Raw genomic sequence first — 115343 nt, forward strand, 5'->3', positions numbered from 1 at the left:
GGTCAATTGGTTTAGCGTTGTGTGTGAGTTGCACCGTGACTGGCGTAACGATATTGAAGGGCTAGGTAGTCTTTTAGCAGGGTTTATTCCTGACTACAAAAACCTGATGACCAGCTATACAGCAAACTCAAGTGCTGGATCTCCCAGTAAATAATGAGAAAGTGTCTATTTTAGCTCGTGTGTAACTGAGTTGGTATTGTCATCGCTAGGTTATCAACTTTACTTGAAACATAGCGGTGACAACTACTTCTTGGTAAAAAATTGCCGAACAATCTGGTGTCTCTAAGGTGGTTGTTCTCAATGAAACTTTTTTCTCAATTAATTCTCTCGTCATCTCTGATCTTTGGAGTATGCCTTACTCAGCAATGCCTTTCTAGGTCTGCTACTGCCGAAGATACGTTGCCCGAGCAAGTCACATCTGTGAATCAGCTTACTGATGTGCAGCCTACAGATTGGGCATTTCAAGCATTACAAGCATTAGTCGATCGCTACGACTGCATTGTTGGTTATCCCGATCAAAAATTTCAAGGCAATGTCTCACGACAAGCCGCTTTGCGTCTACGCTCAATCACTCGCTATGAATTTGCTGTCGGGTTGAATGCTTGTCTGGCTCGGCTCAATCAGCTACTAGAAAGTACGACAGCAGATGTGATTAACAGAGAAGATTTACAAACTTTGCAAAGACTTCAAAAGGAATTTGCAGCAGAACTCTCAATATTGCGTGGACGGCTAGATTCCTTAGCAACACGCACAGATCAATTCGAGTCTCAGCAATTCTCGACGACGACAAAATTTACTGGAGAAGTAGTTTTTGCGGTGAGTGGTGCATTTGGCGATGATAAAGCTGTACCAGCAGGAGAAACACCTGGCTCCAGGGGTAAGGTCGGTGATAATATCATTTTTAGATCATTTTTAGCGATCGCGTGCGGTTGATATTTAACACCAGTTTTACGGGGCAAGATTTACTGAGAATTCGATTTCAGGCTGGCAATATTCCCAACTTTAGGGAACCCACAGGCACAAATATGGCTCGCCTCAGTTTTGATAGTGATACAGGTAATCAGTTAATTCTCAATCAACTCTATTATCAATTTTCCATCGGGTCTGCTGTTAAGGTGAGTGCGATCGCTCAAGGTACGTTATTTGATGTGGTCGATACCATTAACCTCACTGGGGCGCAAAAGCTAAAGTTAAAGACTTAGAAAAACGCTATCCACAACTAGTCAAATAACCAGTGATGAAGCCTTATATCAATTCTTAGAATGGACAGAAACGGCTTATAAATTTTTCCCGAAAAGTTGTCGAACCATTAGTAGATGGATAGATGAGATTCTTGCTTATTTTGATCACCGAACTACTCAAGGTATTGTTGAGGGAATTAATCAAAAAATTAAGCTCATTAAAAGAATGGCTTATGGCTTAACTAACTTCAATAATTTTAGAAGAAGGATTTTACTCAGTTGGAATTTTTGTTCTTAATTTAACATATTTAGTCTGGGAGAGCCAAAATGCACTTAAAACTTGACAAATTAATTACCAAAAACGTCAACGGTATCACCATACAAATTTACGCTAGTTTGATAGCTTATCTGATTTTACAGCTTTTATCTATTCCCGCACAATGGGGACATACACTATTAGATAAATTCCGCTATTTACAATCTTGTATGTGTCAGAAAATTAGTTATGTTCATTGGTTTGAGGAGATAATGTTATGTTGACTAATTTAGGCTTTTTAGAGTTAGTGTAAATATCTATGTAAAGTTTTGTATCAGCATTCAACATTTCTGGGATTAACCCAAACTTTGAAAATATTAAAAATTAGTTTTTATAAACTTATAAAATTTATTAATAAATATGTAGCTGTCCCTATTTAAAGCAAACTATATGAAATTTGTTACTAATTTATATATTAACAAATGTTGGTTAAATATTGAATTTTTGTTGATTGGCTTTTTGAGGTATAGCTTACATAATAGAAGCAATCTATGTAAAACAGAGTAGTCAGATTTAAGTAGGTGGGCATAAAAAACCAGACTATGTAAAGATAAGTAAATACGGAGAATGCATCTACATGAGGTGACTTATATGGGCGCTCGTTTAAGGGTATTTCTAACTCGTGAGCAAAACCAAACTCTGTTAAATCTAAGAACCCTTGAGGTGCCACAAAAGGTTAAAGATAGAGCAGAAGTAATCAGGCTAAATGCACATGGCTGGTATGTAGAAAAAATAGCAGCTCATTTTGGTTGGGATAAGCAAACAGTTAGAGACGTTTTGCACAAATGGAGAAAACAGGGTTTACAAAGTCTTTGGAAATTACCGGGTCGAGGGTTAAAACCCAAGTGGAAAGAAGAGGATATCGTATTTTTAGAAGAATGCCTAAGAGTTGAGCCACGCACATATAATAGTTCCCAATTATCAGAGAAATTAAACACACAACGTACCGTGCAACTGAGTCCTGACAGATTAAGACGGGTACTCAAAAAAAGGGGGTCAATTGGAAACGGGCTTTGAATTTGCCATAAAAGAAAACAAGATCCCATAGTTCGAGAGCAGAAACAAGCAGACCTGGACATACTGGAAGTATCTGCGGCCACAGGAGAAATAGCCTCAAATATTTAGAGGAATCAGGGTTTTGTCTGTGGAGTGAACCAGGCTACACCTATTACTTCAGAGGTGAGCAAAAAGGTCAAAATGGGAGAGCATGGGTTTGTACATCTTCTTTTTGCCGAAATATTGCTCTGAAATGAATCCCATTGAATTGGAGTGGCAACATCTCAAAAAAGATGAACTCTCAGGGCAATCATTTGACGATGAATACTACCATTGCTTATGCCGTAACTAGTGGTATTGAAGCTAGGGGAGAAAAAGGAAATTACAGTACAGAACGTGTTAAATTTAACTCTAATTCTCCTGCTTAACGTTTCGTTACATACTTGTAAATTTTCTCGCCCACCTACTTTATTGAATAGTGAGTATTTATTGGCTTCCTCATATAGCTAGCTAATTTTTAGGGCAAGGATATGAGCATTTTAGAACTTATGCAGGCATTGACATTTGACATTTTTGCATAAATATACTTTTGATTATTTATTCTGGAGGTATTCATAGAAGGATGTAGCCATTTTATTTGGTTTGCTGAGAACCTGTATAATCAACTAGTTTTATCGTAAAAGGTTGCTTATACTAAATGTTTTTAACTATTACAAATGAATTATTCTCTTTAAAATAAGGTTTAAAAGTTTCAATTTACATCAACAAAGTTTATTTGCTTTGTAGAGGAATGTTATGTCTCCAAATAGAAACAATAAGGGTAAAAAAGTCATGTCTGATGATAATACAACTAATATTAATAATAGTAAACCTCAAAAGCGGCTAATAATTGTTACAGGTGATAAAGGTGGTGTAGGAAAAAGCACCTTTGCACGAGCGTTATTTCAACTGTACATTAATAAAAATTTACCCTGTGTTACTTATGAAGCTGACTTAAGAAATCCTCAGTTAGAAAGATATTTTAAGAAAGACTACCGACCGATAATACGTTACATTGATATTTTCCATAGAGGTGGTGCTGACGATTTATTAATTAATTTAGATGAGAGTGATTGTCCTATTACACTATTAGACTTACCAGCACAATCTGGAGGTTTCTTTGAAAGTTATGTCAAAGAGCTTTCATTTTTTGAAGTGCTTAAAACCGATATTAACTGTCAAGTTACGATGGTTTCAGTGATTAGTAGGGTTCTTGATTCCATAAATGTTCTAGAAAAACTGCGTGAACTTTGTAAAGATCAAGTAGATTATATTGTCGTCAAGAACTTATTTCATGGTGAAGAAGAAAAATTTGAGCGATATAATGACGCTTTTCTGCGTCAAAATATGCTTGCAGAAGGTTTGGTAGAACTTGTGATGCCAGATTTATTCTACAAATCCTACGACTTTATTGACCGCCATGCTCTGACATTTAATGAAGGTCAGACTCATAAAGAAACAAATATTGTGATTAAATCGAGAATTAAATCTTGGCTTGCTGAGTTTGAAGCGCAAATTAAGCCAGCATTTAATTTATTTGGCTTTGATATACAACCAGATGATTGTTACTATCCAGCAGTTGTTGAAAAGTCTAAAGAGCTTAGAGCAAATGAAGAAAAAGAAAAAGCTAAAAATAAAGATTCAAATTTACAATCTGAAAATATAGCTGCTTAGTTTGTTATGTTTAGAAAGCGTTTTGTAATTACATCAGGTGATGCTCGTGTAGGTAAGTCTACAGCTTCTAGGCTCTTACTAGAGTTGTACTTGAAAAATAAACTCAATGTGCGTGTTTTCTACCACGGGCATCGCAATAAGCTATCGATGTATCAAACAGAACGCTTTGAGATAAACCATTTGGGATTCTCTAGAGGTGATTCTGATAGGTTATTACTTGACTTAGAAATGTTTCCGAAAATTGAAGTGATTTTGACTGATATGCCAGGTCAAAACCTCCAAGATTTTAAGCTTTTTGAGAGAGATGTTTCACTGATAGAAAATCTTAATTGTCTAGGATATCGTGTTACTTTATTGCACCCGATATCACACCGTAAAGACTGCGTTGAAGATTATCTTCAGGATTTATATGAGTATTTTGGTAGTCAGGTTGATTATGTTGTTATCCAAAATCATTACTTTGGCAAGCAATTTCGATACTATGAAGGGAGTCAATTCCAAGCTGATATTCAAAAATTAAACGGCTTGGAACTAGTTTTAGGTGGATTGCATAATGACTTTTACCAGTTGCTTGAGGATGCTAGTTTACCTTATACTCAACTGATTGAAACTAACTCTCCTCTTAATACTATTCAGCGTTCGATAGTATTCAACTGGATGGAGAATTTTCATAACTCTATTGTTTCTAATGGAATAGCTTCTAATTATCTAGGCTTAAGTACGAACTATGCAGAATTAGCTTCTGTAAGTGCAAATAAACAAAGTCCTTCAAATCTTGATGTAACTGAAGATGTTGAATCTGAGAAATGGTAATTATTTGCTTTACCAAATTAACAGTGAGATTTCAAATTGACTATTTAAACAACCTATGACCAATATTGCAAAAGTTGTTGAAAAAGTTGTTGCAGAATATTCTGAAGAAAAAAAAGCAGAGGTTACTGATTGGATACTTAAATTGGGTATTCGGCCTGATGACCCCTTGTTTAACCTATATGCGGAACTGGGTACAACTCAGTTTGCGTTGCAGCAGCTACCAGGTAGGCTTGACTCGCTTGTGGTGGGTTGGACTGACATGGTAGACGATAAGCTTAATAGTGCTTCTAAGGTGGCTATACAACAACAAAAGAGTGCGATCGCAGAAGCGGCGAAGGATCTGGTTAAGATGACTAAGCAAGCTGGCGGGGCTTTGCCTCACTTGGATGTAAGTAATTGGCGATTGGCACAAGTGGCGGGGGTATTGGGTTTTGTACTGGCCTTAGGGACTGCAATTGGTGTTTTTACATATAAGACTATCGCTGGAAGTGTAATTTTTCAGCAGGCGGCTTCTGGATCTGCCATCTTACAACCCGAAGATAAAAAGCTTCTAGATTGGGCTAAATCCAATGAAGGTAAGGTAGCACGTAGTATTTATGTTAAAAACGCCGCCATCATTAAAACTTGCCGCCAGCAGAAGAAGTATTCAGGTGGCTGCATAATTGCAGTTGATTAATTTTCTAGGCAACCCAGCCTTTGTATCCCTTGTTACTTGTTTTAGCTGTATCTTTTTGACTTTTATGGTTGGTTTTGACTCTTGTATGGGTTTCTTGAGTAACTTCTTCTTCAATTTTCATGTCTGTAAAGCTGAGGATTCCCAGACGGATTGCTTCGCGGATAGCGTTTAACCTATCTTTAACTCCTAGCTTGATAAATGAATTATGTAGATACGATCTTACTGTACCTTCGGAAACATACATGACACTAGCAATTTCATTATTTTTCATGCCTCCAGCAGCTAATTTAAGAACTGTTATTTCTTTATTAGAGAAATCACTTAACAAATCTAGTGCATTTCTATCAGGTGTCTCATTTAACCTGAGACTATCAATCAGAATACGATTAATAGTTGGATCAATCCATGATTCGTTATTGTATGCAGCCATTACTGCTTCAACGAATCTTTCTCCTACTTCTTCTCTAACGCTATTTTTAGCGTAGTAGCAGTCTGCGCCATTACTAATGGCTGCGTTAATAGTATCTCGGCTGCTATTTGCAGTCATAACCACAATTTTAATTGATGCGTGTTTGGATTTGATTGTACTGATTACATCAATGCCATCGATATCAGGTAAATCAATATTTATAATTACGATATCTGGCTTTTGCTTATCAACAATTTCTATCCCTTCTTTCCCGTATTTGACAAGGCTACATACCTGGATTCTACCAGTTTCAGATAATATTGTTGCCGCGCCAATCCTAGATATGTTCTCATTTTCAATGATGACAACATTAATAGGTTTCATATTATATGCTTTTTTGGTTTGGTATTGTCCTTGATAATAATACTTATAGCACTTACTATTTTAAATTTTTTAATCTTTACAATTACTATAACTTAATTAGCTTATTTAAAGTTTTTACTATTATTCGTAAAAACTTTACAAAGTGATTAGGTGGTTTGTGTACTTTTCATTAAGCAATCTATTTACTAGGTAATTTTATTTATAAGTCATGGGTTTAATAGTTATTAGCGAATTGATGGAGGAATAGATAATTTTTTATGAATAGCGATAAACTTTTAGGATGGATAGAAAAGATTGTTGTTTGGTCTTTGATAGGAATGCTATGTTTGGTCGGATTAGGCAGATTGCCTATTAACCCGACGAGTTTGTTGGACTTTACTGCGTCTTTTTACTATTTTGCTGTTGCGGTTGTTATTTGTCCCAAGACCCCCCTGAGTTTTAATAAAAAGCTAATTTTTGGATTTATAGCTTTTATGTATGGCGTGTGCTTTGGGTTGATTTAATCTAGCTCTTTAGCAGAATCCTGGTTTTTGAATTGTTGTTGACTCTGTTCGCGGCGTGCTTGTTGCTCATTGAACAGAGTCTTGAAACGTTCAAATTCCTCTTTGGTGAGATTATTAATGGTGATAGAGTACTCTTCTAAGTTATTGTCACGAGATGCCAAGAGTGCTTCTTGACTTTCTTCGGAATTAGGCAAATTTCTATCAAGGCTAAGAGTTTGCGAATCTTCTTCTAATTTTAGACTTGCAGTATATTCTTCACTTTCATAAATAATACTTTGTGTCTCTTTATCTGATTTTCCAAATATATTTAAGCGGTCTAAAATTATAGGAATAACAAACTGTCTAATTTGAAAATCTGCGGTAAAAGATTGTACTTTATCTTCTGGAGTTTCTTCTACTGGTTTGCCATTATTGTCGTCATTTTTAGTTGTGAGGTTTTTTAGAATCTCTGGTTCAATTGTATTTTCTTTAGACTGGCTTACTTCGGGTTGTAAAGATAATTTTTGACTAACTGAATTAACAGAACTGATAGGTTCAATTTCTGTCGAGCTTAACTTTACTTCCTCTTGCGCTATTTCACTGATTCTATTCATTTCTGAATTTAAGTTTAACACAGCCTGTTTTCGTTCCTCAGCAGTTGGAGGCTTTTTTGCAGATTCTTCAAATTTATCATTAGGAATGTTAAGCTGTTTGATCAATTCTCTGAGGAGACTGGCTTGCATAGCCGGAGTTAAACCTTCTACTGGAAGTTCGATTAGTTCTTTCATGCTAAAATTACCTCTCCACTAAATCTTTTTTGACATCTTTGAGAGCATTATTGATACGGGAATTCATAAGTTGAAAGTCCTGTAATGTTTCATCACTAATGTTACTTACTTGGGTTCTTCCTTCTTTGACATATAATAATATGTTGTCATTTTTATCTTTAACTAAGTAAGTTTTGTCTTGGACTTTTGTAGCAATTTGGTATTTTTCTGTTTGTACTGACATAATGCCATTGATATCTTCCTGTCCAATGATTTTAACTAAACTTTGGGAAAGATTGGTCATTTCATTAATTTTTTCTAGCTCCTTAATATCTTGCTCCATTGCCTTAAAAGCGTTCTCAAGACTGATATTTTCTTTGATGTATAAATCAGTTACTTCCTGAATTCTCTTGAGATATGTTTCTGATTTACCGAGCTTTTCAGCTGCTACATACCAGTCTCGAAGATTTTGCACTGTATTAGCTTTCATCCGCTCGATAATGCTATCCATCGCTCCAACCTGCTGTATTCTGGGTTGAGAAGGTGATGCAAGTGCTTGGTAAATATTTGGTTTTTGACTTTGTTGTGGAGACAAAATGCTCTTGTCATTAGTAATAAATGGGTTATGTGATACTTGTATATTGGAAGAAATAGTGTTGATATTAATTTTGATATTTTCTATAGGATTAAATACAGCGTATCCTTGGGAAGTTTGTTCTACTTTGTAGCCTTTTTCTTGAAGATAATTTTGAACTAATTGATCAGTTCCTTGTGCGTTTCCGACTATGAAAGAGCTTTTGGCTTCTATTACCTTATTAAGTAACGGTTTGTAGTGATTTTCAAAAGTTTGGGCAATTTGCTCGCTTGTCACTCCGCGCCACGGGCCAGACCCGGATACCATAATGATGTCGTCTTTTGAGTAATTTCCAGTGTTGGCGCGTTCTCCCCATGCTTGCTCGTAATTACGGGTGCTTGAAGGTGTTTCAGGTGGCGCAGCTGATTTACCGATAAACTGGGTAGCTATTTGTGCCATCGCAATATCTTTTTTCATGTGTTCAGCGACGGCGGCGTTTATCGGTTCGAGTTGGGATAGTGGATTTGTCAGCGGCCGATCAGTCTGTTCGGACTTTTCCTGCTGGGTTTGTACTGTAGTTTGTTGTGACTTTTCAGTTATATTGCTGTATGCTTCGCTGAGGGCTTGAATAAATGCGGATTCTTTACCCTTACCCTCCCACTGTTTATCCTGGGCGTTAGTTATGTTGGTGAGGCAGTGCGTTGTGGAGGACAGTCGCGTGGGCGGGTTTCCCGACTTGAGCGAACTGTCCGTTGGGGTTCCCCCCGTTGTAGCAATTGCCGTACAGTTTTCCAGCCACTCACTTCCTCCGCGTTTGGCGATCGCCTCAGTTAGTCGGGGGTGTTGTTCCAGTTTAGCCTGAAGCACTTCTACCATTAGCTTGTATTCATCAGCCGATGGATGCAACTGCTTTTGGTGGTTAAATGCGTGTTCGGCGGATGCGTATGCTACTCCTTCAGGTTTTTGGACATGGGTTTCTACTCCATACTGTCCAGCAGGGGCTTCTGGATTATTATTGACTGAAACTTGGTAATCGTTTTGCAGCTTGCCTTGTTCTTTTGCGAGTGCAGTGGCAAGACTGAGTGCTACTCCAAGCCCATCTTTGGAGTCGGGACTGATATTTACTGGAGTTGCAGGTTGTTTTTGAATGGTTGGGAACGGAACAATTTTGCCATTGACACAATCCCCTACCGGCTCCATGAATAAGCCATATAGCTGACTTTTACTCGCCTGGGTTTGGGTAAGTTCTTTAGATGAATGTTTTTCCCATTTCGCCCAGGCTTGCTGGTAACTCGGATCTTGAATCATTTCGGGGGTAATTTTATACTGCTTACCCACCCGGAAAGCAACTTGCTCGCCGTTTTTACCAAGGGCGATCGCAATATCTCCCTCTTTTACACCATAAGTTTTGTGGTAGTCTACACCTCTGGTAGTGTGTATCCTACCGTGTCCCCGCATGGCATCGATGGTTGTATCAGCTGGTACTTTGGAAGGTTCGCCGTGCAGATGTAGCGAATAAACCATTGGTACTGGTTTTCCAGATATAGTCGGGTTGTCTGGAATCTGAGGGTTAGCAGCGCGTGCCGCAGTGGAATTCCCGATGGCGATAATTTCTTCTACAGTTGTTTGATTTGAAGGGTGTGAGGGTATGTTTCGGGTGGCTTCTCTGAGGCTGGTATAACTGCGCTCTACTTTAATTTCTCCCCCAGGTGTCCAGTCGTTAGTTTTGATGGTGAGGTCGCTGTTGCTTTGGACTATCGCACGAGGAGGTTGGTTTGAGGCGAGGAAGTTTTCAAATTTTTGGCGAACGCTGTTTTGTCTGCCCAGGTCATTTTTAATTGACCAGATGTTGATAGACCATCTGCCAGCCTCAGTATTGAGGGCAGCGTGTTCGTTCTTGCAGTTAAAGCGGGTTACTGTACCCGACTCAAGTTTAAATTCTTGGTATTGTGCGTCCTGATTCTCCTCCCTAGTCCATGCCATTCGTTCCTTTGCAGCGCGATACCCCCAATCAGAATTTCCGATATTAATGCTGCGGGCTTCCGTTGCGGCGTAGGAGTCATCGCGGTGGTAGTTGATGCCAGCGCCGGAGTTTTCGGAATAAGTGACCAGCACAATATCAGCGTCAGGATACACTTGTTTGACAAGTTCCATTAACTTGTTGTCTTGTACCCCTGGCTTGAAGTCTTTATCCTTCAAATCCCATTTTGCACCGACCCATGCGACTTGTCGTCCTAGTGCGTAGTTGGATTTATCGTTTTCAAGTATAGGTTTGAAGTGGGTTTCAAGGTGCGATCGCAATTGTTCTACTTTTTCCTCGCTTACTTTACCCAATATTTCAATAGCTTTAGTTGGATCGGCTTGGCGCGAGTTGGGTAGTAATATTGCTCGGTTCTTAGTTTCTGATTGTGTGCCTGTTAATACTTGTATTTCAACTGAGTTTTTGTAAACCTGTGAAATTCCTGCAACTGTGGAATTAGTATTTAATTGAATGTTAGTTGTATTCTTTTCTGGTACAGCTTTCGCAGGAATAATTGGTACTGGAGAATCTTCTTGATTAAGCTCTCTGGGACGGTTAGGTAGTGCTTGTAGAGCTTTTTTGTACTCACTATTTTCTGGAATTTGGTTTAATTCTAAACGACTACCTTCAGTCGCAACTTTTTGATTTAACTCTGCACTAAGCTGTTCGTAATGGTCAAATCCTTCAAGTTCACCGATATTAATGGGTTCTCCAAGTAAACTATTTAATTCCTCGTTTATTTTTTCACTAATCTCATTTTTATTGAAAATAAATGTAGCTGTGTTACTCTCAATAAAATAATGATTTTCAGTAGATTTTGATTCTAGCCAAGTAGCTACAGCGATCGCGTCTTGTGCGGGAACAACTAATCCGAGAGCTTCTTTAGTTTCTACCTGCGATCCATCTGGAGAACTATATTGTTGGTTTGGGTTATAAAAATATACAGTTTGTTCTGAAATGAATGGAGTGATTTGTGACGGTGTATCTGCACTCTTGATATTACCATCAGCACGGTCAATAAATGTTTGTTTTAGTTCGCCACTCATGGTACTTTCATCGAGTACGAATACAGTCATACCTTTTTTGGCTTCTAACCGAGCTTGTGAACTGGGAAACAGGTCGTATGATACTCCTACTTTTTCTAGATATTTTTTAGTTTTTTCAGTTATATTTTCATCAACTGTTAATCCTAAAAGCCCTACTAATTTTTGTTCTTTATCTTGGAATATGATTGTAGGACGTTCGTTAATTTTACCAAGTATTTGGTTACGTTTTTCTTGCTGTTCGTTTTTGACAGGCTGTTCATTACTGATAAGCTGACTGCGCTTAACCCATTTTTCGGGATACTCTACTGTTTCTGGATTAATAGTTATTTTACAGGTACTTTCATTACTAGTAATCTGTACAGGGATAGTAGTTCGTTGTTGGTTTAAACGGATAATACCTGTATCAATTAGTTTTTGTACAGTGCTACTTTCTTTCCTTTGCCACTGTCTTTGTACATTCTCTCTATTTAACTCGGTTTCGAGGCGTTCAGTATGCTGACCAATAATGCCGAGTGATTGTTCACCAACTTTAGCAATATAAACGTGCTTTTTATCAAATGCTCTAACTAAAGTTTCTTTAAATGCTTGGTTGCTAATCTCCTGTTTTTTGTATTTTGGATTAGTAATATTAATTCGTAAAAAATTTCCCTTAGATGTCTCTGCTATTGCATAGGCATTTTGTCCGGTGATGATGGTTTGAATTTTAAGCTGTAACTGTTGCCCATTACCGGGTTTTTCTGCTAGCCAACCTTCAGCAATACCCTCTTTGATTGATTCCTTATCAATGTTGCCTAATTTCTCAGGTTTATTACCATTTTGAAGATAAATACTATAGTCTTCACGAATAAGGTCAACCTTTTCGATTGTTAACATTACAGGTTCATTATTAAACCTTTGGGAATTTCCAAACTTATTAACTTCACCTACTTTAAAGGTAAGTTCTGGTAGTCCAGGTACTTTGGTTGTAACAGAGGTGGTATATACTTCACCTTTTTCAACGCTGGCAATAGCAATAGTACCAATTGGTAGTCGGGCGTTACTTTGTTCTATATTGCCAAATGTTTCGTAATTACCTTCCTGATTCTGGAGTTCAATAACACTTTTTCCATCTTCAGCTAGATTAAATCGAATATTTTGAGGTTGATTTTCATGAAATAATTCACTACTGCGGTCGAACCCGGTGATACTAAACTCGTTAAATCTGAGTGTGTCTAACTGACTGATAATTTCTTCAGGAAAGGCAGCAAAGGCGAAATTAGAAACTTTCTTTTGGTAATCGCTACTTTTATCACTACTACTCTCACGAGTAGTTGATACTGCCCAGGTAGCAGCTGCCATTGCTAGCTTTTGTCCTTCTGAAATTGAATTGTAAAATTCTTCTGCTATCTGGTAGGCTTTTTGGTAAAGAAGTTTAATTTGACCTTCGCTAAGTTCAGCTTGGAAGGCTATTTTGTTAGACGTTACTTCCTGTCCAAGTGCAATTCCTATCTCTTCGGCTTTATTTTCTTGCTCCTTAGCAAGTGTTCCTAATGCCCTAAACTTGGGTTTGTTGTTCTCAGTTTCATCGTTAATTTGGGCATAAACTACATATTTATGTGGGCGGTTACTGTTGCGCTTGTCTTCAGATATTTCTGATAGCTTGATTGTAATTTTATTAGCTTTCCAGATAAATTCGTTGTCATACTGTAAAAGGTTAGTTACACTTACTTGATTGCCGTTAGCAAGGGTAATATTTGCAGACGGCCCTTTTTCAGTTTCTCTTTGTCTAGATAGCTGACTCGCTTGGTTAAAGGATTTGTCGAATTCTTTTTTGACAAGAGTAGCTATTAATCGCTGTTCGTTAGAAAACTCGACACCTTTAAATAAAGCTTGAAATTGGGCGATTTCACGCGATTCGAGACGAGCTTTTTCAAAATACTGGTTGGTTTGAGCAATTAGTAATTCAACAGGCGAGTATCCCGTGGGTTGAATTGTATTGTCAATATAAACGTCTTTTTTCTTATCCTTAATATAGTTAACCTCCCGGTAGAGAATCCGGCTGTTGTCGCGGATAATTTCCATTTCGGGTTTTTTGGCACTTTTGAAGAGGTCAACTGCAATTTGGTTTTGAAATGCTGCCTCGGCAATCATTTCGCGGTATATCTTGATGTTAATATTCATTGCCACCAGTGCATTGACCTGGTTTAGGGGTTCTTGCCGAACAGTTTTGATAAACTCTTCCATGTAACCGCGATACTTAGTCGGAATCTCCTTCCCTTCAATACCCTTGGATTTTGCCCAGGCTTCTGTTTTAAATAAATCTTCGTAGTGTTTGGCTACCTGCTGTACGTACTCAATTTGGTCTTTTTCACTACCAAAGTTTTTCAGGATAGTAATTTCTGACTCTAACGCTTCGATTGAGGTCAGGTGATTGTTGATAACACCGACACTAATGCCATCGCTCATGTGGATGGCGATTTCTTCAAATTCCGGCTGACTGCCATCTTCCTGGTAAAAAGATTGTTTTTTGAGTTTAACAGTTGGATCATAAGCGTTTTCAGGCAGGTTGCGCTCCCTTGCCTCGGCAGTGAGGTTTGGATACCTGCTTGCCCGCTCAAAGCCAATACAATCACCATCGTAGTCGCGTGCCTGACGCTCTTGTTCGGACTCTTGAGGAAGAATTTCTAGCTCGTAACCAGCCGACTTTAGTTCTGAAATATACTCATTAAATTTGTTGGTAAACTCGATTTTGTCTTTAGTTTCGAGCTTGCCGATATTTTGATCTAAGTAATTTTCAATACCTTCTAACTGAATATTTTTACTTTGGGCTTCGGGTAGGGCAGATTTAATTTGCTCGTTTAGACGGTTATAAATGCGATCGCTTGTTTCGTCTGAGACAGCGATCGCACCCGCGAGAGGTTGACCATCAGGCCCAAGGATGTCTTCTACAATTTTGTTAGTTGAGATGCACAGACCATTTGAGTTGAGGAAAGGGGAGCGGAAGTTGAGAACTTCTTCCCCATCTTGATAATGCGGGATGGAGATTTCCCCATTTTGTAGGTCTTTACAGGGAATGACCATTGCCCGCTCAAACGTGAGCGTCTTGCCGATGGCGATTTCTTTCCACTCGTTTTGGACGAACCGGGCGAGTTCGCGCTGTACTTTCTCAGTTTCGAGAAGTTGACCTTCTCCTTGCAGGTCAGCTTTGATGAGTTTGTAAATGAAAGAATCAGTAGCAATGCGATCGCCTACGGCAGGCGCTCCTGCGCCATCGCGCAAAGGTTCTAAATCTTCTGCTACTGTTGGATCTTCTGCTGCTTGTTCTTCAAGAAAAGCTTTCCGCTTATCGTACTTTTCGCAGTAAAGTTGTGCAAGTTGCCGGGGGTCGTCCTGTACAACATTCAGCTTTTTGGCTTCAAGTTCTAGCTGTTCGGTAAAGTCTTTCAGCCCGTTAGGGAATGAAGCGAGTAACTGCGAGATAGCTGTTTTACCGAGTTCAGATTGTGATTTTTCACCTAGCCAGATATTTTGCCTGTACAGTCCAGGTTGAATTTGGGGCTTGCTTGGCCCATTAGGGTTGTCTTTATCAGTTCCCTTGAATGCAGATAAGGGAAGAATTAAGTCAATTCTAGTTGAGTTCTTGGGATCTGAATAATTGAGAATTTGGTCAAGGTTTGCAGGGCGTAGTGTACCTTTGCCAAAGCGGTATTTATTATCATCTCCGTCTTGGTCAGTCCAACCGAAGCGGTGTTGAATTACTCGATATTTATCACCTTTTTGATGCTTAGTTAATTCGTGATATAGGTCTGTGGATATTTGCCCGTAACAGTCTCCTGTTAGCTGATATGCTTGGTCATTACTAATAACGCCGCCATTCTCACCATTATTATCATCGACAATTAGAATATTTAACTCTTTCTTGACAGCATTTTGACATGAACCAAGAAAGATAGACCCGTAAGCACCTCTATCTTTGCTATCAGGGCATAATTGTCTAATTGTATTTAGACATTCTTCTGGCCCATATAACAACCGAGTTTTTGATGATAATAATAATTTGTGACCTTCAGGATGATTAATTAATTGTTCCACAGTAGACTTTTCGTCCATATGCCCGAACGAAAAGTTAACCCCAGGAAAGAAATGTTCTAGTAAGGTATTATTAAGTTCTTCTTTTAACAGTGAATCTGGATTAACCGTATTACCATCTGTATGAATCCACTGATTTAACCTAGTGTCAAAATGTTTAGCTTGAATTGTCATATATAAACAATTAAACTTATAAATTTAAATATAAATTTTTACTTTTTGGCACTAAAATACCCTTAGAGCTTAATTTTACTTTCTCTGTAATGGTAATCTATTCAACAAATTTCTAATTTATACTTGCAATTTATGGGTAATTAAAAAAAACTTTATTTTGGGGTTTTTACTTAGCTTCTTTTTGATACAGATTTATCCAGCGTGATGTAATAATTTCAGTATGATAAAAAATATACAAGTTTATTGGTTATTTTGTACTTAGTTGTAAATCAGTAGTAACTTTTGTAATGTTTACGATTATGGTTGTGTTTGTAGTTTTAGGCAAAATAACAACGTGTTGAAAACTCAATACTAGATAGCATAGAGGCATCACAGTAGGGAGGCGATTAACAACTGATGAGCATTGTAGACAGTATATTCATGTAGATGTTCGGTCGCCCAAAGGTATGCTAGGTAGGTTTGGTGGCATTATCATGGCACGCATGAATCAAGCGTTCACCTTATTCGGTCATCGACCTGCTCAAAATTCAGCCAAACGACAAAGTGTTGGAAGTTGGATTCGTTTCTGGAGTGGGTGTTCAGCGTCTGTCCAGGTTAGCATCAGCAGGATATATCGCAGGCATTGATTACTCTCAAGAAATGAGCCAAAATTTTGGGGTTGCTCTTTGTTCTAGCTATTATTTGTAATTTAATCAACTAGAACTAAGCTGAAGTTGTGCATCGCCTAATCCTAGAGAAACTGTCACTTTGTCCCAAGTATGAGAAAATACGGGCTACAAAGCAGGGGTATCGGGTAGAAGGATATTTTCGAGACGTGCTATGGCTATCCTTTAGTGGCTACTTTTAACTCTGCGATAACTGTAGATATTTCCACAGCGATAATGTATGAGAGTATCCCAACTCGAGAGTTGTTCTTATGACAGAGCAAGAGATATTTGAGCATCTATTCACCATTGCGGATCAATCCGACGACACGGGCGGAGTGGTGAGTTCGTGCTTGGTACAACAAGGAAATATTGTGGCTGAAGGAATCAGTTGTAACGATGGCAAGCATTCTGAATATGTACTTCTGCGTCAGCTCGAACTCTCTGCTATCCCAGTTCTTCCGGACGACATCATATATACAACAGTAGAGCCATGTGGAAAACGCACTCTCGGAGGACCGGGCGAACATATGGGGGACTGTACAACTAACTTGATTCAGGCAGGTGCACGACATGTGGTTTATGCAGCTCCTGATCCAGATGCATCAGCTCAAACTCGATACAAGTTCGAGCAAGCCGGTTGCTCGCTCCGTCAAGTAAACGATCCCCACATAATCCGTCAAGCAACCACGCTCTTCAACTCAACAGTAACTTCCACATCAGATGCCTTGCCCCAATGACTATTGCACTCTAGTTTTCAACAGTGTCAGAACATTCCTCCCATAACACACGAGAAATTGGTGCATTTTTGGTATCAAAACGAGGAAAGATAAAGACAAGTTCCAAAACCCAAAATAAAATCGGTACTTTGCATCTCTGCGTGGTACTTTATGACAGGCTCTAAAGCATTAGGCGTGCATCCATGCAAGACTATGGTTGGTTAAAAATTTGATAGTAGTAATCGAAGTAAATTTTCCCTTTTTGCTGGTTTTATGAGTTGATGGGTATAATTTCATCACTATTGAAAACTTCAACTGTAGCATTTGGACTGTTCATATCTGTGGTTTGTTCGAGTAGACGTGTTGCTTCCTCAAGCAATGCGCTTGCGTTCTGAAGCAGTGTTCGCATTTGGGTTAACTTGTTCCGCCGTTCGATACCAAGTTGTGCTTCTATATACCGCGCATCATCATGATGGCTGAGGTGAATTACCCGTACTTCTTGTTCTTTCTCTGAAGGTGCAAATATTGCGTTTTCGGCGGTTAATTTATAGTAAGAGTACGTACCACTGGTTCGTTTGACATTGTAGATGTGGAGTTCGCAACCCGGTGGCGCGATATACTGTCCGTCGAAGTTGGTAAGTCTAGTACGAATATTACTTAATCTGGTGGCGATCGCCTCAATGGCCGGGATAACACTTAACGATTCTGGTGATTGTGGGCAACCGCGCCTCATCAGCATCATGATAGCGGCAGAACGACGGGTCAGGCGAATTTGTTCTTGATACTGGCGCATTTGTTCTTCCCGAATACGAACAAGTTCGAGTTCTTCATCGGGGCTTAGTTGAACTGCACTCCCACAAGTTTTGTAATTTAAGCAGTCACCAGAGTCTATGCCTGGGTATTGCATCATACTGGCACAGTCAAATCCAAGTCCGCATTTTTTCTTGGGCATAGGTTACATCTTTTAGTTCTAGTTACTTTTATAATTTAATATAGCTAGAACAAGGTAGAGTTATTTTCTATGGGGTTATGTGCAAACCCACAGAGATAAACGATATTAGGATTTTTTTACCTGAGTAGGATATTATTTATACGAAGTATTCAAATTTGAACACTTCGTAAAGACGATAGTAATTCCCAACAGCTTTTTACCCACAGTCATAGAGGCACTGTGGATTAAGTTTTCTCTACCAACAGATTTACTATTGCTCAATGCCTCTTTGCGATCGCAAGTTACCCATTAACGCTTGTTGGGTAAAAACACGCAAACTTTCAATCTGCTCGATTTCGTTTGTTGTAAGTCGAGTTGCTATCTCTTCATACCACTCTCCCTGACTATAGCAGGTTTGCATCACAGGGGTATTATCTCCATGACGGTAAACAGTCAGAATATTAGCATTTAAGCTGGCACTCAACTCCCGTCCTTTGATACGGAAATTATTGGTAACAAGCATATAGTCAGTGATTGTAGAAGGCAGATGTTGGAGGTTAGAAGGGAGAAGGTTAGGAAAAGGGGGAGTAGGGGAAGATTGCTCTTGCAGGACTTCTTGAGCAGTGGATAGACGGTTTTCTTCTGAAATATCCTGTTGTGGGTGCTGTTCCTTCAGATGCGGCTGTACTTTTTTCTTAACCTTATTTGCTTTCGACATGGATTTATCTTCTAATTTTGGTTGTATTGTCGAAATTTGATCTGGATAATTACTATTTAGTACTTTTGTGTTAGTAAATATTTTGGAGTTACTATCGGTATCGCCATTACTATCACTTGTACTGCTGCTAGGATGTTTATCAGCATATAAGTACTCATTATTGCTTGTGCCATTAGTATTTATGCGGTTAATTGCTCTGGCTTTAGCTTGTTGAATTACTTCCTTATCTTTCTCTTGGTCGTATGTTATTCCGTATTCAGACAGCAGTTTGTTCCAACTATAAGGTTTGTATACTTGATAACCAGCGATTTTCACATCATTATGGATGTAGGTAAAGCCTAGTAGTTCCTCCCCCCGCATTTTAGGCAATACCCCAATGTTGTTTTCCTCCAAGCGTTGGATGAAGGTGAAGACAGTGGGACTATCCTTAATGGCTTCTCCTATTGCTTGGCGAATAATTTCCTTACTTGTTGGGGTTTTGTGCTTACTGTTGACTGCTCTAATACTTTTCGAGCGGTTGGGGCTGGTGAGTGCAGTTATGCCATACTCTTGCTGTAACTTAGAGGCGACGGCTTCATTCGTTATCGGTGTCACCTCTAACCCTAGTTCCGCCGCGATGCGTCTAGTTGAGACTTGGGAGTTGAAATAATCATAGGAATCATTAACTAAGCTGCCATCTAACCGAATTCGGGAGGCAATTATGTGCAGGTGTTCATGGTCGCGATCGTGGTGGCGTACTGCAACGAACTGACTTGTAGCTGCTACTGATGATTCTTCCTTAGGTAAGTATCCCATATCTTTGAGATATTCCCTTGCTACATAACTGTACTGACTGTCTGATAAATGCTCATGATAGTTGAGGCGGTGTGCTATTGAGATAATGAGGTGGGCACACTGCCGTTTAACTGCTTTTTTGGTGTACTTGATGTTGAGAAACTGCTGGTTAAATTCATCTGGGTTTGTTCCCATCATATTAGTATCGACAATCGCAGCATCATCTTTCCCCAAGACATACTTGAGCGTGTCGAGAAAATTGGGTTTTTTATAGATGATGGGAATCAAATTGAGGGGGTTTAAAGTAGGGTATATAGAACCTGTAATGCCTTATTTATCTAGGCTTGAGGGTAATTTATCTGAAATATCTAGGTTAAATGCAGCTGCGATGGTCTGATCTACGAGTGCGATCGCATTATTGACAGTATCCAAAATTTGCTGGTTGTTTGTTTCCTTTGCTAAGTGAGATAACATCATCAGTTCGCTTTTGAGGTTTCCAGCAGTAGCGCGGATAGTTATCAAGTCGGCAGATGGTTTTGCTGTTAGTACCCGCCTTAACCCACAGGAACGTAAATACTCAGATGCAGTTACCCCTGTGGCGATCGCTTTTTCCTCAATGGTAGTTTTCTCTTGCTCAAAGAGGTATACCTTGATAGATTTGGTTCGCTTTATGGAGTTACTTACCATACCTTCTTTCACTGCGGGACTGAGTGGCATAGTTAGAGACTGCACTGAGGGACTTGGGGATAACCGGAAATCTGACAACAGTGTGTGGTTTCAATTGCGGACAATATCGCTGCTATTTTTGGTATAAACTATACCGTATGTAGATGCCGACAGTGAGAGTACTGTAACTTGTGATAATACAAGGTAATATCTTATAGTTCGTCTTGTAACTGACACTGAAGCCGTAAACCTTGTTTTTAATGATGCAATTGTTGGGTTGTAGAGATTGTATGGTTATGTCGCCAGCGTGCGATCGCGTAGTGGGTGCTATCTATTATCGTGAATTAAATTATACGTAATTACAATTATTTATAGGTATTATTTTTCAATCTGTTTATTTATCAAACAGTAGATATACTACAAATGTAGCATTTTGTGATACACGATAAGACGATTGGTATTAAAGGCACTGTTAATTAATCTAGTTTATTGATAATAGCCTTAGTAATAAAATGACCCTACTAAACATACCTTGTCTTAGTTACAGGACTGTACGGTGACAGCAATAGTCTGTTGTGGAGTGCAAAGTAAATCAGATGCAGAGAGGATTGTGGGGTTATTCCCTAAGCTGATTAACCTTTGACGTAGTGCTGAAATAATTGGGTTAATTTGCCCTCAGAATACCTCAATTATGGGGATTGTTAGAGTTTATTTTTCAGTTAATTATTTATTTTGATTGACAAAAATCAAACCCAATTTCATTTAATTGGGGTAATTAGTGTGTCAATTGGGGTAGTTCGGAGTAAATACGGGGGTGAGTTCTCCCACCGTATGGTTAAAGTAAGAGTATTGACAAATAGCTTACTGAGAAGCTTGATTTGCACGTTAATAGAAGAGAAGCTATGGCAAGAGCGAGTAAGCCAGCTGATTCGGTTGAGTTGGCGCGTATCATGCGGAATAAAGATATGGAGGACGGTATAGTAATTAGCTATCTCCAGTCGAAGAAGCGAGGGCAAACTGAGTTAGTATGTGAGGCGCTGCGGGCGTATTACTTACCGTTTGCGCTATCTGCTGCGGGGGTATCTGGTGTTGAATTGCAGTCAGCCCTTCATGATGCGATCGCGCAACTGGAAGTTCAGATAATTAAGATGAAACGGACGTTTGGGATGGAGGGGTTGCCCCAGATAGTTCTTGTTAATCCTCATAGTGGAGTTTTCTCGCAAGGTGCAACTGGGTTACAACCAACAGTTGGAACTAATGGCGTGGAAATAGCTCCTATTTCAGCTAATTTGGTTCCCCCTTCCGTTTCTTTTTTTGATTCCACTGGGCCAAGTCCGGACTCGTTACTTGTTACGGCGGAAGCATTAGGGTCAAATATTTTGGAACAGGATTCTGAAGATGATGGTTTCTTTAATGATGATGAGGATGACCCAATTGCTAAGGCAGAAATAGAAGTTGATGCAGGATTTCGTCTGGAGTGAGGGGATTATTAGGGCGTGTTTTAAAACTAGAGCCGCAGGATGATAGAAGCGAGTGTTAGCATTGCAAGATAGTTATCAGCTTTTTTGTCATACCGTGTAGCAATGCAACGAAATTGATTTAAACGGTTGAAACATCTCTCGACCCAATTTCTTTGGCAATAAATTGATTTGTCAAACTTACCTCGCTCATTCAGCCTGATGGCTATACCTTCGACTAGCGATCACACGAGTCAAAGAAGCAATTCATGAGGGATAGTGTGATAATTCAACTGGGCTGTTTATCAATTCGTGCAAGAGTGTCTAAATCCTCCTATGATTTACAAGTATTCGGAGTTCCCAGCACATATATAATAGGTAGATTGACTTCTCAAAGTAGAACTTGAATAATAAGCATTAATTCTATTTGGGTTTGCGGTTCTTTCTATGCTTTGACAAGGTGATAAGAATGATTGCGCTACCTGACGTTGCGGTTGATGCTCAAATATATTCCAGCAATAATTCTGTGGTGTATCGTGGCATCAAGCTGTCAGATCGCACGCCTGTCATTCTCAAAGTTCTCAAACAGGACTATCCTACGGCATCAGAACTCACCCGCTACAGGCAGGAATATGAAATTACGCGATCGCTTAACTTAGAAGGCGCGATCAAGGCATATAGTCAGCAGGAATATCAGCGCACACTCATTATTCTTTTAGAAGATTTCGGTGGAGAGTCTCTGGAGAGATGGATACAGCAGCGTTCAGAATTCTGCCCTATGCCCTTATCAGCTTTTCTATCCCTTGCCATTAAACTCACAGGTATTCTGGGCAGAATTCATGCTGCTGGTGTCATTCATAAAGATATCAACCCTAGCAATATTGTCTTCAATCTAGATACTGGGGTCGTTAAATTTATTGATTTCGGAATTGCTACTCGATTTAACCGCACTAACCCAACCTTCAAAAACCCTCATGTTCTAGAAGGCACTCTTGCATACTTATCTCCAGAGCAAACCGGACGCATGAACCGTTTGCTTGATTATCGTACTGATTTTTACTCCCTTGGCGTAACGTTCTACGAACTGCTCACTGGACAGTTACCGTTTGTCACAACAGACATTCTTGAACTTGTCCATTGTCATCTTGCCAAATTACCTGTTCCGCCTCACGAACTGAAGGCAACGATTCCCAAAGCAGTTTCAGATATCATTTTGAAACTAATGGCAAAGAATGCGGAGGATCGCTATCAGAGTGCTTGGGGTATCAAAGCAGATTTAGAAATTTGTGCTGACCAATTAAAAAAAATCGGGCAAATTAATAGCATTCAACTGGGTCTATTAGATGTTTGGGATCAGTTTCAAATTCCCCAAAAACTTTATGGACGGGATCAGGAAGTTGCAATGTTACTAGCGGCTTTTGTTCGCGTAGCGTGTCCGTTGGTGCAGCCTCCCGCAGGGAAGGACAGTCGCGTTGCTTCAGAAAACCTTGTACAACAAACTTCAGAACAGAAACTAACAGACAATCAAACTTTCAAAGTTGAAATGATGCTGGTTTCTGGCTATGCGGGAATTGGGAAATCAGCATTAGTCCAGGAACTTTATAAACCAATCACCGCAAAGCGCGGCTATTTTATCTCTGGTAAATTCGATCAATTTCAGCGCAATATTCCCTACAGCGCGATCGCATCTGCCCTGCAAAAATTGATACAACAATTGCTAAGTGAACCAGACGAGCAAGTGCAACAATGGCGATCGCGCTTGCTAACGGCTTTGGGAACCAACGGACAAATTATCATTGATATCATCCCAGAAGTTGAATTAATTATCGGCAAGCAGCCGCCTGTATCAGAAGTTGGAGCAACTGAAGCTCAAAATCGCTTCAATCTAGTTTTTCAAAAGTTTGTGCGGGTGTTTTGTTCAAAGTCACACCCGCTTGTGATCTTTTTAGATGATTTGCAATGGATAGACTCAGCAACGCTGAAGTTAATCGAGCTGATGTTGCTTGATGAACAAACCCAATTCCTATTTTTAATTGGAGCCTATCGAGATAATGAGGTAAATCCAACTCATCCGTTGATGTTAACGCTAGAAAGGCTGCGAAAACAAGGGGTAGTGCTTCAGGAAATTATTCTAACACCATTAACGCTCTTGCCACTGAGTCAGTTGATTGCCGAGACGCTACATCAGAATGCAGACACCGTTTGTTCGTTAGCTGGGTTAGTACTGCGTAAAACCGAGGGCAATCCTTTCTTTGTCGGTGAATTTTTGAGAATGCTGCATAGCGAAAATCTGCTGACCTTTGATGCTGAACACTTATGCTGGCAATGGAACATTGCTGATATTCAAGCCCAGGATATTACCGATAATGTGGTGGAGTTGCTACTGAGCCAGTTAAATAAATTACCAGAAAACACACAGCAAATTCTCCAGTTAGCAGCTTGTATCGGTGCTAAATTTAATTTAAATACGTTAGCGATCGTTTGCGAACAATCTCCTAAAGCAATTTCTCTAGATTTACTAGTAGCCATTCAAGCCGGATTAATTCAACCTATATCTGAATTAGACGAAAACCTATTAGTTCAAGAATATAAGTTTTTACATGATCGCGTACAGCAAGCGGCATACGCCTTAATCGATGAGTCGCAAAAACTTGGGGTACATCTGCAAATCGGTCGCAATTTACTCGAAAAGACTTCGCCGGAGCAACGAGCAGAACGGTTGTTTGAAATTGTTGACCAACTGAATTATGGAACCGAGTTAATCAGTGAGCAATTTGAACGGAATGAGATTGCCAAACTGAATTTGCAAGCAGGTCAGAAAGCGTTGGCAGCGACCGCTTATGAAGCCGCTTTCAAGTATTTCAATACAGGACTTAAACTCCTTGATGGGGAAAGTTGGCAGCGCGAGTATGACCTAACTTTGGCGTTGCATTCCGAGGCAGCAGAGGCAGCATACCTCAGTGGTCACTTTGACGAAATGGAGCGGCTTGTAAAAGAAGTGCTCAACCGTGCAAAGACAGTGCTAGACACAGTGAAAGCTTACGATAGCAGGATTCAAGCATGGCTGTCGCGGGGAGACCCTAAAGAAGCCCTTAAAACTGGCTTGGAAGTGCTGCAACTCTTGGGAATTAGTTTAGTGGAAGCTCCAAGTCAGTTAGACGTTCAAGCAGGATTAGAGGAAACGGCTTCACAACTCGTTGGGCAAGAAATCGAAAATTTGATTGATCTGCCAGAGATGACTGAAACTGTGCCACTGGCAGCAATCTACATTTTAGTCAGCACAGTGGGAGCGGCTTTTAATGTGTCACCCCTTCTGATGGTGCTGATTGTGTGCAAGATGGTGAATTTATCGATCGCTCATGGAAACGCTATCTGGTCGCTTCTCGGTTATGCTGCCTATGGCATGATGCTATGTGGAGTTGTACAAGACCTTGAACTGGGCTATCGATTTGGCAAACTATCCTTAAATTTAGCGAAAAGATTAAATAACAAGAGAGGTAACTGCAAAGCATTGCTGATGGTGAATTTTCACATAATTCACTGGAAAGCTCACCTTAAAGACACGTTCCCCGCTTTAGCGGATGCTTATCAAAGCGGGATAGAAAGTGGAGAGTTTGAATTTGCAGGTTATTGTGCATTTAGCCTATGTTATTGCCCCTTTTTTGCAGGACAAGAACTGACAGAACTGGAACAACAAACAGCGATTTATCGTAAAGCCACTAACCAAATTAGACGAGAGACTGTTTCCACTTGGCTAGCAATGTTGCAGCAAACGATCCTGAACCTGCGAGGTCAATCTGAAAATCCAAGTCGCTTAGTGGGTTGTATTTATGATGAAGAGCAAGCACTAGCACAGGCGATCGCTGTCAAGGATGGAACTAGCCTTCACTACTTTTACTTAAATAAGCTGATTTTATGCTATCTGTTCGGAGATTATGAGCAAGCTGCAAAAACGGCTACTTTGTCAGAACAATATTTAAGCGCAGCCACAGCATTAGTCTCTGTACCTCCATTTCATTTCTATGACTCCCTCATATTTTTGAGCTTGTTGGTAGATGCTTCAAACTCTGAAAAAGCAGCTTGGTTGAATCGCATTAACGCCAACCAGGAGAAGATGCAGAAATGGGCATACCATGCCCCCATGAACTTTTTGCATAAATTTCAGTTAGTTGAGGCAGAGAAAGCACGAGTTTTGGGTCAGTTTTTTGAGGCAGAGGAGTTTTACGAACAAGCAATTCTTGGTGCTAAAGAAAACGAGTACCTTCAAGAAGAAGCCTTAGGCTATGAGTTAGCTGCCAAACATTACTTGGCTCGTGGTCGAGAAAGGTTTGCTCAACTCTATATGAAGGAAGCCCATTACTGCTATGAGCGGTGGGGAGCAACCGCAAAAGCCAAAGATTTAGAGACTCGCTATCCACAGTTTTTTCCTCAGTCGCTGAATGTGGCTCCCACACCAGTTCACACCACTGCTGGAACTACTTCTAACACCTCACATATTGCTTTCGATTTAGCAACAGTAATCAGAGCATCCCAAGCCATCTCTCGCGAAATTGAACTGGATCAGTTACTCAATTCTTTGATGCAGATATTAATTGAGAATGCTGGGGCACAAACTGGATGCTTGATTTTGGAAAACGCGGGAGAATGGGCGATCGAGGCTGCTTGTGAACTGGCTGATGGGGCGAATTTTTGTAATACACAAATACTTCAATCGATTTCAATAATAAATCGCTTACCCGAATCCATCATTCATTATGTGATTCGGACTCATGAATCTGTGATCTTAAATGATGCAACTTGTGAAAGTAATTTCATCAATGAGCCATATATTCAGCAGAACCAAACGAAATCACTTCTTTGTTTGCCACTATTGAATCAAAGTAAACTTGTTGGCGTGTTGTACCTGGAAAATCAATTAGCAACTGGGGCATTTACACCGGAGCGATCGCAACTTCTAAATCTACTATCTACTCAGGCAGCGATCGCGATCGAAAATGCCAAACTCTACTCAGAGCAACGTGCAAGCAAAAGTCGAATGACTCAATTTTTAGAAGCGATTCCATTAGGAGTTGCAGTTGTGGATGCGGCTGGTCGCCCTTACTACTTCAATCAACAAGCAACTCAGTTAACAGGTAAAGGGGTTGTTTCTTCCATAACAATGGATCAACTTGCAGAGACGTATCAAGCCTATATAGCCGGAACGAATCAAAAATATCCTACTGAAAAACTGAATTTATACCGGGCGTTGAAAGGTGAACGCACGAGGACAGATGATTTAGAAATTCACCGAGGCGACACCATTATTCCAGTTGAGATTTGGGGAACGCCAGTTTTTGACGAACAGGGAAAGGTGGCGTATGCGATCGCCACCTTTCAAGACATCACAGAGCGGAAGCAAGCAGAACACTTCTTAGCCAATTACAACCGCACCTTAGAGCAACAGGTCGCTCAAAGAACGGCAGCTTTACAGCAAAGCCAAGCAGAACTGCGCGAGCGAGAACAGCAATTACGACTGATCACGGACGCTCTACCTGTTTGTATCATCTACGTAGATGCCCAGCAGCGTTATCGGTTTGTCAACCGCACTTATGAGGAATGGTTTCACCGTAGTCGAGGTGAAATTTTGGGCAAGCATATTCGCGAAAACTTGGGTGAAGCATCTTATCAAGTTGCACAACCATACATCAATCAAGCGCTGGCAGGTCAAATCACAACCTATGAGGTAGAAATGCCCTGTGTGTATGGCAAGAAATATGTCAGTAATTCCTTCATCCCAGATTTCGATGACAATGCTCAAGTGAAAGGATACTATGGGCTAATCACAGACATTGGCGATCGCAAACGTGCCGAAGAAGCCTCAATTTTAGAGGAACGCAACCGCATGGCACGCGAAATTCATGACACTCTCGCGCAAGCCTTTACCGGGATTCTGGTTCACATGGGAACCGTTTCTCGATTAGTGACCAGCAACCCCCAAGCAATTCAAACACATATTAATATCGTGCGAGACCTGGCCCGCACCGGGCTGACAGAAGCTCGACGCTCCGTTGCAGCATTGCGTCCCCAATCCCTAGAAGATGGCGATCTGTGGACGGCACTGCAACGGTTTGTAGCTACCATGCAATCTTCAACCGAAACCAGCTTGATTTGTGATATTATTGGCACGCCCTATACGTTACCCCCGGAAACAGAGAATAATCTTCTAAGAATTGCACAGGAAGCATTTACCAATTCAATTAGGTATGCGAATGCAAAGGAAATTCGGATTGAATTAATTTATGAACCAACGCAATTCTTCTTACGAATTAAAGACAATGGACAAGGATTTGAAGCCAACCATACAATCCTAAATCGGGGGTTTGGCTTACTGGGGATTACCGAACGAGCGGAACGCATTAAGGCACAACTCTCGATTAAGAGCCGACTGGGGCAGGGAACAGAAACGATCGTATCCGTACATCGGGAGGCATCAGCGTGAGTCAGTCTACAGTAATCCGCGTTTTGATTGTTGACGATCACTCAATCGTCCGGCAAGGACTAGCCGCGATGATTGAGAATGAGCCAGATATGACGGTGGTGGGTCAAGCGGGCAATGGGCAGGAAGCGATCGCTCAATATCGGCAACTGCAACCTGATGTCACCTTAATCGACTTACGGATGCCGCAGATCGGCGGCGTTGATGCCATCGTCGCCATCTGTGCTGAATTCGCTCATGCCCGGATGATTGTACTGACCACTTATGACGGGGACGAAGATATTTATCGAGCATTACGCGCCGGAGCCAAGGGCTATCTGCTGAAGGACGCGGAACCGGAGGCACTCCTGAATGCGATTCATATTGTTCACAGAGGACAACAATATATCCCTTCCGAAGTCGCTGCCAAACTGGTGCAACGGATGAACATTCCAGAGTTGAGCGATCGAGAACAAGAAGTTGTTTGCCAGATGGCGCGTGGCTTGAGTAATCAAGATATTGCTGCGGCTTTGAATATTACTGAAAGTACTGTCAAATTTCACATCAACCGAATTTTGAGCAAATTAGGCGTGAGCGATCGCACTCAAGCGGTGATTACCGCACTGAAGCGGGGACTCGCCAAGTTGTGAAACAAGCAAAACTGAACTTAAGTTCGGTTGAGGGTTAGTTTTAGAGATAGTAAGCAACTGTTGTTTCATCGCTTCAATTACTCAACTCTGAGTTGGCGACAAAGCTAAATTAGTTTCATAAGCTAAAGACATACAAAAAACGGAGTCGGGAGGAATCACAGATAGGAGTCATGCCAATCCCTTGATGCTGTGAGAAACCCTTTTTGATACAGTATCGATGAATCAAGATAGTAATTTTAATCAACTTTTTGTTCCACCTTCCCAGCGCGATCGCTATCAGGGGACGCTCAATGCCCCCGTCATACTCGTGGAATATGGGAATTACCAATGTCCTCAGTTCCGGGAAATGCATCAGTTGATTCAGGCAATTGTGCAAGATTTCAATTCCCGGCTGAGTGAGAAAAATTCGATTTGTGTAGTGTTTCGTCACTTTATCGAAGATTCAATCTATCCTCAAGCACAAAAGGCAGCAGAAGCAGCGGAAGCAGCAGGAGCGCAGGGTCAGTTTTGGCAGATGCACGAGATGTTGCTCACCCATCAAGAGGCATTGGGAAACGGCTATCTCGTTGAGTATGCCAATAATCTAGGTCTCGACATCTGCCAATTTTTGCAGGATATCTTCAAACAAGTCCATGTTGACCGTATCAATCAAGATATCGCAAGTGGTCAGCAAAGTGGAGTAGTGACTGCACCAGCTTTGTTTATTAATGGAATTAGGTATCGCGGTCGCTGGAATATGGAGCAGTTAATGGCAGCCATTATCGCTGCAAGTAATGAAGTACCTTGATCGAATGGCACTAAGAAAAGGGAAAATCGTTGAGGCAGCAGGGGTGCAGAGGAGCGGAGGAGCAGGGGAGAAAGAAGAAGTTTTAAGCATACGAACGGATATTTAGAAATTCCCCTCTGCGCCCCTGCCCCCCTGCCTCGGTTGTTGAGCGTAGTCGAAACACTGCAATGCTTACGCTGCGTACCCTTCAGCTTAACTTAGTGCCATTCGTACCTTGATCCTCAATCCCACAATTATTGGAGGTAAAACAATGAGCACCGAATTCAGTAAAAACAAAGTTGCAATTGTCGGCCGGGGCGAGGATCTCAATTGGTTCAATACAATGCTCGGTGAGCAGATGGCTATCCGCGTGCATAGCAGAGATGTCGGCGGGGCTTTCACAATCATCGAAGCGCAAGTTCCACCGTTCATAGGGCCGCCACTCCACTATCACGAAGATAGGGAGGAGATATTTGAAGTACTTGAAGGCAGATTTCGCTTTCACTGTGCAGGCGAAGAGTTCGAGGTCGCACCCGGAACATCGGTTGTTGTACCCCGGAACAGCGTACATGGATGGGTGAACCTCGGTCCGGGAGCGGCTCGCTTGCTTTTCACCTTCGTACCCGGCGGAATTGACGAATTCTTTCCTCAAATTGGTCAAACGTCACCCGAAGGTTGGACGGATCTTGGAAATCAGTACGACACTTCGATCGTCGGAGCGCCCCTGTCCGTCAAAGGGGCTGCAAACGATTAAAGTGCGTTTTAGTTCAAAGAACTTGAATGTTCTAAATTGAGCGATGGTCGCATTGCGATCGACCCGCCAAAGGCGATCGCAGAAGAATGAAGTTAATCGAGATAGGCAGCAACCTCACCAATCAAAAGGAGAACAAAATGAGTAGCGATCGCGTAAACAGTCAAAACATGAAACTTGAAGTTGTGGTATTGCCCGTCTCCGATGTCGATCGAGCCAAGGACTTCTATAAAACTTTGGGGTGGCGGCTGGATGCTGACTTCGTTACCGATAAGGACTTCCGGGTGGTGCAGTTAACGCCCCCTGGATCAGAAGCCTCAATCATCTTTGGTACTGGCGTTACGTTAGCCGCACCGGGTTCAGTCCAAGGTCTGTACCTCATAGTTTACGACATCGAGGCAGCCCACGCCGAACTCGTTGATCGGGGTGTCGAGGTGAGTGAAGTATTCCACGACATCGGCGGGGTCTTCCACCATGCCGGAACCGAGGGACGTATAACAGGCCCAGACCCAGAACGTCGCGATTATGCCTCCTTTGCCTCGTTCAGCGATCCAGACGGCAACGGTTGGCTGCTCCAAGAAGTGAAGAAGCGCGCTCCCGGACGATAACAGGACATCAATCATTTAAGGGTGAAAAGGAGTCAAACTTATCAGGTTTTTCACTCCTTTTATTACTCGCCACCAGTGTAGCAGTTAGACACTAACCGAAAGAACTAAAGGCAATAAATTAGACAACACCGAAAACGAGGATACTCCATGAAAACGCAGAAAGTATGGTTCATTACCGGAGCTTCCAGAGGCTTTGGGTTAGAAATTGCCAGAGCAGCCCTGGTAGCAGGCGATCGAGTAGTGGCGACGGTTCGCTCTCAGCCCGCACAACTCGCCACTACCCTGCACAACGACCCGGATCTGTACGTTGTGCAGATGGATGTTACCCAGGAACACCAGGTACAAGAGGCTGTCAAGCAGGGCATTGCCCGTTTCGGCCGGGTTGATGTCTTAGTCAATAATGCCGGGTTTGGCATGGTTACTGCGATTGAAGAAGCCACGGATGCCGAAGTCCGCAAACAGTATGATACCAACGTGTTTGGGTTACTGAACGTGACTCGTGCGGTGTTGCCGTACCTGCGCCAGCAAAAATCCGGGCGGGTCATCAATATCTCGTCGCTGTTCGGCTATGATGCAGTTCCGGGTTGGGGATTGTACGGTTCCACTAAGTTTGCGGTCGAAGGTCTCTCGAAAGGGCTAGCGGTGGAACTGGCACCGCTCGGCATCCACGTCACGGTAGTGGCTCCCGGTCTTTTTACGACCGACTTCCTGAGCACTGAATCTTATGTTGCCGCTAAAACCGTTATCGCCGATTACCAGGAAACGGTAGAACCGATGCGTCACGGAGCCAATGCGCTACACGGGCAGCAGCCCGGCGATCCGAAAAAGTTTGCCCAGGTGATTCTTCAACTGGCCAATACAGAACGCCCGCCACTGCATTTGCCCGTCGGGAAGGACACGATCGCGATGTACCAGAACAATGCCGCGAAAATGGCACAGGAAATCGAAGCATGGCTACCAGTCGCTACCAGCACCGACCATGACCACCGCATAACGGCTTCGACCATCGCCTGAAGAGCAACATTCACACATTATCTCCAAAACTGAAGATGAAAACTCAAGATTCCGTAGTCTTTATTTCTGGTGCTAGTCGCGGCTTAGGCTTGGCATTCGCGCACGAGGCACTTGACCGTGGTGCTAAAAAGGTCTACGCCGGGGTGCGTAGTCCAACTGAAGCCAAAACGCCAGGTATCATTCAGGTCAAACTCGATGTGACCGATCCTGCCTCGATAGCTGCGGTCGTGACACAGTGCGGTGATACCACTGTGCTGGTCAACAACGCGGGTATTGCTCGGCTCACCAGCAGTACCCTAGATCCAGCCATGATCGACATCGCGCGCGATGTCTTCGAGACAAACTACTATGGCATGATTCTGGTCAGTCAGGCATTTGCTCCAATTCTTGCCAAGAATGGGGGTGGAGCGGTCATCAATGTCTTGTCGGATGCCACTTGGTATGCGCGTCCGATGCTGGCAGCGTATTCCGCCTCGAAGTCAGCGGCGTGGAGCTTTACCAATGCCTTACGCATCGATCTGCGGAACCAGAAGACATTAGTGCTCGGTCTGCATGTCGGCTTCATGGATACCGACATGACCAAAGGCTTCGAGATGAAGAAGATCAATCCACGGCAGGTTGCCGAGGCCGCTCTGACTGGCATTGAGGACAACAAGGAAGAGGTACTGGCCGACGACTTCACCAGGGAAATCAAGCGAAGCCTTTGCAATGAGCAGCCGATGTATTTGAATCCGCCAGAAATCGACTGAACGCCGTTCGTTCACAAGCGGAGGTTGTGCAGTCCTTGGGTAGGAATTGGAAGATGAAGCCATCACCAGTAATGCACGCACTGATTGTCAATGATTTTCAAACTGCGCTGGGAAAGGACAACATGCAAAGAAAAACATTCAGAACATCTGATGGTGCCGAATTAAGCTACATCAGCGCGGGTAGCGGACAACCCATCGTGATGCTTCACGGTTGGTCGCAATCGGCAGAACAATTCAAATATCAAATTCCTGTTTTTGCCGAACACTATCAGGTGATTGCAGTCGATTTGCGAGGCCACGGGGAGTCCGAAAAAGTACCTTTCGGGTATCGAATCTCTCGCTTGGCTCAAGATATTCATGAATTGATCAGTACTCTGAAACTCCAAAAGCCACACCTATTCGGTCACTCAATGGGATGTTCTCTGATCTGGAGCTACCTTGATCTATTTGGATTAGATGAAATTGATCGATTAGTGTTGGTTGATCAATCTCCGTTGGTCGTTTCGCGATCGCATTGGAACGCTCAAGAAATCGCAGAGTCCGGGGCAGTGTTTACTGCCGAACAACTCAATGCAGCAGTACACACTCTAGAAAATGGCAACGCTGAGGAACTGACTCGAAGCCTTCTGACTTCAATGGTCACGCCAGCGATGTCAGAGGAGCAGTTTGAGTGGATCGTTGAGTGCAATCAACGCTTGCCACGCGCGATTGCTGCAACGCTGTTGTACAACCATGCTCACACCGACTGGCGCGATCAAATTGTCAGGATTCGTAAGCCAACTTTGGTCATTTCTGGAAGAAAAAGTATTATTCCGTGGCGATCGCAAGTCTGGATCAATCAAAGCATTTCTGACTCTGAGTTAGAAATCTTTGAAGCCGATGAAGGTGGTGGGCATTTTACGTTCATCGAGAATCCAGAAAAGTTTAACCGACGAGTTTTACAGTTCTTATCGCGTTGGCGTAGCCTCTCATGAGAGAGAATCGCTTGCAGTGAACCAGGAAAGGCAGACACCAGGGCTAGACATCTTAATAACGGCTTCGACCATAAGCTGAAGAGCAACATTCACACATTATCTCCAAAGGAGTTTTACTATGGGCATCGAACAGAAAGTCGCTGTTATCACCGGCGCATCGCAGGGCATCGGCGCAGCCCTTGTCAAGGCGTACCGCGATCGCAACTATCGGGTGGTCGCTATCTCACGCTCAATTCAGCCATCGGATGATGATGCAATCCTCGCAGTGTCAGGTGACATCGCCAATCGAAAAACTGCCGAACGTGCGATCGTCGAGGGCGTGACCCGCTTCGGGCGCATCGACACGCTCATCAACAACGCTGGTATATTCATCGCCAAGCCATTTACCCAATACACCGAGGCTGACTACGAGGTATATCTGGGCACTAACGTCACTGGCTTCTTTCACATGACGCAACTCGCGATCGCCGAGATGGAGAAGCAGGGTAGCGGTCATATCGTGCAGATATCGACGAGCTTGGTTGACAACCCGATCGCCGGCGTACCATCTGTGCTCGCGTCGCTGACGAAGGGCGGACTGAATGCCGCGACTAGATCGCTTGCGATCGAGTATGCCAAGCGTGGTATCCGGGTGAACGCCGTCGCGCTGGGTACGATCAAAACGCCAATGCATCCCGCAGAGACCCATGCACAGCTCGATGCCCTGCACCCGATCGGTCGTATGGGCGAAATCTCCGACATCGTTGATGCAATCCTCTACCTGGAATCAGCCAACTTTGTGACGGGCGAAATTCTTCACGTCGATGGTGGACAGAGTGCGGGTCACTAACACCGCCTTGCAAGCAGAAAAATGGCTTTGACGCTCCTAAACAAGATTGCTCGATCGCACACCCTTTTGACTAAGGAACACAGGCATGATTTACGAATTACGCATTTATCACGCCATGCCCGGACGACTACCCGCGCTGCTTTTGCGCTTCCAGAACCACACGTTACGGATTTGGGAAAAACATGGCATCCGCCAAGCCGGATTCTGGACAACGTTAATTGGCGAGAGCAATCAGCAGCTTACTTATATGCTTACCTGGGACAGCATGGCTGAACGCCAGGAGCGCTGGAACGCATTCCTCGCCGACCCCGAATGGATCGCGATCAGCACCGAAACCGAGAAGGACGGTCAACTTGTGCAGAACATCAGTAACGAGTTGCTGGTACCGACCGCCTTTTCCTCAGTGAAGTGATCTGTGGGGCGAGTGACGGAACTCGAACCTATACCATCCGGCAATGCAGACTCGAATGGCACTAAGATAAGCCGAAAGGCTTGTGTCATCTCGTTCTCAGTCTTAAGACTGGGAATGTATTCTCTTAAGCTTTGCCTCTGGTCAAGAAGGAGGAAGCAGCAGCTCTCCCAGAATGGGTAGCTAGCCTACAAGCTAGGAACCAGTTAGAGCAAGGGCTGTATCTTAACTTAGTGCCATTCAATGCAGACTCCTTACCGTTACATTCGATTTTGAAAGCGAGGTAGGCGCGATGAAGACGAATTTTGAGAACAAGTCCTTTGAGAATGAACATGAGACTGATAGCCACGATATTTTCGCCGAACGTGTCCGCAGCAACCAGCGCCAGCTCACCTCCCAGCTAAGGCACCAGTACGATTTTATTGTTTGCGGATCTGGATCTTCTGGCTCGGTGGTTGCCCGCAGACTGGCTGAGAATCCAGATGTCAGCGTTCTGCTGCTGGAAGCGGGAGGCACCGATGATCTGCCAAGTGTTATAGAAGCGAATCAATGGCCGATGAACCTTGGAAGCGATCGCGACTGGAGCTTCCAGGGCCAGCCGAATCTACATGTGAACGGTCGTTCGATTCCGTTCTCTATGGGCAAGGTACTTGGCGGTGGATCGAGCATTAACGTCATGGTTTGGGCACGCGGACACAAGCATGATTGGGATTTCTTCGCATCCGTTGCCAACGATCCAGCCTGGAGTTATGAATCCGTCTTGAAGATTTATCACCGCCTGGAAGATTGGCATGGCGTGCCAGACCCAATGTATCGCGGAACGGGAGGGCCAGTATTTGTCCAGCCTGCGCCGGAGCCAAACCCGCTCGCACCCGCAACGATTGAAGGAGCGCGGGTGGTGGGTATTCCTACTTTTGAAAATCCGAACGGACGCATGATGGAAGCAGCGAAGGGCGCTTCTATCAGCGATGTGCGAGTCCGCAATGGCAAGCGCGAATCGATATTCCGCTCCTATGTCTTCCCTTATATGGATCGGCCAAACCTGACGGTTCTCAGCCATGCACTGGTCACACGGCTGACGTTCCAGGGCAAGCGGGTCACTGGCGTGGAGATATCTTATCGTGACACAATCTATCGCATTGGTGCGGCAGTCGAAGTCGTACTGTCGCTCGGTGCAATCCATACGCCGAAAGTGCTGATGCAATCCGGTATCGGCGATGAAGCCGAGTTGCAGCGATTTGGAATTCCTGTCGTGCAGCACCTTCCCGGTGTGGGGCAAAATTTTCAAGACCATGTTGCATTCGATTGTGTCTGGGAATATGAAAACGCTCTCGCACCCAGAAACAACTTGTCCGAGGCAATCTTTTTCTCAACGAGCCAGCCCGGGCTTGACAGTCCAGACTTATTTGTTTGTCAAGCCGAGGTGCCAAAATCCACTGCCGAGAATGCCGTCCGGTTTGGGCTGCCTGATGCAGGCTGGACGTTATTTGGGGCGATCGCGCAGCCCAAAAGCCGAGGCCGTCTGCGCCTGACGGGAGCCAATCCATCCGACCCGATTCTGATTGACGGAAACACTCTGTCTGACCCGGATGATCTCAAAACCGCGATCGCTTGCGTAGAACTTTGCCGCGAAGTTGGTAACTCTGCTCCCCTTCGTCTGTTCGTCAAGCGCGAAGTGATGCCAGGTAATTTGAAAGGGGCTGAACTCGAACGCTTTATTCGGGATGCTGCGACGAGTTTCTGGCATGAAACCTGCACCGCAAAGATGGGTCGAGATTCTATGTCGGTGGTGGATAGCAACCTGAGAGTGTATGGAATTGACAATCTCCGGATTGCTGATGGATCGATTATGCCGCGAGTAACGACCGGTAACACGATGGCTCCCTGCGTGATTATCGGGGAGCGGGCAGCGGAAATTCTACATCTCGAACACCAGCTGCAATCTACCGTAAAAACAGACTCAGGCGTGCAATAAAACCACCGCACTTTTCATTGGCGGACGCACATTTAAGCCGCGTGTTAACTCAAAGAACTTGAGTGGTCTAAATTGGGCGATGGTCGGATTGCGCTCGACTCACGAAGTGAGTCCCTCCAATCGAAGATTGGAGGCAGCCCAAACTTAGTTTGGGCTGGAGCGCCCGACCCGCCAAAGGCGATGGCGCAAAGCGCCCGCTGGAAGCGATCGCAGAAGAATGAAAAGTAACCAATCTGAACATCAAACTTACCAACCTAAAGGAGAACAAGATGAGTAGCAATAACGTAAACAGTCCAAACATGAAACTCGAAGTTGTGCTATTCGGCGTTTCCGACGTTGACCGCGCGAAGGCATTCTACGAAAATCTCGGCTGGCGGCTCGACATCGACATCGCGGAGGGCGACTTCCGCGGCGTGCAGATGACGCCCCCCAACTCGGAAGCCTCGATCATCTTCGGCAAGGGAGTCACTCCGGACAATTCTGGCTCGGCGCACAGCCTGGTTCTCGCCGTGGACGACCTCGACATCGCCCGCGAAGACTTGATCGCTCGCGGTGTCAATGTGAGCGAAGTCTTCCACTACGCCGGCGGCCCCTTCAATAACGCCGTGGAGAACCCGCGCGTTGGAGGACGGGACCCGCAAGGCCGTTCCTACTTCTCGTTTGCCTCGTTTGAAGATCCGGACGGAAACGGCTGGCTGCTCCAGGAGATTAAGGAGCGACTTCCCGTCCGCGAGTGGAAATTGACGCAGGCACAAGACCTGGACGTTGCAACCATTGCAAACCTTCTCCGTGAGACAGCAGAACAGCACGATCGCTACGAGAAAACTCACGCCGAGCATCACTGGTGGAACTGGTACGCACCTTACCTGAGCGCACGTCAGAATGGCAGCAGTTCAGAAGAGGCTGCCGCCGCTGCTGATCGTTACATGGAAGAGGTTTTTCCTGTTTTTTCCAGATGATGCGGTCAGAGTTGCCACACCCGTCGAGTATGTCGGCCACTAGGTAGCGGTAGAGGTCTACAAAGCCAACGATTCTTGCCCAAAAACTCAGGGCGGCGTTTAGGTTTCTGTGCTGAGTCCGAGGAAGCGGACGATTCTAGCTCTCGCCCCCCGTCCGCGGACTCACCTTGGAACCTACGTAAATGTGTCAGCAGCGTTCCTTCGCCCCGTATCAGATTTGGAGATCGGCCGTTACCGGAGATCGTTTTATCACCTCGCGTGGACAGTAAGTTACAAAATTATGAAAAAGACTATCATTAAAGCCGCTGCCGTGCAGATTAGTCCCGTGCTGTACAGCCGAGAGGGTACTGTCGAGAAGGTCGTGAAGAAAATCCGTGAACTGGGCAAACAGGGCGTTCAGTTCGCAACCTTCCCCGAAACCATCATTCCCTATTACCCCTACTTCTCCTATGTGCTAGCCCCGTTTGCGTTGGCAAAGGAACATCTGCGGTTGCTTGAAGAGTCGGTTACGGTGCCGTCTGCTGAAACCCAGGCGATCGCCGAAGCCGCGAAGGAAGCAAACATGGTCGTTTCAATCGGCGTCAATGAGCGCGACGGCGGCTCAATCTACAATACGCAGCTTCTCTTCGACGCAGACGGGACGCTGATCCAGCGCCGCCGCAAGATTACGCCGACTTATAACGAGCGGATACTCTGGGGTCAGGGTGATGGATCGGGCCTGCGCGCCATCGATAGTACCGTTGGGCGCATTGGACAACTTGCCTGCTGGGAGCATAACAATCCTTTGGCACGGTATGCAATGATCGCCGATGGTGAGCAAATCCACTCGGCGATGTATCCCGGATCATTCGCCGGTCAGCTGTTCGCGGAGCAAGCGGAAATTAACGTCCGCCAGCACGCCCTTGAATCCGCCTGCCTTGTCGTTTGTGCAACCGCGTGGCTAGATGCCGATCAGCAGGCTCAGATCATGAAAGACACGGGTTGCGCGATCGAGCCGATTTCTGGCGGTTGCTTCACCGCCATAGTGAATCCACAAGGACAGATCATTGGCGAGCCGCTCAAAGCGGGTGAAGGTGAAGTGATTGCTGATCTTGACTTTGCCCAGATCGATGCCCGCAAGCGGCTGATGGACGCGCGCGGTCATTACAACCGCCCCGAACTACTCAGCTTGTTGATTGATCGGACACCCACATCGCCCGTCCATGAGCGCACCCCACACCCCAATGGTAATGGCTCGCACGTGGTCGTCGAGGAGAGAACTGTCGAGGTTCTCTAATTCCACTGGATCTATCCGAACGCAACGACAGGGAGGTCAGTGCGTGTCTAAAAAAATCAATCATAATCGCCGCTACTTTTTAACAACCATGCTTAAAACTATTGCTGCCACCCAGCTTGGCATGATCGGCTGCACCACACAGTACGCTACCTCAGCAACAGCTGAGTTACCGATTGAAGGTGAACTGCCTTCTTTTGTCGACGCGATCGCGTGGCTTAATTCGCAGCCATTAACAGTTGACGATCTGCGTGGAAAAGTCGTGCTGATCAACTTCTGGACTTATACCTGCATCAATTGGCTGCGCCAACTCCCTTATGTTCGCGCGTGGGCAAAGAAGTATAAGGATCAGGGACTAGTAGTAATTGGTATACATACACCGGAGTTTGAATTCGAGAAGAATATCGATAATGTCCGCCGAGCCTCAACAGAAATGAAAATTGACTATGCGATCGCCGTAGATAATGATTATGCGGTGTGGCGTGCTTTCGAGAACCGTTATTGGCCAGCCCTTTATTTTATAGACACGCAAGGACGCATTCGCCATCACCAATTCGGCGAGGGCGAGTACGAGCAATCGGAAAGGGTCATTCAACAGCTACTGTCTGAGTCCCGAACTGGCCATGTCAGTCCGAAAATGGTCGAAGTCGACGCTCGCGGTTTTGAAGTCGCCGCCGATTGGGGCAGCCTGAAATCGCCTGAAAACTACCTCGGCTACGAAAGAACGGAAAATTTTGCATCTCCCGGCGGCGCGGTGTTAAACAAGCGTCATTTATATACTGCCTCCGCGCAATTAAAACTTAATCAATGGGCACTTTCAGGCGATTGGACAATCGGAAAACAAGCCATTGTACTGAACAAGTCCGGCGGGCGGATCGCGTACCGCTTCCACGCGCGCGACCTTCATCTTGTCATGGGACCAGTCGAGCGAGGAATGTCCGTGCGGTTTCGCGTACTTGTAGATGGGCAGCCGGCAGCCGCGGTTCGCGGACTTGACATCGATGTGCGAGGCGAAGGCACGGCTACTGAACAGCGGTTATACCAACTGGTCCGACAGCCGAAGTCCATCACCGATCGACAGTTCGAGATCGAGTTTCTGGATTCCGGAGTGGAGGCTTTCGCGTTCACGTTCGGTTGATCGCGCAAACAGATACGTTTTCGCAACGAGCGACAAGAAGGTAAATGATATGACGATGAAATCCACACATGACAGCCCAATCCTCGTAACCGGAGCGGCTGGCGATCTCGGTGCGATCGGCCGCAACCTCACCGCAATGCTGCTCGCCAAAGGGCATAAAGTGCGTGCCTTAGTTCGGCGGGAGGATGAACGCGCTGAGGGACTGCGCCAGCTTGGAGCCGAGGTTGTGCAAGGCGATCTAACTGATCTTGCCTCGATGCACCGTGCGATCGAAGGTTGCAGGCGCATCTATTTCGGAATGTCGGTCTCAGCAGCTTATCTCGAAGCCACGGTCAACACCGCCGCGGTAGCACGCCACCACGGCGTCGAGGCCTTCGTGAACATGTCGCAGATGACAGTGACGCAGATGAGTATCACCGAGACCACCCCAAGCCCACAGCACAAGCTGCACTGGCTTGCGGAACAGGCATTGGCGTGGTCGGGGCTGTCGGTCGTCACGGTGCGGCCCACGGTTTTCATCGAGGGCTTCTTTCTGCGTCTCGCCGCTGCTGGCGTCCGGGACAGCGACGAACTGGCCCTGCCCCTGGGTAACAGCAAGACCTCGCCGATCTCGGCTGTTGATGTGGCGCGTGCCGTTTCCACGATCCTCAACGACCCTACCCCGCACATTGGTCATGTTTACAATTTAACCGGATTTGAGTCGGCCGATCTGGACTACTACGCGCGCGTCTTTTCCGAGGCACTCGGCCGAACTATCCGCTATCATAATGTGCCGCTCTCTAGTTGGACTGATACGCTTCGTGAGTTTGGGGTGCCAACGCACCTCGTCAACCACCTTGCGGTGATGGCCGAACTTCACGCGCAGGGGCGGTATGACCGCATGACGGATGACCTGTTCAAGCTCACTGGCAAGATGTCGACGAGCATGTATGACTTCGTGAAATTGCACGCTGCTGAATTCACGCGAAGTGAACCCACGGCTTGAGGGGCAGTCCGCTTGTAGTTAAATAATCCAGTCAAGGCAGCCTATGCAGAATGTGGGTTTAAACGGTGGAGCGATTTTCCGTAGTGCATAAATCTTTTGACTTCAAGGGGCAAGCTACGGAACTCGAACCTGTAGCATCTGGACTGCAAACTCCTCCCCATTATTACAACTGAGTAATGCGGACAGACGATCGCTTAAAGACATATATCTTGCTTCTATTAGCAAGCGTGGGAAATACTTATGTGGCCTAAAACAGAACTGATAGATTTGCTCAAAATCGCGCATCCAATAATTCAGGCTCCGATGGCTGGCGCTTCCACACCTGAGTTGGTTGCAGCTGTTTCTAATGCAGGAGGTCTTGGCTCGTATGGGGGTGCGGCCACACCACCAGCCAAACTTCGCTCCGTTATCAGGCAAATTCGAGAGATGACAGACCAACCCTTTGGAGTTAATTTGTTTGCCCCAGCAGTTGAAGCGTATCAACTTACACCTGAGCAGCAAACACCGATGTCTGAGCTATTGACAAAATGGCACAACGAACTTGACGCTGGGCCTGTACCGGAACCAATACCGATACTAGGACCGTTTGTAGATCAATTTACTGTCCTGCTTGAGGAGAAAGTACCTGTTTTTAGTTTCCACTTTGGACCTGCGCCAATTGAGGCAATTCGGGAGATACACGCTATAGGCTCAATTGTATTAGCAACCGCGACGACCGTTCGTGAAGCAAAAGCTCTAGTCGTTGCAGGAGTCGATGTCATCATAGCCCAGGGCTTTGAAGCCGGAGGTCATCGCGGAACCTTTGCGGTACCTTATGAACACGGATTGATTGGAACAGCAGCGTTGGTGCCGCAAATAGCTGACGCGGTATCGGTTCCGGTCGTTGCGGCGGGCGGAATTATGAATGCGCGTGGAATCGTTGCTGCGTTTGCACTTGGGGCAAGCGGGGTACAGATGGGAACCGCCTTTCTCGCCTGCCCTGAGAACAATATCCCAGAAGTCTATAGGCAGGCTGTACTCAATTGTAAGGACGAAGACACGGTTATTACTGAAGTATTTTCCGGCAAACCCGCCAGAGCAATCCGAAATCGATTTATACGTGAAATGGAAAATAACAGAGATAAAGTGCTGCCATTCCCGGCTCAGATGTCTATAGGGCGGGTTTTGCGTCAGGCTTCTGCTCAACAATCAAGTCCAGATTTTGTCAGTATGTGGGCAGGACAGGGAGCAGCATTAGCCGAAGCTCTCCCGGCAGGTGAGCTGATCGAAAAAATGATACAAGAATTTCTTGCCGTAACTGCTTCTTTACAACTCAAATAAACAGATAGTCGATTCAATTAAAGCAAGTTGAGTTAAATCCAATTGGAAAAAGATAAATGTCCGAGAAAATTAACTATCAACGCCGCCGCTTTTTGGGCACTGCGGCTATGACTATTGCTACTACACAGCTAGGCAGATTCGGTTCTGCGATCGCAGAACCGAGCAAAACAAAACCAGCAATTTTATCCATGATGAAGTCGGGGACAAACACGTCGTTCGGCTCACTGAGGCAGATCGATGCTGGTGTTCTAAATATCGGATATGCTGAGGTTGGTCCCGCGAATGGTCGTCCGGTAATCCTCCTGCACGGATGGCCCTACGATATTCACAGCTATGTCGATGTCGCCCCTTTGTTGGCGTCGGCGGGGTACAGGGCGATCGTCCCGTATCTACGCGGCTATGGTATGACGCGCTTTCTTTCGAGCGAGACGTTCCGGAATGGCCAGCAGTCGGCGATCGCTGTTGATATCATCGCTTTGATGGATGCTCTCAAGATCGAGAGGGTGATCCTCGCTGGTTATGATTGGGGAGCGCGAACAGCCAACATCATCGCAGCACTCTGGCCAGACCGCTGCAAGGCGCTCGTCTCCGTAAGCGGTTATTTGATTGGCAACTCTGAAGCCAACAAGACACCTCTGCCGCCGCAGGCCGAACTCGAATGGTGGTATCAATTTTATTTCGCGACGGAACGCGGCAAGCTCGGCTACGAAAAATATCGGCACGATTTCAACAAGCTCATCTGGAAGCTTGCTTCGCCGCAATGGCACTTCGATGACGCAACATTTGATCGCAGCGCGGCTGCCTTCAACAACCCAGATCATGTCCAAATCGTCATCCACAACTACCGTTGGCGGCTCGGTCTGGCTGAAGGCGAGTCGAAGTATGACGAGATTGAGAAGCGGCTCGCCGCCGCCCCTGCGATCGCCGTACCCACCATCACTCTTGAAGGTGATGCTAACGGTGCGCCGCACCCAGATGCCAGTACCTACGCAAGGAAATTCTCGAGCAAATACGCACACCGGATCGTCAAGGGCGGTGTCGGTCACAACCTGCCTCAAGAAGCACCTCGGGAGTTTACTAAGGCCGTCGTCGAAGTTGACGGTTACTGATTGGGTTTAGCCTGAGTCGTGAAACAGACAATTTGCAGCAAGAAGAAAACATCATGACCAAACTGAAAAAAGTACATTATAAAATCAAAGCCCGCACCGCAGGTGCCTTAGTCCTGCTCTCGCGATTCCTCGTCGCGCTCTTGGCGGTAACGGTATTTCTGGCACCGCCCGCTCGCCTGCTTGCACAGCAATCCACCCCGATCGGCGCACAAACCCAGGTCGCAGCCAAGGCGATGTCTACGACGGGCTACGCCTACGCGACCGAAAACAACGCAATCCGCCCCTTCCGGGTCCACGTCCCGCAAGAGGCGATCGTCGATCTCCGCAGGCGCATTGTGGCAACCCGCTGGCCTGACAAGGAGACTGTCGCCGACCAGTCGCAGGGCGTGCAACTAGTGACAATGAAGGAACTCGTCCGTTACTGGGGAACGAAGTACGACTGGCGGAAAGCCGAGGCGAAGCTGAATGCCTTACCGCAGTTTGTAACGAACATCGACGGACTGGACATTCACTTTATTCACGTTCGCTCCAAAAATCCTAATGCTTTGCCGTTGCTCGTCACGCACGGATGGCCCGGATCGGTATTTGAACAGCTAAAGATCATTGACCCGCTGAGCGACCCGACGGCCTACGGGGGGCGCCCGGAGGATGCCTTCGACCTGGTAATCCCGTCGATTCCCGGCTTCGGCTTCTCTGGCAAGCCTACGGGTACAGGTTGGGACCCCGACCGAATCGCCCGTGCCTGGGCGGAGCTGATGAAGCGCCTCGGGTACACCCGCTATGTCGCCCAGGGCGGCGACTGGGGGTCCCCCATCTCCAGCGCGATGGCGCGCCAAGCACCGGCAGGATTACTTGGTATCCACATCAACTTGCCGGCGACGATACCACCCGACGTGGCTGCGTTGCTCGCCGACGGCGGGTCTGCGCCTGCGGGTCTCTCCGAGAAGGAACGCGCGGCGTTCGACTCACTCGACGCATTAAAGAACAAACGAGCCTACGCCGCGGTGATGGGTACGCGACCGCAGGTAGTCGGGTACGGTCTGACGGACTCGCCAATCGGACTCGCGGCATGGATGCTCGGGCATCCAGGCTTCGCGCAGTGGACGTACAGAGGTGGCAATTCCGAAAAGTCCCCGACGAAAGACGAGGTGCTGGACGACATTACGCTGTACTGGCTAACGAACAGTGCGGTCTCGTCAGCTCGGCTGTACTGGGAGAACAAGAACACCAGTCTCTTGAACGCGATCGCGCAGAAGACCGCCGATATCTCGCTCCCGGTGGCCATCACGGTATTTCCGGAGGAGTTATATCGCGCTCCAGAGACATGGGCCCGACGCGCCTATCGCAACCTGAGCTACTTCCATGAGGCTGATCAGGGCGGCCACTTCCCGGCATGGGAACAGCCGCAGCTTTTCTCTGAGGAGATCCGCGCGGCGTTCAGGTCACTGCGTTAGTTGTAAAGAAATCGTAGGTCTGGCTCAATAAAGTATTTTTAACTCAGCTATCAAAAGAGGTAACAATGGAAACAGCAGATGTAATTGTGATTGGAAGTGGTCAGGGCGGAGTTCCACTCGCGGCTGACTTTGCATCATCAGGTCGAAACGTCGTTCTATTTGAGCGCGATGCGTTGGGCGGCAGTTGCATAAACTATGGCTGTACTCCTTCTAAAGCCTTTCTAGCCGCTGCCCATGCCGCAGGTCGCGCAGGGCAAGCCGCAAAGCTAGGCATACACGCACAGGTTGAAGTAGATTTTCCTGCGGTGATGGAGCGTGTACGTAGTATTCGCAGCCAGTTTAACCAAGGTACTAAGCGACGATTAGAGAGTGCAGGGGTTAGAGTTGTCTGTGCTGAAGCCGCTTTCACCGGAGAACGAACGGTAAGCGGAGGAGGTGTGACTGTAAAGGCTCCGATCGTTGTTATCAACACAGGAACATCCTCTACTATTCCTGACTTTCCCGGTTTAGCTGGAACGCCTTATCTCACCAACCGAAATTTCTTTGATTTGCAGCAGATTCCACCCCATTTGCTCGTAGTCGGCGGGGGCTATATTGCCCTGGAGTTAGGGCAGGGAATGGCGCGTTTAGGGAGCCAAACCAAATTGATTGTGCGGGGCGATCGCTTGCTGGCTCAAGAAGAATCTGATGTCAGTGCTGTGCTTGCTGATGCCTTTGAGCAAGACGGAATTGGATTGCATTTCAATGTGACTGTTCAGCAGGTTGCTTATACCAACGGTGTATTTACCCTTACGCTGAACAATGGTGAAGTGCTGGATGGAGAAGCATTGCTCATTGCGATCGGGCGCAAACCGAATACTCAGGCATTAAATTCTGCTGTGACAGGCGTTGAATTAGATGCACAGGGTTTTATTAAAATCGACGATCGCTTTCAGACTACTTGTGCTGGAATTTATGCGATCGGGGACGCTGCCAAGCAGCCTGCTTTTACCCATGTTTCTTGGGAAGACTATCGTCGCTTGAAAGCCATTCTGTGTGGCGAACACCGGACACGCAACGATCGGGTGTTAGGCTATGCCGTCTACACCGAGCCACAAGTGGGCCGGGTAGGGATGACGCTAGAGCAGGCTCAGAAACAGGGCATTACTGCCCGCGAAGTCACCCTGCCGATGGCTCATATCGCTCGCAGCATTGAATGGGGGCACGATCTAGGCTTCTACCGTATGGTCATCAACACCCAGACGAATTCGATTTTAGGAGCAACGCTGGTTGGGTACGAAACGGCTGAACTCGTGCATGTCTTTTTGTCACTTATGGAAGCTAAAGCAACGTGGCAGGTACTCGAACAATCGGTTCACATTCACCCAACTTACGGTGAGGCATTGCCCAGTCTTGCAAGGCTACTCGTTGGAGATGATATGCCAACCTGTCCCAATATGTAAGAAAGGAGTAACCAATGACTAAAAAAGAATGATCCAACAGCTACGCTGATTTACCGGAGATTTCAACAAACCACTTCTTAAGATTTGGAAGACGTTGAAGATGTTTTTCAACCTCCTCCATTGCAAGATGAGTGAGTTTAACCCCAGTGAAGTAAACTTTTTCAACCAGTGACTCAATGGAGTTGAGTATGAATGCTGTAGCGCCATCGAAGAACATCGCCATAATAGTTTTTTCTCTACGCACTTTGTATGTAAAAAAGCTGTTAAACCCTGTAAAGAAAGTGTTTTCCACCACAGTATTTTTCCCATTTCGGTTAAATTGGGAACGATAGTAAAAGGTAATAAAAGATAAAGATATGCCTAAAACTAAGGAGAAAATAGACGTAAAAAAGGTAGTAATTACGATTGACATGGGTGCAAGTAAAACCAAAGCGATCGTTCAAGAGTATCCAGAGGGAAAGCCTGTTGTTTTACTTTTCGACTCAGAAGTAGCAGATATTGCTAAAGCTTCGATTGAGAGCGTTCAACAAGAAGGTAGTCCTGAATCTCGTACTTGGGTAGGAATAGGCGATGAGTATTGCGCCTTGGGAGAGCTTGCCCGTCGTCGATTTGGGGGTATATCGCAGCTGAAGGAGCTAAAGTACGAACTAGCAGTCCCTAAAATTTGTGGTGCATTTTGGCTGGCTAAGGAGAAGTTGAACCTGGGTAATGATGTTGCAGCTTACTTGAGCATCCTGCTACCGCCCGGTGAAGTGCAAGACAAAGAACAGTTACAAGTTCGGTTGAAGGATGCGTTTCGAGGATTTGATACACCAGCAGGTAAGATGCGGGTAAAAATGCTTCGTTATGATGCAGCTTCTGAGGGTAGTGGGATATTTTTTCACCGTAGGCGATCGCTTGGCAATAATATGCCTGCTTCTATGTATGTGATGCTTGGTTATCGCAACGCAAGTATTTTCACCTTTCGCAGTGGTTCAATTGGTGCGGGAATAACCAGCAATTTTGGTATGTCTTGGCTGGTGAATAATTTTACTTCCAAGACATCGGGACTAAGCCCTGATAATCCCAATATTATTCAGGTGTTGGTAGAAGCTGGAGTTAGTTGTGACTCCCAGGTGATGCAGAAACTCTCACGCAAGCGCAAAGGTGATGAAATTCAACTTGATGGCGAGTCGATGTCCAAGGCTTTATTGCTTGCTAGAGACGAATATTGGCGTGCGATCGTCAGGTGGTTACGCTCGAAAATGGATGAGGATATTGAAGAACTGGTGTTTTGCGGAGGGACTGCGGATTATATTCGTCCAGAAATAGACGCTTACTTCCAGAAAGAGGGGATTAAGGTATCTTGGCACGGTAATATTTTTATACCTGATGAGATGTCTTCTGGTATTGGCAATCGGATGGCGGATGTCTGGGCGCTCTACCAATATATGATTACTCAGTTTGATGAGTTGACTGGTTATACTCGCTCTGAGGTTGTACTGCTAACTAAATCCGCTGAAGGTAGTACAGATGAAGAAGTTAAACGTAAGTATAATTTTACGCCTTGTGAGCGACCTAGTACCTTTATTGCTGTGAACGAGAATGTTTGATTAGCTCAGAAAAAGTAGTGTAGTTACAAGGACTGCAACTACACTTCTGGGATGCTTTTTACGTAACTTCTCAATAACCACTGCATGAATGAGCCGATTACTCGTGGTTAGGTGAGAATAGCTAGTTCTAGGGGATTGAAAATAATTCCTTGTTGGCAGCGCCCCTTTCTATAATGACATCAGGTAGATAGAGAATATTGTTATCCCGCTTCAATCGAGTACACTTTGAACAAAGACTGTTGTTCAGCGTAGAATCTTCATGGCAAGGTGGTTATATTATGTCAACAGAAGATTTTTATTCTCAATAAGCTCAAAAAAGTCGCATTAATAGCTGCTGGTTGACACAGCTTTAAAGGTTGAAATCACATTAGAATTATGCCGTTGGTTTTTATACTCAATAACCAGCTTGCACAAAGGCAATAATGCTTTCCTACGGAACTATTAGATTGAGCAAGTGCTGAGTGAATATCTCTTGGACGGGGTATATTTCTTTTTGTGTACAATTCCACAATAGGCAATCTGTGTAGCTAGGTCGATATTACTTGCAGTCAACCTCTGTGTTGATAGCAATCCTTGTTAGAGAAATCAGAAAAATGATATAACATTATCTCAAAATTCTTCGCCCAAACTGATATAACGTTATCTCATGACTGGGAGTCGGAAATATAGTAATCAAGAAAGAGAAAAAATTATGCCTGCCAATTTGACCCTTTCTATTGAGACAAACGCTGGAGGAGTGGCGAAAAGTACTATTTCATACAATCTTGCGTATGAATTGGGTGTTCGTGGCTATTCAGTGGCACTATTAGACATCGATCCTAACGAATCATTGACATTATTTTGCGGATTAGGAGAATTTAAAACTCAGGGAACAATGGCTAATGTTTACCATCCAGACTTTAATGGGAACTGGCCTTTAGTTACAGCTTGGCAAGGTAAGATTGACAAAATTCAAGTTTGTAAAGGCGGAAAAGAATTACACGAAACAATTCGGGAAGTTTCAAAGGATCTGCGTGGAGCTTATACTCTTGCAGATCGGTTGAGTGATTATCCCTTATCTCACGATTTTGTAATTATCGATTGCCCTGCAACATTGGAGCCTTTACCACTGACTGCTCTTGCAGCTTCTAGCCACGTGTTAATTCCAATTCAACCTGAATACAAGGCTTCTCAAAGTGCTGCGGCGATGATTGAGTGGTACTATTTCAACTGCAAGCGGTTGAGATTGAAACCGACTCCAAAAATATTAGGTATAGTTCCTACTCGTTGGAAAAGTGATTGGGGAGCGCATAGAAGTATTGTTGAGGAACTTCCCCTAGTCTGTAAAAATTTGGAAATTCAGTATTTTAGCCCAATTCGAGAATCAGCTGATATTCTTAATGCTTCTGGTAGAGGGCTACCTCTGGGAATTTACAGACCAGGTAAAGAGGCAAGAGGAGATTTTCTGCCAATTGTTGATGCACTAGTTCAAGAACTTAAGCTAATAAGAGGTTAAGCGATGACAAAATTAAACAAACCGAGTGTACTTGGAATGTTTGCTTCTGCTGCTGATTCACAACAGATATTTGAGCTTGAAGAACGAGTAGAAGATTTACAAGCAGAGATTACAAGATTAAAAGATGAACAAGCACAGGGAAAGCTTGCTGAAGAAGAACGTACAGTTCTCAATCAAACTATTGAAGACCTACGAGAACATTTGAAAGCATCTGGAATTTTTAAAATTCACCATAGTGAAATAAAACCCAATCCGAAACAAGCAAGGCAAACATTTACTTCGGATAGTATTCGGAGTATGGCTGTTTCCATTAGAGAGGAAGGTCAACAACAGCCAATTATTTTACTACCGGGAAATCTCATTTTTGATGGAGAACGAAGATGGAGATCAGTTGCAGAAGAGTTACAGCCAGAAATTGAAACACTTGATGCAGTGATGCTTCAGAAAGAACTTTCTGAAGAGGAATTACATGCACGCACTTTATTAACTAGTCTTCACCGAGAAAGCTTGAATGAGCTAGATTTAGCCGAAGGTTTGATTCAACAGGCTAAGTTAGCTTTGGAATTTGAACAGGAAGAAGTAGTTAGAGCACTTAGGAGAGCAATAGCTAGATTAAACGCAAAAAAACTTTTGCCCCAATTAACTGAATTGGTTATTTTAACTAGAAAAGAGCAGTCAGAAGGTATTAAAGCATTTAATTTAGACGAAATAGAACAAAGTATTCTTTTGTTGTTATTACGTTTTCAACAAAATCCAGCATCAGTAGATGCAAATGTCTTTCCTTGCTTACGGCTTTCAGAAGACTTAAAAATTGCGATTAGACAATCAGGACTTGGTGCAAACCATGCCCGATCACTCCAAAAACTAAATTCCAAAAATTTAAAAGTTGAAGAAACTAAAGCTCTTAAAATCCGACAAGATGTTACATCACAAGTTTTGCAAGAAAGGCTAACAGTCGCTCAAACTCGTTTTCTAGTTGCCCAAACTATTGCTCAACATGCTCCTGAAACAAAACCTAAACCAAGTCCCCAAATCAGTTCTCTAATTCGAGATGTCTCAGCAACTAAGGTCGAAGATATCCAGCAAGAGCAACTGAGAGATTTATTGGCTGTATTAGAAGCTAAGGCAAAAGAGATTCGGAAAAAGTTGGACTAATACTATCTCGTCCGACTTAGTTCACTGAATCGGAGATGTCCATGTAATCTATAAGTGCTTATCTAAACTACCCAAATGGCTTTCGCCTGAATCCCGCAGAGTCAAACCAGAATTATCAGCCGAACGGTTTCAGCATGTGAGATTTCTAGACTGCGACAAAGCAGTGAGCCGAATTATATTTGAATGCTGACACTGCCAAGAGGGGATACTTTGTGAGTTTACGGGTGAGCCTGTAGTTGGAGAATATAATGGACGATCTTCAATTATCCAAGTTAAAGTTCAATGCCCCAACTCTGAGCAAACTGCTATTAAACTGAGTACGGGAGAAGCGCTTTCTACAATAGCCAGATCCAGAAATTCCAGGTTACTCCAGCGACATTTTTTAGCTACCGCAACCGCCAACCTCCGGTTAGTGGGAATCATTTTTTGTTTAGCCAGTTGACCAAGCTTTTGAATTTGGGTTAACTGTGCTTCTGTTTCATTTACCTCGGCAGCTAGTTCAGCCCTTGTTGGGGAACGCTCTAGTCGTTGCACTTGAGAATTGTTTTGCTTATCAAGTTTTGCATTGACCTTACAAGTCTTGTGTAGATAATCTTTTACTCTGGCAATAGCCTCGCAAAGCGTCCAATTTCTCGTAGATAAATTCCATCTGTATGAGAGCTAAGGCTAGACATCTTGTGGGGCGGGAAGCTAATTTATTGACACTCTCCGGGCTGAAGCCACGGAGATTCTTGGTTCAGCGAGTCCACTTAAATTAGACCCCTTGCGGTATCTAATCCAGAGGTGGTTCTCTCCCCAAGCGTTAACTTTCCGAGTGCCCCTCGGTAGTCGGATTAGTCCAAAAATTTACTTGATTTAAATTCTGATTGTCTAGTCTCCATGAAGATTTTACCTATTCCTGGAAAGGAGCTAGAACTATGGAATAGAACCCCATATCTTCAGTTGTCAAGGTGCAGATTGCCGTTAGGCAGTTGGGTTTTTATACAGGTTAATTACCGTTCCTGTTGAGTTCAATTGTACTATATATTGGCTCAGGCGTAAACGCCTTTTTTAGCCTTCATCCTTTGCCTGTTCGCGCAGCGTCTCCCCTTGGGAGAAGTACGAAAAACGCAACTGTGTTGCTGTTTCTCAAGGGTTTTCGGTATTTCCCTTATAACAAAGATATTGACGGTAGAGTATAAATCAAACAGTCAACCATTTCAGAGAGTGTAGGGAACCCACGTTTTGAAACGTGGGATTTAAGCAAGGAGCGGAGGCGGAGACACTCCGCCTCTGCGCTTTGTATTTCGCGCTATGCGTGTCGAAATAAATATTTTTTTAAGTGGGCTTTAGACCACAACTAAAGTTTTCTATTCCTTCTTCTCTATTTTTTTATAAGTTAATTTCTACTACGTTCATAGAAAAGATTTCAAAAATTCTGATGGGGGCTATATGGGGGCTATGTGTACCCCAAAAATAGATTAGGACTTCGATGAGAATTTGACACCTACATGGGGGCTTTATGGGGGCTTTATAGGGTACATTTAGTTATCTGATATTTTGTACCCCACTTAGCCCCCAAGGGGTATGATAAGCTCTTGAGGTTAGAGAGGGAAGGGGCAGAGTTCTGGAGAAAGACTCATAGCAAGTTATTCTTCTCTCCCCTGCTTTCCTGCTCCCCTAGATAATCTGAACAGATAACTTTCACAAATCAAAACGTATTGACTTGATCCCTATGTCAAATATTCACGCCTTGCAAAAAATTTTTCCTGCTGGCTTTGATAACGGTTATGGAAGCCTAAAACTTTTAGTCGATGGTTTTGAAGTAGTTCGTGTTCCCAGCTATATTTCCACAGCCGACATGGAAGATGTACCCGGACGGGTAGTTTTTAACGGTAGTGCTTACACAGTCGGAGAATCAGCTTTCCGTACAGGTTATCATTTTGACCGAAACACCGATAACAATGAAAACAAAGTCAATAATGCGTTGTTGACTTTATTGGGTGCATTGGCACATCTGCCACACCGTAAGGCTTGGCACTTAAAATTAGTTGTCAGCTTACATGATGTTGGTCTGGCGAACGAATTGCAAAAAGTACTTAGTGGAGAATATCAGCCAATACTTGCTGGCAAACAATCAGATGTGAAAGTAGAAGTGCTGAAAGTTGTGCTAGAGGGGATGGGTGCATTATTTGGGCATCAACTACCGAAAAAATTAACTATTTTAGATTTTGGCAATGGCACGACTCTGTATTCTCGTTACAACCAGGGGAAACGAGAAGTTCACACCGCCTACCCCATTGGTGTAGAAGTTCTCATTGATGATATTTCCCAAAAAATGAAACATCTAAATGGGGGAAAAATTGGGGATGCATCCAAGATTCGATTTTGTCTGGAAATGGGACATACCAAGTACAGCCGTGACATCGATATCAAAGATATATACAGTGCTTGTTTGAAAGATTGGTATGAAAAATACTTGAAGAAAGTGGTGAATCTGACACTTGATGCTAAGCACCAAGGGGACGAAATCTGGGCGATAGGTGGAGGCTGCCTCTTACCTGGATTTAAAAAGTTGTTAGAAAAGAATGGCTTCAAAATACTGGATAATCCAGTGGAAGCTAATGTCTTTGGGCTTCTAGAAATGGCAAAAACCATTACGAGCAAGAATTAACCAAACACATCTGGAAAGTGAAGTTATAACAATGACAGATAAACAAGACTTAGCTCCGGTAAAAATTCGGCTCAAAGAAAACTACCGAGAACGCATATTTGCAGAATCCCAACAACTAGGTAAAAGTTATCTGGAGACGCTTTATTTTATTATTGATTGCTATTTTGTTTTCATAAAGGCTGGATTAGCCACACAACAAGTAGCTTTCACGCCGCTTACTACTAACGAAAACAGACTCCAGCAGCCAATTCCCCAGCCATCTACAGACCAAAAACTAGAAGATCCTGATGGCGAAACATTCATTCTCGATTTTGAATTATAACCGTCAGATGAAGTTGGCAACGGTAATTCCCAACTCGTGGGGTAATTATGTCAAAAAAGTTTTAAATTTAGCTCTTGTGTAAGTTTTTCAGTATTTATGTACTATATAAGATGAGTTGATGTAAGCGATTTTACCAAACAGTAGATTTTTATTCTGGATTTTTATAAAAAAATAACGCCAGTACTAACAAGTAACCCTGTATGTACTAGCATTATTTAGTTAATTGGGTCTAGAACGGAGGTTCTTGATCTAGGTCTTCATCTGTCGAAGTAACGTTATCTTCGAGTAGTTCTTTGGCAAAATCGGGAGTTTCTGGCGAGTGAGGGGTTTTACTAACCTGGGTGAGTTCGTTGATGGGTTGTGCTGACATAAAGTTTCTGATTACGAATGTGGCAATCTTTTCTTTGTAATCACCTCTGTTATCAACTAGCAAATCGAGATATCCTTCTGCTGTGCCGTGTACACCTTCCCCTTGTTCGTTAATAACGACGGCGGGTGCGCCCTTGGAACGGAATGGCATCTCGTCAGCAACTACTCCTTCCTTGGAACGGTAGTAGAATTCGGCGATCCCAAAGGCAATCAAGGAACCTTCTTTGTCGTGGGTAGTGTTCACTGACTTAAGATTGATAGTTGCAGTATTATGAATCATGTTCGTTTTATTTGTAGATTGATTAGATGGTTTATCGCCTACGATTTATAGTCCATAGGCGATTTGTAATTTCCTAGAAATTTGCGTTAGCTACAGTCTGTGTTTCGTTTGGTGCAGAAGTGGATGTAGATTCTTCCTTACGGGGTGAACCTAACAATTCAATGGCGTTAATTGTAATTACGGGTTTTTGCCGCATAGTGCCAGAATTTTTATCTGCCCAACGATCAAATCCAAACTCGCCAGTAATTGCAATTTGGGTTCCTTTACGAACGTAATTTCCAATCACTTCTGCTTGATTTCCCCAGGCGACTAAATCAAACCAAAGCGCTTGTTCACTTCTGTAGGGTGGTCTTACTGCAATAGACATTGAAGCCTTAACTGCGCCAGACTCGAAATATTTGAGTTCTGGTTCTTGTCCGCATCTGCCAACCAGCATGACTTTGTTGATATAGTTCATAACACGAGGATTTATATACTTCTCTTATTGCTGCGTCAGCATTAGTTCTTTCAGGATTTATTATTTTGACGAGTTGTTTTATTTAAATCACGTTCTTTTTTATTCATACTTATCAGTTATTTTTTGTCCTTGTTTATCGTAAAATTGTGGTTTTTACTAAGGAACGACAAGTTACCCTGTGTTATGGTGGTATCGCAATTAATGTGGTCTGTATTTAAAAAATTATAAGTAATGACTTATGCCTGAATATCTTCTCCTGAAGCGAGTAAGTATTTGTAAGCTAATGCTTTTGGCTTTGATATGGATACAGTCCGATGAGGATAGCCAAAACCAGCTGACTTCTGACTACTCATCTTCTTTGCGGGTAGAAAATCTTACCTGGTTAGGAGAAACATCTGTTGGAGAAGATGTAGAGCATTTTTGTGATGTTTCAAATACAACTAGGATAGGCGTTTGGGGAGAAATTCTAGAACTAAAGTTAGTAGATTTAATTGCTGATTTACCGACTTGTTTGCACGATGCGTCATGGTTTGCCCTACTGGCAACTACCATGATGCTAGTGGATAAGGAATTAGACCGAGTATGCGTGCATCCACAAGATGAGTATTTTGCCCGGACTATCGCGCTTGAAAGTTTAGCAGATTTGGGTGATTCTTACTTAGCCAAAGGTCATCCTTATTTAGATTTTCCTCTATCGTTAGAAGATGCTAAATCATTACTACCAGTTAATAGAAAGCAAGAGCTAGAAATCGAGTTAGATAAATTTATTATTGATACTTATGAAGACGATTTTGATGATCAATCTCCAGAGATTAGTGAGTTTTCACCCATCTATTTACAAGAGATTTTAAAAGAGTTTATTACTGAATCTGATTGGCAGGGTGATATCAATCAAGAGGCTGTTACCCAACTGCAACAGAAGTACGGTTCGCAGTATTCAGAAGGTGCGTTTTCTGCTGAAACTGAGGGGCACGAACGTTGGGGAAAAACGCTTGTTTTTCTCAAACAGTTTATAGGTCTAGATTCTAGTTTTATCGAAAGCCAAAGCGATTTATTCCTTGATGATGAATCTCAGATGTCTGATTTACCTGATTACTTCTGTATCGAGTCTCATTTAGAACGTTGGCAAGACCGAACAGTTGTCCTATCCCGGTTGGTTCATACATTGGTTTATTTCATGCTGGTAGGACAAAATTATCATCCCAGTCATCTGCAAGATTTGATGGCTATTCCAGCTTCTTCGCGGGCCATATCCAGCTTACAAGCTTGTTTGGGTGTAGCTGCTTACAGAAGTGGTTTTTATATGGCTGCTTATAATATTCCTGAATCAGAAGTTGGGCGCAACTGGCTTTTAGAAAAAGCTTTCCCTAGTCTGCGTGATTTTTATCAAACAGGTCGGTTAAATGGGAAGCAATAATTAATATTTTATTGTTGGTTTACAAATACAAATTTATATTTATGAATAAATACTTATTTATAGGATTGTTACTCTTACTCGTTGGATGTTCATCTCCAGAAAAAGAAGATAAAGTCTCGGCTATAGAATCAAATTCTTCACCTACCCCATCATTATCCTCAGCTAATGTTAATAATGCTACGCCATCGCTAAATCCAGAAGCGTTGCCTGATTTATCGAATAAAGAGAAGCTTGGAGAAGTTAATGCAGAGAACGACTTAATTGACTTGTTCTATTTTGATGGTAATGGTGTGAAAGTGAGTTTGACTGTAGCAGCTGATAAAGGTTGTTTTGTCTACGTGCGGCCCAGTACTCCAGACCGAGTTGGCGAGGTTGAAATTGAGTCATTACGGCGCGAGAAACTGGGTCTGTGGCGTTCGTATAATACTCAGCGACTTCTAACTCAACCTGCTGGCAATAAACTAAAGGTTTATTCATCAAGTGAGGAACTTTCTTCTACTTATGAAAATCCTGCCATATCACAAGAAATGCTTGTGGCAGTGAAGGAATTGAAAGAGCGTGAAAAATCGTTTAAATTACTTTTACGTCAGGACTTGAGAGCGAGTGATTCAGCAAGACGAATTTATATTAATCAGTGTCAGAAATTAGGTAATTTTTATTATAAAGAAGAGCTACCTCCTCTCACAGAGAAGGAGAGGAAGGACTTTGGGAAGAGTGTTGAAAAAAGTACTAACAATTAGTTATGAGAACAGTGACAATTGCTCCATCTTAGTATTACTTTCAGTTGAAGTTGCTGTAACAGGGTGTTTGTTCTTATTCGACGACCTTTTACCCCAACCTTCTTTCACCGCGTGTTTGACTATACGGGAACGGATATCAGCAGCTAGGGTTTCATAATCAGAGCGGATTTTGTCATACTGAATTGGGGTTGTACCAATCTTGTCCCACAGTTTATCGTATTTGAAATTCTCAAAAGGTCTGTGCCTTACCAGGGCATCATAACTTGCCCAGAGGTAAACATCCGTCCATTCAGATGATAGTGGCACTTCAAAAGCAATTGGCATCATAAGTGCAACAACTTCGCTGCTAGAGGCGAGTTTACCTACTTCACCCTTGTCTATCTCTTGTAACGCTGCATCTAATCTATCGACTGCGATCGCTTTTCCTACCCAGGATGGAATTGACTGTTGCCAGCCGTTTTGCTGAGTTACAATTGGCCCGACGATGTATTGAACAATTTCACGACTTGCTCCTGCTAGATCAAGTAGACTGGCTGTTACAGCTTTGTTAATCCCTTGGCTGGTTAGTAGCTGAAGCATCTTTCTAGTGCTAGGAGTAAGAATTTCGCTAGCTTTTTGGCTTTTGCTGTTACGGATGGTTTCTTCGACATCGAATAAGCTTTGCTGCTGGTTCATATTCTTTATGTGTAAATAAATACTGCCAGCTAGAAATATTTCTAACTGGCAGTGCTTTTTGATAATGGGTGTGTTTTGCTATGGCAGAAGTAGGTTATCCCAAACGCTTCTAGGAGTAACGTGATGCAGCAATTGCTTCCTTGCTTGAGTAAATTTAGCTAGCAATTGAGTGTTTTTTAATTTCTGCCACCAGTCGTGTTGCAGGTAGGTAAGCAGCCATAATTGTGTCTCGTGATTCCAGCTTGAGATGGAGTTACTCAAACTGAGTGCGTTGAGAATATCGTCAGGAGGCACTTCCAGTTGACTTGTGATTTCTTTTGAGATGGAAGCTAACATTGTGATGTTGGCGATCGCTTGACCAGGACTGCCTGAACTGATAGCTAGTATTTTTTCTGTTACCTCGATTTGTTGGTCTTTCAGAACAGAGATAACCTCCTCATCAGTTAACCTTTGGAAAGGTATGATTTGACACCTACTCTTGATAGTAGGTAATAGCTTTTGAGGATAGGACGAGATCAGGATAAATGTTCCAGTTTTCGGTTCTTCCAGCGTCTTGAGAAGTTTGTTGGCGGCGGTAGGGTTGAGCATATCTGCTTCGTGGATAATGACCACCTTTTGCTTGGCCTTGACTGCACTAGTTGACAGAAATTCAATTACCTCGCGCACCTGTTCTACTCGAATAGCAGGTATACCTTTCTGCTGGGAGGCGTTTTCGAGATGGGTTGGTTTGATTTGTAAGATGTCTAGATGTTTATTTTCTCCTGCGATCGCGGAGCGACTCTCTCTTGGGAGTATCGCATTTGCGATCGCCAGAGCAGTTTTTCCTTTCCCTACTCCCTCAACTTGACTGCTAAATAGGTATGCAGGAGCAATTTTATTCTGTTCGATTGCTTCAGTCAGCAGAAGTTTGGCGGTATGCTGTCCGGTGATTCCTGTAAATGGGTTGTTTTTCATATCGTAGAAATTTCAGCAATTCGACTGGTTAGGTTGTCAACTCCGCTTTTGAGTTCGGCTTCGAGTTGTACAAGTAAAGTAAGACTGTGTTTAAGCTTTTGAACGCCTACAAACTTGACTTCCTCTTTGAGGTAATACAATCTTTTGGGGTTTTTAAGTTCGCCTATTTCTGCAATCTTAGTATCAGATAATTTAGTTTCTACCCCAGCTTTGGTTATTAACCAAGTGCGAAAAATAGAGGTAAGTGTTGCTACTATTTTGAGCGGGTGTTCATTATTATTTAGTAGTTTAGATACTTGCAATATTGCTAAACTGGGATGGTTTCTTAACATAGCAATGGTAAGCTTTATGTAGTCAGTATTATGATTCTCAACAAGCTGTTTGACTTCCTCAACAGAGATTATTTTTCCACTTTTATAAACAGCAAGTTTAGCGAATTCGCTATCGGCTCGTGCAGTGTTATTGCCAATTGCTTCAGCTAGGTAATCAGTGACATCTGGAGTGAGTTTAACTTGATGGATGGCTGCATATTTTCCTATCAAGTTAACTATCCCCTTTTTATCCCAACTTGGGACGAGAGGAAACTCTTCTTGTTGGGCATATTTTAGAATAGTTTTTACTACTGTTCTGCGCGAATCTGGCTTTTTATTACCAGTAATTAATAGAAGGTTGCTTGAAGGTATTCGGGAAAGGTAATTTTCAAGTTGTTGGTTATTATCTTCATTTGATAAACTTCCAATTAGAGAGTCGCTGTCTGTATGAATAATTTTGTTACCTTCTCCAAAGGGCAAAGCCATAACCTCGGTAAAGACTTTGGTAGCAATATTTTTCTCATTTCCAGATAGCTTAACGTAATTGAAAGCTCTCCATTCCGCATGAACATTTTGATTCACTAAATAATCAATTCTTTGATTGAGTGAGTAGCTATCTTCGCCGTAGTATAGGTATACAGTCATGATAGATTAGATAAACATTTATTTATCAGACGTTAGTCATAAGCGGTGGTTTAAAAAAAGAAGAGTTAGTGTTAACTCTTTCTATATCCTTAGTGTTTGTTATGTAGCCCCTAGCAAAATATAGCAATCAGCAAATACTTACACTTAATTTTGTATTGGCTGTACTGACTTATGATTTGAGACTTTCTCAACAGTATTTTCTACTGGTTGAGTACCCAAATATTTCCGCCAAGAATCCAATTGTTGGAGATATTCTATTACTCCACTAGAACCAGTTACCTCATATAGCGCAATAGCTGTTTCCCACTCCTTTAAGCTAGCTTTTTTCTTGGAAAGAATTTTGACTATAGCTCCTGGAAGTTTAGTCTCTTTACCAGTATCTAAATTTAGGTGTGATACCCTTTCTAGTAATAGTTCTTGTTCCGATAAAGGAACACCACCATCTTCGATGTTTATAGTATGAAGTTGGGCACTAATTCCTGATAGAGGAAGAGTGTGCTGAATTAATTTTTTAACTTTCTTGGTTTTAGTATTCCTCCTTTTTGGTTTAACGATAACTGGGTTGTTTGGGTCTGCAACTTCGTAACACTGGGGAAGTTCTAGAGAAAGTTGACCTGTTAAGTGCCATGATGCAGTTCGTTTTTCTGGCGGGGTGATCCGGTACGAGAACTCGGCTGTTTTTCTTGCATCGCCAAATTTCCTTAGTTTGACCCGCATCTTGTAGCTGATAATTCCTTGAATGTAGGTTTTTGGGTCTAATATTATTCGGTTTGTATTTTCCCACCACTCAATTTCAACAACGCGATCGCCATCTAATTCATAGATACTTCTAACTCTGGCATTAGGATGAGATGAAAGGAATGAGTTCACCCAAGCCCTTTGTTTTTTATTAAGCCTGGGCTTGCGATATGAGGATTTATTTTTCATTAATTACCTTCCCAATTTAAGAATAATATCTCCATTAGTACATCAATAAATTAACGAACTTAATCAGTTAATTAATGACTGATACTGTGTTTACTAATCTGATTTTGATGACATATTTTTTTGTGTGAATGCCTGAGAATACTTTATTGGAAGCCGATTTACTTGTAAGTATTTGTCATTATTTACAAAATGTTGAGAATTCATGAATTGAAAAAAGACTTGATATTTATTATTTTCAGTTCTTAGGTTAAATATCAAGTTTATTCATCTAGAAAAGAGATAACTGATGTTTATTATTTTGTAGTATTTCAGGATCGGCTATTTTGAGGATTTCTTCTCGCCTTTTTTCGATAAGGTCAAGATAGTATTGACGTGAATAGCTCTCATTAGTGCTGATATTAGTAATACCTCTGATGCCGTAATAGTAAATTACTACATCTCCAGGTTTTCCTAATTTAAGAAGTTCTTTTTCCCCAATACGAATTTTGCGAGTAATGGAGAGTTTTTCTATCGGGTATTTCCCTGATAAAATCTGCGATTTTACTTCTCTGAAATATTCCTCTGCCGTAGATTGGTTTTGGATTAAGTAGGTTAGATATTCAACAGGGAATTCTTTCTCTAGTTTTGAGCGAGAACGGTTTCTCCAACTACCTTTGCGGATAATCAAGTTATCTTTCAACCATAACAGATAGTTCTTAGTTCCCCTTTGCGGAATAAACATTGCCTTGGCAATAAACTCTAATTTGACAGTTATCTCTTTGGGTAATTGAGACTGAAGTGTGGCATATACTTTTTCTGGGTTGGGGTGAGTAAAGAACACCCCGTCAGTATCAACTTCTACAGGGGTTGCACCAGCATTATTGATTACCTCAATCATGAATTGTAGGGTGCGCCGACCGTAAGCTGTTACTAAGGCGGCTGCTTCCATATCGTTGAAGGCGAGTTCCGATGTTCCGAAGAACCCAAACTGAGAATTAGCTAAAACTTTGGTGGATTCTCTTTTTTCCTTGGCAACAATGTCTCCAGTGCTGGCAACTTGTTCCAACCTTGATTTTTCATCTACCAAATATTGTAAGATGCTCAAGCCGATTCGCTTTGTATCCTTACGAGAGACAATCCCTTTCGACAATATGGTTTTGGGGTACATAGAACTGATATCGATGTACCCAACCTTTTTATATAGTCCTGGAATAGAGTAGGCTATCCCCCCTTGAAATTTATACTTACGGTCGGGTTTGGGTTTGTATCCTGGATAGTGATGCGAGAATATTTGCTTCCACTTGGTGCCGTTACCAGCGAGGGCTAACTGCTGGAGGTTCATTCCCGGTACAACCAGTGCTTCATAGTGGTATGAGGGTACAAGTCTGTTAGCTATGAGTTGCGTATCTTCCAAGTCGTAAATAAGGTAATCCTTGATTTTCTGCCATCCCCTACTACCAGAACCGGCTTTCCAGCAGGCGAGAATTTCTTCATAGGGGAGAACCAGTCGCGCTTGCTTACGCAATCCCATTTCCAGTACCACCTGTTTAAGCGATCGCCCGTTAGTAAGTTCCTTGGCGACAAAATCCCACCTGAGAACGCAGATAAAGATATCTACGTGTAGGCAGTTGCGAATGAATACCTCCCGAATTTCCAGTGGTTCACCACGTACTTGGGCAGTTCGGATAGTGCGCTTCTTAGATGCAATTCTAAATGGATGAGAAATGCCATGTAACTCGCAGCGGGTGATGAGAAACGGTAGGTCAAATTCTGTTCCATTATAGGTGTAAATTACTTCTGGTTTGCTTGCTTCTAGGTGTTTGAAAAACTCCAAAAGGATTTTGCTTTCGGCTTGATCCATAAAGATGGCAATCTCTCCTATCTCCCTCATACAGCCAATTGCATAGATACGATTTTCTCTTGGGTTTATCCCTGCCGTCTCAATATCGACTACCAGAGTTTTGAGTGCCCCGTAGGTCGGAATATTTACTGTGGGATGCCACTCAGGTATTGGGGTAGTATCTGACCAGAATATGTCGAGTCTTTCCTCATCAACGATAATCTTATTACCAGATTTGGTAATAAAATCTCGGTGGTTATAATTCATAATCTCCAAAATTAATTACTCTTTTTTGGCATGAATACTTGTGGTTTAGTTTGTGGTTTTTTTGATGATAAAAATACCTCAAAAATTATGTCTAGATTATTAGGAAGTGCGAATATTGAAAGCGGCTGCGTATGTGGTTCTTTTTCTTCTAATAGTGCGGTCATAATTCTGTACCAGGGTACTGCTGCTAATATTGATGTTGTTGCTGTAAGCAGCCATACTGGAAATTCGCGTACTTTTAATTGGTTGTAAGTGTTTTTAAGCTTTGAATTGTATTCCAGCCATGCAAATGCTACTAATTCTTTGAGAAGGTCTTGCCTACCATTGCTGTATATATATTTGCACGCTTCATCTACACATCGCTCATGAGTTTGTTTGTAAGCAATTGTTATTTCTAGCATTTGGATTTTTTCTGCTTCTGGTACTTTCCATTCATTAATTGAGTCATTACTGTATAAATTTTTGGCACAGCTAGAGGCAACCGCTAAAATGCTAAAATACAGTCAAGGTTTTTTCTAAGTCTGTCAATCTCTAGCAGGCAGTCGTTAAAATGCGCTATTCCATTACTGCATTGAACTGAACTTCCCTTGATCTGTTCTGATAGCTGTCTGGTGGCGAATAGTCCATCGATAGTAAGTGTGCCATTAATGGCTATATCTAAAATTTCGAGAAAACGTTTTTTAAATAGTGCAAGGGTTTGTTTACGATCTAAGGTTTTAGGATGGGAATAGATAACTCCGCTAATTTCTGATTTATCGGGACATTCATTTCCTACGCCTGGAAAATGTCTCCATAATGGTTGCCTTTTTCACCTTTGGCAAGGCATAATTCGCCAAAACATTTGGAGCATCGCGGTAATTCGTCAATATACGTATCGAAATCTGCGATCACTGCTGGTAATTCAAGTCCTGTACGAAGGCTAATTGCTGCAACTGGCATAATTTTAATCAGATACTTCCAGAATGCCAGTTGTTAAATTTTGTTGTGGTATTACTTGATATCTTAATTTTTTGCTTCCCAGTCAGGGCAGTCTTTATTAATATTGAGGCTTACTGCACAAGGTAGATATTGCTGTAGATGCAAGTGTATTATATTTAATGTAATTTTTGAATAAGCCTGGAAAAATCTTTCCCCAAAGTTATTATTGGGGAAAGTAAGTGTTTTTACAAAGTGACGAACATTTGAATTAGGCAGTTTGTAATTGAGACTTCATCTGAAGCTCTTGTACCAGTTGTACCCATGCAGGTGCTTTTTTACCTTTAATGGGAGTAAGATTGTTCCAGTGCCTTTCGAGTTCAGATTGAGATAAATGTGGGAGTTGTTCCTTACCCCAATTTATAGCATCTTGGATTGTTTTCCAATTAGTCCAAGGTTGTTTTTCTTCTTTGATATTGGTTAACTCAATGAGTGTCGCTTCCAACCAAAGTTTAGCTGCCTCCGAGTCACGCATTAACTGTTGTCTTGACATTAATAGAGCAATACTTGCCTGAATCTGGGTTAGTTCCCACATCTGAGAAATAGTAACGAGTTCCTGCCAAGTGTCTTCCTCCAGTTGAGTAATTTGTCTATTATCAGGAGCAGTTTTAGCCACTAACAGGTCTTTGAGAAACCCAGTTAAACTTGAGTATATGACGAATGGGTTTTTGCCATACTCAATTAAGTCTTGGAGGATTTGTAAGTTAGCTGTTACGTCTCCTTTAGCAAGATTTTCGGTTAGGGTAAGTAGGTCATGTTCGGGAACGACACCTGATAATTCCCAAACCCAATTTGGTGTGATTTCATCTACTCCCAGGTTGCTCAATTGATCGAGCAATACAAGACAGTTGCGAATAAAACCTCCACAAGACTTGACGATCGCCCAAATACCAGGTGCGTTAATGTTGATGTTTTCATTCTGGGCAACTTTTGATAAATACTGAACAAGTGTTTCTAGTCCTACTCTCCTAAAATCAAACTTTTGACAGCGCGAGATGATAGTTTCAGGAACCTTGTGTATTTCAGTTGTGCAGAAGATGAAAACTACATGACGGGGTGGATTTTCAATTGTCTTGAGGAGTGCTTGCCACGATTGACTGCTTAGGGCATGACATTCATCAATAATGAAAATTTTGTACCTTCCCTCAACTGGTGCAAACTGGGTAGTGGAAATTAACTCGCGGATTGTTTCTACCCCGCTATTGCTGGCAGCATCTAACTCAGTTACATCCAGGGAAGAAGAGGCTGTAATTCCCTTGCATGAGTTGCATTTTCCGCAGGGCTTGGTTGTTGGCTCCTGGGTTGACTGACAGTTGAGGGATTTAGCCATGATGCGGGCGGTGCTAGTCTTGCCCGTGCCTTTGGGGCCGTTAAATAGGTAGGCGGGTGCAATCTTCTGGAGTGCGATCGCCGTCCCTTGCGCGTCTCCTTTAGGAGAAGGCGGGCGTTGCGCCATCGCGGAGTGACTCCCTCCTGGGAGTATCGCATTTATGAGAGTGCGGACGATATGTTCCTGCCCGATTACTTCACTAAGGGTCTGGGGACGGTATTTGAGATGTAGTGGTTGGTACATAATTTTGATGATAAACGAGTGTTTTATTTACTTCCTACCAGTGTGGTTGGTAGGAAGTTTGATTTTTTAGGCAGTCGCTGCTTCTTTTTTCGTTCGTGGCGATCGTAAAGTTGACTTACCTTTGGTAGTATCTTTCGCTACCACAGATGGCGTTTCTATTTGAGGAGTTTCACTATCGTCTATTGCCTGTGCCACATTTGTTACTTCTTCAGTGCCAGACTCAGTTTGAGTGCTAACTTCTGTTACTTCTTCAGTACCAGGCTCACTTTGAGTGCTAACTTTTGCCTTTGTACTTTGGCTATTTACCTTTTCAAACCCCTGCTTGATTTCTACAGGCATTACCAGATACAACTGATTGAGCAGTCCTCCCATTGGGCAGACAATGACTGGTTGCGTGGGTTTGTTGCACCGCACCACGATTTCATCGGTACTGATATGCTTTAATCCTTCGATAAGGTAGTCGATGTTTAATCCAATACTGATGTTTTCTGAATTACTAGTTACCGATTTCATCAGTACCGAGTCAACTGCATCCCCAATATCAGTAGCTTCAGTGTATAGTGTTGCCTGTGTAGCTTCCAATTCCCAGAGGATTTTGACAACCTTTTGCTTGCGTTCGGCTAGATAACTTACCCGCTTCAGCGCGCTCTCAAATCCCTTGCGCTCTAATGTAAATTCATACTTAAACGACCGGGGAATCAAGCTATTGATTTTGGGATATTCTCCCTCCAGAAGCCGGGAAATGAGCTTTGTATTAGGAAGGCTAAACTCGATAGTTCTATCTGATAGAAGAATATTGCAGACGCTCGTATCGGCGCTTTGAGAGAGAATTTTGTTTAACTCGCCAAGTGACTTACCTGGAACAGTGAAGTTGATTGGGTCTGAATATTCACTATCGAGTGTTCCTGTTACTAGCGCTAATTTGTGACTATTTGTACTAGCAGCTTGCCACTTGTTGGTATCAATTTTGAAGTTGACACCAGTTAAAACCAACTTTGTTTCGTCGCTGCTGGCGCAATAGAGCGTCCCTTCAAGTGCAGCTTGGAGTTTCTTGGCACTTAAGTTTATCTCCGTCGGGTTTTCTCCCTTGGGAAGTGTTGGGAACTCGTCACATTTTCCGCCAATTAGTCGGCACTTACCGCTATTGTGAGTAATTATGCAGGCTTGATTTTCTACTTCTAGGGTAATTTCGCCTCTGACATTACTAACAGTATCAGTTAGTAGTTTGGCAGGAAGTGCTACCTGACCTGAAATTTCGACATTAGCGGTGGTTGTAGTATGAATTGTGAGGTTAAGGTTTGTACCTGTTGCTGATACTATCCCGTCTTCGTCTGCAATCAGTAAGATATTTCCTAAAATTGGGTCAGTGGGTTTAGGACTGATTGCGAGGTAAGCGGTTTCTAGAATTTCTGCGAGTTTAGATTGTTCAATTGTTAGTTTCATTTGTTACTTGGTTTTTAATGGATGATTTCTTAACGGGCGCTATTTCTAGCACCCTTTTTGCTTAGATGAGGTAGTTTGTTTTAGTAAGGCAGTTGTTTCATCTCAGTACTGTATGCTGTATAATCATGACCTTCTGTACTAGGAGGAAGTGCTGCTATTGGCATATCGGCTGCACCTATCAAGCGGTTATGTTCTGCTACAACGGTTGATGTTTTACCGATGCGGTGAGAGAATTCGGGATTTGCCTGCATCGTTGTTTGGATATCGATTTCTTTGGCCTCTGAGAAGAATTCGAGAAAATCGCTCCCATCGGGGTTTGGTGATTTGTAGGAAGTGACAACTGCTACCCAGGATTTATCTCTTTGGTTAACTGCTTCTTTCGGTTCAAGGGATGGTGTGAAGGTGGGTTGAAATGCACCAAGGCGATGAAACTCTGCACGTTTTTCAGCGACAGTTGTATCAGTAAATCGGGCGAATGCAACCTCTAGTTCGCGTTGGAACTGTTTGTAAGCCTCGCCAAATTTTGATGATGCAACGCCTTTGATTGACAAGACAATTGGTACTGAGTGCAGGTTGTTATTATTTTCATCGACAAGTTGCAACAAGTAGAATCGTCTCAATACTGCGGCATCTTTGCCGAGTGCTTGGTACATTTCGTACCCATCAGGTGATTCGTACACCCCCACAATTTTGCCATCATCGCGCTGTTCAATATATCTGGGAGAAACATCAAGAATGTGCATTCTGGGCGATTGCAACAACACTCCCATTTCTGGTGTGCCACTGGAGAAGGTGTGCTTGTGTGTTGGTTCTTGTCCTTGCCAGTTAATTGCTGCTAAATACTTATCTTTTATAAACAACCCAACTTTTTCTGCTTCCATGTGGTTGATGACTTGGCAGATGCAGATATTGCTAATCGGCGCATTGTACTCAGGATTTGCAAATTTAGAAATAGCTGATTTACGCTTTTGTATGTTTGCCCCATTCTGAACGGTTTGTTGAGGGGGTTCTGACTCGGACGCTGCGCTTTCTTCAATAGCAGAATTAGTAGGCTTTGTTTGATTTCTTGCCATAACTTTAATTAATTGAAATCAATCTTTAATGCGTCAAGCAAAAAGCCGTTGTAAAAAATAAAAGTCGTCTGTTATAAATGACGACTTGAAATATTTATTAATTTTTCGCTATTTGGATATAGTTTTCATCATTTAAACTTTAGAATCTTTAATCGAGAAAACCTCGCAATCGCTTGTGGAGGTAAACCCTCTCGCAGTGCTGTTCTCAATGCACTCTTTCTTTAATTCGGTAAAGTTGTTCATGTAAGTGTCTTCGTGAATAATTCCAGTTTTGGTATTTAAAAGTGTCTGATAGATTTGCTGAAGATTGATGATGATTTGTCTAAGAACAGATGTATTTTCAGTTGTGAAAGTCAGTGACACAGATGTTGTGCTTGAATTGTGTATTGCAACTGTTTGTTCTTCAGGTGCGCCATAAGTTGTTATGTGACTATCTTTACCAGGAATAAATCTGTATGAAGCAATAGTTTCAATTGCCATATTTATCTCCTTGTTCGCTGGGGTTTAATTTCAAGCATTTTATTAGTAAGTTTGGTGACATTACTGACTTTCCAACCAGCAAGCTTGCACTTACTCACTGCTAGTTCTAATTCTTGCTGTGTAAGGATTTTGTATCTCGCATACTTTCCGAATTTAGGGAAAATGTACGTGACATACCTAGTTTCATCAATTTGGCAGTACGCCATACGTTTGTAGTACACTATGATTTAATTATTTTGACGATTCTAGTAGCTACATTTGTAGGGTTATTTGAACTTAAAAAGGCATCTTTATCTACCAACTCGACATAGCTCTTATTGCTCTGTAGCCACTCTTTGAAGCTTTGATACTTCCGGTTGAAGAAAACCGATTCAGGGACGACTGAAACTAATATACCACCTGATATAATTAACTTCCAAGCTTGATAGATATGCTCGACAAGTTCGCAAAATGGAGGATTCATGATACAGGCATTGTATAAATGACTGGGGTTAAACTCCAGAAAGTTTTTCCCTACGAGATTAAATCCTTTGAGTTCTAAAATTTGTCGTAGGTTGTAATTCACCTCAACTACCTCTACTTGAACATTTGGGTAAGTTTGAGTGATATACTCAGCAATATTTCCGCTACCAGCGCTCGGCTCTAAAATTCGCCAATTTGGTTCAATATCTGCCAGTTGAACAAGCCGTTGACAGACTACTTTGGGAGTAGGAAAGAAATCTCCAGATTTCATGCCAATGATTTCTAACTCAAGCTTATTAAGTTGTTGCTTGGTAGTATCAATTGCTTCAGGTTTTACTACCTGTTGAATTTCTGTTATTGCTGATATGATTTCGCCTGATGTATTTAACCCGGCACGACTGAGAGATTTTACCCAGTCTTGGTAATATTCGCCTTCTAGTATTTCTTGGACTTTCTGGCTAATTTCTCCACTTTGAGAAATCCTAAATAGGACTTCCACCTGTGATTTACGAAATATACCGCGTAGTATTGGTGGGATATTTCCTGTTTCCCACATTTGTGCGATCGCAAATAGCCAAGACTGAATAATCTCAAGTTCAATTCCTTCTTGGATTATCCCTTGAGCGATGGTTTTACGGCGCTTTGTTGCCCTTTGACTCCCAATAGCAGGATTTTTCTTTTGGTCAATAGTTGGCTGCATGGAAGCGGCTAGCTTGCGGAGAGCTTCTGCTTTTTCTAAGTTAGGAATATTGAAAATATCTAGTGATGAGTTATCCTCGTTGTAGGACAGATTCAGTAGAGATAGTTGCATTGCTAGATTCCTTTAAATCTTTAACGGCGCATTTAAGAATTAGGGAGGTTGGCACATTCCAAGTTTTTACCTCCCATTCAGTAGCTAATCGTTCTGAGTGACGGATAACTGCACTACTACATTTGTTTTTTCGTAGAAGCCAATCTCTAAACTTTTCGGCTTGTTCTTTGGTATCAAACCCGAAATAGCTGGTTTTCCGGTTTCCCAAGGGATCAGTAATAGTTGCTACCCGACGTGAGAGAATATTGAGCGTCCAACCACCGTTAGAAGTGAGTTCGATTTTAGTGATATTTAATTCTGTTGGATTCATAATTCCACTTCAGGAATTGCTGCTAAATATTCCGTAGTTGATATTTCTCTTGCCAGCCATTTATCATGTGCTTCTTGAGGAGTTATTTTATCGGCTAAATGTTTCTTTTCATTGTTATCTCCTATAAAAGGAGCGATTGTTTCTTCTAGCCGTTTTTTGAAAGCTAAATGTTTCTTTTCAGAGTAAGTAAACTGGTAGATGCTGTCAGTATTTATGAATAAGTAAACTAGGCTAATTTGTTCTAATGGCATTCCAGTTCTTTCATGAAGGAGAAATAATCTCAATTGGGTTTGCCATTTGCTCTCAAGAATTTCAAATTTAGGAGGTTTTTGAATTGTCCAGTCAAACCCAACTACTTGATTTTCACCATAGATAATGAGGTCGCACTCACTATAGAGAAGAATATCGTGATATAAATATTGAAGTTGGGCGCTCCATTGTTTGTTTCCAGGAATGTTTAGAAAAGGTTTTACCTTATCAACCCAGTTATTAATTTGGGGGTATTCCTTTAAGAAAGGTTCGACTGGTAGCCCTAACCCAATTTGTTGCATGACAAGATGAAACTGACCTCCAGCAACTTCGGATTCACTTTTTACAGTGAGATTAGAATAATTTTTCGTCGATAAACACTCTGGATGATGTTCGGCTAGCTCAAGTGTTTTGTAATTGAATCGATTCATAAAAATCTATCCCAAATTTGTTTTTTGGGATAAATGTGCGTGAGCTAGTTGTGGTGATTTGTCTACGGCATATAGTATTTTTTCAGATTGTCGATGCTTGCGTATAAACTTCGGGTTGACATTGCTTTGAGGTCAAAATAACTGGCAAACTTTTTCAACCCTCCCGTAAGGGTTAATTCTAGTAAGTACTGGGCTGCGATCGCACTCGTCATTTTATTGACAAATAGCGATTGATAATTCCGTGCTTGAATTTCCGCACATGAGAGGTTATTGGCTATGAGTTCTTCCAGTTGAGGAACTAACAATTCCGGGTGAACTAGCGCCGGGGAGGGAAGATGCAACCAGAATTTAGGTTTGTCTGAGTTATTGGCAGCTTGAACTATATCAAAATTAGAGTGCGTTCCAACTATTATTTGGCCGGAGTGGTTGCTGTTTCCACAATCCAGCCAAAATAGCGATGCTGGCTCATTTGCACTGTTCAGTTTGAGAACTGAGTGAATTTTGCTCCTGGCGGCGCTGTTATCCACACAACCAATAATTACTGTTAGGGTGTTCCATGAATTGGTGGTGCGAATCATATCTTCTTCAAACCAGTCGCAAATGGCTGTAATCTCTATTCCATACTTGGCGCTGCATCTTGCAGCCAGTGTTTGTACCTTTGGTAGCCCAATTTCAGCTTGTTGATAATTTTGGCGGCTGATATTCTTGAGTTCGACAGTATCACCATCGACGATCGCAAAGTTAATTTCTTTTCTAGTGTGCTGGAGTTGCAGAATAATTCGACATAAATCTTCTGCAAGAAACCCGCCTGTTCCTCCTACTCCTACTAAAACAAAGTTGATACGAGTATGATTGCGAGGTAAGACTGGTAAAGCTTGTTGGTAAGCAGTTAATTCGAGCATTTTACTTGTGGCGGAAGTTCAAATATTTGATTAGGATTGATGTCGAAAAAGTGATTGTATATCCCGATGCGGGTATAGATTGTGGGAATGATATTCAGTGTGCCGATGATCGCGAACACTCGAAATTTACCTTTTTCTTCTAGATTGTCCGCACTTGAAGGGTAAGCAGCTAGAGTTCCATGACTGTGTATTTCCAATAGCCCATCTGTATAGCTTTTATCGAGTGCGCTTTCTAAAGATAGGACGTGAGTAGAAGACGCAGTTTGCAGTGGCGTGTGACACCACCATTGGTTGTTTGTCACTCCCAAGTAGAATAGGATTTCCTGTTGGGGGTTGATACTGGCAGCATTGATAATATCAGCGATTACAAGGCTTGGGACTTTTGGGACTTTCAGGCGAAAGTAGGGTTCAAGAGGTTGGAGTCCAGCAACTTGAGTTTGAGTTAGTTGTAAGCAAACCTCTAACTCGCGGCGGTGCGATCGCAAGAAAAGCCCATTTGCTGCAAGCCAGTATTCTTGAAGTTTTTGGCTGTAGGGAGGAAAATTATTACTTATAGCGAAGTGATAACCGATAAAGGCATTCATGGCTAACTGAACAAATGATTGATAATGTCTTCTGGGGTTGTGACTTTCCAGCTATGAACGGAAACAAGGTCACTTGAAGGGTAGGATTTGGGTTTAGACTCGTGCAATTTGATTAGCTGGTTGCAGATATTTTCGGGATGAGTTTTTGACTTGCCTTGGGACAAGTCCTTATTAAAGGGTGATTTCCAGAACAGATCCCAAGTTTGGCTTATAGTTGCAGCACTGCACATACCGGGAGAATTTCCCCCAAAACAAATACCAGAGTCGTCCCAGACGTTAGGTAGAGGTGGCTTGTACAGTTGCGCGTCTGGTTTAAATACCCTCCCTTTAACTGCCCACAGGTAATATCTACTACCGCATCCAGCCAACAAAAATGCAGGCATGGGGACAGTAATTACTTTAGTTTCCTGTCCCATAATTTGAATTTGATATTTTTGGGGAGAGTAAAACTGAATAATTGCCTCTCCCTCTGGATTTTTACCCCACCAAATCGTGTTGCTAGAAAGCCATCCAGATGTAGCAGTTTTACTTGTGAAGGCTTTCTCTACTGCTTCAGGGGAAAGAAATTTGTACTTAGATTTTTTGCCTTCGTGTTCGACTAAAATAAACTGTCCTTTGAGGATAACTAACTGCGCCAGTAACTCATCTTGGGGAATATTTGCAAGCAGGATTTGCGATATACTTTCTAAGTTAATTATTGGTAATATGCTTGTATCTAAATTCATGATTTTGATGCTCTATTCCAAATTTTGACTGCTGCTTTCCGAGCAGGAAGAGATGTTTCTAGCAAGTGGGTAAGCTTATTTGATTTTTCCATCATCGAGACGGCTTCTTTCCACTTTTGACCGAGAAACATGATATTCTCATAAGTCCATTCCAGCCAATCGCTTGTTTCACACGTAATATCTAGCCAGATATTTTCAGTCGAGTGATCTATAATTCGTATGGCTGTATCTAAATATTGAAGAGGACTTTTATAACGACGGCATAGCTTGACAAGTGTCTCGAAGTAAATTTCTTCTGCTAGAGCAATGTAATCAGGAGTAAAACCAAAATTTAGTTCCCATTGGCTTATATTGTACCCTTGCCCCGTCAACGATAGGAGGAACTTCTCTGAGTATTCTAGTTCCTCGAAATCTTCATACCACCACTCAATTTTTTGTGGTGACACAGGAATACTATTATGTTCAGAACTAAACTCAATCTCGTCGATATATTCTATTGGGAATAGATGATCATTCACCAGTTGAATAAATTCAATTTCTCTATCCATATAGGCGCTTGCTGGATGTGATTGTTTATCAATATGAATGGTTGATTCTAGCCATTGTACAGGGAATATTTTTTGATACAGACTTAAAAGATTTACTCGTTCGGAGAGATTTTCTAGGTAGATAATTGCTGTTAAACAAGTAATGGGTATTTTGAATGATTGTATGTTTGCAAGCATAATTAATCAGCCGCCATAACTCATAGCGGCTATAAATTTGTTATTACAGTACGGGATATTTACTCGTGGTAGCAGGTTGATGCTCAAGGCTTCGAGTTACTTTTTCGATGTAGGTTTCCCAATTTTGACCGAGCTTGATAGCTTTTTCTATCTCAGGTTGTAGGGTAATTAAATTTTCGAGACTAATTTGATTTTTTATCTCCAGAAGCTTTATCTGCCACCCTAACTTTAGTGCAGGATTTATTTCTTCAGAACTATTTTTCAATTCTCTGAATTGACTTCCCTTAGTACCTGCTTTTTTTACCAAACGAATTGAAACCGTATCATCAGTTGTTTGTCGTTCAATTTCGGCATTAGCATATTCTGGAAAGTAGACGCTAATAGCTGTTTTGAGGGTATTGTCATCTTGGGCGATCGCCTCATCAAGAGAAATTTCTTGTCCTTCGATAATCGCAATGTACTTCATGGTAATTAAAATAGTGACAGTTGGTTGTTAGGCGCGGGTGTTTTATCTTTATCTTCAGACAGATTGCGCTTTTGTACTTGTCTTGATTGTTCCTGTCTATTCTGATGTATAGTCTGCTTTTCCATCCTTTGCTTGCAGATATCTAACATCTCTGGGAGAGATTTTTCTAAATCCTGTAGCAGGTTATTTATGATAGGATGAGATGTTATCTCAGTAAGGTTAATTATTTTGATAATTGGAGGTGCGCCTTTGATTCCAATTGAGACAATTACTGTTTCAGAATTTGGTATTAGTTGAATGGTTATTAAGGTGGTTTTTGTGTCATAATTACCTAAATCTATCTCGGTAGATGAATCTGGGTTTATGACTTCAGTGTTTACTAATTCATCTAATGTTTCTTCTAAATCGCTATTCTCCTGAATATCAGGATTAAAATCTCTACTGCTGTAACTGTCTTCAAGGTTAGTTACATTCTCGTCAGGTAATATTTGACTGCTCATGATTAAGAGAGATTGGCTAATCTAAATAAGGTGCGGATAGTGATACCTGTCTTGTTAAAAGACTGCCATTTGTAGGCGCATTCGCCTGATTTGTACTTAGGAGAAAGTTGGCTCCAAGTGTCCCATGCTTTAAATAAAATGGGACTGACACTATGAAGTGCCATCCCGACTTGAATCCACGAGTGGTAATCATCTGCAAATCGAGGGTGTATGACTTCAAGTAGTACAAGTGCAGTCTGGATATTTGTCTCGATTGAGGGAATTAAATGAGCGTATCTGTCTACCCCATATCTGCGGTTATATTTTTCTTGGGGTAGGTTAAACTTTCTTGCTTTCTCCTGTTTGGCAAGCATCTGAGCAATTACCCAGTCGGGAGCTATTTCTATTTGGCGCTCAGATGGACTACAGCCAGGAAGCCATCTGTAATTTCTGCCCTCTGGATGAAAGGAAGGGGGAAGGATTGAGGCTAGATTTTTGCCTCGAAATTCCAGATGTTCATCCTTCCCAGTTTTGATTTTGCGAGATTTTACTTCCCAAGCTTTTGAATTTGGGATGAGGTATAAGCGCTGGCTCCGATATTTCCTTCCAGAGGTAAATGCAATTGTGGGAGGAAGGTATTTTTGAGCGCGATCGTGTAACGACTCCGTAGGAGTATCGGTTGCTTCGGCGGGTATTATCTGGTTGAGTTCTTCTGGTTCTGTATGTTCGTTAATTTGGATAATTTGTCGCCAGGAGGTTTCCCCGTCGCAGTCAATAGCTACTAAGTACCCTTGAGGATGATTGGAACCGCATACCAAAGCTACACCAGTGGGGGTGATCAATCTGTTATTTGTGCAAACTTTTAGGCGGCGGCGGACGAGTTCGGCTTGTAGTTCTCTGGGAGAGTAAGTATTTTTTTCCCATTCTTTCCCTAGAGGACGTTTACCAAAGGTGGGGACGATTCGCCATTCTTCGGGTAAGTTGTCAAGCGAAGATACCAAATGACGGATTTGGGCGTGCATGAGTTCATAAAGCTTTTTATTAAATGACTCCTGCATCCTTATTGCGTTAGTTTATGTAGTGGTTTTCATTTCTGTTGGCTCTGGTTCTACTTGAATGATGCGAACTCTACCCATCATTTGTTTTATATTTCTCTTGACGTAGAAATTACCCCCAATTGCCAGTCCGTAATGGCACATATCGCAAAGTTCTTTATCCATGTCAATGTAAGAGCCTTTAAACGATTTGGTTCTAAACCCCAAATTATTCTGAATTTTTGCCGTGTTTATGTGCCAAACTGTTACGCGCTCATAGCACTGTTGTTTGAGATATTCTTGCACTAATCTGTCTATACCTCTGGCATCGCTGATGTGGATTTCTGCCCCCAGATTAATAATAGTGTTAAGGCGTGCGATCGCATCTGTTGGAAGTTTAGTAATGGATGTATCTCTGTCACCGAATATATAAATTTGGATACGTTGTGACGGAAGAGTTTGGTTATTGATAACTCGGTTTTTGTATTTATCCAGGTAATTTTTTGCTTTATAGTTAGCAGGAAAGTGATGGGATGATAGCAGCCACTTCTGAAGATTAGTAAGGAATTCTGGGCTGACTAGCTCGTTGATTGGTGAGACTAATGTTTCAGCCATTTTGTAGTGGTTACGAACGAACATTAATAGCTTGCCTAAATAGTTTTCTCCAGTGTCTCCTGTGGGAATAGCTTTACCATCTTTGGTAACGACAGCCGGAGCACCCCAGAATAAATCTCCCCAGGAATTCCACTCAACAAGTGATTCACCGTATGTTAGCATTAGTTCCTTATACCATGTGCCAGAAGGATGAAATTTTATGACTAGTCCTTTGAGCATGACGGCAATTTTGATATTTTCCCAGCCGCAACGCAGAGATATCTTTTTGCCAGCAAGTTTTGCTTGAGCTGGATTGAGGGATGCAATATATTTTTGTTCTTCTGGGTTGGTTGTCTTTTGGGCTTGGAAAAAATTCTCAACTGACCAGTATTTGATACCATCGGCTGTGATAGGTTCTGCTAGCAACTCAAAATTTGAAAACCAGTTTTTAATTTTTGCTTGCATTGACTTTAATTGTTAAATATGATTAAAGGGATATGCGTAGCATTAGTATATAAATTGCTTTTTTAGTACTACCAGTAAGTTACTGGTAGTAATTGATTTTTTATGAGATTAATATTTCAGATGGTGATTATGTTTTAAGCCAACCTTTGGTTAAGTGCATTTTCGACTTGATAAGTTCCAAGAGTACAGTTTGTATTGAAGGGAAACGTAGGAAATTCAAGATAATTATTCATGGTTTTTGTTACCTTGCATAGTACCATTATCCCTTCCCTACCCTTCTTTTCTTGATTGTGATAGTAGCTGATAACCTCAAACTCATTGTTACCAGCTTCAAATCTGCTTCCTACATATTGGGAGATAGCGTTTTTCCAATCTGGCTGCCAGAGCATGAGTGTATCTATTGCCATTGCTCTAACAACCGGGTTATCTAATTTAATCAGGATATCTGGTAAGTAATGGCATTGTTTGGCAATTACCTCTCGTGCGTAATTTATTAGCCAATACTCTGCTTCTTTTAAGAGAGCTTTTGATTCTAGATTTTGGCATACTTCATCGTAAACTTTAGACATTAAATATGCCCTTTGTTCAAAAACCATCCCATTAGTTCGTAATTTTAAGTCTGATGGATAATTAATCATCAAATCAGCAAGCTCGTCACTGATTTGAGGAAGAGTATATTTTTCATTGTCTTGCTCTTTTGGATGGGATATTTTTACTTCATATCCTAGATTGACAGCATGATTGATAATAAAGTCGATGCTATTAGACTCAACAAAATCTCCTAACTTAAAATCTGTTTCTAGGAGGATATCTGTTGGTGCATGGAGAATTTGAAACCGTTTAGGGTTTTGACTTGAATCCGCTAATAGTTCGATGTACATTGCTTATTCTCACAAATTTTCATAAATCTTGTGCGTAAGCGATGTATGTGGTTTAATTACTGAAAAAATAATCCTACCCATCTTGGGTAGAATTATCTTAATTATTGATTAATGGTTCTTGTTTTTGTAAGATTGATTATTTCCTCCAGTAGAGATAGCCCAACTGATTTAAACAGTGCTTTGTTATCATCAGGGCAGCGTTGAATTGTTGTACAAGATGAGCAGCCGTATTTGCAAGGGCAATTATCTACTAGAAACTTTGCCTTAATAAAAGCGGTTTCTAAATACTTGATGAGAGTATCGCACATACCTGTACCGTGTTCGCATGTATCGAAGAAATAGCCTACTATGTTATGATTTGATGGTACTTCGATTAACATGAAATCGATATCTCGACTGTTTGCTCCATGTTCGACAAGTGGTAAACTGAGCATGAGTTGGTGCGCGAGAGTATGAACGCAAATCTGAGTTTCATTGCTTTCAAATATTTGTTTCTCTTCATTGGAAATATATTTCTGTTTGTTGAGTATCTCTTTTCGGAGATTTTTGACGACGGCTGAAAAATATTTTCTTGCATCAGCGTTAATTTCAACCCTAACGCAGAATGTATTGTAATTAAGAGCAAATGCTTCCTTGTATTTATTTTCCTCCAATAGTTCGACAAATTCTCGTTCAATAAGTTGGGTATTGCAAGCAGGACAAGTTTGTATGTGTCCGGGTAAATTTAAATTGAAGTTGCGACATCTGTTATTAGTGCAAGTCCATTTTTGTTCCAGCCTGTACAAGTTGTACCCGTAAATTTCTTCTTTGATTTTGGCTGAAACAGGTGTAAATCTAGCTGCCCCTTGGGAAAGATTGATAATTTTGGCTTCCCCTACAATTTTGATTTCCTCGAAATTTAGGCTTCCTTCGGGACGACTAAATAGGTTGGTTGCCTCAATTGGCTTGAGAATTGCTTTCCCTTCGGTTAAATTTAGCTCTTGTGATTTATACTGTACGGGGTTGCCGTCAAAGTCTTGAGCAAGATATATGGCACCAGGGTAAACTTCTCGTAGTGCAGATGATGCCGAACTTTCCTCAAACTCTTCTGCACTATCTTGATTGATATAACTGATGTTTTGGTCAGTGTTGCCTCTGAATTTAATTTTTGAGTGGACATAACCGAGGTTTCGATTAGTTGTCAGTTTTTGGTTATAACTGAAAATTAGTTGATTATTACCGATTAGCTGTCGGGCGATTGCATCGCCAGAAATACTAAAATGTCGGGCAATTTGAGCTTGTGTTGGTTTACTTTCTTTGCAACAGGCGAGAATGTGCTGCTCCAAAATTGTTTCATAATTGTGGTTAAAGTTGATAATTTCTGGAGGGTCAGATAAGAGGCGTTTCGGGTGATTGGCGTAGTAAGAGTCCATAATCGACCTTTTCGACGGGATAAATACCAATAGCCCTGCTTCCTGTCTGCCTGCACGCCCCGCCCTTTGGCGAAAGGCAAGAATTGAGCCTGGGTAACTATGTACGATAGTTGCATCAATAGACCCGATATCCAGACCCGCTTCTAAAGCACTCGTGGATATAATGAACTTGACCTTCCCGCTTTGTATATCTGCAATAATTTTGTTCCGCTGATTTGCCTTCATGCTGCCATAAAATGCTGAGATGGTTTCTCCCATGTGGGGCAGTTGCATCTCTACTAAAGCTTTACGAATGGCATTAGTTAAAACCTTTACCAGTTCTCTACTATCGCAGAAACAAATCCCGACTATTCCTTTACTTACAAGCATGGCTGCAACTTGGGCAGTTTGGTAAAGAGTATTGTTTCGTGCTTTGAGGCTAAGGAAAGTAATCTCCGAGCGTTTTGCTCCACTTTGGTCGATAATAGCAAGGTTGCTTTGTTCTACTCGATTGGATATCTTCTGGGCAATTTCGCTGCTGTTACTAATTGTTGCAGAAGCGAATATGTACTGCAATTTAGAAATATTATTGCCAGCAGATTCTATCATTAATTGAGTTCGCCGATTAAGTAGGGCAAAGTGTGAGCCAAAGATGCCTTGATAGAAATGCGCTTCATCACAGACTATGATTGAAAGTTTTCTGATTGTTTCCCTAAATCCCCAGTTTGAGTCAAACTGATAGTTGTTCAGTTCGTGGTTCCATACATCGGGTGTAACGCATAAAATCGAGGGTTGATGGCTGTAAAGTTGTTTGCGCTCTTGGGGAGGAATATCACCATTGATATTGAGAACTTGGGGGCGAATTTCTTCATCTAGGTGGCTAACAAACGAGCGAATTTTCTCTACCTGATCAAATGCAAGTGCTTTCAAGTTAAAAAATACTAAAGCTGATTTACCTTTTAGGCACTCGTGAACGATTGGAATTAAAAAGGAGATACTTTTACCACTGCTGGTTGGAGTTTGAAGAATAATATCTTCCTCTTTTTTGTAAGCTTCCCATGCCTCGACTTGATGAGAGTATAGTTGCGTAATTCCTGACTTACTTAAAGCAAGTTTAACTACAGGGTGAATATCATCTGGTATGGGACAAAGTTTAGCTTCTTGAGCCGGAATTATATCACAACTTTGTAGTTTTCCTGAGCCATCAAGAATAGCTGCTATTTCTTGGTACAGAATACTTTTACCTGTTGGTGCTTGATTAAGAGGTAATAAATTACCGCTATTTACCTCCTGCTCCCAGTCAAAAATAATTTGATTTACACTTCCCTTTTTGAAGTAAAGATTTTTCTCGATGATGGCGGCGATATGGATAACACCATGTTCTTTAGAATAAACCTGTTTATTTGCTTGTAACCATTCAAGCTGGGTCATAAAAAGTTACCTACTTGCTGTTTTAGCAAGTAGGCGTTAGTCAAAAGTAGTGGTTTTTGTTATTGCCATAACTGACTAATTAACCACAGATACTTCTGACAATTTGTAGAAACTCCCGTAAAACAGGTGTCATATCCTCTTGTCGCCACACTACAGCCGTTTCTACTAATGGTGTTTTCTCTTCTAAAACGCGATAAACGACACCAGCCCTTTGAAGATTTTGCAAAGAAGACGGTACGATCGCAATCCCCATTCCCGCTGACACCAGCCCAATAATTGTTTGCATTTGGATTGCTTCTTGAGTCACTTTTGGGCTAAAATTTCCTTGCTGGCAAAGACTCACGATTTGATCGTAAAGTCCGGGGCCCAAATGGCGGGGGAACATAATAAAATTTTCGTCTTTTAGCTCGCGCACTGAAATATTTTCTTGTTTGGCTAAGAAATGAGTTTCTAGCAAAGCTACAATTAGTCCTTCTTGCTGAATGCATTCTTGATTGAAAGTGTTGTCTTCTAAAGGTGGATGAGCAAAGCCTACATGGATGTGGCGATTGAATAGCGCTTGTTCTTGCTGAGTTGTCGTTAATTCCTGCAACACTAACTCCACCTCTAGAAACTGTTCTCGAAACCGCCGCAAAATCACAGGCAGCAAATCGTAAGTTACCAAGCTGGTGAAACCTACTCGTAGTTGTCCTTTCTCACCCCTACCTGTCCGTTGAGTCAGATCAATTGCCTTGGACAGTTGAGCAAACAATTGATAAGCTTCTTGCAAAAATACTTGTCCGGCTTCCGTTAGCTGCACCTGTCGTTTAGTTTTGCGTTGAAAAAGTTCTACCCCAAGGGATGCTTCTAGCTGCTGAATTTGCTGGCTTAAGGGCGGTTGAGCGATGTGAAGTCGCTCTGCGGCTTTACTAAAGTGTAGTTCTTCAGCTACTGCAATGAAGTAGCGCAGGTGTCGCAGTTCCATAGTTTTGATATTTTATAAGTCTCAAATATCTATAAATATATATTGGACATATTAAAAATTGCTACATATCATACTCATACATGCAAGTCAGAGGATGATGTAACTATGTCGGAGAATTTGAGAAGCCAAGTTGTAACGCAAGGAGTACAGCGATCGCCAAATCGAGCTATGCTGCGTGCAGTTGGTTTTAAAGATGAAGATTTCAACAAAGCCATTGTCGGTATAGCCAACGGTTACAGCACCATCACCCCCTGCAATATGGGGATAAATCAACTGGCACTCATAGCAGAGGTTGCTGTTAAAACCGCCGGGGCAATGCCACAAATGTTTGGCACAATAACCATCAGCGACGGGATTTCGATGGGAACTGAAGGGATGAAATATTCCCTAGTATCGCGGGAAGTCATCGCTGATTCCATTGAAACCGCCTGTACTGGACAAAGTATGGATGGTGTGCTAGCCATTGGTGGTTGTGATAAAAATATGCCAGGGGCAATGCTGGCGATCGCCCGGATGAATATCCCTGCAATATTCGTTTACGGTGGCACAATTAAACCCGGTCACTATAACGGACGCGATTTAACAGTTGTCAGTTCTTTTGAAGCAGTTGGTCAATACAGTGCTGGAAGAATTGACGACAAGGAATTATTAGAAGTTGAAAGTCGCGCTTGTCCTGGCGCTGGTTCCTGTGGAGGAATGTTCACAGCTAACACCATGTCTTCAGCATTTGAAGCACTGGGGATGAGTTTGCCGTATTCTTCGACAATGGCGGCGGAAGATGCCGAAAAAGCTGATAGTACGGAAAAATCAGCGTTTGTGTTAGTCGAAGCTATTCGCAAACAAATCTTACCCCGCCAAATTATCACCCGCAAATCCATAGAGAATGCTATCTCTGTGATTATGGCGGTGGGTGGTTCGACGAATGCGGTGTTGCATTTCTTAGCGATCGCCCGCGCTGCTAATGTAGACTTAACGCTAGACGATTTTGAAACAATCCGCGCCCGTGTTCCGGTTTTGTGTGATTTAAAACCTAGTGGTAAATATGTAGCTACAGATTTGCACAAAGCTGGTGGCATTCCACAAGTAATGAAGATGCTACTTGTGCATGACTTGTTACATGGTGATAGCCTGACCATTAGCGGTCAAACCATTGCAGAGATATTAGCAGACATCCCCGAAGAACCATCTGCCAATCAAGATGTGATTCGGACTTGGAATAACCCGATGTATGCTCAAGGACATTTAGCCATCCTTAGAGGTAATTTGGCAACGGAAGGGGCAGTCGCTAAAATTACTGGCGTGAAAAAACCAGTAATTACTGGGCCTGCACGGGTATTTGAATCAGAAGAAGCCTCTTTAGATGCAATTTTGGCGGGTAAAATTCAAGCAGGTGATATTTTGGTTATCCGCTACGAAGGGCCCAAGGGTGGCCCTGGAATGCGAGAAATGTTGGCTCCCACTTCGGCAATTATCGGGGCTGGTTTGGGTGATGCGGTGGGATTAATTACCGACGGGCGCTTTTCTGGTGGTACTTACGGTATGGTGGTTGGTCATGTTGCACCAGAAGCAGCAGTTGGTGGGGCGATCGCTCTTGTAGAAGAAGGCGATAGTATTACGATTGATGCACCTGCACGCCTCTTGCAGTTGAACATATCTGAGTCAGAATTAGCTCGTCGTCGTGCTAATTGGCAACCTCCTGCACCACGTTACACTAAAGGCGTGTTGGCGAAATATGCCTTTTTGGTATCTTCTAGCAGTATTGGTGCTGTGACCGATTTAGACTTGTTCAATAACTAGTGATTAAGCATATAGAGACCGAAAAAATTAAGAATAGACTAACAACAAGGACTGTTGAAGTTTTTGATGATTTGAATGGAATTGACCTATCCTGGGCGAGTAAGCAGTATCTTGGTGAGCGCTATCGCTAACTGAAGAAATTCTGTCCCGCTTGGAATTGTTGTGTTTTGAAGCTTAAAGCTATAGAATTTTTACGTTTTTTCTATTCTCCATGGCCTCAATTAAGGCTTGAATGATTAGGTCAACTGTACTAATCTAGTCTCAATTCAACTAAAAAGCGGAGATCAATTGTGATTGATCACACTGGTATCGTTGTGAGTGATTTTGAGCGAAGCAAGTCCTTTTATGCTGCGGCATTAGAACCAATTGGACTCTCACTCATTTTAGAGTATTCACAGGAAACAAAAAATTTTTGAATATTAATTAATACCAATATTCATGCCCATACAGTTCATAATACTTTTTCACATTTAATGAAACAGGTGGATGCCAACCTGATGCTTTCAATTCATTATACTCTGGATGTATAATATCAAAATTCACAAATAACGTTGTCACTTGATCACAAGTTTTATAGCAATAAGGCAATTGTATAGGATTGTACCATCCTGCATCTTGAAATTTTTTCGGATAATGGCATCCTTGGTTAATCACTTCTAATTTACCACGTCGATATTGATATGGCATTTTTTCGGCTTCAGCAAAGCCTAAAGCTCTTGCTTCGGCTGGAATATCAAGGCTAAAACCAAACTCATCTCTACCAACAGTTAAACAATAGTCTTTATAACTGTAACAAATATTAGTTGCTGCACTGTAACCTGCTTCTTTTGCTTCACTGTCTAACGATTTAAGCACTTCCAGTGTAGATACTTTAAATAACTGATCTATTTTAAGAAGCCACATTTGATAAGGAATGCCACACATTCTATTTTGAGGTGGCAAACCTAACGCTTTACATACTTCGTGATTAGAGCAGTTCTCTGGTAGTTCACCCGTCATCACTTTGCAGTCTAGAAATAACCAACAATCTTTCTCCTGAATTTTAGGCATATTTAATTAGATGTTTTCAATTATTAGGATACTTAAAAATCAGTTAAAATTTAGCAAAGTTATCTTATTTTTAGACTATATTACCCTAAAATAAACGTTAGGAATAAATCGAAAATTTCTAAATTGTTATTAAAGCAAAAAGGAGAAAATGAATAACGTTATTATTCCCATCGAATTTGAACTCGCGGCAATAAAAATAGCTCAAGCGCATTTCCCTTGGCTACGTTTTAAAGTATCTCCTATCCAGGAGGAGGGAAGAGTCTACAATCGCTCATCAGACGCTATTTATTTTGAAGCTTACTTTCAAAATAGTTTGATTGATTATGATCCTCTCCACAAAAATAATTACTATCCTAGTTTTAACTTTTACTTGTTGCCAGGAAAGAGACTAATTCAGTTAAGTGGCTGGTGGCGCAATCAGGTGCTAACTTTCATCTACGCACCATTAGACCCAGAACCATACAATAAGCACTGGCAAAATGACAAAAACTTGGCTGTACCTTGCCCCTATCCAGACGGCGATAAATTTGAACAGATGGCAATCGCTTTATTTTCTTTAGTTCAGGAGTATTTAGTAGGGTATGAGGGGTGATGCTGCTTCTTCAATTGTCTAGGATTTTTCAGCCAAGCCATTTTAGTAGCTCAACTTACCCAATCAACCCCAATACGCTTGGGTTAAGCATTTTTTCTCTTCTCTCTGTTTCCTCTGCGCCTCTGCGGTAGCCTGCGGCAAGCCGCTCCGCGTCTACGTTAAAAAAGTTGACTTTGACAAAGAGTTTTAGCCTTAACTGAACCGTATTGCCTCCTGACTCTCTACTTCAGGCTAGATTCAGCGCTGTTGACAAGCTTCTTTAGATTTAAAGAAAGGCAAAAGCTTTTGGCGTTAATGAGATTTTTCCTTTAGTAATATAAGTGTTTACAAGCTGCTCTAAGGGTTCAACAGCATTGTCCTGAAGGATGAAATAGTTTGCTTGGTTACTGACAATCAGCGATAGCTCAGTTGCCCATTGCTCATAGTTGGAACTACCAATAATACCAATAGAAGACTGAATATAGTTAACAAGAATGCTGTTATTGAGACCAAAGCCACCTTCACCCCAGATGCAAGCACATTGCAGCAAATACTCATAGTCTGCGAATACTTTAAACTGGGGATTCCATCTAGGAGCATTGCTTCGGTAGTGGACGAAACCATTGCTGTCGAATATCTCTTGTTGCCATAGAAGCTGCTGTAAGGAGCAGCAATTGCTAGGCGAAACAAACGGTTTTCCTTGGCGAATAACACTACCATTGCGGATGACATCGCGGCGGCGCTGCTGTCTTGCCATGCTGTATCGGACATTGGGATGTTGTTCAAAGTACTGCCGCATTGAGGCAACAAATTCAGGAGCTATGCTGTTGTCATCGTCCAGGTATGAAACAATGTCACCACCAGCTGCATCTAGTCCCAGGTTACGAGCGTAGCACAAGCCAAAGCCAGTGCTCGGTTCAGGGTGTTCCATTTCAATGTAACTGATGGGAAAATCAGCTTTTGCCATAATGCTGTTGATGATATCTTTGGTATCAGGATTAGCGCCATCATTGATGACAATCCACTCGAAATTGCGGTCAGTTTGACTTTGAATGCTTGGCAGTGCAGTAGATGCAAGCTGCATAGGTCTATTGTAGGTTGCAGTGATAATTGATAGTCTCAAAGCTCTATACCTCTATCAGTTGATTGCGTTATTGTTGAATCGATCGCAGTTTGAATTTGCTGCCATCTTGCTATATCCTCGTTTGTTATACCCCTGGCGGTTTCAATTTGATTACTTGCAAGAGTTAGTCGAATTAGCGTTAGCTTTTCATTGGTTCTGGCAACAGTTAAACTTTGCGTGGTGCTATTGAAGCTGATCTGGTAGTTACTACCTTCCAAGACAAATAGGTTTTCTTTTTCTGTGCGAATGGATTGAGGATAGGCACTTGCTTGCTGTGCGAAGAACACTCTAGCTATGGGGGCAATTATAGTAGCGCGTTGCATCTGTTCTTGCTGTAATTGCTGATAGTCCCATTTCCCAAGTTCTATGCCCAAATCCATTTTTACCAAACGTTCTGCTAAAATTGCCATTTCTATTGGGCCAACACCTCCAGGGACGGGCGTAATGTTCTGGGGGATTCTGTAAGCACTGCGGTCTACATCGCCAGCAGCACCAGAAGCAGTAGGTGTAAAGCCACCATCGACAACCAAGCGATGAGAGGGGAGTACATAGTCCGTGAAAATTCCTCGTCTTCCGGTGACTGATACTACAATGTCAGCTTCTTGAGTTCTAGTCAGGTCATCGCCGTCTTCCAAACAGAAACAGCTGATTCTACTTGCTTCTAAATATTTGATAACACCATTGCCCACAAAGCCACCTCCGCCGACAACTGCAACATTGGAATCTCTTTGTGCGTAGGATTCAACAATTCTGGCGATTCCTTCAGCAGTAGCACAACTTTCAAATAAATTGTTGCTTTGTCTGCGGACGATATCTATATCTTTTTGTGGCTCTAATAGCCCAATTGAGCTTGTAAACTTAGCTGGAATTGGATATTGAACAATAGCAGCAGTGACTTGGGTGTTTTCGTTAATGGATTGAACAATGCCATCAAATTGCTCTACTGCGATATTGGGTGATAGCACAATATAATTGGGAGTAATGCCAATAGCGTTGAAAATAGCTACTTTTTGTTCTGCTGAGATTCTGGCTGCTTCATATCTAGCTCTTAATTCATTGCTGGCATTTTCTGAAGACTCAAATCTGATGATTGCTACTTCTTTTTGAGATGCTTGAAATATGGATTTGTATTTTTGACATTCTTGCTTTACGTGTTCTCGTATTAACTGTCCGTCTATGAGCGTCATTTAATATGGCGTTAAATTTGATGAAGAAAATTGTCTGGTACAAACAATTTTCTGAATTTCTAATAGGATTTGTTGGAATTAGGTAGGGCGTTTGGTGATTTCACCAACTTCTTGACCGTTGCAGGAAACCCAGTTAGTGACATAGCGTTCAGTATCATGGAAGCCACTAAATTCAATACTGTTATCAGAACACTTCTCTTGGAACCATTGTTGTGCTTCTTGTTCTGTATTGAATGTTCTAGCGGCGACTTCTTCTACTGGAATCTTCCAGTTTGTATTGCCATACAAATCGCAAACATAATGTGTCATATCTGTTACTCCTTTAACAATATTTAAAAACCACTATGACAATTTTAAATCAACAACAGCAGGCTGAATTAATTATCCAACAAGCTTGCAAGGAAAATTTTACTGATAGCGAGAAAGCTATTTACGATGACTTTATTCTGGAAGCGGGGGTAAAAAACCCATCCAAGATGACTGAGGCTACTGCTGATGCTTTGATTAGATACCTTAATGGCTGCGAAGCATCTAACGAGTTTATTGCTAATGTAGTAAATCGCCTGGCGCAAGTTGCCCCTGCTCATATCATGACCAAGATTCTTTTTAGTGATAATGACGGCGATGGTGTGCCTTTATACGAGGAATTAAAACTTGGAACAAAGGCTACCGAATTTGATACCTCTTTTGAAATAACGGCCGCAAGACAAAGGCAATATCAATTTTCTCCAACTCGGAATTGCGATATGGAGTTATAAGTATAACCCACTACTAAATAATCATCTGTAGTGGGTATGAGATTGTTATTCTATAAAACGACTGAAAATAGAAATTAACCAGTTGCTACACCGGCGTAGACGCTTACTCTTAGCTCGAAGTAAGTGTCTCAGCGGCTTTCCTCAAACATCGCCATCTTTCCCATACTCAAAATTAACCTTCGGGATACTGGGTGTAAAAAATGCGCTACTGTTAATCGTAAGCGCATTCCCGATCATGTACTGCGATCGCAATACTCCCAGCCCAAATAATCAGGCGATTCCCCTGTAAGTTTAACTTTGGAAAATTACCCCAGTGTCCTGATCTTCATCCCAAAACCACCAACCTTGGGATAGTTCAGAAAGAACGCGCATTAGTGCTAACTGTTGCTGTGTGATTTCCCCACCGCCGTAGCTGACGTTGCTAGTGCCATCCCATGATTTAAGAATTGATTCTAAATTGTATCCATTGCCCATAATCCAACTGGCGTAGAAGCAGTCTTTGGATATTTCTTCCATGATGGCTAGCAGTTCGAGTGCAGCATCAGGATTGGGTGATTTTAGGGCTTCGAGTGCAAGGCGGAGGTTTTCTTCCCTGTCTGCAAGAAACTCCGAAAAAGCTGCTCTATTTGATGGTAAATTCTCCTTTTCAAGTGTAATTAATTTTCCATTTACAATCTTGACTGGAGTTATATTTGAGTAGTCAGTTCGGTCATCTTCACTTGCCTTTACTTTCATAGCTAAAGGATGCCAATGGATGCGTTCAATTTTATTGGTCTGAGGATTTGTCCATGTCCAGAATAGTTTGTGAGATGCAGCACCCTTAACTGTCAGATAAGTTCTTTTATGTCGAATGGGATAGTCTACACCTTCTTCTTTTTTGGCTTGCAAAAAGGCTTCTATTGATAGATATTCTTCATTAAGGTATGCCATTTTACGTGGTGCTGTCGCATATGTATAACCCGATATGCTGCTGCTATCACCATCTTTCAAGACTACCAAATTCCATTTGTCGTTTATTGGATTCTGTATCCAAAACTCAACTGATATTGTTTGTACAAACCGATCTAAAATTTGAACTACACAAGGATAGTAAAGTGTGAGTTGTTGGTTGCTATTAGTCATTACTATTCCATCCATTCGATTGGGGATATGGTTTCCTTTTTGGCGGGAAGTATTTTGACTTCGTAGCCATAAAGAATTAATTCATACAGAGTTTCTAATAGTTGCTTGGGTGATATACTGTCCCATTGCTTGCACTCTAAGATATGTTTCAATACCTGCTCTGGAGCATTAACTACCCAAAGACTGTGAATTTTTTTGTTCCTAAATCCCGCACATAATTGAACAATTGGTTGTAGCTCAACTGTTGTTTTTGGTATGTGAATAATTGCTGAACTTATACGGATTGTTGGTTTTACTTCTAGATTTTTGGGTGGTAAAAAATCGGGGTCACTGTACCACTGTCCGTCGATTTGGTATGCAATCATTAGGTATGGCAATGCTTTAATCGCATTTATAGTTCCCCATCTTGCAGTTTGTCCTGCGTGAAACCAGATGTAAGAGCCGTTGTGTATTATCATGTACAGTCTTTATGATTTTGACTTGAGGTTTTGCTTGCCTAGCTAGTTGATAATTTCGTCTATGGGAGAAAATCTAGCTCCATTTTCTAGCTAGAGAATGATTCGTATTTGTATGAACACTTAGTTAAAAATCGCCATTATTTAGCCATGTGCAGTCAACTTCATGCTTAGGTAAAATACTTTGGATTTTATTTTATTGATTGCTGAATTGCTCCTAACAACTACCTTTACAAGGTGTGTAATAACTGTGGTGATTAATCTATGAACAGATTAATTTTTATTTAAAATATTCAATGATTTATTGAAAATAAAAAGTGCGCCATTATAATTGATGACGCAATTTTATTTTTAATAAAATTATGATTATGCGTGGTGAAGGATAATATTTATTGCGTCTTGAGTGCTAATTTGATATTGTGTAGCAAGTTTATTCATATTGGCTTCACCATTTGCATGAGCTTTGACAATTGCGCGAATAATATTTGGTGAAACATTTATCTCACAATTTGTAACAACTGGTTTGGGTAAAGTTTGAGAAATGAACAATTCTTTTCTTCTTAAGAAATGTATTTGACGGTAATGCTCTTTTCTAGGTATCCATTGACAATTTCCGGGAGCAAAGTCACTCTCTAGATCAATACGTGCTATGACTGTTCCTTCGGGTGCTACTCCCATATCTTTTAAGAACTGGGTAAAGTTATCGCGCCAGGATGCATCAACTTCAATTCCGCACCCGCCATGATACTTGTACTGATGGTGGTTCTTGTTATAGCAGATGCGCTTGATGTGTAACCAGGAGTTATACTCGTGGCTTTTGCAGTGTCCGTGGACAGTTTTATCGCTCTTGAGGGTTTCGCGCTGCAAGCATCCGCAGCTTTGTGTAAGCCCTCTTTTTAAGCTATTTTTACTGATATACTTTTGGGTTCCGCAGCTGCATAAGGTAAGGAGTAGTAGTTCACCCCTTTTCCCCTTAACTTCTACATCGGATATAACTTTTAGTCTCCCGAAGTTTGCCCCAACTGGGATGGATTCTTTTCTTTTTTTACAACCACAATTAGTTGATCGACCATTAGTGAGGGTGTGACTGTAGACAAGTTTTTGGGTTCCACAATCACACTGGCATAATACTTGCTTTCCTTGTTTATTTAGTACAATCCAACTACCGAATTTTTCACTTATATTAATTACTCGTTTTGTAGTCTCCATAAATTATTTTGGTGCTATTACTGCTGGGTTATATATTTAAAGGCTGACTAACATCCCACCGCCTAGTCCTTCTTGGATAAAAGTTGAACCTTGAACCTCGCGTGACTTCTAGTCATGCGATTCCTGCTTCAACGATCTCTGCCTGGAGTAATCCAGGACTTACAAGTTCTCGACAGGCGTTTAAAGCATTCGGCGCACCGACGGCTGCTGTCAAAATTCTTAATCCTTCAGCCAAAATATTTAATGCTGCGTTTGTATCTCTCAAATTGTAATTATTACAACTAGGGCAAGACCATTCACGCAACTTTAAATCTTTAACCAATGGGTTAATGAAACCACAATGATTACAAGTCTGAGATGAAGGGTAAAATGTACTAACTTTCTGCACAATTCTGTCATGCCACTTAGCTTTATATTCAAGCATAGCAACGAACTTAGACCAACTAGCATCATAAATACTCATGGCTAATTTGTGATTTTTAACCATGTTGGCAACTCGCAAATCTTCAATAAAGATAATGCTGTTTTCCTTGATTAAGCGAGTCGAAAGTTTGTGCAGAAAGTCATCTCTCAGATTGGTAATGCGTTCGTAGGTACGAGCCAGCTTGGTTTTCGCTTTGACTCTATTACTACTACCTTTTACAGAGCGAGATAGCTTTTTATGTGCCTTGCGTAACTTCCTGTGGTGAGTCCTATAATATTTGGGATTATCTACAACTTCACCCTTGCTAGTAACGTTGCTTCTAACAAAATCGCTCTTACCCAATACTGGATAGAAACCTAATTTCATAGTACTTAAACGATCAAAAGTTGATTTTAATTCGTTAAGTTAACCCTCTGCATAGAGAAGGCTAACTAGTAGATGTCTGTATTTATTTGCAATATTCAGAAAAGACTGCCGCCAACGCTTAGATACTTTTGTCGCAAGAGTGCTAATAGCATTTGCTGGAATTTCTTCTGCTTCAGTTTCAAAAGCATATCAAAGTGAATCTTGGCGTGATACTTCATACCATCGAAGTGGATATTGAAACTAGGATTGAGTTGAAAGTCTTGAATCATATTTTTATCCTTACTGGGGAAGATATAAACACTTATTTTGTTCTGCTAGCCTATTTATGTGATAGTTATCAAGAATCATTTTCTTAAATTCTTCTCTTGTCGCTTGCAAGTCGCGGAATATTTTGTTAGTAGGATAGAAGAATACCGACTGTTGGCGGCTGTAAAACCAGACCAGTTGATTGATACTATAGGTATCATTGCTATCAAGCAGGACGTAACTAATTTGTTGGTAAAAATTCTCTAGAGAGAAGGGACGCTTTTTGGCAGTTGTTCGTACATCGATGAGAGTATTTCCAGCAATTATCTGGCAATCAGCACCTCCAAGATATTCACTTAAAGGGTATGAAGCATTGCAGGTAATATTTCCACTTACTTGATTAGCTACTGTTTGCCAGGTACGGGGTACAATACCGATGATTTGAGATGTATCTTGGATACTAGGAAGCCATTTTTTGAAGTATTCTGCTTCAAGCTGAAGGGATTTTTCTCCTTGTAGAAAAGGTTGAATAATCTCATGAATATTACGGCTACGAGCATAATTTTCTAATGCACCCAGTAGCATACATTTTAGAGCTTCTTCTTCAAGTGAATTTGAATTTGTAATGGAATAATCGAAGGCATATTCTATTTTGAGGGCTTTTGCTCCAACCTGAGCAAGACAATTAGTAAACCATGTTTGGTCTTCATAGATGCTTCCTAAATACTTGGCAAGTGCTTTGGCGATCGCACTTCCTACTAAGGGAAAATCTACTCCATCAATCGGTCTGATAATTTCTTGATTTTCTAATAGCTGGTTATGGTTAGTAATCATCTTGATGACTGTCTTGTTGAGTCTAGAGTCAAACCATCTCCTGATAGGTGAGTTTCTATTTTTTAATTCGGATGTTAAGCTCACTTTTTAGTTTTTTGTTTGAGATACTACATTGAGTATCTGCGTGAGCTTTACGTAGTAATTTTTGTTTTAATCGCGTTACTGATTTAAGTAAAGAGACTAATAATTCAAAATCAGTGAAAAGTTTATGAAGTAAGCTTTTTAAATTTCGTAACTCGTACAAATTTGGATAAATTCTCAACCAAAGTTTTTATATTGTCAATGCGACTTTGTAAACTTGGTATTAGACAACCTGGTAATAGCTAGTTTACAACTCAACTTCTCTCGACTTGGTTTTAGATGCAGCTGCAACAGTTTGCCGTTGAAGGGAGGGTATGTGTTCAGTTGGGGTATATTGCTGCCGAATTTCTTCCCCTCGCCATTGTTGTAAGTCGCTCATAATGTCTTTGAGGGGAACAAAATCGACGACTGTTTCTCCTTTCTTTTCAGCTTCATTTGTCTTATGGTTTAAAATCTTGAAGTACATCTCCCTCTGGTCGGCAATTGGTAACTTGCCGTCATTCTCATTTATCCGTTGAAGAATCTCTTCATTACCCTGGTTCATTGCCTTTCCCCAGTCAGGGCTACCATGCTTGACCATGTTCGCCCATTCCTCAGCGATATAGGGGTGAACTTTGACAGGCAGATCGCCAGCTGCTTGTATGACTCGTTCTTTGGGTGCGGCTGCGGTTGCGGGGGTAGATTGTTCGTTACCAAAGATTTGTTCCAAGTTGAGTTTGCTGGCGTTCTGGGCAATAAACTTGACTTGGTTGATGTCGTAGTCAGAGATATTCATCTTACTAACTTCTTTAGTAATCCCAGCTTCGGTTTTAGTTAGGTCAAACCGGACAAGTTCCTGAGTACCTTTCTCTTGAGTAGTTTTAAATAATTGCAGGCTGGCTCGATTATTTTCGGGTTCACGAGTACGCTTGATGGTAAATTCACCTACTGTAAGTTCTTCCTTATCAGCCTGGATGAGGACATTATTAAGGGTGTGCAATATCTCGTTTTGTTTAAATACTTCCAAAGTTTTAATCGTGCCAGCAGGTGCAAGACTTCCCAGGCTATTTGCTACATCACGGATATCGGCATTGTTGAGGTCAGGGAGCTTGCCATTGTCGCCTAAGTACTCGGCCACAATGAGAAACTCCTGACGTTCAACAGGTAACATCTCTGTAGGTTTTTTCGTTATTTTGGGTTCCTCTTTTTTGTTGAATTTAAAATCCATCAAGGAGTTTTCCCACCCAAATAGTTCATCACTGCGACGGTGAATGCTAACAGTGTCTCCCTCTTGGCGAATCACAAATGTATCGCTACGGTAAATACGTGACCCATCTTGTTCAAGGATGCCGTATTTTTTCAACATTGCGATCGCGGTTTCAGCAATGTCTTTATTTTCCCCGTTGTAGCGTTTCTCCCGCGCTTGTTTATTATTAATTTGATAGATAGGTACTTCAACCTGACGCGCCCACTGCTGCGCTGGTGACTCTACACCTTGGGAGTTAGCTACTTCTTGATAGCTAAATTCAGGTGTATATTTGTTTCGATTATTAGTTTCTAGCTCCTCTGGCTCTTGTGCAAAAAACTGATTGCGAGTTGCATTTTCGTTTACCTCTCCTTCAGTTTTATCTTGAGATTGGTAGTTACTAACAACTATCTCTCTGATTTGAAGAGTTTCTTTGGACTGTGCTATTTCTTCTTGAAGATTATTGACTACATCATCTTCAAAACTCTCATCTGCTTCTATTTCAACAGATGAGTTTATTTCTTGAGTTATGGGCGAACTGTTTTCGCTGTTTTCATCTTGTAGTAACTTATTTATAGTCAGCTGACTATCATCTAACAGTGGATTTACTTCTATAGCAGTGAAATTTTCATTATTAGATAATAACTCTTTTGTATCTTCAGAATTTTCAATAATTTCAGCAGATGGAGGTAGTAGCTTAATCAATGGTTCACTTGCTACATCTATTATTTCATCTGGGGTAAGTATTTCAGTGACGAGATTAGTTGTACATTTACCTGCGCTATTTTGTTCGTAGATAACGATTTGTTTTTCTGAACCCTCTGACTCCAGATAAGCTGTAATTTTCAGAGCGATCTCACCTGTTTGCTGATAATCATTATTTAAATTGGGTATATCTTCTACTAATCTGGCAGCAATTCTTTGTGCTTGATAGTCTGTAAAAGGTTCAGTTTCTATTGTGTATTGACCTTCTATTAATAGATCGGGCATGAACACAATATTAGTTTCTTGATTGCTTTTTATACTTTGGCTGGTTAAATCTACCTTTTCCCATTTATATGTACCAGGGGTAGATTCATCAGATACAAGATTGTAAATGTCTTTGCCAACTTCAACTGCAATTTTACTTGCTTCTTGAGCTTCTTTGAGTTTTTCGAGAATTACTTTAGTTATCTTAGTAAGTGCATTGATGAGGGTTTTACTTAATTCCCGACTTGTTTTAATTGCAGTATCAGCTGTATTTAAATATGATTCATTAATTTGAGTTTGTCTAGGGTCAAACATATCTTACTTTGAAATGGGTAATTTTTTATGGAATCGGACTGAAGGTGAGGTAGTTTTATTAAATAAAATTTTTGAACTCTTCAAGTGATAGAGATGTTGAATTTCCATTTTGATGTTTGTTTTGACTTAGTTCTATTTGGCTATTTTTGAAATTTTGATTTATTTCGCTTAGTTGTTCGCTTTGGTTAGCAATAATTTTCAACATTGCTTCTAGCTTGTCATCTAGTCTGGATATTTTAACTTCCATTGATGTTATTTTTTCTTTTGCTATAAATATTTCTTGATTTATTTGTTGGTGCTGTACATTAATATCCTCACAAGTTTTATGCCATTTTTCTAAGAATTTGGTTAATTCTATTAATAGCGTTGTCGAGTTGTAGGTCGTAGTTTGTGACTTTTTCAGAATATTCAATAAGTCGTCTAATTTTCCGTTCAATATCTCTTCTATACTCAAGTTGTTGTTTTTCTGCTCTGTAATATTCATTGATAATTGCCTCGTAAGAGAGTTTAACTTTATATTCTGAATTCCACATACTATATTGAGGGAAACTAATGTCAATTAAGTTTCCTTGGCTTCCTGTGGCACGGTTGAAAATAATATGTATGTTTACTCTTTGAGAAGGAAGTAGATATGCAACATATTGTTGTTGTTCAAAACCAATTAAATTTACATGATGTTTGATTAATTCACCATAGTTTTTAGCATTTATTTCAATTTCAATTTTATCGATTACAATCTGTCTATGTAGCCCATGAACTTTCACTCTTGGTCGGAGGATAAACTGTTCCTCAAAAGAGCTAATAATTGAATGTGCATTCTTGCTATTTACTTGATGTGAACTAATTAATTGACCTTTTTGGTGATAATTATTTATTAGCTTAATTATTTTTGTCTGAGTGATATTTTCGTCTTTGACGCTACATTGTATCATTTTTAGAAAAAGCTCTTATATGCATCAACAGGTAATGGTGCATTGCCTGCTTGTACGGGTGCTTGTGGGATAGGAAACTTCCGATCTACTTCCTTGACTCGCAAATCTAAATCTTCTTGCGTGGGTTTTTTCTGGGTACTTTTCCTAGCAAGCTCTTTGATGACTTTATCCCACTTAGTATCGTTTTCTTGTTCGAGTCCGATAATATATTTCGGGATTTTGATATTTTTTAATAATGGTACTGAACCCTCATTTTTATTACTATAAGCAGGGTTAATAAATAGACATTTACCAGGTGGTAATTTGAGGAATTGGGCAGGCTCGAACAGCTTCCGAGTCCGTTCTTGTTCGCTGATAGATGTGCTAGCCCTACCCCCTCCAGTTGAGCGAGATTTTTGTTTATATTTAATTTCCTCTTCACCTAAATATGCAGAAAATAGTCGTGCTGATTCTTCTTCACCAGGATTAAAAACAAATTTTGTGCCGCACGCACCGAGGATGGCTTTAGAGATTTCCCTACCATAAATCTTTTCAAGCTGACCCATGTTTTGCCAACCCAGGATACCGCAGAATCCTTCGGAACGAGATTCGTTAAGCCATTTAAATAAATCTGGAAGGAAGATACTTGGCAACTCGTCAAGACATACTACTAATGGGCCATCTTCCTTGCGTTTTTTGGCGATACTGCGGGAAACTACCATGTGGAGAATGCTGGTCATCAGGGGGCTGACAGCATCGCGGCGTTCGCGGTCTAACCCGAAGATAATCATCTGTTTGCGTTTTACCTCCAGGGGGAGGGTTGTTTTACCGACAAAGCATCCCAATGTACCCCTTGCCATGAACCGGGTGAACATCAAAGAAGCGCTACCAGCGATACCCGCCACGGTTTTTTCCGAGCCAGCCGAACTAAATAATTGACCAAAAGCTATCTTAATCCAGGGGTTTAGTGCTGCTGCCATCAAGCGTTCGACCATCTTCTCGCTGGAAAGTATTGCCGCAGCCGTCATAATATCAGCGCGTTCGCCAAACTCTTTAGTTAGCATTAAGATAGCCTGCGTCAACTGATCGCCCGCAGGGCCAAAGAATGCATCCTCAGACGCATTACCCAACAGGCGGAAGTTCTTGTTAATTACTGTAGCTAACTGCCGTGCGGTTTCAGCATCGGAGGAATCGCGTAAAAAATCGATGGGGTTACATACCTCCGATTCGGGGAATCCTGGTGCAAATATGTGTACGTCATACCCCTTTGATTTGGCATAACTGGCGATTTTGGCAAGACTTGCATACTTAAAGTCGTATAGTACGATACCAAAACCTTGGTCAATTGCTGAGTAAATCATCGGGTTGATAGCCGAGAATGATTTACCGCTACCAGGTGCGCCAATTACAGCAGTTCCGCGTTGGACATCGGGTACATAAACTGGTACTCCCCCACTTCCCTTGGGTGATTTTTGACCCTTGTATTTATGTACTCCGATATACAGACTAGTACTATCACACTTAGGAGCTAAGATTTGCTTCAAGGCTTTTTTCTTAGCTTGGGCAGTTTCCTTTGCTCCACCCCAATAGCTAGTAGCAAGCTTGCCTTTTTTACCATTACTAAAAAGCTGGAAAAGCAACAATAAGCCAATTCCCCCTGCAAGTAGTAAACCTTGAGGTGACATGAGCTTATCTGTATATTTACTAAAGTCAGTATTGCTATTTTTATGAGCAGCTTTTACTTCTCTAACAGTTTTAGTTTTAGCAGTTGCAAACAGATAATTATTCATATTAATCTGTGTTAATTTGGCATGAGGAAATCGAAGAAATATGCGATGAAGTGAAGTTGCATATTTCTCCATTAGTTGTGTGGAATGTCTTCTCTAAGTCAAAAGTTAAAGAGGATAAATTATTCTCTGATTACCTTTTTACTTCTTTGGTATGGTGAGGGGTGTACCAAGGATAATTGGGTCTATCTCGCGGTAGGTGAAGAAGGGAACTGGGCCAATGAAGTAGGGCGAGCAGCCCAAGTCAACCCATCCCCGCTTGCAGATACGGAAGAACATCGCGGTGGTGATACTGCCGTCCGCTTCGTTAATGTCCCAGATGACTTGTTTAAATGATTTCCCAAAGGGATGACGACCTGTGGGTTCTTTTCCACCGTTGAGGCTGCCCAAGATGCCGAATCCGCCTTTAACGTTTTGGTCTTTACCAGACATCCATTGTGCGCCAACGATAGTCTCACTGCCCGAAACTTCGATATGACCACACTTTTTCTCGCACGGGACATTAAACCCAGCTTGATAGCTACCGCTTATTGACTTCCAGCGTCCGCTTTCAAGCGAACCGAGGGGTAAGTCTACTTTGCCGATAAAGCTAACATCGGGGATAGGAACACTGGGGAACTGATCAAACGGTACATCAGCCAATCCTGGAACCTTACTAATTGTTGTGTTTTGCCAGTTAGTAAAGTCCTTTAGCTGTGCATCCTGAATACCGGGGATGCTGGTTAGTTTATACTTATCGAGTTTGACATACTTACCAAGTTCCACTTCTCCCAGTTCGGGATAATTGTCTAGCACTTCACCAACAGTTTGGTAGCTTGCGGTGCTGCCTGTAACTTTGGTCACTAGTTCTTGAATTGGTGGGATGGCTCCGACTTCTGAATCTTCAAGCTTGGGAATTGCTTCGGCGAGGTCTTCAAGTGTTTGCCAATTGAGTGTCTCAAAATCTGACAGTTTGAGATTTTTGAGGTTAATTCCCGTGATGTTGGCGATATCTTCAAGCGTAAAATCTTCAATATTGAACTCAGTTGCTTCAAAATCGCCCAGTTCCATGACTTCGGCAAGGCTTTGTCCGGTACTCCAGGTGCGTGTCTCCTTCATACCAGGGTTTTTGATATTAGGGAATTCGACGCTGCCAGCACCGCCAAATTTCATATTTTTGAACGTGATACTACTCCAGTCAGGAGTAGGTGCGCCGTTGACGTATTTAGTTGCGACGGGCTGTGGCTGTTTGGCTTGTTTTGTTTTATCTATCGAAGTGTTCAAATTTGAATACTTCGATGGAACTGTTTGAGCTACTGCTTTCTCACCGAATAGGAGACTGCCGATATTGTAGCTACCTCCAAACCGGATTAACCCGTGTAGGGCAAGTCCTGCAATAAGTCCTGCTACCATCAGGTAGCGTAAGTTATTAAATTTTTCCATCCGATACTCAAGCGCTCGGTTGGTTTTTTTGTGAGTGGTTTCCTGACTTGCAGCTCTCACTGGTACAATCGCAGTTACCTCGGTTGTGATATCTAAAATTTGGTTGTTGGAGGTCAAATTTTCGTTATACATCACTGTTATTTAAAAATTGATTTACCTAGATTTGTTGTTGTGAGAGGGTTATTGCGCTGTGGTGGTATTTCTAACAAGCGTTTTCCACCCAGCACCATGAGTTTTTCAACCAACTGCATTGATACTCCGGTGGTGCTGGCGGCGACGACAAGTTCCTCTCCTTGCGATCGCAACTCCACAAGTTGGTTCAGACGCTTCCAAAGCTTGCTATCTGTAGTAACCCACTGGTTTTTTAAGGCAACTTGCATTCCTTTAGCGATATGTCTGCTATCAGATAATGCGGTGTAACTGACCTTTGGTTTTACTTCTTCAGGTTTGCTGGGAGTATCGCCAATAATTTCAATTTGGCTGTACTCTGGTGTGCCACTGCCCGCTACAATCCGAAAATGATAGCTTTTCCTTGTTGACCCAGATTCGGTAATCACCGTCATGTGCGCCCCGTAAGAAGCTTGTGGTAAACCGGGGATTTTTACTGTCTCGATGCGGCGAATGTGAATTAGTCCTGCGCCCGTACTGTTTCCAGAACACTTACCCAAGCCTTCAAGACATCCGTCTACATCAAAAACAAACCTAGATGGGTCATCCAGCCAGATTTTCTTGATGATTTCTCTGGTGTTGTAGAACGATATTGATACCCCATGTCCGGGCCAGGCCTTAACTGTCTGTAATTGGGCATTTTCCCCTGACACCTGGGACGCTGCAACTTGACGGATAGTATTTGCTAGTACAAGTTGGTTTGGTGCAAACACGGTGGCGATGGTGAAGCATCCGCCAAAGGCGATCGCGCAAGGGATAATTAAACTAAAGTCGGCTATATATCTGAATTTCACAGCTTGATTGACCTATCGACTTTGATTGTGATTTTGGTGTCTTTAGGCACATACCAGACATTGGGACGGCGATTGATTTCGTCAGTAGCACGTTCTGTCCGCTTGCTGACTGTTTCGCCAAGTTTGCCAAAGGCACCTTCAAGGAAGGCAGCTCCCAGGTTGCGGTTGTTATGGCGGCTGCGGGTTCTTGTCCCACCTAAAGGCAAATCTTCTGTGACTTCTTCATCTGGCTGGTTGATAATTTCCCCTACCTTGGCAATACCAGCTATTGTCCCCAATGTGGCATCATACTTGGCAATTTCAGATCCCTTGTTGTCGTAGGGTCTGGCGGCTAGGGGGGAACCTGCTTCTCCCAGGACTGATATCGTTCCGGGTGATAGGGGGTATTCGGTTCCGTCTTTGAGGATGGCCGTGACTTCGGCACGCACGCCTGATGTGCTATCAACCGAAATCATGACGATAGTTACCTGTGTTCCTGCTGGAATGGCTATTTCGCCAGTATTGCTGTAAAGCGGCTCGTTCAACTGGGCGACAAACCGTAACGTATTTGTCTGCTCCTGGGAACGACCGTTATTGCTGATTTGGGGCATAACGAGCGGAGTTACGAGAGTTGCACTTGCAAACGAACCGACAACTAGATACTGTGGTTGTGTTTCTTGAAGTATCTGTGCTTCTTCTGGCAAGTAGTTATTTGCAAGTCGTTCGACTTGCTGAGTGGGGTTGTTTTCTTTATTACCAGCAAAACTGGATTCTAAGGTTTTTTCTTTGCCAAGTTCTGAGCTAGTTTGTGGTTCTTTTACCAAGAAGCTATAAATAACTGGTACGGCTTGATTGTCCTCTTTGTCACCAGTATTGCTATACTCTGGAGTACTGTCGTTTGTGGTCACAGGTTCCCAGCGCGGGCGCAGTTCTTCAATTTGGTTAGGAGTGTTGGTAACTGTTTCGGTATTCTCGCTGCGGCGGCTACGGCGACGACGAGAGCGATTGGTATTTTGTTCTGCTGGGCGTAATGTTTCTTCAGTTTTAGCTGTAACTTCTTCTGCTGTTGTGCTTGTAGGTTCACTGACAGTGGTACTGGCTAACATATAATCAACCCGACCAACCGAACCCAGGCTACGCAGGCGTTCGAGTTCGGCTATTGGGTCTTTGGCGACACTCTGGTTGCTGGCAACTATTTGTTTGGCAAATTTTGGCAGAGGAGCGCTAGGACGCAGGGGTGGTATTGGCTGTGAGGCGACTTCTCTACGTCTTGGTCTAACAGTTTCGGGTGCTTTTTCCCGGTATACACGTCTTCTGGAAGTAGGGGGAGTTTCTTGAGCGACTACCCTTCGTTGTCGAGTAGAACGTGTTTTCTCTTTGTTTTTGGATTGTTCTTCTTCAGTAGCTTCCTTTTTCTCTTCTTTGTCTTCCGTCTTGCCTTTACCGTTTAGTGCATCAAGTTCTTCCTGTTGCTTGGCAAGGGCAAGCTTGGCATAAACATCCCCATCTTTTTTCTCAGATGCCGCAACTGTGGGAGTGGGGGTAGGGGTTACTTCTGGTTTTTTTGCATTTTTACCACCCCCATTCATCATGCCGTTGAGGACAACAAATATAACTAGGAACCCAGCACCGAATGCACCACCAATAATTCCTAATCTTGACCAGGGGGATGTGACAAAATCGTGTTTAGTTTGTATTAATGCGGGGTCTTCTACTTCCAGTTCATCTTCTTCCGCTACCTCATATTGTGAAACTTCTAGTTCATTTTCTACAGGTTTTATATCTTTACTATCGATTGGTAAAAGACTATCTACGGAAGATAATTCATGCTTATTTGAAGCCTCATCTTGTAGCTGTAACATATTTCGGTATCTAATTACTAATTATTTTCTTTTTTGCCGAGATTATAATCAACAATTTGAGTAATTTCTAAACCTGGCTCTCGTACTAAATAAATTTTTTTATCAAGTTCAGTTGGCTTGGCTGGTAACTTGGGAGTATCGATAGCTTCGACAGTAATTGTTTTGTTAAAGGCGATTCCTTTGCCTTGGTTTTCATTTCTATCAAAGCTTACGAGCGTACCGATATAATCAACCTCCCACTTTCCATCCTTGATTTTTCTGGGTTCAGAGATATGGCGAGTGACGAGTGAGACTTGAACTTCACCGTTAAATACACCATTTGGGACAATTTCTGCTAACTTTTTGAGGAAGTTTGCCCGAAAATCTTGATTTTCAGATAGTGCAAATGCAGCTTCCCAAGCTCTAGTCGGAATTCTTTTTCTACTATTTTTTGTTGTTTGAACATCTATTCCTTTATCAGGTTTGGTAACGTTTTCGCCATTCTCTGTTGCTTCGATTATTCCGTTCCAACCGAACATTTTAATCATGCTATCTGAGATAAAGCGTTTGATAGTTTCATCTTCACGTTCGTTGGGAGCAGCAAATTTACCAGGTGAAATAGAGCCATCTTGGAGTTGAACAACCGTCATACCTTTGACATGACGATTTGTACTAGAACTCATACCAATATTTACAATTTGCAATAGGATAGATAAGATAGTTCCTCCTGCTGTTATGGTGATTGCCATTGCAATAGGTGTAGAGGTAGATTGACCGTAACTGAGAAGGCGGGCTGGTTGAGATTTAGACTTAGCTTTAAGCATATATTTGCGATTTAGGGAACTCACTAGTAAATTGATATACTAATAAAACAAAATGATGTGCTTTTTGCCAAACTATCAAATATTTAAATGTCTTGGCTGACTCCTGAATTCTGACTCCTGAATTCTGAGTAATTACTTTTTAACTTTAATTTTGGAACTAACAAATTTGGTGGCATTGACAGCAACCGTAGCAGTTGTACTTGCTCCACCAGTAGCGATTCCTGCTGCAATTTCAGATCCAAATGCTACTGTTTTACCTAATCCTGTCCAAACAGCTATTCCACCACCTGCGGCTAATGCAGATGAAAGGATAGGAGAAACCAATCCGACAAAAAGGAGAAATATCATCGGTTGGTTTTGTTCAGAATTAGCAATAAGTTGTCCGCACAAACCAATAATCATGTTGAAGCAAAGTTTTGCCATTCCAACGGTGAAATAACCAGTTAGCCAAGCGAAAATAGGTTTCGCGCCAAAGGGGAGTAGTGAACCGCCTATTGCCAATGGGCCAAGTAGGGCAGTTAAAAGCATCGTGAATTCGATACCCCACTGGTAAGCGTTATTGAGAGCGAGGAGGATGACTGCAACAAATCCGGTAATCATCGAGCCGATTGTACTGGTGATAGAATTACCAATCTTTTCGGCAATTTGACCGGGGGAGAGGTCGTTGAGCGCATCTTTGGCATCAGATAAAGCCTGAAGTGGGTTAAATTCCCAACTACCGCTATCGGGGGCTTCTCCTTTAAATAGATCGGGCGCAGAGGTTTTGAGTTCTGCTTCTGCTTCTTGCAAGCAGGTGATTGAATCTTGCGTGTTACCAGGGATTGAGCGGCATCTTTCCATTGCCGCCCCTACTTGCTGCTGGAGGGCAATATTGCCGACTGCTCGATTGAATGCTACTTCTAGGTTTGCTCCGGCAGCAGTAAATTCAAGAATGTCACTATTGACAGTATTAATGTATCCCCGGATGGCGAGTGTTCCACTTCTGAGTAAAGTGCCATTGTTAGCTAGTAGCCCGATAACCAGGATGGGCCATATCCAACTGGAGAGGGCTTTCATATCCTCTTGATTTATCCAGTTTTTACCTAACTCAACCATAAAAAGGGTAAGTGTGGCGATCGCAAAAAACTGACCAACTTTGCACATCGAGCCATACAAGCTACCGTTGAGGGTTTCTTGCCAAAGTTCATTGAAACCTTCAGCTACTAATTGCGCTCCGGCGGCGGCATTTTCTAAAATGTCTTGTCCAAAAAATGGGTCGGTTGCAATTATGAGATGTTCTAACATAGCACTTGATTAACAGGCGTGAAGGTTTGGTCATCTCTGCAATTGAGATGACCAACTAATTAGGGTGAATTATTGCCCAGCAGTAGTTTTGAGACTACTAAACCCGCTGATTTCGATATACTGGGCGCTAATACCGTCCATCATCAGGTTTTGACGACGGCGATCGCTTGCCCCCTGTTCGGCAAGTTGAGATAGCATCAGGTTAGTTTGCTGGACATCGTGCCGTGCTTGCAGTCCGTCGGTGCGGGATTGTCCCAACATTGAGACAATTTGCGAGTTTTGGGCAGCAATTACCTTGAGGATGTTTTGTGAAGCATCCATTGATTGTGCAGATTCCGCGAGTTCTTTGGCCTCAGCTACAGTTTGTTCAGTTGCTTCTATTTCATTTTTGGTACGTTCCTGACCGACTTCCCCTAAGACGCTGGCGATCGTAGCGCGGGTGGTTTCTCTCTCCAGTTCGTTAGCTGCACCTACAGCACCTTCAACTGTGTTACTTTCATTCCAGTTCCCCTTGCTCTTGAGTTGCTCTTTGAGCTTTTCGGCTGAATTTACTGGGTCTGGCATATCCATACTGCCAGTCTGAATAGCAGTTTTAGCTTCGCTTTTCATCCCACCCCATTCATTAGCTGCTGCGGTGAGTTCGTTTTTGGTTTCCTCAAAATAGTTATTGAATTTGCCTAAAACCTTGAAGAAATCGTCAATTGAAAAGGCATAACTGGGTGCTGTACCGAGTAAAGTAACCAGACCAATTATTGACCCGATTATTACCCCTTTCTTAGTAAACTTGAACTTTGTTTTCATACTTTTGGTGGATAAAATAACCAATGTGGCAATTAAATTTAAGCCACTTTTTTATGATTTATTGATTCTTGTTTTTCCCAGTCTAGATTATTTGTTAGTTTGTCTTATATAATTTATGCTGACTTTAATTGCTTATTGTTATCCAGTAATTGTTGTGCTTCTTGGCTTAACTCATCTCCCCGAAGCATTTGTATGTAGCCTTCTGAAAATCTCACCATACCCAGCATTGGATTATCGGTATATTTATTGAGGAAGAGAGTGCGTAATTCTTGCTCGTTCGGGTTATTTGCTACTGCTGCAAGTAAACAATAAGCAGGGTAATATCTACAGAAGGTAAGCTTGCCATTATCGTCAAGTAACCACTGTGAGTAAATACTTTCGCGTTTTGGGAAGAATGCTTCAGTACTATTGCGTGAGATGATTTCATAAGGATATTTAAACCTGTTAACAAATGGGTCAACTGCCGATGTTTGAATTCGACCGATCAGGCGGGTTGTGATGTTAGCAAATATTTTGGAGGCAGACTTACTTTGGAAAATACTTTCTGGTTCTTGGGCAGATAAAATTACACGTATACCTGCTTTTGCACCGTTGGCGCAGAGTCTACCAATTAGCTCGGCTATACTGTCAAAACTGAATAAAATCGGCGCTTCATCTAAGAAAAATATTGATACTTTAGATGATAAAGCTCTACGTAATGCTGCGGAATAGGCGCTAAGGGCAAGGACTGCTGCATCAGCTTCACTCCCAAGCGATCGCAATGCAAATACCAGTAGTCGGGCATCAGTTTTAAAGCTAGATGGATTGGCGATTGATTGTCCAACTCGTGAGTTCAGCCAAAACTTTAATCGCAATCTGATTTGGTCAAGAGCATCAAGAATTTCTTTACTATTATTGGTGATTGAATCAAGTTTGATAAACCCAGGCGAACAATAATTATAGAAATCCTTAAGTGTGGGAATATCTGCCCATTCACTTGTTCCTACTCCATTTTCTAGTGCAAGTTTATACCGCAGTTTGATATCCTCATCGTTGTAGAAAGTTTCAATTGTGATTGTAATGATACTCTCGATATTTGATATCATTGTCGGACTTACCCCGACAGGATTTGTCCCAAGTACCATTATCATTAATGTGGATTTCAAGAATTCCTTGAAATCGGTCATCCTCTCCTTAATAACTTCCGGCTCATACCCCCTTAAATCAGGTAATTCAAATAGATTGTTCGATTCTTTACTAATATCGAAATATGCCCCTTCTTCTCCCATAAATTTGGTATAGTCGGTAAACGTGCTAGTACCATCGGGTTTGGGATAATCAAGTGCAATTACGGGAATGTCTTGAGCCAAGGCAGGTGTTAATAGACCTGCTACTAAGACAGATTTACCAGCACGGGTAGTACCGAAAATGGCGAGATTTTTGTGCTGCTTGTACAAGTCGAGATGTACTGGAGTTCCTCCCTCTTCAGCAATTAGCTCAAACCCGGATTTATCTCCCGTAGCCGTTCTAACTATCGGCATGAGTCCGGGAACTTCTGATGAAAAATAGGGGAGGCGACGGTTAAAGGGTCTTGTAAGTAGGTTTTCCCAGACAATAGGTACACATTGTAACCATGTCTTCCAAGCATACTCAATTTCTCTATCAACTACGGCAGGTCGTAAGAAGCAGCTAGAAAGATATTGGCAAGCTTCATCGAGTTTTTGACGACTATGACGATGAACACAAAAAACAACAGCAGTATGGATGGGGAGACTGCCTCTGAGGATAGTTTCTTGTGCCTTAACTGCCTCCTCAATGTTCATATTGGCTTTTACGTCAATTGATCCCTTCTCGGAAGACATCGCGCTGGAGGTAATTGACTGTTTGGTAATCCGTTGAAGGGCAGTTTTGGCGAGTCCCTGGTTAGCTTTAGATAGCTGGCAGATTATCTCAGTGTCGGAAATTTTTTCTTTGGATATTACCTCCCAGAGGTATCGAAGCTGGGCGTATTCGTCTACCCACCCTTGGGGCTTTTCGCTAAATTGCAGGACACCGATATACTTGTCTTGTAGTTTTACCCAGCTGCGATCGAGAAAGGGGACAGATTTTTCATTCTCCAGCATCAGGTGGCGAATATGGAAATCGCTGCTTTGAACTTCTCGAAGCCCTTCTTCATCTAATATGAGGGGATTGGGAACTTTGGGTGCATCGCTACGGTTAAACTGACTCCAAAGAATCGACCATACTTCCTCACTTGTGACTGCTCGTACTGAAAGCCCCATCGAGTTGGTAAAAAGTTGTTCCCACCGTTGAAACCCAGAGGTAAAACTATCCCGTAAAATTGTTTCGATTCGTTCTTGCCGAACACCGTGAATTTGACCAGTAAATTGGAACCAGGCATTTTGCAATTGTTTGATAGTTTTTTCAATTGCATCATTTGAGCGACTGTCTTCAGAAGCCAGGACACTATAGGTACACCAGAAACGTAAAAACTTATTTTTACGAGTTCCTGCTTCGGTGAGTTCTCTTGCTCGCAGACGTTCCGATCGCACTAATAAAGTTAATTGCTCTAAATCGCATTTATCCTCTATCTTTTTTAGTTCCTGCTGCCGGAGAAAGTCATCAGTGAACGAACCAAGATGAATTGTTAAGGTTTCGCGTTCGGGAAGTTCTTTGAGTCCGCCCTCAATATTTTCAAAAATCGGGATAATCTGTTCTTCGGGTAAAGACGGGTGAATTCCCTGTACGTCGAAGCAGAACTTGATTTGAATATCTTCTTTTTTTTGGAGGATGAGTGCGCCGATATCTCTACGACCAGCAAGCGAGATACTTGCAATCCCGGCTAAATGGGTAATATCTTCAAACGGTGTCAGGTTTTTGACAACACCTAATTGTTCGGTGTCGAGAGATTTTTTACCAATTTTGTGCTTTATTTTCGTTGAGGTGGTCGAACTCATAGCCTGTAATTTTGTTCGCTGGTATTAATTCAGAAGCTTTATCTGCGTTTTTTCAGCTGGCGCTTTTTCTTGGGTTGAGGTTGTAGAGGATTAACGAGGGAGACAAAAGGTTTGTAACCACGGGTGATGCGGGGTGTGCCGACAAACTTACCGAAAAAGGCTTTGTTGGAACTTACTGTCCACCAGGTTGCCCATCCCCAGGCGGTTACAATTCCGGTTGCAAGCCAAGAAGCTTGCATAAAACCTTTGACTACCATGTAGGAGATGAGAGCGATCGCACTCCAGGGAACAATTTGGTCGGCGGGGAATGGCCCGAGGCGTGGTTGGTCTCCTAATACGCGGTTGACAGTACGAAATTCCCGAACTCTTGTCATTATTACGAAAGGCAAAAGTCAGCTTTTGAAATCTTGATGAGTGGCACTTTGAAGTGTGCCACTCGTGGTGGCTTTTTTGACGAGTGGCCCCTCAGCCTGTTACCAGTCCTGCAAGCAAGTCTCCGACTACAACTGTGAGGGCAACGATAATTGGTGTACGGGCGATCGTTTGCCAATCCTCGTCGTTTCTGGCTGATTGAACGACCCGGATCAGACCAATACCAAGGTAAATTAAGAACAAACCGCGCAGTACCGCAAATACGTATTTGATAATGTCTGCATTAACACCAGTAAAATACTCAGTGAAAAAGTCCTCTGCATTTTGCATGAACTGGGCGTTTGCTGGTGCAGCAGCGATATCCAACATAAATACTACACCTACCAAGCAGAACAAGACAGTATAAATATTGATGCCATACTTGCGCTGCCATTTCTCGAAGTTGGAAAGTAGCAAGTTTGCTTCCTTGGGTAGTAACGCTATAATGCCAGTTCCAAAGGCCAGCGATGCCATTACCATGTGATGAATGGAGATATCTGCAATCATCAAGCCAGTACCAACTGCCATTAGTCCGGCAATGCTGGCGTTTTCTTTCCAGTTGCGACGGCGACGGCTGGGAGCGGGGTATCCGTATTCTTCGTAGGAAGGAATGCGATCGTTGCTAAAATTAGATTCGTAGTCTGTTCTCATAAAAAAAGTAGATGATTTCGGAAATTACTGGATGAAACTTTGTAGGGGTAATTACGACTGAATTACTGCTTTATTCCGTTGGCGGAGTCTGCCCCTAGTACATAGTTTGGATTGGAGTAAATCTCTGCTTCAACTTCTCGGTTGTAAACCTATTTTATGAGACTAATATCCGTAAAAGCATCTAAGAATTTTCCATTTTTAAACACTATGATTTTCAGTAAATCATTAGTAAAAAATTAGAAAAATTGAATTGACAACTTTCAACATTTAAATCAGTGGTTTATTTCATAATGTTTGACCCCCGATATAATCTATATCGGGGGTCAGTAATTGATATATGAGGTAGTGTAATTACGGTGGTTTACCGTTAATTTACCGAGTGAAATAAATTGTCCGTCAACTAATTCTGCGTTTGATTTGGGTTGAAGTCGAGATGGAGCTTCTTGCCTACTTTGAGGTTGAGGGTTTTGGTACTGTTAGCAGGTAGTTCGATAACTTGGTTAACAGGATAAATGGAATCGTACTTAGGACAGGTTTTTGTTTTGCAGGGGGGAGCCGCCTCTACGATTGATTTAATAACTCCGTCTTGGAGAAATATCATATCTAAAGGAATATACGTATCCTGCATCCAAAGTTTAACTTTTTCAGGTTTGTTGAGGACAAATAGCATTCCGTGATTTTCGGGAATAGAGTCACGAAATTTGAGTCCGTGGGCATATTCTTTTCTATCGTCTGCTAGTTCGAGTTGAATTGTTTGATTATTGCTGGTAAAGGTTGCACCTATAGGTAGATACTGGGGCTGGCGAGTCCAAAAGTATAGTGGTAGGGGTGAGAGGGCAGCAGTAAAACCAGCAATTGGCCCAACGATATTGAGAATTTTGAAAAATAGGCTTTTTTCTGGATTTTGTGCTTGTTTAGTTTGAATGTTGGTTTGAGCGGTTTGTCTTGTGACTTCCATAGTTTTAGATAAATAAAGTAGTACAGTGGTTAGAAATGGCAAGCATTATTATCTGTTAAAATGTTTTGGCTACATTTGCTTTCGTTCAAACATAATGAAACTTTGAATTGATTTATGGAAACAGAATTCAGAAGTCAGGAGTTAGAATTCAGCATGAATTCTGTAGAACTGGCGGATGAATAACCTTTTTTTGACTCCACCAAATTTAAATTTGGTGGTCTTCAATCAGTGAAGGATTCAGACCCGCCACTGATTGATTCTGACTTCTGAATTCTTCTTGAAGATGTTTGCTAGCTAAAAATCTCGATGTTGCCAACAGCAAACTTGCTTTCATCGAGGGGACTACTAGGTAAAGCTTGTTGGTCAGCTTTGTTACGCATCGACTCGACTTTATCGGCTTCGCGGATGGCAAGTGGGTTAATCTGGCGGCGTTCTTCTAGTAATGCCTCGATTGTTAGTTCAAGTGTGGGGACTTGGCTTTCTGAGTAGGTATCTTCTGTTATTGTTTCGCAGAATATGGTACTAGCGGCGCGTTCTACAATTGTCTGGATTTCTGCACCTACACACCGATTGGTGGCTTTAAGAATTCTGCGCCACTGTTCCTCGCTCCAGGGGTCGCCGCCATTGCGAAAACGTTCGTCAAATCGGGCAGCGTGCAGTTTGAAGATACTATATCTTTCCCCATTATTGGGCAGGTCTACTTTAAATAAATAGTCAAACCGTCCAGCACGGGTGAGTTCGGGTGGCAGCCATTCCATTCGGTTGACTGAGGCGATGACCAGTACATCTGACGTGCGCTCTTGCATCCATGTCAGCAGCTGGCCAGCAAGCCGTTTGGCGAGGTCATCATCCCCAGCGAAGCCTTTATCAAAGTCGTCGAAGTACAAAATTACTTGATTGAGCCTATCTGCCAGTCGCAACAAGCGTTTAAGTTTCATTTCTGCTTGGTTGCCAAAACTTCTAAAGTTGCCCCAATCGACCATGATGAGGGGAATACCCATATTCTGGGAACAGGCTTTTGCTGAGTGTGATTTTCCTGTCCCCGGTGGACCCACAAGCATAATCCCTTTGGGTACACGCAGATTATATTGTTTGGCACGCGGGGTAAGCAATCGCTTGAACTTTTTGAATGACTGCTGCATGAGTTCCAATCCCCCAAGTTGGACTTTTGGCGGAGGTAAGAATTCGATGTCATACAAGCGGTTGAGCAGTTGAATTTTTTTTGATAGCAGAAGCTTGGCTATCTCACTGGAATTTCCTAAATCATGATTTTTACTAATATCGTTTAGGCAATACATAATATCAGAAATATACAAACCAGCACTAGCGTTAGCAATTTCTAAATAGTCTTGTTCCGTATATGTGAAAGAAAATTTTTTGCTTTTAATTAAACTATCAATAATTTCTTGTGCGTCTGGTAGTTCTTGACTCCATAGGGGAATTTCTGCCGCTATTTCGCTTGCTATCTCGGCGTTGGCTCCTAGTAATATAGTAGTTTTACCACTATCTCTTGTATAAAATTTGAGATTGATTAACGACGACTTCATCCATTCTGATATAATAAAATCGATTTCTTTCGGTGTATCTTCTTTTATCCAAGGGAAGATATTCTCAATGATTAATACTCCCTTGCCAGAATAAATTTTCCAGAAATTGAGTACTTGAAAATAGTCTTCTTTATTTTGTTTTATCGAAGGTTTATAGTCGTCAAACTCTCGAAGAACGAGATTTTCTTCGGCGCTGACGGCTAGTTCTTTAATACTGTCCTCGCTGAGATTCCAAATGTAGGCTTTTTTGCCTGCTTGCTGACAGTAAGTAGTGATTCGGGTGAGGAGGCGGTGACGTTCTTGGAGGGGAGATTCGCAGGCGATGATTGGATAGTTGTCCGCAAGAAGGTCTTCTAGATAGTCAAAGCTAGACTTCATCTCAGTTGCTTGTAGCGTACTCAGAAGTAATCTTATCCAGAAGAGATGCTGTACGAGAACTGATAATTTTCTAATTCTTGCGTCCATAAATTAGAAAAAAGTTGATTTACTTTCAGTATTTTGTTGATTGTGTAATCGCGTTGTGAATTTAGATAATTGCAGTATGAAGAGTTAGTGCAAGTATGGCAAAGACACCAGAATATCCAATTGTTGTTATCCCAGAGTTAGTTAAAGAAAAAAAACAGTTTACCCCTTTAGTTTTTCCTTCTGGACAGGGAGATGCACCAATCGGGGCAAGTGAGGGGCTGTTTGAAAATGTTCTCAAACACTATTTTGGTGAAATTGTTTCTCCCCAGCAGGTGATGCTTCCTCCAGGGCATCGACTACCATTTACGGCTGATTTTCTTATTATTGAACCAAATACTGGCTTACACATAGATTTGGAGGTCGATGAGCCAATTTCGTTTGCAACTCTTAAGCCTACCCACTGTATCGGCGAGGATGATTACAGGAACAAGTGTTTTGTCGATGCCAACTGGCTAGTCATCCGGTTTGCAGAAGAACAAGTCTCGTCTCAGCCAGAACGCTGCGCTCGATTTCTTGCTGGTGCGATCGCCCAACTGACAGATAATAATACTTATCGCCAGAAGCTACTTCATGTAGATAAAGTTACTCCTATGCGTCAGTGGTCTGCACATCAAGCTTCCAAATTAAAGAAGAGTGATTACCGCCAAGGCTATCTTGGCCAAAGGAAGAACTAAGGATGTGAATATTCGATACAACAATATTAGTGAGAGCTATTAGCATTATTTTCCCATCACAATAAACCTTAAAAATGTTGAGTTTTATTGCGTCAACCTAAATGATGAGTCGGCGACCATACTAATCTTCTACCAGTCTTGGATCGGGAATACCCCACAGTCGTTCAGCTTTATCTATAGGATCTTCATATTCTGGTTCATATCCATAGTAATCCGATACACTTTGCGGCTTAAAACCCGACGAAATTTTCTCAAAGTTAAAATAATGTTGCTTTTGTTGTCTACAGTCAAATCTCTCCAATGACTTCCAAGGCATTTCGTTGGATGTTTCTGAATCCCATGCCTTTTCAAAGCGAGCGGTGGAATATTCCTCGTCATCCTTGTATTTCCTGGCATACAATGTTGCAATTTTATTTTTGGCAATTTGAAGTTGCATATTCTTATCTAATCTATTGAATTCATCCGAGCCATACTCTACAATTCCGGCGAAGAAGGTTCTAATATAAACCCAAGGCATTTTTATCCAGTCATAGCCTAAAACTCGTCCATCATGATATTCGACAACCACATCACTTCCACCAGGTATGTGTGAAAGTATGTTTGTTCGATATCTACGGTCAACCCACAATATCAGATGAGCGAGACGTTGTGGCAAACCTATGTAAACTCGTTCAGGTTCGATAGACCTTATTGGGTTTTGTCTTACCAAAATATCTGGAATATTAGACTCCCTTCGAGATGTTATAACCTCATTAGGAATTGTGGGACTTAATAAACTCGCCAATTTCTCTAAGCTGAATTGCTCTTGATTTTTTAGAGATGTCAGCCTATTAGAAATTTCTTGCACTTCATGTTCGTCAACAAAAGCTTTTACTAAATGCTCTCCACTTAATCCATTTTGGAAAACTAACAAGCCTATTAATTTAAAAACTTTTTTAGATTCTATCTCTTGATATCCTGTTACAACTTTTTCCTGATCATGGCAAAAAAAACTTTGTAAAGCTTCCAGGTTTAAGCGTGACTGTGTATTAAATTCATTTTCTAAATCGCTTAAATCATCTAATCTCTTTAGAGCAAAGGGGGCATTCTTAAAAGGGGTGATGTTAAAACTCAAATTTCCAGTTAAAGCATCGTCAATAGCATATATCTGTTGAGTAGATTTAGGCTTGAGAATAGAGTTTTTATCGGTAAATAATTTTTTCGTGGCAGGCTTTACCATAATCGTGGATTCAGAACTAATCACCAAATTGTTATAAGCCTGAAGTGTTGCAGTCGTATTTCGCACAAACATGGGATCAATACCCAGCATATCAGCTATTTCAGTTTCTGTCGGAGAAGGAATAATATCAAGAGCAGATCGCAAGACAAATTCCTCAAATATATCTACCTTGCGGGGTTCATTTACTGTTACTTGTAAGGTTGTTTGATTCAGACTGTAGCGAAGATAGCCTCCTCCTATGAATGAAAGTTGATTTTGTAATTGAAATTGTTCTACTAATTTATTTAATTGAGAATCAATTGGTTGGTCAGAGAAGGCTGGACACATCTATAAAACCTCTATAACGTTCAACAACGTTTGATACTTCTTGGTAGATAGGAATGCTTGTAAAAAGGTTATGACATCCCACAATTATCAGTAATTCTTTTGCTCTAGAAAAGGCTACATTAACCCGTTCAGGCGTTTTAGCAAATCCAACTCTTCCTTGATTGTTATTACGAACCATGCTAACAATGACAACAGCTTTTTCCATTCCCTGAAATCTATCAACTGTTCCAGTGCGAATATCAAGGTTAGAAAAACGGTGTTCATGGGAAATGCGTCTATCAATAAGTCTCAACTGAGCGCCATAGAAGGTGATAATACCTATCTCTTTTTTGGGTTCCCCTTTAGCAACTTTGGCAGCCCAAGTTGTGTTCATCTGCTCGCACAATTTTTCTATCCAATCAACTTCCTTCTCGTTTTGATAAGAAGTTCCTGTTCGGTTTTCTCTAAAATTGGGATCAGAAGGTATTTTCACCCAAATTATATGCTGATCTTCCTTAATAAGTTGACCTGCTAAATTATGTGCGCGTTGGTTGTCAGGATCGGGAAGTCCGCAGGTTAATCCGCCATCACCCTCATTATAAAACTGGTTGATTGCTTCCATAATCTGAGGGTGCATCCTATACTGGATGTTCAGCCTTCGCGTTATCCCTGTTTGTCCATTTTTTGCTGCTTCAAATTGAAGTTTAAACCAAGAATCTTCTAAAAATTGCACACTATCTCTAGGAATTGAAAGTTCTTCGGCTATTTCATCTAAATTTCCCTCATCAAGGATAGGTGGTAACTGGCGATAGTCGCCAATCATTACAACTTTTTTGCCTTTGAGTGCTGGTATTAGCAATTCTGGAGGAGTGCTTTTACTGACTTCATCAATAATTACAACATCGAATTGGCTGAATTTTTGAGAAAAATTCCATTTCGCTGCTTTGATGCAGGTAATTCCCACAACATTAACATTCTCTAAATATTTTCGGCTGATTGATTCGAGGTCTTCCTCTGATGGTTGGCGTAACCTGGCAATCCAATCCCGCATGGTATACCCATATTGGTCAAGGTAAGACGAGGCTTTAGCTAGGTGATCTTTCCAAGGTTCAAAATGTTGTTGAACACTTGTTAAAAAATCAGAGTTGAATAATTCTGTAGTAGGAATATCTGTTTTTAGATAATTTGGAATAGACTGCCAAATGTTTTGCCACCAATTCCTTTGATTGTTTAAATTTTCTTGCAATATTTGTATCTCTTTATAGTGTTCAGCAATCTGCTTGTCTAATTCTGCGATCTCCTGAACAATACGTTCTCTCTGGTGCTGTAATTCATCTATTTGAAGTTGGAAATAATCGTTAATATTAAAAAGTACAACAAATGGATATTGAGTATTATGTAAATTACTTTTATCTGTTTCTAGTTTATTTATTTCTGTATTTTTTTGAGACTGCAATCCCTTCAATAATGCCTGGAGTTTTGTTGTAATTTCAATAAGATATTTTGCCGCAATACTATTCAATTTTAATTCAATATTGCTAGGCTTATTTTGCTCTATTAAAATTTCATACTGCTGTTTAATCGCCTCTAGTTTAATCGCCGTTTTATAATGCTCTTGAGGCTCTTGAGATTGGTTAGACTGGCGAATAATCCTTTGGGTTATTTGTAAAAGTTGGCTGATAGTTTGCAAGGGTTGGGTACTGTCAATGCTAGATTTCAA

Annotated in this window: 106 protein-coding genes and 2 pseudogenes (1 of these 108 running past the window's edge); 44 read left to right on the top strand and 64 right to left on the bottom strand. The window is 42.1% G+C overall.

The genetic code is table 11. From position 1 onward, the window contains the following. Positions 1–205: 205 nt before the first annotated feature. Positions 206–334 carry a hypothetical protein gene (locus A4S05_RS43530; protein WP_256091117.1) on the bottom strand — a complete coding sequence of 43 codons (129 nt, stop codon included), beginning with the start codon at positions 332–334 and terminating at the stop codon, positions 206–208. An 86-nt stretch (positions 335–420) separates the two neighbouring features. Here A4S05_RS43530 and A4S05_RS42695 point away from each other — a divergent pair, with 86 nt between their 5' ends. The 10 genes and pseudogenes from A4S05_RS42695 to A4S05_RS23770 all read left to right on the top strand — a co-directional run bounded on the left by A4S05_RS42695 (position 421) and on the right by A4S05_RS23770 (position 5695). Next, a complete protein-coding gene (locus A4S05_RS42695; protein ID WP_218107974.1) occupies positions 421–933 on the top strand; it encodes an iron uptake porin in 513 nt (170 codons plus the stop codon). After that, entirely contained in the window at positions 924–1202 is a 279-nt protein-coding gene (locus tag A4S05_RS42700; protein ID WP_069072252.1) for a carbohydrate porin, read from the top strand. The genes A4S05_RS42695 and A4S05_RS42700 overlap by 10 nt, the downstream gene beginning before the upstream one ends. A gap of 10 nt (positions 1203–1212) precedes the next feature. Further along, positions 1213–1479 (top strand): annotated as a pseudogene (locus A4S05_RS39315) (transposase); the annotation flags it as partial. 26 nt (positions 1480–1505) lie between these two features. Next, positions 1506–1721: pseudogene (locus A4S05_RS23745) on the top strand (IS4 family transposase); the annotation flags it as partial. Between the two features lie 367 nt (positions 1722–2088). Then, on the top strand, positions 2089–2514 hold the full coding sequence (locus A4S05_RS44305) for a helix-turn-helix domain-containing protein (protein WP_069072254.1): 426 nt from the start codon (positions 2089–2091) through the stop codon (positions 2512–2514). A gap of 190 nt (positions 2515–2704) precedes the next feature. Then, positions 2705–2845: a transposase gene (locus A4S05_RS44310; RefSeq protein WP_370684482.1), complete on the top strand. Its 141-nt coding sequence runs from the start codon at positions 2705–2707 to the stop codon at positions 2843–2845. Beyond that, positions 2787–2921, top strand: a complete 135-nt coding sequence (locus A4S05_RS43535; RefSeq protein WP_256091152.1) for a hypothetical protein — start codon at positions 2787–2789, stop codon at positions 2919–2921. The genes A4S05_RS44310 and A4S05_RS43535 overlap by 59 nt, the downstream gene beginning before the upstream one ends. 403 nt (positions 2922–3324) lie before the next feature. Beyond that, the gene (locus A4S05_RS23760) at positions 3325–4206 is read left to right on the top strand and encodes a P-loop NTPase family protein (protein ID WP_141699790.1); all 882 of its coding nucleotides are present in this window, start codon (positions 3325–3327) and stop codon (positions 4204–4206) included. Between the two features lie 6 nt (positions 4207–4212). After that, complete coding sequence (locus A4S05_RS23765) at positions 4213–5019, top strand: hypothetical protein (RefSeq protein WP_069072256.1); 807 nt, start codon at positions 4213–4215, stop codon at positions 5017–5019. Positions 5020–5074: 55 nt separating this feature from the next. Beyond that, positions 5075–5695 (top strand): DUF6753 family protein, encoded by a 621-nt coding sequence (locus A4S05_RS23770; protein ID WP_069072257.1) that lies wholly within the window; start codon positions 5075–5077, stop codon positions 5693–5695. A gap of 4 nt (positions 5696–5699) precedes the next feature. On the opposite strand, the gene A4S05_RS23775 is transcribed toward A4S05_RS23770, so the two are convergent. Further along, positions 5700–6488, bottom strand: coding sequence for a response regulator (locus A4S05_RS23775; protein ID WP_069072258.1), 789 nt, complete (start codon positions 6486–6488; stop codon positions 5700–5702). 257 nt (positions 6489–6745) lie between these two features. Here A4S05_RS23775 and A4S05_RS23780 point away from each other — a divergent pair, with 257 nt between their 5' ends. Then, positions 6746–6991 (top strand): hypothetical protein, encoded by a 246-nt coding sequence (locus A4S05_RS23780; RefSeq protein ID WP_069072259.1) that lies wholly within the window; start codon positions 6746–6748, stop codon positions 6989–6991. Here the strand turns inward: A4S05_RS23780 and A4S05_RS23785 are convergent. Both A4S05_RS23785 and A4S05_RS23790 read right to left on the bottom strand, forming a co-directional pair. Beyond that, positions 6988–7758, bottom strand: a complete 771-nt coding sequence (locus A4S05_RS23785; protein ID WP_069072260.1) for a hypothetical protein — start codon at positions 7756–7758, stop codon at positions 6988–6990. The two genes, A4S05_RS23780 and A4S05_RS23785, sit on opposite strands and share 4 nt — an antisense overlap. A 7-nt stretch (positions 7759–7765) precedes the next feature. Next, positions 7766–15619, bottom strand: coding sequence for a hypothetical protein (locus tag A4S05_RS23790; protein ID WP_069072261.1), 7854 nt, complete (start codon positions 15617–15619; stop codon positions 7766–7768). Positions 15620–16535: 916 nt separating this feature from the next. Here A4S05_RS23790 and A4S05_RS23795 point away from each other — a divergent pair. Beyond that, positions 16536–17003, top strand: coding sequence for a cytidine/deoxycytidylate deaminase family protein (locus tag A4S05_RS23795; RefSeq protein ID WP_069072262.1), 468 nt, complete (start codon positions 16536–16538; stop codon positions 17001–17003). A 250-nt stretch (positions 17004–17253) separates the two neighbouring features. Here the strand turns inward: A4S05_RS23795 and A4S05_RS23800 are convergent, their stop codons facing one another. The 3 genes from A4S05_RS23800 to A4S05_RS23810 all read right to left on the bottom strand — a co-directional run bounded on the left by A4S05_RS23800 (position 17254) and on the right by A4S05_RS23810 (position 20122). Beyond that, a complete protein-coding gene (locus A4S05_RS23800; protein WP_069072263.1) occupies positions 17254–17892 on the bottom strand; it encodes a hypothetical protein in 639 nt (212 codons plus the stop codon). A gap of 292 nt (positions 17893–18184) precedes the next feature. Beyond that, positions 18185–19693 (bottom strand): relaxase/mobilization nuclease domain-containing protein, encoded by a 1509-nt coding sequence (locus tag A4S05_RS23805; protein ID WP_256091118.1) that lies wholly within the window; start codon positions 19691–19693, stop codon positions 18185–18187. Positions 19694–19735: 42 nt separating this feature from the next. Then, entirely contained in the window at positions 19736–20122 is a 387-nt protein-coding gene (locus A4S05_RS23810) for a plasmid mobilization protein (protein ID WP_256091119.1), read from the bottom strand. Positions 20123–20973: 851 nt separating this feature from the next. Here A4S05_RS23810 and A4S05_RS23815 point away from each other — a divergent pair. From A4S05_RS23815 to A4S05_RS23910, 21 genes are all read left to right on the top strand, one after another. Then, a complete protein-coding gene (locus A4S05_RS23815; RefSeq protein ID WP_069072264.1) occupies positions 20974–21552 on the top strand; it encodes a hypothetical protein in 579 nt (192 codons plus the stop codon). A 445-nt stretch (positions 21553–21997) separates the two neighbouring features. Further along, positions 21998–28006: an AAA family ATPase gene (locus tag A4S05_RS23820; RefSeq protein ID WP_069072265.1), complete on the top strand. Its 6009-nt coding sequence runs from the start codon at positions 21998–22000 to the stop codon at positions 28004–28006. Beyond that, entirely contained in the window at positions 28003–28632 is a 630-nt protein-coding gene (locus A4S05_RS23825) for a response regulator (protein ID WP_069072266.1), read from the top strand. Before A4S05_RS23820 ends, A4S05_RS23825 begins: the two co-directional genes overlap by 4 nt. A gap of 217 nt (positions 28633–28849) precedes the next feature. Next, on the top strand, positions 28850–29419 hold the full coding sequence (locus A4S05_RS23830) for a DsbA family protein (RefSeq protein WP_069072267.1): 570 nt from the start codon (positions 28850–28852) through the stop codon (positions 29417–29419). Between the two features lie 250 nt (positions 29420–29669). Then, positions 29670–30152: a cupin domain-containing protein gene (locus A4S05_RS23835; RefSeq protein WP_069072268.1), complete on the top strand. Its 483-nt coding sequence runs from the start codon at positions 29670–29672 to the stop codon at positions 30150–30152. A 137-nt stretch (positions 30153–30289) separates the two neighbouring features. Further along, positions 30290–30757, top strand: coding sequence for a VOC family protein (locus A4S05_RS23840; protein WP_069072446.1), 468 nt, complete (start codon positions 30290–30292; stop codon positions 30755–30757). A 147-nt stretch (positions 30758–30904) separates the two neighbouring features. Continuing rightward, the gene (locus A4S05_RS23845) at positions 30905–31771 is read left to right on the top strand and encodes an oxidoreductase (protein WP_069072269.1); all 867 of its coding nucleotides are present in this window, start codon (positions 30905–30907) and stop codon (positions 31769–31771) included. Positions 31772–31806: 35 nt separating this feature from the next. Continuing rightward, on the top strand, positions 31807–32520 hold the full coding sequence (locus A4S05_RS23850) for an SDR family oxidoreductase (protein WP_069072270.1): 714 nt from the start codon (positions 31807–31809) through the stop codon (positions 32518–32520). Between the two features lie 53 nt (positions 32521–32573). Then, positions 32574–33494: an alpha/beta fold hydrolase gene (locus A4S05_RS23855; RefSeq protein WP_084227235.1), complete on the top strand. Its 921-nt coding sequence runs from the start codon at positions 32574–32576 to the stop codon at positions 33492–33494. A gap of 118 nt (positions 33495–33612) precedes the next feature. Beyond that, positions 33613–34323 (top strand): SDR family NAD(P)-dependent oxidoreductase, encoded by a 711-nt coding sequence (locus A4S05_RS23860; RefSeq protein ID WP_069072271.1) that lies wholly within the window; start codon positions 33613–33615, stop codon positions 34321–34323. An 85-nt stretch (positions 34324–34408) separates the two neighbouring features. Further along, positions 34409–34735 (top strand): NIPSNAP family protein, encoded by a 327-nt coding sequence (locus A4S05_RS23865; RefSeq protein WP_069072272.1) that lies wholly within the window; start codon positions 34409–34411, stop codon positions 34733–34735. 289 nt (positions 34736–35024) lie between these two features. Beyond that, positions 35025–36707: a GMC family oxidoreductase gene (locus A4S05_RS23870; protein WP_084227236.1), complete on the top strand. Its 1683-nt coding sequence runs from the start codon at positions 35025–35027 to the stop codon at positions 36705–36707. 72 nt (positions 36708–36779) lie between these two features. Then, positions 36780–36935 carry a hypothetical protein gene (locus A4S05_RS41930; RefSeq protein ID WP_176727082.1) on the top strand — a complete coding sequence of 52 codons (156 nt, stop codon included), beginning with the start codon at positions 36780–36782 and terminating at the stop codon, positions 36933–36935. Positions 36936–36976: 41 nt separating this feature from the next. Then, positions 36977–37666 (top strand): VOC family protein, encoded by a 690-nt coding sequence (locus A4S05_RS23875; RefSeq protein WP_069072273.1) that lies wholly within the window; start codon positions 36977–36979, stop codon positions 37664–37666. 280 nt (positions 37667–37946) lie between these two features. Further along, positions 37947–38942 carry a nitrilase-related carbon-nitrogen hydrolase gene (locus A4S05_RS23880; RefSeq protein ID WP_069072274.1) on the top strand — a complete coding sequence of 332 codons (996 nt, stop codon included), beginning with the start codon at positions 37947–37949 and terminating at the stop codon, positions 38940–38942. A gap of 43 nt (positions 38943–38985) precedes the next feature. After that, entirely contained in the window at positions 38986–40077 is a 1092-nt protein-coding gene (locus A4S05_RS23885) for a thioredoxin family protein (protein ID WP_069072275.1), read from the top strand. Between the two features lie 49 nt (positions 40078–40126). Then, positions 40127–41062 carry an SDR family NAD(P)-dependent oxidoreductase gene (locus tag A4S05_RS23890; RefSeq protein WP_069072276.1) on the top strand — a complete coding sequence of 312 codons (936 nt, stop codon included), beginning with the start codon at positions 40127–40129 and terminating at the stop codon, positions 41060–41062. Between the two features lie 240 nt (positions 41063–41302). Next, positions 41303–42382 carry an NAD(P)H-dependent flavin oxidoreductase gene (locus A4S05_RS23895; protein ID WP_069072277.1) on the top strand — a complete coding sequence of 360 codons (1080 nt, stop codon included), beginning with the start codon at positions 41303–41305 and terminating at the stop codon, positions 42380–42382. Between the two features lie 188 nt (positions 42383–42570). After that, complete coding sequence (locus A4S05_RS23900; RefSeq protein ID WP_218107975.1) at positions 42571–43491, top strand: alpha/beta fold hydrolase; 921 nt, start codon at positions 42571–42573, stop codon at positions 43489–43491. Between the two features lie 32 nt (positions 43492–43523). Next, on the top strand, positions 43524–44945 hold the full coding sequence (locus A4S05_RS23905) for an epoxide hydrolase family protein (protein WP_218107976.1): 1422 nt from the start codon (positions 43524–43526) through the stop codon (positions 44943–44945). A gap of 65 nt (positions 44946–45010) precedes the next feature. Then, positions 45011–46387 (top strand): dihydrolipoyl dehydrogenase family protein, encoded by a 1377-nt coding sequence (locus A4S05_RS23910; protein ID WP_069072279.1) that lies wholly within the window; start codon positions 45011–45013, stop codon positions 46385–46387. A 40-nt stretch (positions 46388–46427) separates the two neighbouring features. Here A4S05_RS23910 and A4S05_RS41935 read toward each other — a convergent pair whose 3' ends face one another. Beyond that, complete coding sequence (locus A4S05_RS41935) at positions 46428–46682, bottom strand: hypothetical protein (RefSeq protein ID WP_069072280.1); 255 nt, start codon at positions 46680–46682, stop codon at positions 46428–46430. Positions 46683–46743: 61 nt separating this feature from the next. Here A4S05_RS41935 and A4S05_RS23920 point away from each other — a divergent pair, with 61 nt between their 5' ends. The 3 genes from A4S05_RS23920 to A4S05_RS23930 all read left to right on the top strand — a co-directional run bounded on the left by A4S05_RS23920 (position 46744) and on the right by A4S05_RS23930 (position 50629). Then, the gene (locus tag A4S05_RS23920) at positions 46744–47979 is read left to right on the top strand and encodes a ParM/StbA family protein (protein WP_069072281.1); all 1236 of its coding nucleotides are present in this window, start codon (positions 46744–46746) and stop codon (positions 47977–47979) included. A 691-nt stretch (positions 47980–48670) separates the two neighbouring features. Continuing rightward, positions 48671–49474: a ParA family protein gene (locus tag A4S05_RS23925; RefSeq protein ID WP_069072450.1), complete on the top strand. Its 804-nt coding sequence runs from the start codon at positions 48671–48673 to the stop codon at positions 49472–49474. Positions 49475–49477: 3 nt separating this feature from the next. After that, positions 49478–50629 (top strand): ParB/RepB/Spo0J family partition protein, encoded by a 1152-nt coding sequence (locus A4S05_RS23930; RefSeq protein ID WP_069072282.1) that lies wholly within the window; start codon positions 49478–49480, stop codon positions 50627–50629. 279 nt (positions 50630–50908) lie between these two features. On the opposite strand, the gene A4S05_RS23935 is transcribed toward A4S05_RS23930, so the two are convergent. Further along, on the bottom strand, positions 50909–51163 hold the full coding sequence (locus A4S05_RS23935) for a hypothetical protein (protein ID WP_069072283.1): 255 nt from the start codon (positions 51161–51163) through the stop codon (positions 50909–50911). Positions 51164–52343: 1180 nt separating this feature from the next. On the opposite strand from A4S05_RS23935, the gene A4S05_RS23940 reads away from it, so the two are divergent. Beyond that, positions 52344–53282, top strand: a complete 939-nt coding sequence (locus A4S05_RS23940) for a ParM/StbA family protein (RefSeq protein ID WP_069072284.1) — start codon at positions 52344–52346, stop codon at positions 53280–53282. Positions 53283–53313: 31 nt separating this feature from the next. Beyond that, complete coding sequence (locus tag A4S05_RS23945) at positions 53314–53604, top strand: hypothetical protein (protein ID WP_069072285.1); 291 nt, start codon at positions 53314–53316, stop codon at positions 53602–53604. A 229-nt stretch (positions 53605–53833) separates the two neighbouring features. On the opposite strand, the gene A4S05_RS23950 is transcribed toward A4S05_RS23945, so the two are convergent. Continuing rightward, positions 53834–54253, bottom strand: coding sequence for a hypothetical protein (locus tag A4S05_RS23950; RefSeq protein ID WP_029631539.1), 420 nt, complete (start codon positions 54251–54253; stop codon positions 53834–53836). Between the two features lie 73 nt (positions 54254–54326). After that, the gene (gene ssb / locus A4S05_RS23955) at positions 54327–54710 is read right to left on the bottom strand and encodes a single-stranded DNA-binding protein (RefSeq protein ID WP_069072286.1); all 384 of its coding nucleotides are present in this window, start codon (positions 54708–54710) and stop codon (positions 54327–54329) included. A gap of 238 nt (positions 54711–54948) precedes the next feature. On the opposite strand from ssb, the gene A4S05_RS23960 reads away from it, so the two are divergent. Both A4S05_RS23960 and A4S05_RS23965 read left to right on the top strand, forming a co-directional pair. Then, positions 54949–56127, top strand: a complete 1179-nt coding sequence (locus A4S05_RS23960; protein ID WP_069072287.1) for a hypothetical protein — start codon at positions 54949–54951, stop codon at positions 56125–56127. A 41-nt stretch (positions 56128–56168) separates the two neighbouring features. Continuing rightward, the gene (locus A4S05_RS23965; RefSeq protein ID WP_069072288.1) at positions 56169–56867 is read left to right on the top strand and encodes a hypothetical protein; all 699 of its coding nucleotides are present in this window, start codon (positions 56169–56171) and stop codon (positions 56865–56867) included. On the opposite strand, the gene A4S05_RS23970 is transcribed toward A4S05_RS23965, so the two are convergent. From A4S05_RS23970 to A4S05_RS24090, 25 genes are all read right to left on the bottom strand, one after another. Beyond that, on the bottom strand, positions 56868–57542 hold the full coding sequence (locus tag A4S05_RS23970; protein WP_069072289.1) for a hypothetical protein: 675 nt from the start codon (positions 57540–57542) through the stop codon (positions 56868–56870). It lies immediately after the preceding gene. A 78-nt stretch (positions 57543–57620) separates the two neighbouring features. Next, the gene (locus tag A4S05_RS23975; RefSeq protein ID WP_069072290.1) at positions 57621–58496 is read right to left on the bottom strand and encodes an AAA family ATPase; all 876 of its coding nucleotides are present in this window, start codon (positions 58494–58496) and stop codon (positions 57621–57623) included. Beyond that, complete coding sequence (gene holA, locus A4S05_RS23980; protein WP_069072291.1) at positions 58493–59452, bottom strand: DNA polymerase III subunit delta; 960 nt, start codon at positions 59450–59452, stop codon at positions 58493–58495. Before holA ends, A4S05_RS23975 begins: the two co-directional genes overlap by 4 nt. Before the next feature lie 144 nt (positions 59453–59596). After that, the gene (locus A4S05_RS23985) at positions 59597–60379 is read right to left on the bottom strand and encodes a hypothetical protein (RefSeq protein ID WP_069072292.1); all 783 of its coding nucleotides are present in this window, start codon (positions 60377–60379) and stop codon (positions 59597–59599) included. A gap of 268 nt (positions 60380–60647) precedes the next feature. Further along, entirely contained in the window at positions 60648–62465 is a 1818-nt protein-coding gene (locus A4S05_RS23990) for a 3'-5' exonuclease (RefSeq protein WP_069072293.1), read from the bottom strand. 11 nt (positions 62466–62476) lie between these two features. Beyond that, complete coding sequence (locus A4S05_RS23995) at positions 62477–62866, bottom strand: hypothetical protein (protein WP_069072294.1); 390 nt, start codon at positions 62864–62866, stop codon at positions 62477–62479. A gap of 370 nt (positions 62867–63236) precedes the next feature. Next, entirely contained in the window at positions 63237–63404 is a 168-nt protein-coding gene (locus tag A4S05_RS41940) for a hypothetical protein (protein ID WP_176727083.1), read from the bottom strand. Positions 63405–63651: 247 nt separating this feature from the next. Next, complete coding sequence (gene dnaX, locus A4S05_RS24000) at positions 63652–65013, bottom strand: DNA polymerase III subunit gamma/tau (protein WP_069072295.1); 1362 nt, start codon at positions 65011–65013, stop codon at positions 63652–63654. A gap of 66 nt (positions 65014–65079) precedes the next feature. Next, positions 65080–66456, bottom strand: a complete 1377-nt coding sequence (gene dnaN, locus A4S05_RS24005) for a DNA polymerase III subunit beta (protein WP_069072296.1) — start codon at positions 66454–66456, stop codon at positions 65080–65082. Positions 66457–66536: 80 nt separating this feature from the next. Beyond that, on the bottom strand, positions 66537–67529 hold the full coding sequence (locus A4S05_RS24010) for a DUF5895 domain-containing protein (RefSeq protein ID WP_084227239.1): 993 nt from the start codon (positions 67527–67529) through the stop codon (positions 66537–66539). A 132-nt stretch (positions 67530–67661) separates the two neighbouring features. Further along, positions 67662–68009: a hypothetical protein gene (locus tag A4S05_RS24015; protein ID WP_069072297.1), complete on the bottom strand. Its 348-nt coding sequence runs from the start codon at positions 68007–68009 to the stop codon at positions 67662–67664. Positions 68010–68229: 220 nt separating this feature from the next. Next, positions 68230–69282, bottom strand: a complete 1053-nt coding sequence (locus A4S05_RS24025) for a DNA methyltransferase family protein (protein ID WP_256091122.1) — start codon at positions 69280–69282, stop codon at positions 68230–68232. Further along, positions 69242–69592 (bottom strand): hypothetical protein, encoded by a 351-nt coding sequence (locus tag A4S05_RS24030; protein WP_069072299.1) that lies wholly within the window; start codon positions 69590–69592, stop codon positions 69242–69244. Before A4S05_RS24030 ends, A4S05_RS24025 begins: the two co-directional genes overlap by 41 nt. Further along, entirely contained in the window at positions 69589–70272 is a 684-nt protein-coding gene (locus tag A4S05_RS24035) for a hypothetical protein (RefSeq protein WP_069072300.1), read from the bottom strand. Before A4S05_RS24035 ends, A4S05_RS24030 begins: the two co-directional genes overlap by 4 nt. 62 nt (positions 70273–70334) lie before the next feature. Then, the gene (locus A4S05_RS24040) at positions 70335–71174 is read right to left on the bottom strand and encodes a ThiF family adenylyltransferase (RefSeq protein ID WP_069072301.1); all 840 of its coding nucleotides are present in this window, start codon (positions 71172–71174) and stop codon (positions 70335–70337) included. Further along, on the bottom strand, positions 71162–71758 hold the full coding sequence (locus tag A4S05_RS24045) for a Mov34/MPN/PAD-1 family protein (RefSeq protein ID WP_069072302.1): 597 nt from the start codon (positions 71756–71758) through the stop codon (positions 71162–71164). The genes A4S05_RS24040 and A4S05_RS24045 overlap by 13 nt, the downstream gene beginning before the upstream one ends. 2 nt (positions 71759–71760) lie before the next feature. Continuing rightward, positions 71761–72483: a prokaryotic E2 ligase family D protein gene (locus A4S05_RS24050; protein WP_069072303.1), complete on the bottom strand. Its 723-nt coding sequence runs from the start codon at positions 72481–72483 to the stop codon at positions 71761–71763. Further along, on the bottom strand, positions 72480–73208 hold the full coding sequence (locus A4S05_RS24055) for a hypothetical protein (RefSeq protein ID WP_069072304.1): 729 nt from the start codon (positions 73206–73208) through the stop codon (positions 72480–72482). Before A4S05_RS24055 ends, A4S05_RS24050 begins: the two co-directional genes overlap by 4 nt. A gap of 43 nt (positions 73209–73251) precedes the next feature. Next, a complete protein-coding gene (locus tag A4S05_RS24060) occupies positions 73252–73674 on the bottom strand; it encodes a hypothetical protein (RefSeq protein WP_069072305.1) in 423 nt (140 codons plus the stop codon). 5 nt (positions 73675–73679) lie between these two features. Continuing rightward, the gene (locus A4S05_RS24065) at positions 73680–74174 is read right to left on the bottom strand and encodes a hypothetical protein (RefSeq protein ID WP_069072306.1); all 495 of its coding nucleotides are present in this window, start codon (positions 74172–74174) and stop codon (positions 73680–73682) included. Positions 74175–74176: 2 nt separating this feature from the next. Beyond that, positions 74177–75175 (bottom strand): bifunctional DNA primase/polymerase, encoded by a 999-nt coding sequence (locus A4S05_RS24070; protein ID WP_069072453.1) that lies wholly within the window; start codon positions 75173–75175, stop codon positions 74177–74179. 51 nt (positions 75176–75226) lie between these two features. Beyond that, a complete protein-coding gene (locus A4S05_RS24075) occupies positions 75227–76246 on the bottom strand; it encodes an NADAR family protein (protein WP_069072307.1) in 1020 nt (339 codons plus the stop codon). Between the two features lie 134 nt (positions 76247–76380). Next, the gene (locus tag A4S05_RS24080) at positions 76381–77127 is read right to left on the bottom strand and encodes a hypothetical protein (protein ID WP_069072308.1); all 747 of its coding nucleotides are present in this window, start codon (positions 77125–77127) and stop codon (positions 76381–76383) included. Positions 77128–77228: 101 nt separating this feature from the next. Further along, the gene (locus tag A4S05_RS24085) at positions 77229–79949 is read right to left on the bottom strand and encodes a DEAD/DEAH box helicase (protein WP_069072309.1); all 2721 of its coding nucleotides are present in this window, start codon (positions 79947–79949) and stop codon (positions 77229–77231) included. Positions 79950–80028: 79 nt separating this feature from the next. Continuing rightward, a complete protein-coding gene (locus A4S05_RS24090; RefSeq protein WP_069072310.1) occupies positions 80029–80913 on the bottom strand; it encodes a LysR family transcriptional regulator in 885 nt (294 codons plus the stop codon). Between the two features lie 105 nt (positions 80914–81018). Here A4S05_RS24090 and ilvD point away from each other — a divergent pair, with 105 nt between their 5' ends. Beyond that, positions 81019–82710 (top strand): dihydroxy-acid dehydratase, encoded by a 1692-nt coding sequence (ilvD, locus tag A4S05_RS24095; RefSeq protein WP_069072311.1) that lies wholly within the window; start codon positions 81019–81021, stop codon positions 82708–82710. A 423-nt stretch (positions 82711–83133) separates the two neighbouring features. On the opposite strand, the gene A4S05_RS24100 is transcribed toward ilvD, so the two are convergent. Next, entirely contained in the window at positions 83134–83760 is a 627-nt protein-coding gene (locus tag A4S05_RS24100; protein ID WP_069072312.1) for a hypothetical protein, read from the bottom strand. 148 nt (positions 83761–83908) lie between these two features. Between A4S05_RS24100 and A4S05_RS24105 the strand changes: the two genes are divergently transcribed. Beyond that, positions 83909–84352, top strand: a complete 444-nt coding sequence (locus A4S05_RS24105; RefSeq protein ID WP_069072313.1) for a hypothetical protein — start codon at positions 83909–83911, stop codon at positions 84350–84352. A 265-nt stretch (positions 84353–84617) separates the two neighbouring features. Here the strand turns inward: A4S05_RS24105 and A4S05_RS24110 are convergent, their stop codons facing one another. The 3 genes from A4S05_RS24110 to A4S05_RS24120 form a co-directional block, all read right to left on the bottom strand. Beyond that, complete coding sequence (locus A4S05_RS24110; RefSeq protein ID WP_084227240.1) at positions 84618–85454, bottom strand: glycosyltransferase family 2 protein; 837 nt, start codon at positions 85452–85454, stop codon at positions 84618–84620. Continuing rightward, positions 85451–86641 (bottom strand): bifunctional 5,10-methylenetetrahydrofolate dehydrogenase/5,10-methenyltetrahydrofolate cyclohydrolase, encoded by a 1191-nt coding sequence (locus A4S05_RS24115; protein WP_069072315.1) that lies wholly within the window; start codon positions 86639–86641, stop codon positions 85451–85453. The genes A4S05_RS24110 and A4S05_RS24115 overlap by 4 nt, the downstream gene beginning before the upstream one ends. A 78-nt stretch (positions 86642–86719) precedes the next feature. Beyond that, positions 86720–86950, bottom strand: coding sequence for a hypothetical protein (locus tag A4S05_RS24120; RefSeq protein ID WP_069072316.1), 231 nt, complete (start codon positions 86948–86950; stop codon positions 86720–86722). Between the two features lie 35 nt (positions 86951–86985). Here A4S05_RS24120 and A4S05_RS41945 point away from each other — a divergent pair, with 35 nt between their 5' ends. Further along, the gene (locus A4S05_RS41945; RefSeq protein ID WP_176727084.1) at positions 86986–87399 is read left to right on the top strand and encodes a hypothetical protein; all 414 of its coding nucleotides are present in this window, start codon (positions 86986–86988) and stop codon (positions 87397–87399) included. Positions 87400–87690: 291 nt separating this feature from the next. On the opposite strand, the gene A4S05_RS24130 is transcribed toward A4S05_RS41945, so the two are convergent. The 22 genes from A4S05_RS24130 to A4S05_RS24230 all read right to left on the bottom strand — a co-directional run bounded on the left by A4S05_RS24130 (position 87691) and on the right by A4S05_RS24230 (position 111337). After that, positions 87691–88521: a hypothetical protein gene (locus tag A4S05_RS24130; RefSeq protein ID WP_256091123.1), complete on the bottom strand. Its 831-nt coding sequence runs from the start codon at positions 88519–88521 to the stop codon at positions 87691–87693. A gap of 2 nt (positions 88522–88523) precedes the next feature. After that, a complete protein-coding gene (locus A4S05_RS24135; RefSeq protein WP_069072318.1) occupies positions 88524–88979 on the bottom strand; it encodes a hypothetical protein in 456 nt (151 codons plus the stop codon). Between the two features lie 363 nt (positions 88980–89342). Next, the gene (locus A4S05_RS24140) at positions 89343–90185 is read right to left on the bottom strand and encodes a hypothetical protein (protein WP_069072319.1); all 843 of its coding nucleotides are present in this window, start codon (positions 90183–90185) and stop codon (positions 89343–89345) included. Between the two features lie 112 nt (positions 90186–90297). Then, entirely contained in the window at positions 90298–90975 is a 678-nt protein-coding gene (locus A4S05_RS39335; protein WP_256091124.1) for a transposase, read from the bottom strand. A 95-nt stretch (positions 90976–91070) separates the two neighbouring features. Beyond that, complete coding sequence (locus A4S05_RS24150) at positions 91071–91244, bottom strand: hypothetical protein (RefSeq protein ID WP_256091125.1); 174 nt, start codon at positions 91242–91244, stop codon at positions 91071–91073. A 10-nt stretch (positions 91245–91254) separates the two neighbouring features. Next, complete coding sequence (locus tag A4S05_RS24155) at positions 91255–92055, bottom strand: hypothetical protein (protein ID WP_069072320.1); 801 nt, start codon at positions 92053–92055, stop codon at positions 91255–91257. Between the two features lie 328 nt (positions 92056–92383). After that, positions 92384–94645, bottom strand: a complete 2262-nt coding sequence (locus A4S05_RS24160) for a hypothetical protein (RefSeq protein ID WP_069072321.1) — start codon at positions 94643–94645, stop codon at positions 92384–92386. Positions 94646–94703: 58 nt separating this feature from the next. Continuing rightward, entirely contained in the window at positions 94704–94892 is a 189-nt protein-coding gene (locus tag A4S05_RS24165; protein WP_069072322.1) for a hypothetical protein, read from the bottom strand. 76 nt (positions 94893–94968) lie between these two features. Further along, positions 94969–95577, bottom strand: coding sequence for a relaxase/mobilization nuclease domain-containing protein (locus A4S05_RS24170; RefSeq protein ID WP_069072323.1), 609 nt, complete (start codon positions 95575–95577; stop codon positions 94969–94971). 2 nt (positions 95578–95579) lie between these two features. Beyond that, complete coding sequence (locus A4S05_RS24175) at positions 95580–97346, bottom strand: type IV secretory system conjugative DNA transfer family protein (RefSeq protein ID WP_069072324.1); 1767 nt, start codon at positions 97344–97346, stop codon at positions 95580–95582. A 138-nt stretch (positions 97347–97484) separates the two neighbouring features. Continuing rightward, entirely contained in the window at positions 97485–98897 is a 1413-nt protein-coding gene (locus A4S05_RS24180) for a hypothetical protein (RefSeq protein WP_069072325.1), read from the bottom strand. Between the two features lie 5 nt (positions 98898–98902). Next, on the bottom strand, positions 98903–99727 hold the full coding sequence (locus A4S05_RS24185; RefSeq protein WP_069072326.1) for a hypothetical protein: 825 nt from the start codon (positions 99725–99727) through the stop codon (positions 98903–98905). Next, a complete protein-coding gene (locus A4S05_RS24190; RefSeq protein ID WP_069072327.1) occupies positions 99724–101568 on the bottom strand; it encodes a TrbI/VirB10 family protein in 1845 nt (614 codons plus the stop codon). The genes A4S05_RS24185 and A4S05_RS24190 overlap by 4 nt, the downstream gene beginning before the upstream one ends. 17 nt (positions 101569–101585) lie before the next feature. Then, positions 101586–102371: a hypothetical protein gene (locus tag A4S05_RS24195; protein ID WP_069072328.1), complete on the bottom strand. Its 786-nt coding sequence runs from the start codon at positions 102369–102371 to the stop codon at positions 101586–101588. After that, a complete protein-coding gene (locus A4S05_RS39340) occupies positions 102364–102450 on the bottom strand; it encodes a four helix bundle protein (RefSeq protein WP_370684484.1) in 87 nt (28 codons plus the stop codon). Before A4S05_RS39340 ends, A4S05_RS24195 begins: the two co-directional genes overlap by 8 nt. Positions 102451–102503: 53 nt before the next feature. Further along, positions 102504–103655: a hypothetical protein gene (locus A4S05_RS24200; RefSeq protein ID WP_069072329.1), complete on the bottom strand. Its 1152-nt coding sequence runs from the start codon at positions 103653–103655 to the stop codon at positions 102504–102506. A 69-nt stretch (positions 103656–103724) separates the two neighbouring features. Next, the gene (locus A4S05_RS24205; RefSeq protein ID WP_069072330.1) at positions 103725–104456 is read right to left on the bottom strand and encodes a hypothetical protein; all 732 of its coding nucleotides are present in this window, start codon (positions 104454–104456) and stop codon (positions 103725–103727) included. A gap of 113 nt (positions 104457–104569) precedes the next feature. Further along, positions 104570–107392, bottom strand: a complete 2823-nt coding sequence (locus tag A4S05_RS24210; protein ID WP_069072331.1) for a hypothetical protein — start codon at positions 107390–107392, stop codon at positions 104570–104572. Between the two features lie 38 nt (positions 107393–107430). After that, complete coding sequence (locus tag A4S05_RS24215) at positions 107431–107766, bottom strand: hypothetical protein (protein ID WP_069072332.1); 336 nt, start codon at positions 107764–107766, stop codon at positions 107431–107433. A 91-nt stretch (positions 107767–107857) separates the two neighbouring features. Beyond that, positions 107858–108454: a hypothetical protein gene (locus A4S05_RS24220; protein WP_069072333.1), complete on the bottom strand. Its 597-nt coding sequence runs from the start codon at positions 108452–108454 to the stop codon at positions 107858–107860. 400 nt (positions 108455–108854) lie between these two features. Next, positions 108855–109412 (bottom strand): DUF192 domain-containing protein, encoded by a 558-nt coding sequence (locus tag A4S05_RS24225; RefSeq protein WP_069072334.1) that lies wholly within the window; start codon positions 109410–109412, stop codon positions 108855–108857. Positions 109413–109702: 290 nt separating this feature from the next. Further along, on the bottom strand, positions 109703–111337 hold the full coding sequence (locus tag A4S05_RS24230; protein WP_069072335.1) for an ATP-binding protein: 1635 nt from the start codon (positions 111335–111337) through the stop codon (positions 109703–109705). A 182-nt stretch (positions 111338–111519) separates the two neighbouring features. On the opposite strand from A4S05_RS24230, the gene A4S05_RS24235 reads away from it, so the two are divergent. Beyond that, positions 111520–112098, top strand: a complete 579-nt coding sequence (locus A4S05_RS24235) for a hypothetical protein (protein WP_069072336.1) — start codon at positions 111520–111522, stop codon at positions 112096–112098. A 121-nt stretch (positions 112099–112219) separates the two neighbouring features. Here the strand turns inward: A4S05_RS24235 and A4S05_RS24240 are convergent, their stop codons facing one another. Beyond that, on the bottom strand, positions 112220–113644 hold the full coding sequence (locus A4S05_RS24240; RefSeq protein WP_218107977.1) for a hypothetical protein: 1425 nt from the start codon (positions 113642–113644) through the stop codon (positions 112220–112222). Continuing rightward, a protein-coding gene (locus tag A4S05_RS24245; RefSeq protein ID WP_218107978.1) for a DEAD/DEAH box helicase crosses the window boundary here: on the bottom strand, positions 113625–115343 show its end. 2022 nt of this gene lie beyond the right edge of the window; only the last 1719 of its 3741 coding nucleotides appear in the window; its start codon lies beyond the right edge, outside the window; the stop codon is at positions 113625–113627. Before A4S05_RS24245 ends, A4S05_RS24240 begins: the two co-directional genes overlap by 20 nt.

This window comes from Nostoc sp. KVJ20, from assembly GCF_001712795.1.
Taxonomy (GTDB): Bacteria; Cyanobacteriota; Cyanobacteriia; order Cyanobacteriales; family Nostocaceae; genus Nostoc.

Coding starts and splice junctions, on each gene's coding strand:
- A4S05_RS43530 (WP_256091117.1), bottom strand. CDS start 334: ATGACGAGAGAATTAATTGAGAAAAAAGTTTCATTGAGAACAACCACC.
- A4S05_RS44305 (WP_069072254.1), top strand. CDS start 2,089: ATGGGCGCTCGTTTAAGGGTATTTCTAACTCGTGAGCAAAACCAAACT.
- A4S05_RS44310 (WP_370684482.1), top strand. CDS start 2,705: ATGGGTTTGTACATCTTCTTTTTGCCGAAATATTGCTCTGAAATGAAT.
- A4S05_RS43535 (WP_256091152.1), top strand. CDS start 2,787: ATGAACTCTCAGGGCAATCATTTGACGATGAATACTACCATTGCTTAT.
- A4S05_RS23760 (WP_141699790.1), top strand. CDS start 3,325: ATGTCTGATGATAATACAACTAATATTAATAATAGTAAACCTCAAAAG.
- A4S05_RS23765 (WP_069072256.1), top strand. CDS start 4,213: ATGTTTAGAAAGCGTTTTGTAATTACATCAGGTGATGCTCGTGTAGGT.
- A4S05_RS23770 (WP_069072257.1), top strand. CDS start 5,075: ATGACCAATATTGCAAAAGTTGTTGAAAAAGTTGTTGCAGAATATTCT.
- A4S05_RS23775 (WP_069072258.1), bottom strand. CDS start 6,488: ATGAAACCTATTAATGTTGTCATCATTGAAAATGAGAACATATCTAGG.
- A4S05_RS23780 (WP_069072259.1), top strand. CDS start 6,746: ATGAATAGCGATAAACTTTTAGGATGGATAGAAAAGATTGTTGTTTGG.
- A4S05_RS23785 (WP_069072260.1), bottom strand. CDS start 7,758: ATGAAAGAACTAATCGAACTTCCAGTAGAAGGTTTAACTCCGGCTATG.
- A4S05_RS23790 (WP_069072261.1), bottom strand. CDS start 15,619: ATGACAATTCAAGCTAAACATTTTGACACTAGGTTAAATCAGTGGATT.
- A4S05_RS23795 (WP_069072262.1), top strand. CDS start 16,536: ATGACAGAGCAAGAGATATTTGAGCATCTATTCACCATTGCGGATCAA.
- A4S05_RS23800 (WP_069072263.1), bottom strand. CDS start 17,892: ATGATGCAATACCCAGGCATAGACTCTGGTGACTGCTTAAATTACAAA.
- A4S05_RS23810 (WP_256091119.1), bottom strand. CDS start 20,122: ATGCCACTCAGTCCCGCAGTGAAAGAAGGTATGGTAAGTAACTCCATA.
- A4S05_RS23815 (WP_069072264.1), top strand. CDS start 20,974: ATGGCAAGAGCGAGTAAGCCAGCTGATTCGGTTGAGTTGGCGCGTATC.
- A4S05_RS23820 (WP_069072265.1), top strand. CDS start 21,998: ATGATTGCGCTACCTGACGTTGCGGTTGATGCTCAAATATATTCCAGC.
- A4S05_RS23830 (WP_069072267.1), top strand. CDS start 28,850: ATGAATCAAGATAGTAATTTTAATCAACTTTTTGTTCCACCTTCCCAG.
- A4S05_RS23835 (WP_069072268.1), top strand. CDS start 29,670: ATGAGCACCGAATTCAGTAAAAACAAAGTTGCAATTGTCGGCCGGGGC.
- A4S05_RS23840 (WP_069072446.1), top strand. CDS start 30,290: ATGAGTAGCGATCGCGTAAACAGTCAAAACATGAAACTTGAAGTTGTG.
- A4S05_RS23845 (WP_069072269.1), top strand. CDS start 30,905: ATGAAAACGCAGAAAGTATGGTTCATTACCGGAGCTTCCAGAGGCTTT.
- A4S05_RS23850 (WP_069072270.1), top strand. CDS start 31,807: ATGAAAACTCAAGATTCCGTAGTCTTTATTTCTGGTGCTAGTCGCGGC.
- A4S05_RS23855 (WP_084227235.1), top strand. CDS start 32,574: ATGAAGCCATCACCAGTAATGCACGCACTGATTGTCAATGATTTTCAA.
- A4S05_RS23860 (WP_069072271.1), top strand. CDS start 33,613: ATGGGCATCGAACAGAAAGTCGCTGTTATCACCGGCGCATCGCAGGGC.
- A4S05_RS23865 (WP_069072272.1), top strand. CDS start 34,409: ATGATTTACGAATTACGCATTTATCACGCCATGCCCGGACGACTACCC.
- A4S05_RS23870 (WP_084227236.1), top strand. CDS start 35,025: ATGAAGACGAATTTTGAGAACAAGTCCTTTGAGAATGAACATGAGACT.
- A4S05_RS23875 (WP_069072273.1), top strand. CDS start 36,977: ATGAGTAGCAATAACGTAAACAGTCCAAACATGAAACTCGAAGTTGTG.
- A4S05_RS23880 (WP_069072274.1), top strand. CDS start 37,947: ATGAAAAAGACTATCATTAAAGCCGCTGCCGTGCAGATTAGTCCCGTG.
- A4S05_RS23890 (WP_069072276.1), top strand. CDS start 40,127: ATGACGATGAAATCCACACATGACAGCCCAATCCTCGTAACCGGAGCG.
- A4S05_RS23895 (WP_069072277.1), top strand. CDS start 41,303: ATGTGGCCTAAAACAGAACTGATAGATTTGCTCAAAATCGCGCATCCA.
- A4S05_RS23900 (WP_218107975.1), top strand. CDS start 42,571: ATGATGAAGTCGGGGACAAACACGTCGTTCGGCTCACTGAGGCAGATC.
- A4S05_RS23910 (WP_069072279.1), top strand. CDS start 45,011: ATGGAAACAGCAGATGTAATTGTGATTGGAAGTGGTCAGGGCGGAGTT.
- A4S05_RS23920 (WP_069072281.1), top strand. CDS start 46,744: ATGCCTAAAACTAAGGAGAAAATAGACGTAAAAAAGGTAGTAATTACG.
- A4S05_RS23925 (WP_069072450.1), top strand. CDS start 48,671: ATGCCTGCCAATTTGACCCTTTCTATTGAGACAAACGCTGGAGGAGTG.
- A4S05_RS23930 (WP_069072282.1), top strand. CDS start 49,478: ATGACAAAATTAAACAAACCGAGTGTACTTGGAATGTTTGCTTCTGCT.
- A4S05_RS23940 (WP_069072284.1), top strand. CDS start 52,344: ATGTCAAATATTCACGCCTTGCAAAAAATTTTTCCTGCTGGCTTTGAT.
- A4S05_RS23945 (WP_069072285.1), top strand. CDS start 53,314: ATGACAGATAAACAAGACTTAGCTCCGGTAAAAATTCGGCTCAAAGAA.
- A4S05_RS23950 (WP_029631539.1), bottom strand. CDS start 54,253: ATGATTCATAATACTGCAACTATCAATCTTAAGTCAGTGAACACTACC.
- ssb (WP_069072286.1), bottom strand. CDS start 54,710: ATGAACTATATCAACAAAGTCATGCTGGTTGGCAGATGCGGACAAGAA.
- A4S05_RS23960 (WP_069072287.1), top strand. CDS start 54,949: ATGCCTGAATATCTTCTCCTGAAGCGAGTAAGTATTTGTAAGCTAATG.
- A4S05_RS23965 (WP_069072288.1), top strand. CDS start 56,169: ATGAATAAATACTTATTTATAGGATTGTTACTCTTACTCGTTGGATGT.
- A4S05_RS23970 (WP_069072289.1), bottom strand. CDS start 57,542: ATGAACCAGCAGCAAAGCTTATTCGATGTCGAAGAAACCATCCGTAAC.
- A4S05_RS23975 (WP_069072290.1), bottom strand. CDS start 58,496: ATGAAAAACAACCCATTTACAGGAATCACCGGACAGCATACCGCCAAA.
- holA (WP_069072291.1), bottom strand. CDS start 59,452: ATGACTGTATACCTATACTACGGCGAAGATAGCTACTCACTCAATCAA.
- A4S05_RS23985 (WP_069072292.1), bottom strand. CDS start 60,379: ATGAAAAATAAATCCTCATATCGCAAGCCCAGGCTTAATAAAAAACAA.
- A4S05_RS23990 (WP_069072293.1), bottom strand. CDS start 62,465: ATGAATTATAACCACCGAGATTTTATTACCAAATCTGGTAATAAGATT.
- A4S05_RS23995 (WP_069072294.1), bottom strand. CDS start 62,866: ATGCTAGAAATAACAATTGCTTACAAACAAACTCATGAGCGATGTGTA.
- A4S05_RS41940 (WP_176727083.1), bottom strand. CDS start 63,404: ATGCCAGTTGCAGCAATTAGCCTTCGTACAGGACTTGAATTACCAGCA.
- dnaX (WP_069072295.1), bottom strand. CDS start 65,013: ATGTACCAACCACTACATCTCAAATACCGTCCCCAGACCCTTAGTGAA.
- dnaN (WP_069072296.1), bottom strand. CDS start 66,456: ATGAAACTAACAATTGAACAATCTAAACTCGCAGAAATTCTAGAAACC.
- A4S05_RS24010 (WP_084227239.1), bottom strand. CDS start 67,529: ATGGCAAGAAATCAAACAAAGCCTACTAATTCTGCTATTGAAGAAAGC.
- A4S05_RS24015 (WP_069072297.1), bottom strand. CDS start 68,009: ATGGCAATTGAAACTATTGCTTCATACAGATTTATTCCTGGTAAAGAT.
- A4S05_RS24025 (WP_256091122.1), bottom strand. CDS start 69,282: ATGCAACTATCTCTACTGAATCTGTCCTACAACGAGGATAACTCATCA.
- A4S05_RS24030 (WP_069072299.1), bottom strand. CDS start 69,592: ATGAATCCAACAGAATTAAATATCACTAAAATCGAACTCACTTCTAAC.
- A4S05_RS24035 (WP_069072300.1), bottom strand. CDS start 70,272: ATGAATCGATTCAATTACAAAACACTTGAGCTAGCCGAACATCATCCA.
- A4S05_RS24040 (WP_069072301.1), bottom strand. CDS start 71,174: ATGCTCGAATTAACTGCTTACCAACAAGCTTTACCAGTCTTACCTCGC.
- A4S05_RS24045 (WP_069072302.1), bottom strand. CDS start 71,758: ATGAATGCCTTTATCGGTTATCACTTCGCTATAAGTAATAATTTTCCT.
- A4S05_RS24050 (WP_069072303.1), bottom strand. CDS start 72,483: ATGAATTTAGATACAAGCATATTACCAATAATTAACTTAGAAAGTATA.
- A4S05_RS24055 (WP_069072304.1), bottom strand. CDS start 73,208: ATGCTTGCAAACATACAATCATTCAAAATACCCATTACTTGTTTAACA.
- A4S05_RS24060 (WP_069072305.1), bottom strand. CDS start 73,674: ATGAAGTACATTGCGATTATCGAAGGACAAGAAATTTCTCTTGATGAG.
- A4S05_RS24065 (WP_069072306.1), bottom strand. CDS start 74,174: ATGAGCAGTCAAATATTACCTGACGAGAATGTAACTAACCTTGAAGAC.
- A4S05_RS24070 (WP_069072453.1), bottom strand. CDS start 75,175: ATGCACGCCCAAATCCGTCATTTGGTATCTTCGCTTGACAACTTACCC.
- A4S05_RS24075 (WP_069072307.1), bottom strand. CDS start 76,246: ATGCAAGCAAAAATTAAAAACTGGTTTTCAAATTTTGAGTTGCTAGCA.
- A4S05_RS24080 (WP_069072308.1), bottom strand. CDS start 77,127: ATGTACATCGAACTATTAGCGGATTCAAGTCAAAACCCTAAACGGTTT.
- A4S05_RS24085 (WP_069072309.1), bottom strand. CDS start 79,949: ATGACCCAGCTTGAATGGTTACAAGCAAATAAACAGGTTTATTCTAAA.
- A4S05_RS24090 (WP_069072310.1), bottom strand. CDS start 80,913: ATGGAACTGCGACACCTGCGCTACTTCATTGCAGTAGCTGAAGAACTA.
- ilvD (WP_069072311.1), top strand. CDS start 81,019: ATGTCGGAGAATTTGAGAAGCCAAGTTGTAACGCAAGGAGTACAGCGA.
- A4S05_RS24100 (WP_069072312.1), bottom strand. CDS start 83,760: ATGCCTAAAATTCAGGAGAAAGATTGTTGGTTATTTCTAGACTGCAAA.
- A4S05_RS24105 (WP_069072313.1), top strand. CDS start 83,909: ATGAATAACGTTATTATTCCCATCGAATTTGAACTCGCGGCAATAAAA.
- A4S05_RS24115 (WP_069072315.1), bottom strand. CDS start 86,641: ATGACGCTCATAGACGGACAGTTAATACGAGAACACGTAAAGCAAGAA.
- A4S05_RS24120 (WP_069072316.1), bottom strand. CDS start 86,950: ATGACACATTATGTTTGCGATTTGTATGGCAATACAAACTGGAAGATT.
- A4S05_RS41945 (WP_176727084.1), top strand. CDS start 86,986: ATGACAATTTTAAATCAACAACAGCAGGCTGAATTAATTATCCAACAA.
- A4S05_RS24130 (WP_256091123.1), bottom strand. CDS start 88,521: ATGACTAATAGCAACCAACAACTCACACTTTACTATCCTTGTGTAGTT.
- A4S05_RS24135 (WP_069072318.1), bottom strand. CDS start 88,979: ATGATAATACACAACGGCTCTTACATCTGGTTTCACGCAGGACAAACT.
- A4S05_RS24140 (WP_069072319.1), bottom strand. CDS start 90,185: ATGGAGACTACAAAACGAGTAATTAATATAAGTGAAAAATTCGGTAGT.
- A4S05_RS39335 (WP_256091124.1), bottom strand. CDS start 90,975: ATGAAATTAGGTTTCTATCCAGTATTGGGTAAGAGCGATTTTGTTAGA.
- A4S05_RS24150 (WP_256091125.1), bottom strand. CDS start 91,244: ATGATTCAAGACTTTCAACTCAATCCTAGTTTCAATATCCACTTCGAT.
- A4S05_RS24155 (WP_069072320.1), bottom strand. CDS start 92,055: ATGATTACTAACCATAACCAGCTATTAGAAAATCAAGAAATTATCAGA.
- A4S05_RS24160 (WP_069072321.1), bottom strand. CDS start 94,645: ATGTTTGACCCTAGACAAACTCAAATTAATGAATCATATTTAAATACA.
- A4S05_RS24165 (WP_069072322.1), bottom strand. CDS start 94,892: ATGGAAGTTAAAATATCCAGACTAGATGACAAGCTAGAAGCAATGTTG.
- A4S05_RS24170 (WP_069072323.1), bottom strand. CDS start 95,577: ATGATACAATGTAGCGTCAAAGACGAAAATATCACTCAGACAAAAATA.
- A4S05_RS24175 (WP_069072324.1), bottom strand. CDS start 97,346: ATGAATAATTATCTGTTTGCAACTGCTAAAACTAAAACTGTTAGAGAA.
- A4S05_RS24180 (WP_069072325.1), bottom strand. CDS start 98,897: ATGTATAACGAAAATTTGACCTCCAACAACCAAATTTTAGATATCACA.
- A4S05_RS24190 (WP_069072327.1), bottom strand. CDS start 101,568: ATGTTACAGCTACAAGATGAGGCTTCAAATAAGCATGAATTATCTTCC.
- A4S05_RS24195 (WP_069072328.1), bottom strand. CDS start 102,371: ATGCTTAAAGCTAAGTCTAAATCTCAACCAGCCCGCCTTCTCAGTTAC.
- A4S05_RS24200 (WP_069072329.1), bottom strand. CDS start 103,655: ATGTTAGAACATCTCATAATTGCAACCGACCCATTTTTTGGACAAGAC.
- A4S05_RS24205 (WP_069072330.1), bottom strand. CDS start 104,456: ATGAAAACAAAGTTCAAGTTTACTAAGAAAGGGGTAATAATCGGGTCA.
- A4S05_RS24210 (WP_069072331.1), bottom strand. CDS start 107,392: ATGAGTTCGACCACCTCAACGAAAATAAAGCACAAAATTGGTAAAAAA.
- A4S05_RS24215 (WP_069072332.1), bottom strand. CDS start 107,766: ATGACAAGAGTTCGGGAATTTCGTACTGTCAACCGCGTATTAGGAGAC.
- A4S05_RS24220 (WP_069072333.1), bottom strand. CDS start 108,454: ATGAGAACAGACTACGAATCTAATTTTAGCAACGATCGCATTCCTTCC.
- A4S05_RS24225 (WP_069072334.1), bottom strand. CDS start 109,412: ATGGAAGTCACAAGACAAACCGCTCAAACCAACATTCAAACTAAACAA.
- A4S05_RS24230 (WP_069072335.1), bottom strand. CDS start 111,337: ATGAAGTCTAGCTTTGACTATCTAGAAGACCTTCTTGCGGACAACTAT.
- A4S05_RS24235 (WP_069072336.1), top strand. CDS start 111,520: ATGGCAAAGACACCAGAATATCCAATTGTTGTTATCCCAGAGTTAGTT.
- A4S05_RS24240 (WP_218107977.1), bottom strand. CDS start 113,644: ATGTGTCCAGCCTTCTCTGACCAACCAATTGATTCTCAATTAAATAAA.